Genomic DNA, 115,343 nt, shown 5'->3' with positions numbered 1-115,343 from the left:
ATATCAGCAGTATAAGTAACTGCTTGTGTGATTTTAGCACTGGCCTGTGTAGATGGCACGTCTTTGCCACAAGCAGCCAAAGCCAATACGGCAGCAGTAATGATGAAGGGTTTTAAAAAATTCACAGAGAATGTCATCTTGGTTTCCTTACAGGGTTAAAACAATGGCCAGCCATGAACGCTGTTAATCGACTTTCATACTAACAGCAATTGGCCGCAATCAAAAATGAAGATTTTGTCAGAGAAAATACGACAAAACTTGTATATCATCAGCTTTTGCTAAAAACAATGAACGAGAAGGTCAATAAGCACACCCAGCCTCAAACATCATCTCCCACCTACTTCGCGACCTTTAATTCTTGGGTAATCAGTGAATTGGCACGAGGAACAGCATAATTAAGATTACCCGCTGGCAGTGCGTAACGACCATTAACCACAAGAGCAGGCACACCATTCAAGCCAAATCGCGCAAAAGCAGCTTGCGCAGCCATGACTTTTTGACGCACCTCGGCGCTATTAAAAGCGGTTTGCCAACTATTGGACAAGATACCTTTGCTACGTGCCCAAACCGCGATATTGGCCGAAGTGGTCAGTTTCTTTTTGCCAAAATGGATGTCATCAAACACAAGGTGATGTAAATCCATACGATCTAGTGCTTCGAGCGTGTAATACAGTCGTTGCTGTAGTTCATCACGCCCAGTCAAGTTAACAGGCATCCGAACATAGCGAACGTTAGCAGGCAATGTACTTGCCCAACCATCAAGCTGACGATGCACCGCATTGCAATGAGCGCAGCCATACCAAAAAAACTCAACCACTTCAACATCACCAACTGGCTGCACGCGACCAGGGGCGCTGACAGACTCAAGGGTATTGACATCAGCGAGCACCTCAGACTCAACTGCCCAGCTCAGTCGAGGAAGCAAAATCAATAAGGCCATCGACAACCACAACACAAACAATCGCAATAAGTTAGCGACCAATCGATGACGACGCAGACTCAAAGAGGGGCTCATAATAAAGTTAGTTGGCATCTGGAGCTGGCTTTGGTGTGACAGGCTTTGGGACCGCGACAGGTTTATCTGCAGGCTGAGAAATAGGCTGAGAGATAGGCTGAGTGGCGGGCTTGTCGGCTGGTTTATCAGTAGGCTTAACCTCTGCTTTGTCGCTGCTGCCTTTGATGATACTGGCAAGCGGATCACTTTCTGGGGTTTTCACCGCAGCGGGCTTGCCTGTTTTCCGGGCTGCTGTGGTTGCGGCACCGCTGCCCGTCAATACGTCAGCTCCATCACCAGGAGAGGCCTCTACATTGGTATTGGGGTCAAGCGTTGGCGCTGGTGCACCATACAAAGGGGCGTTCGGGTCAGTTGATTGCCCAGCATTGTCCAAGGTATTGGTATTGTTGTTGTTTTTAAAAGGTCCACCATCACCATTCATGATGAGAAACACGGCAAGCAACGCCGCTAAAAGCCCCAAAACAATACCAATGCCAATATTGAGTAGCATACCACCGCTTTGGCGATGGTTTAATTGGGCGCGAAGAGTATGTTTGGTTGTGTTCATGATGTGCTCAAATAATAACTAACAACAGTGGTTTAATGATATTACGACCAAAATCGGCATTTTTTAACGATAATAACGCATTACATGCGCATAGGTGCTGAAACACCCAATAAATTTAAGCCGCTCGCCAGCACCTCCCGCGCTGCCGCCAGTAAGTGAACGCGTGCGGTTTTAACAACCACATCATCGGTGAGGACACGCTCGGTTTTTGAACCACAAAAACCATGTACAGCCCCCGCCAAATCTTTCAGATAATACACCACATGATGCGGCGCTAACTCAGTCGCTGCCGCCGTCAAAGCGTCGGGGTATTCAGACATCAATTTCATTAAATGAGTCTCTGTACTGGCAGTCAGCGACGCAAGCGCTGCCAAATCAATGGTTGAATTCACAGCAACCTCGGCTTTATCCAAAATCGAGCTAATCCGCGCATGAGCGTATTGTACGTAGTACACAGGATTCTCGTCCGATTGACTCACCGCCATGTCAACATCAAAAACAAACTCTGTATCGGCTTTGCGCGAAATCAGCAAGAATCGCGCAGCGTCTTTGTTCGTCCACTCCACCAAATCACGCAATGTCACATACGAGCCTGCACGCTTTGATAGCTTTACCTCTGCACCGTCTTTCATGACCATGACCATTTTGTGCAGCACATAGTCAGGATAACCATCTGCAACACCCACATCGCAGGCTTTCACACCGGCGCGCACGCGTGCAATCGTGCCATGGTGGTCTGTGCCTTGAATGTTGATGACTTTGGTGAAGCCGCGCTGCCATTTGTTGACATGGTAAGCAACGTCAGGGACGAAATAGGTATACCCCCCTTCGGCTTTGCGCATCACACGGTCTTTGTCGTCGCCGTAATCCGTGCTGCGGAACCAAAGTGCGCCACCTTCTTCGTAAGTGTGTCCTAACTCCGTCAAACGGCTGACGGTTTTTTCAACGTCACCGCTGGTGTACAAAGAGGATTCCAAGAAGTAGTTGTCAAACACCACACCAAACGCTTGTAAATCTAAATCCTGCTCACGGCGTAAATACGCCACAGCAAAGTCACGAATCTCATCGAGGCTTTCGATATTACCTGTTGCGGTCACACCATTGACACTCTGTTTTTGAACAAATGCCTCAGCAATATCCATGATGTAATCACCGCGATAACCATCGGCGGGAAAACTCGGGGCATCGACGCCCAAACCTTTGGCACGCGCCTGCACCGAAATCGCCAAATTGGCAATCTGCTGCCCAGCGTCATTGTAATAAAACTCTCGGTGGACATCATAACCTTGACTGGCCAACACCGCGCCCAGCGTGTCGCCCAACGCCGCTTGGCGCGCATGCCCGACATGCAAAGGCCCTGTCGGATTCGCGCTGACGAATTCGAGCATGACGCGTTCACCTTTGTGGGCTTGTGACTGACCATAGGTGCTAGGATGACGCAAAACCTCGGTCACTACACGCTGTTTGGCCGCATCGGTCAGGCGAATGTTCATAAAACCTGGTCCTGCAATCTCCACTGCTGCAATATCTGGATTAACGGGCAAATGGGCAATCAAGCTTTCAGCCAATGCGCGTGGGTTCGTCCCCACTTTCTTGGCCAACTGCATGGCCATATTACACGCCACATCGCCATGAGCCGTATCACGTGGACGCTCCAACGTAATGGGATGCACCACATCGGGCGCAACAGCTTGTAAAGCAGCGGTGAAAGATTGGGTAATGCTGTTTTTAATGGTGGCTAACATGAGAGTAGTTAATCTTTAATCAAAATAGAGCACGAGAAGGGCGCGCGGTGTTGCAAAAATGAAATAAAATCAATCCGCATTATACCCCCACCCCTCGCCAAACGCTGCTTTTTCGCCATTTGATGCACAAAATTTCACGCAAGACCATAGATTTAAGACACAATAACGGCTCTTAAATTTTTCTATTTTTTGACTGATTAATACCATGTCCACACGCCACATCGTTCGCATCGCACCATTGCACACCAGTATTTTATTGACACTAATCTACTGCCTCGTTGCAGCCATCGTGGTGATATTCGGTGCAGTGCTCATGGCTTTGTTTGGTGAACACAACGAAAGCCTTCTCGCCGTTTTGTCCCGTGAAGCTGATGTTTTATTGGCGGGCGCGCTGCTCAACATCGCCGTGGCATTCATTATCTCAATGCTCATTTCACTGGTTTATAATTTTCTAGCCAAATACTTGGGCGGTATCGAAATCACGCTGGATGACGATTGAGTCAAATCCAACAACTGGTAAAAGGGCGGTTTATGAACCGCCCTTTTTAATATACACAGAAAAAGCACCTGCCATAAGGTACGCCAAGAAAATAAATCTAGATCTGTCTTAAACCCACAGCCAAAACATCAATCAATGCCAACTGCAAAATCCGCGTGAGCATAGCGGGTTTTGTCTGACGCTGCTCATCAGTATTGATAACAATCAGCACATCGGCTTTTTTCGCCAATGGGGTGTTTGATGGTGCAAGAGCAAGGATCGTTGCACCTTGTTCAACGGCAAGATTAGCCGCTTCGATGAGCTCAGGCGTCTTGCCTGAGCGAGAAATAAACAGTGCCACATCACCCGCAGTCAATCGCGCAGCACACAAATTCATCATGTACGCATCGGTTCGTGCGGCGGCGCTGATGCCCGCGCGAATGAGTTTGTACTGAGCATCGTCAGCGACAGACGATGATGAACCCAATGCAAACACATCCACACGTCGCGCCGCTTGCAATACAGCAATAGCGTCACCAATCACCTCGGGTTTGACTTCTTGGCGCAAAGTGAGCAGTGCACTGGCAGTGTTACCAAGCACTTTATCGCTGATATCAGCAATCGAATCACCTTGCTCTATTTGATTAAACTGAATTGAGGACTCACCGTTGAGTGAGCCAGATAGCTTGAGCTTGAGGTCTTGCAGCCCCTCACAACCCACGCTGCGACAAAATCGAATAACGGTCGGCTGGCTCACTTGAACGCTTTTGGCAATATCCGCAATAGGGCTATTCACAAAAACATGCGGCTGCTCAAGTACCCAGTCGGCGACTTGGGCTTCTGAGCGGCTTAGATGTAGACGAGCATTGCGGATGCGTGCGAGCCATGCGCCTGCTTGGTTTTCGCTGTTGCTACTGGTATTTTTTTCGCTTCGCATCATGATTGTGGCCTAGTGTTGTTCAGTACATCATGGACTATCACTGAAAACTTTCGCGGCCAAGCCGCGAATTTTTGCATGATTACAGTTCTTCGTGCCAGTTAAAACCATCACGTGCCACGAGTGCATTCGCGGCTGGAGGCCCCCATGTGCCTGCCGTGTAAAGCTTTGGCGTGACGTTTTGATCACGCCATGTATTCATGATCGGCTCAACCCAGCGCCATGCGGCCTCTTGTTCGTCACGACGAACAAACAACGACAAGTTTCCGTGAATCGCATCGAGCAGCAAACGCTCGTAGCCATCCATACGACGCTCGGTAAAAAAGTCATCTGAGTCCATGTCCAAGTGAACAGGCCCCAAACGCATGGTGTTGCCAGGTCGTTTGGCCAAGCAGTACATGCGCATGGATTCTTCGGGCTGCAGCTGAATCACGAGTCGATTTGAGCCTTGCGGCATTTTGCCGAGCAGCTCATAAGCAACGGGTTTGAATTGCACGACGATTTCCGCCATGCGTTTGGGCATGCGCTTGCCAGTGCGCAAGTAAAATGGCACGCCCGCGAAGCGCCAGTTATTGATTTCGGCTTTTAATGCAACATATGTTTCTGTCACACTGCCGTTTTTAACACCCTCTTCTCCTGTGTACGCGGGAACGTCTTTTCCCAACACCGTGCCAGTATTGTATTGCCCGCGCACGACGTTGTTTAATACTTCCGTTTCGCTCATCGGTTTGAGTGAACGAAGTACGGCTAATTTGGCATCACGCACGGCATCCGCATCCATTGAGGCGGGTGGATCCATGGCGACGATACAAAGCAATTGCAACAAATGGTTTTGTACCATGTCACGCAACGCGCCTGTTTCATCATAAAACTCGGCGCGTTTCTCAACGCCTAACTCTTCCGAGATAGTAATTTGCACATTATCGATGCGCTCACGACGCCAAATTGGCTCAAAAAAACTGTTGCCAAAACGCAACGCCATGAGGTTTTGTACTGACTCTTTGCCCAAGTAGTGGTCAATACGGTAAATTTGATTTTCTTCGAAGCAGCTACCGATGACATCGTTGATTTCTTGGCATGAGGCAAGGTCGTGGCCGAGTGGCTTTTCCACCACAATACGCGAATTTTTATTCAAACCCTGTGATGCCAAGCCCTGGCAAATCGGCTCAAAAATCGACGGTGACGTCGCGAGGTAATAAACGCGCTCGTTGTCGTTTTGATCCAAAATATTCTTTAAATCCACATAGCAGTTCGCATCTGTGGCGTTGAGCGGATGGTATTCGATGCGCTGCAAAAACCCGCTCCATTTAACATCATCCAAACGCTCGGAGACGTGTTTTTTGACAGACTCATTCATCCATTCACGGTATTGTTCGCTGGTATAGACCGTTCGTGCCGCACAGATGACACGCGAGGTTGACTGAAAGCCATCATCAATATAGCTTTGATATAACGCTGGCAATAATTTGCGCATAGCCAAATCGCCTGTACCGCCGAACATGACTAATGAAAATTTGGGTGAGCTCATGAGGACATCCTTTTGTTTATTTTGATGGTTTTGTGCGAGGTGAGTGCATCATTTGGTACCAACAATCCGCCCATTTTCAACACGATGAACGAGAATATGCCGCAAAATGTAGGAAAAGTAAATATGTTTTGACTATTTTTTTTAGTTTTACTACAATCAAATAAAACAGCTCAAGACACGTCGCTATTAAAACACAACGAGACAAACTTTACCTCAGGGAACACGCCATGCCCCAACTGCACCCCACCATTGTCAAAATTACCGAGCGGCTCATCGAGCGTTCACGCGCCTCACGGGCTCGTTACTTTGCCCGCATCAACGCCAGCGGCAAGCTCAAACCCTCACGTGACCACATGGGTTGCGCCAACCTCGCACACGCTTACGCGGCGGCAGGGCAAGACCAATTCAGACTGCGGGTTGAACGTCAACCCAACATCGGCATCATCACCTCGTTTAATGACATGCTCTCGGCACATCAACCCTACGAACATTACCCTCCCCGCCTCAAAGCTAAAGCGCGCTCACTCGGTGCCACCGCGCAAGTCGCAGGCGCAACCGCCGCGATGTGCGATGGTGTGACGCAGGGTTATGCAGGGATGGAGCTATCGTTGTTTTCTCGCGACGCGATTGCGCAGTCCACGGTGATTGGGCTGTCGCATCAGGTATTCGACGCGGCGCTTCTACTTGGCGTGTGTGACAAAATCGTGCCAGGTTTGCTCATGGGTGCGGCAGCATTTGGCCATTTGCCCGCATTATTCGTCCCCGCAGGCCCGATGACCACAGGTATTTCGAATAAAGACAAAGCTCGCGTGCGTCAACGTTTTGCCACGGGCGATGCGACACGCGAAGAGCTACTCGACTCCGAACTCAAAGCCTATCACAGCGAGGGCACGTGCACATTTTATGGCACAGCCAATTCAAACCAAATGATGCTCGAATTCATGGGCTTGATGTTGCCTGGCAGTGCCTTCGTCAATCCATCGACCGAATTGCGCGCTGCATTGGATGAAGAGGCCGTTACACAAGCACTCTCCATCGCGAACCACCCCGAATACAGCATCGCGCAGTTGCTCAACGAAAAGTCCATCATCAACGGCGTCATCGGTCTACTCGCGACAGGTGGCTCAACCAACCACACACTGCACATTGTCGCCATCGCGCGCGCCGCGGGAATTGAATTACGCTGGGAAGACATGGATGAGCTTGGCCAAATCATTCCATTGCTTGCCCGAGTTTATCCAAACGGCTCGGCGGATGTGAATCAGTTTCACGCCGCAGGTGGACTCGGCTACGTGATTGGCCAGTTGCGTAGCCAAGGCTTGCTCCATGACGACGTCGACACGGTTGTCTCCAACCGATTCGGCAAAGGCATGGCGGCCTACACGCAAGAACCGTATTTTCACAATGGCCAACTCGCGTGGCGCGCAGGCACACCACACTCACTTGACGAGTCCATCGTACGCCCCATCGACAATCCATTCGCGCCCGATGGCGGACTCAAACTTCTACAAGGCAACTTAGGCCGCGCGGTGATAAAAACCTCCGCCGTTGGCGAAAATCACCGCGTCATCCGTGCGCCCGCCATGGTGTTTGAGGATCAATCCGAATTACAACACGCCTTCAAAGAAGGCAAACTCGATTGCAAAGACTTCGTCGCCGTCGTTCGCTTCCAAGGCCCGAAGGCTCTCGGCATGCCAGAGCTGCACAAACTCACCCCACCGCTCGGCGTCTTGCAAGACCGCGGCCAACACGTCGCCCTCGTCACCGATGGCCGCATGTCAGGCGCATCAGGTAAAGTCCCCGCCGCCATCCACGTCTCCCCCGAAGCATTAGATGGCGGCCTAATCGCTAAAATCCAAAACGGCGACATCATAACCGTGGATGCCAACACAGGCGTGCTGCAACTCGAAGTCAGCACCGAAGAACTCACCGTACGCACACCCGCGCAACGCCCCGACATGGACACTGAAAACTGGCTCGACTTTTTCGCTGTGGCTCGAGCGAATGTGGGACGAGCGGAGCTGGGGGCGACTTGGTTGATTAAGGATGTAGAGATATGAGCTTTGTAGGTTCTACATTTTTCATTTCAAACTTGAAAAACAGGAAAAAATTATGGCTGTGTCTGATTTAGTTGGTGTACCTTTTCCCTCAACCCTTTCTCTGTTTTCAGATCAGTCTCTTCAAGGTAAAATTAGACAAATTGAGAGTTATATTGAAATTTGTTCGGATTTAAATGAGGTCTATACGACATTGGAGCGCGTTGAGCATTTTAACAAGATGAAAACTACCAAAGAAGTTTGCAAACTCCTTCACGGCACTCCAACTGCTATTGCTGACGATTTAATCTACGGGGCTGTGGTTAAATATGCCAAGGCTTTTACCAATTCAAATGGATTTACACAATTAGAGAAAAGCAACGTTTTCCCAAAAGGCTCCGCAGATAGTGAATCTCACGCAGAAATAATGTCTTTGAGAAATAAGTTCTTCGCGCATCGTGAACTTGGGATAAACCATCATAAGCTATATGTCATTCAAGAGCCAAAAAACAGCACCATAATTTTGAACACTAGTGGCCAGGTTATAAGAGCCACCATGTCAAAAAACTTGCAGATTCCAAAAATACAATCCTGTGTATCCACTGCTCAAAAATGGGTTCAAAATAAAATTAACGATATCAGCCACGAAATCACCAAAAACCTAAGCACAGACCAGATTACGCAAATAAACAGCATTTCAAAATAAAATTTCGAAGGACATATCATGCAACAACTCAAAACGGCCCTCACCAAATGCAAAATCGTCCCCGTCGTCGTCGTTAAAGACGTCGCGCACGCTGCACCGCTGGCCAATGCCCTCGCCAACAGCGGTTTAACCGTCGTTGAGGTCACCATGCGCACGCCTGCCGCGCTCAATGTGATTAGCGAAATGGTCAAAGCGCGTCCTGATCTAGTAACGGGTGCGGGCACGGTGCTCAACGCACAACACCTACAACAAGCACGCGATGCGGGGGCAAATTTCGGTGTGTCACCCGGTACAAGCGTGGCGTTGCGTGAAGCGATTTTGGCCAGCGGCTGGAACTTCATCCCCGGCTGCGCCACACCATCCGAAGCCATGACCTTGGCCGAACACGGTTTTGAAGTGGTTAAATTGTTCCCAGCCGAAGTCATCGGCGGTTTGAACATGCTCAAATCCATGGCCGCACCACTGCCACACATCAAATTCATGCCCACAGGTGGCGTAACGCTCGCGAAAGTCGCCGAATACGCCGCACAACCTAACGTCGCTGCTGTCGGTGGCACTTGGATTGTGCCGCCAACATTGCTCGAAGCGGGCGATTTTGCCGCCATCGAAAAGCTCGCGCGCGAAGCGCATGACGCAGCCAACGGCCTTATTTCTGTTTAAATCGACACAAAAAATATGAATATCGAAACAATCTATACCGAACGCGCAGGACTGGCCGAATCACCCGTTTGGGATGATGAGGCGCAGTGTTTTTATTGGATTGACATCCCCAATCGTCGCATTCATCGTCACGCGATGGACAATGCGCACACGCTCTGGCAGCTACCCGATGACACATCCAACGATCCGGGAGCGATTGCCTTGAGTGAGTCAAGTGATTTGGTGGTGGCGTTGCGCTCAGGCATCGCGTTGTTTGACGTCGCAACACCTGCGGGTGACATTAGCCTGACACCTTTTATCACTGCACCGTATGACACGAACAACATTCGATTCAATGACGGCGGTGTGGACACACAAGGGCGTTTCTGGATCGGGACACTATTTGCCCCCAAAACACGAGCTGGCGCATCGCTGTTTTGTTTAGACAAAGGCGAATTACACGCCGTCGTTGGTGAGCACGCGGTACGACACCAAGACTGGGGCATCACCACCAGCAATGGTTGGGCAACCACACCCGACGGTCAGAAAATGTATCATTCAGACACGCAAGCGCACGCTATTTACCGCTACACCTACGACAGTAGTGTAGCTGCGGTTGATGGACTATCTAATCGCAGCGTGTTTTACCAAACGCTGAACCAACAAGCCTCGAAAGATGCTGATGTGCCGTACCAAGGTCGTCCCGATGGTGCAGCGGTAGACAGCGCTGGCAACTACTGGAGCGCGCAGTTTGAGGGCGGACAAGTGATTCAATTCGCGCCCACAGGTGAGATTTTGCAGCGCATTGCGTTACCAGCCAAATGCCCGACCATGTTGTGCTTCGGCGGCTCGGATTTAAAAACACTCATCATTACCACAACAGGCAATCGACCAGATGAGGAATTAGCCCAGTTTCCCGCCAATGGCTTTATTTTGAAATTACGCGTAGATGTCGCGGGGTTACCGACGCGACGCTATCGCGCAAAGTAAACACGTCATAAAAAAGATGCTCAAACGAGCATCTTTTTTATTTAGACTCCAATTTAAACAAGGCCAAATTACCGCGCAGATTGCTCAGCCATTTCACCTCACGGTCTTCGCGCAATACGACCTGCTCCACAATGCGACAACCCACATCGTCAGCGAGTCGCTTAAAGTCAGGAATAGTCAGCACCCGCACATTCGGCGTGTTGTACCACTCGTAAGGCAAGGTTTTTGACACAGGCATACGACCTCTGAGCACCGACAAGCGATGCGGCCAGTGACCAAAGTTAGGCACGGAGACAATGCAAGTTTTGCCGACGCGGGCAATTTCGCGCATCATTTCTTCGGTTTTATGCACTGCTTGTAGTGTGAGCGATAGGATGGCGATGTCAAAACTTTTGTCTTCAAACCACGACAAGCCACCCTCTAAGTCTTGTTGCAAGACATTCAAGCCTTTTTTCACACACGCATGAACGTTGTCATCACGAAGTTCAACGCCATAACCAGTGACTCGCTTCTCGTCTCGCAATTTGGCCAACAACCTGCCATCACCACACCCCAAATCCAAGACATGAGCCCCTTTAGGCACCCAACGCGTGATGACATCAAAGTCTGGACGTTGCTCACCTGCCAATAAGCTCGCGGCATTAATCGCTGCATGTGCGGTTTGGCTCATGATAGCTCTCCTGAAATTCGTGCAAAGTACGCACGCACCACATTGTGATAGCGCGGATCGTTGAGCAAAAATGCATCGTGACCATGTTTGGCGTCAATCTCAGCATAAGACACCGTTCGCCGATTCTTCACCAACGCTTGCACCATTTCGCGCGAGCGCTCAGGCGAGAATCGCCAATCCGTCGAAAATGACGCAATCAAATACTGCGCCTGCGTGCTGGCCAACGCACGGCTCAAATCCCCCTCAAACAAACGGGCAGGGTCGAAGTAATCCAAAGCCTTGGTAATGAGCAGGTAGGTATTAGCATCAAAATAATCGGCGAATTTATCCCCCTGATAACGCAAGTAGGACTCAATCTCAAAATCCACCCCATAGCCAAAACCATAGTCGTCTCGCTCTCGCAAATCACGACCAAATTTCTCCGCCATGTCGTCGTCCGACAAATACGTGATGTGCCCAATCATCCGAGCCACACGCAATCCGCGTCGTGGCAATGTGCCGTGCTCATAAAAATGCCCGCCGTGAAAATCGGGGTCTGTCAAAATCGCTTGTCGCGCCACATCATTAAATGCGATGTTCTGCGCTGATAATTTGGGGGTAGAGGCAATCACCACACAGTGACGCAGCGCGGCGGGATAGCGAATGCTCCACGCCAGCGCCTGCATGCCGCCCAAACTGCCGCCCATCACAGCCGCCCACTGCGAAATACCCAAGGCATTCATCAAACGGTACTGTGCGTCCACCCAATCCTCAACGGTGACAAACGGGAAATCCGCACCATAAATTTTGCCTGTTTCAGGATTCAGATGCATCGGCCCTGTGGAGCCAAAACAGGAACCAAGATTATTAATGCCGACCACAAAGAAGCGATTGGTATCGACAGGCTTACCCGGCCCGACCATATTGTCCCACCAACCCACATCACCCGATGGCGAGACACCGGCCACATGATGCGATGCATTGAGCGCATGACAAATGAGTACCGCATTGTCTCGTGCCGCATTGAGTGTGCCATACGTCTCGTACATCAGCGTATAGTCGCGTAGCACCGCACCACTTTGCAGAGGCAAAGCGACATCAAAATTCATGGTTTGTGGCGTCACAACGCCCAGTGTGTCGGATGAGTCTGTCATAAAACCCCAGTAAAAAACCCAAGTCAGTCACGCAGCCAATGCGTCACCCCTTGGGTTCATCATTTAGCCGTTTTGACCAGAATAGGTCGCGCCCGCAAGCTGATACAAATCGGCGCGTACAACAAGGCTGTAATGTATCACAACCCCAAACGAATCTCAATCCTGCTCAGGATATCCAGCCACCAAACTGTCTATCAGCTCATGCAAGGCGGCTTTAACCTGCGCTTGCGTGCCACCCATCAAAACAGCATCATCAATGGCATCTTGCGCCAACTGGCCAAGTTCCTCGATGTTTTCGTTCAGCACTTTGATTTTTTCTACACAGGCCAATGGTGTGCCATCAGGTTTGTGCCAAATCGGCGGGGTGTAAAAAGACATAGGTCAACAATCGCATAAAAAACAAGCCATGAGTTTATCATGGCTTGGTTTTCTTAATCAGCTTCTTAAGCCGTTTTACGTCCAAACAAGGCATCCACAGACAATCGGCCAGCACCAAAGACAAAAATCACCGCCAAAATCACCGCCCAATACTTGTGGTCATTGATGGCTGCGGGGCAATTGAATGTGAATAACTGCGGATACGAAATCACCGCCATCGCATTCACCGCAAACAAGCCAAGTGCGGCCCACCGTGTGAACAAACCCGCCATCAGCAAAATTGGGAACACCAATTCACCCGCTGTACCAAAATACGCCGCCAACACAGGCGAGAGCAACGGTACTTGGTATTCACTTTCAAACAAAGCCAGAGTCGATGACCAGTCATCGAGCTTGACCAAACCCGCTTTTAAAAATTGCCATGCGATAAACCATCGCAACGCCAGTAATAGCAAATCTGCCAGTGACTTTGACACCACATCATCGTTGCCATGCCACATCAAGCGGCTCAATACACGATTCGTTTTCATGTTATTTCCTTTTTTAGTTCGTCCAAACGATGTCACACCAGATGCCCGCGTCAATCAACACGGGCAGCAGAGCCACAACGTCCAGCGATAAATTCATCTCATCGACCATCGCAAAGGCCTCTTCAAACGTCGCCCCAGCGCGCAACGCTTGCAAAAACACAAATGCAGCTTCATCAATCAATCGTACCTCAACACGCCATACAGGACGATACACGATGGCAAATTCGCGCTGATGCACCTGTAACGAGCTCAAATCAGCCTGCGCTTGATGCGCCAACCAAATACTGACTGCTGCGTGATTCGCCTCAAACAAACAAGCGCTGGGCGCAAACCGAACCTGTGCCGACAACCAATCCTCCGCGCCATGCGCCATCAAATCCTCAACACGCAGCGAAGTGTGATTCGCAGCATAATGTGCACCATGCCACAACCACTCCAGTCGAGCAACATCTGATAAATACGGATACGCGGCCAGTGGTTCATAGTCCGCCATGAATTGGGGAAAATACTGACCAAACTCATTCAAATCACCACTCTGAGAAGGATAAGCCTGAGCGTAATCCCGCGCGGACAACGTAAACCCATCTTCGCCAATCAACTGCACCATGACAGGAAATGTCGCGGCCAAGGCATTGCGCCATGCCAAACGCAGATTATTTTGATAAGCGGCCAAACCACGCGCCACGGTGACAGAACCTGAAACCAAGGCTTCACCCGTCTGTGCTTCATCAGTCGCCAGTTGCGTCACCCAGCGAGCAAATCGCGCTTGTTCATAATGTAGACTCATACCAACACCTGCGATGCTTGGTGCGCCACGCCACGCGCTTTATCAGACTGCGCCAACAAAACCGATAAATCGGGCACATCAGTATCCCACTCAATCAATGTAGAAACGTGTCCCATCCGCGCCACCACAATGCGGTACAAGTCCCACACCTCATCGGCGACCACATCACCGTGATGGTCAATCACCACATCATCGAGCACGCAGTGACCCGCCAGATGAATTTCTTTGACCGCATCCAGATTCAGTGCGTGAATCGTATCCAGCGCCGATATACCGTGATTGCATTGATTGACATAAACATTGTTCACATCCAATAACAACCCACAACCGGTCTGTGCAACCAGCTCATTCAAAAAAGCCGCTTCAGACAAGGTGCTGCTGGCAAACTGCACGTAGCTGCTGAGGTTTTCAATCAAGACTTGCCGCCCCAACACATCCTGCATCTGCCGCACATGGGCGGCAATCACCGCCAAGACTTCTTCTGTATAAGGCAGCGGCAACAAATCATTGAGCACACGCCCAGAAACATTACCCCAACACAGATGCTCAGAGACCAACTCAGGCTGCACCCTGTCCGCCAACGCTTTGATTTTTGCCAAATGCGCACTCGAAATACCGTTGGCTGAGCCCAAACCCAAACCCACGCCATGCAAACTGATGGGATAGGTTTCGCGCAAAGTCATCAAGACATGCATGTCCCAGCCACCGTCACCAAAGTAGTTCTCTGAATGCACCTCCAGCCAATCCACAGCGGGTTTGTTTTCCAGAAACTCACGGTAATGTGGTGTTCGCAGTCCGACGCCAAAGCCGATGCTCATCGTATTTTCCCATTGACCGTCACACTCATTTTGCTGCTCACCTCTCAAAAACCTCTTAAAAAGAGGGGGGCGTACACCCAACCACGGGTGCACGCCAAACAACAACATGAAAAAATCAGTGACGTCGTTCGTCGTTTATTTAAGTTGACCACCCATGGTCGCGCAAGTGCCTTTGGCCACGTATTTCCATTCGTTAGCATCATTGTCTTTTTTGGCTTGACCTGCGCACGAGTGACTGCCTGTTTTGCTGGCGCAGTCGTTTTGGCCAGCTTTGGCCACGCCGTAGCATTTTTATTTTTCTTTGCCCATAGACGTTTGGGCTTGGGCAGTGCCGACGAGCATCAAACTGGTCAAGGCTGCGCTCATCAAAAGTTGTGACTTATTCATGGTATTTCTCCTGTTAGAGATTAACTGATATTGATTAAATTAAATAAAGTGATAGTGCACTATGGCATGAATGCCATTAGCGACGGGGATTTAAGCGGTTTTTCCACCCAAACCCGCGCAAGTGCCTTTGTCCACATACTTCCATTCGTTCGGGTCATTGTCTGTTTTGGCTTGGCCTGCACATGAGTGCGTGCCAGTTTTATTGGCGCAGTCATTCTTACCCGCCATGGCGATGCCGTAGCACTTTTCACTTTTGGCGGGGTCTGCTGCGGTTTTCGCATCAGCTTTTGCTGTGGCGTCGGCTTTCGGCGCTTCAGCGGGCTTTGAGCACGCGGCCAAAGTCAAACTTGCCACGGCTGCGGCCATCATCATGTTGTATTTTTTCATTGTCTTACTCTAAAATTTGGTGAAAAATTAAAAAATCAAAAGCCATCTTTGGCTCAATCAGATTGCTCTTTCCACTTCCGAACGCCTTGTGAAAGGGTCTGCATCTGTCGGTTAAACCCACGGCAACGATGACACATCATTAAGTGTGCTCGCAGCTGAACCCGCTTGCACCAAGGCAACGATTCATCCTGAGAGCGCGCCATCAGCATCGAGGCATCTTTACACTTGAATTGAAACACAGTTGCTTCTCCTTTCGCAGTCATCTTTGACAAGATTACGGCGGCACATCCGTGATGTTTTCGCATCCTGTACCCTTTAGACGCAGCGACGCCACCAGCCCTTACAAAGTAATTGAAATAATTTTTGATGGCTTGAAAAATAATTTAGGCAGAGGCCAAACCGAGCCAGTTTTTTTCAAGGCATAACTTGAGCGTCATGCGTGCACGGTAGAGCAGCACCCACAGATGGCTGGCTGTGATGCCCAGCTCAACCCGAATCTCATCCGTGCTCATCTCTAACACTTGGCTCATCATGAATACCTGCCCTGTTTTGGCTGGTAATTTTTTCATGCAGTCATCCAGCACAGCGATAAATTGCTGCTCGGACACCAACTGCTCTGGGCTGAGCCACTGGACAAAGGTTTCTTTTTCCCAATGCCCGTCGCCTCTAAACAAGGCGTCAAAATCCTCAACGCCATCCTCACCTTGCGTGAGCGGCGCCACCCAACGTTTGTCTGCCCGCCATGTGTCTCGCAAGCGATTTTTAAGAATCGTGGTGAGCCATGTGCGTAAGCTGGACTTGCCTTGGAATTGATTGAATTTTTCGCACGCGGCCAGCAAAGTGTCTTGCACCACATCTTGAGCCAAAGCATCATTCGGCGTGAGCCGACGAGCCACTTTGAGCAAATAACCATGGTGTGTGGCAAGCTCTTGCCAAATATCGTTATGGGTTTGCATTGAGGGTCAATCCATCTTTTTGCATGATTTTTAGATTATGCTCACCGACACCTTTGACGCGTTGTCGGAAGTCATCCCAACTGACAAAGCGCCCATGAGCTACCCGTTCAGCGACGATGTCTGCAGCCATCTGCTCACCAATCCCACCAACCGCCTCAAGCTGAAAGGCAGTGGCTCGATTCACATCAGCGGCCTGCACTGAAGTCGCCACAGCACATGACAGCCATCCCAAAGCAAGATATCGTCGCAGTCGCATCGTCTCCTCCTAATTTTCGTCACATCTGCACACGCGATCGTTCGCGTTTGTTTAACTCTTCAAGTCGTTTGGGTGGGTAGCTTTCCCAGCGGCTACAAGCGGGGCATTGCCAATAATAACGCGCTGCTTCAAAGCCACAATGTGCGCAACGGTATTTGGATAATTGCTGCACTTGCTTTTTGATGAGTTGCTGAATCAGCGCATCTTCGCGTGCCGCCTCTGATGAAGCATCATCGCTCAGTCGTTGACTGAGTAACTTATCCAACGCATTGAGCGACGGATGTGCCGCAAACACCGCTGATAATTGCGGCAATAGTTCTGGAGCTTGACCATGCTTCGCGTGTGCAGTTAACCATGTATTGAGCACATCAACCGAACCTGTGCTCATTAACTCTTCATATAAAAAATGTAGACCTTGCTGTGGCGTACCCAATGACTCATACGCAGACATCACATCAGACACCAACAACGGCACAGCAGCAGGCTGTGATTTGGCTAAGCCTAACCAAACAGCCAAGCCTTCCGACACGCGCCCTTGCGCACTATACCAGCGACCGCGCAACACAAATCCGCGAATACTCGACGGGCGCAACTCAAGTGCCGCATCGAGCTCACCCTCTGCCATCAAGTAATCCTGACGCGCCATCGCTTCAATCGCCAACTCACAATGAAAGTGGGACAGTGCAATGGTTTGTTCCACGGCTCGATTCATGGTACGCGCCACGCCAATCGCTTGCTGCCATTCTTGTTGTGATTGATAAATATGCAGCAATTGGGCTTGCGCGTGCGCCCGCATCGTTGATGCTTTCGGGTCATCCAAAAGTGCTTTGAATGTGGCCTCTGCGCGATCAAACAAACCACCGTTTAAAAAAGCCGTGCCTAATTTTGACATCGCTGCCTCGCGCGAATCATCGGGTAAGTCAGGACGATCCAATAAGCTTTGATAGACCCGAATCGCACGCTCAATTTCGCCACGCGTGGTGAATAAATTACCCAGCGCAAAATACAAGTCAATCGTGCCCGTATCCACCCGAGCCACGTCGATCAAAGCATCAATGGCTTGATCTGGCTCTTCGTTCAACAAGTGATTCAACCCCTTAAAATACGACTTGGGCAGCTCTTGTGTTTCTTTGATTTGGCGACGCGCGTCCGAGCTTCGAGCCAGCCAGCCCAAGCCAAAAAACAACGGCAACACCAACCACCACCATGCTTCAAAATCCATGTTGACCTCTCACCGTTACATAGTGATGGGCGGCACATCAACCACTGGAGCTTCGGGTATCACACCTGCTTTGTCCAATTGGGCTTTTTGTTGTTCCGTTTCTTTACGCAACTTGCGTATCTCCCAACGCAAGCCCCAATTTTTGGGTAATAAAATCGCCACCCCCATCAACAACCCTAGAGCAAAAAAGCCAAAGAGCAAAACAATCAACGGCAATGGAAAACGGATGTCACTCGTCAATGAAAAAGTTGCCAACTCCGTGTTTTGTATCGCCAACCAAATCAGCAACAACAGTATCACAACACGAATGGTCCAAGTGAGAACAGCCATAACATACTCCTTAATGAAAAACACAATGACTGCATTGTATGCCAGCTGGCATGAAGGCGGCTGATTTTTTGGCAAGTTTGCCATCGTGACACGCACGATTTAATCGTTAGCATCATGTAAAAAAGGCTTGATTCATCAAGCCTTTTTATCACGGAACCACACCGAACACTTTAACGCACCAGCAAACCAGACAGGATGGCATCCGCCTTAAACGTCTTCGCCACAGACTGCGCCGCGCTCAGCAACTGCGCTTGGCTGGCCTGACCTGAACCCAGAATCGATTGCGCCTTAGCATCAGCCTCTTCATCTGTTAAGCCTTCAACGGTTTGTAAGGCATAGCTCAACTCCTCCAAACGCAACCCTTGGTCTTTTAATAACCCAAGTGCAGCGATCAGCCAACTCATGGCAACAAAGTGATTTTGGTGGAACAATAATGGCTCGATGTCGCTCACCTGTGTGAGCTGGTTAAATGGCGAATTGACCACCTCTGCACTGAGGTATTTATCAAATTTTTTCGCCGTCACGCGCGCAGTTTCTAAGGCAAAGAACCCTTTAAATGCTTGTGGATAAATACTCAGCCAACGCACATCCCGACGCAATTCATGGACATGTGCCTCTATATCCGTCATGGGTTGACCCAGCTGTTGCGTGAGCTTCTCAATGTTTTTTTGATAAAACTGACGTGCGTGTTTAACAAAGTCTTTATCACTTTGCCAGTCGATTTTTTTCAGCTGTTTTTTGATTTTGAGTAAGCGCTGTCCCTTGTTGGGTAACCAGCCTTCTTGTTTGAGCAAGCCGTTGAGTTTGAGCTCCGCCAAGTCCCTCTCATGATCACACAACATACCCACATCATCAGAGATTTGGGGATTTGCATTAAATTCTTTGAGCCACGCATCGTAATAATCAAAAGCACCCAGGGCATCTTCGAGCCGTTTGAATTTGTCATTAAGCTTAGCGAAGCGCTCGTCATTGTGCGCCGCACCCAACATGCGACACATACCCTCTAAATAAAACACGCTGGTACGCCCACCATTTTCGTGCAACCAAACCGCAGGGCTTTTTTGCAAAGCCGCCTCAGTGAGTTGGTGACCCAATACAGTCAAGCGATGTTCAAATAGCAATTTTGTGTGTTTCATGTCTGTCGCACTCCATTAGCGAGGTTGCACTGCGCTTGGGCGCGTGCCGATGGTCACATTCAGACTCATCTCTTGACCATTTCGTAAGATTTTAACCATGGTCTGTACACCTGGTTTGACTTTAGCCACTTCGGTCAGCATACTGGCCGTGTCCTTAATCGGTGCATCACCCACTTGGGTCAAAATATCCCCCACAAGAATACCGGCCTGCGCAGCAGGGCCGTCAGGGCGAACACTGGCAACGATAACGCCATCTTGACTAGCCAAATTAAATGTCCTCGCCATTTCTGGCGTCACATTTTGCGATGAAACGCCAATGTAGCCTCGTGTCACCGTGCCCGTAGCAATCAACTCATCGACAACCTGCTTCATGACCGACACAGGGATGGCAAAACCAATCCCCGCATTCGCTCCCTCGCCAGAGGCGTTACCCGTCACAATGGCCGTATTGATGCCAATCAAGTGTCCATTTGAATCCACCAAAGCACCGCCCGAATTGCCTGGGTTAATCGCCGCATCTGTTTGAATAAAGTTTTCAAATGTATTGATACCCAGCTGGCTTCGATGCAAAGCGGACACAATCCCCATCGTCACGCTCTGACCCACACCAAACGGGTTACCAATCGCCAACACCACATCACCCACCATCAACTCATCATCATGCCCCAAAGTGATGTTGGGCAGATTCGGCAAATCAATTTTTAAGACCGCCACGTCTGTATCAGGATCAGACCCGACCACCACAGCAGATGCACGACGTCCATCACTCAAAGCCACTTCAATTTGATCCGCACTATCAACCACATGGTGATTGGTCACAATATACCCCTGCGCATCGATAATCACGCCAGAACCCAAACCACTCTCGGAGCCAGGTGCTTGATTTTGGTTATACATCTGATCAAGTATTGGGTCGGAAAATGGGCTTTTTTGTACCAACCGCGACGTGTAAATTCTGACCACCGATGGCAATGCAGTTTTCACCGCATCATGGTAGGATAGACCCGATATGTTTCGCGGTGCTTCGCGGGGGGCAATGGGAGTTTTGTCGCCAACAACGGAGGGAGTTTTGCCTGCGCCAAAAAGATTCGACAACGCACTCGGCAACCACTGTGGTTTGAGCGTTTTGACCACAAAAGTCCCCAACACCAGCACCGTGATGATTTGAGCCAACATCAACCAAAAGCGTTTTAACATGAATCGCACTCTATTATTAAATGAACTCGACGCGCTACTCACCCCCAGCGCTTATAAGGATTACTGCCCAAACGGCTTGCAAATACAGGGCTGTGACAGTATAACGCGAATCGCAACCGCTGTCACCGCGAGCCGCGCGGTGATTGACGCCGCGGCCGAGTGGGGCGCTCATGTGTTGCTCGTACACCACGGTTATTTCTGGAAAGGTGAAGATGCACCATTAACAGGCATGAAGTTTGAGCGCATCGCCAGCCTGATTCGTCACAACATGAATTTAATCGCCTATCACCTGCCACTCGACGCCCACCCAACTTTAGGCAACAATGCCCAACTTGCCCTCAAATTGGGCTTGACCACACATGGGCAATTACCCACCGAGCCACTGGTGTGGCACGGCACCGCCGAGGATTTGACACTCAAAGACTTAGCCACGCGTGCAGAGAGAGCACTGAATCGCACGCCGTTAATGATCGGCAATCCAGACACACCAGTCGGTCGCATTGGTTGGTGCACTGGTGGTGCACAAGGCTACTTAGCAGATGCTGCAGCATTTGGGCTTAACACATATTTTTCAGGAGAAGTCTCAGAGCGCACCTACCATGAGGCCCACGAACTGGGAGTCGCTTATTTAGCCTGCGGCCACCACGCCACTGAGCGTTATGGCATACAAGCATTAGGAGAATACTTGCGTGATCAATATTCACTTGAATATCGTTTTTTTGACGAAACGAATCCCGTTTGAAAGAACCTTCAATAGAAAAAGCTCTGCTTCTGCAGAGCTTTTTCCCGAGCAAGATTAATTAGAATGTGTGCTTGAAACCGACATCCCACTTAGTCACTTTACCTGTGCCTGTGCCACCCAATATCAAATCACCATCTGAATCTGTTGATAAACTTGAGCCAATCTTGGTATCAACCCGCGCCACACCCGCAAATACCGAGGTGCGTTTACTCAAGCTGTGATTGTAACCCAAGCCCCATGTTGCCTGCTTCTCATACACAGTGCCGCTATCACCCGTACCCTTGATGCTGTTGTAGTTAACAAACACAGTGTCCTTTGGCGTTAAAGCAGCAGAAACATGAGCCTGCCAAATTGTGCGTTTCCCACCTTTCTCTACAGTACCTAAGACATCTTCGTATAACTTTGCACGCGCATAAGAAGCACCAATCGTCACAGGGTTAAATGTATAGCCAGCCACAAGCAACCATTCATTCTTAATCCCCATCAGACCAGCCAACGAGCCTCCTACAGCATTGACATCGTTATCCGCTTGCCATGCAGCACCAGCGTACCAATTAGCTGCATCATAACGAGCATACAAACCATACGAAGACTTAGTACCCGACTGCCCTTCGGTTTGGCTGGTACTGCTGGTTATTGCACCTGAGGTAAATGTTGCGGTGTTACTATTACCAGGTGCACCACCCTTGGTGGTAATGGCCACGCCCGCTTTTAGCCCACCCATGTCGTAGTCATAGTATGCACCATTGCGCCAGCCGCCGGCTGATGACTTAACTGCTAAATCGTTGGCTAAATGCCCCACATTATTGCCAATTCGGTCAATAGGTGAGTTAGACTTTCCAAAGTATACTTTGTGCGCCCCATTGGCAAAGCTCAAACCCACTATTGACTTCTCATCAAAAAAGCCCGTACCACTCTCCGTCCCTGTATTAGCACCCGTGTCTATATTAAACCGTGACTCCATTTGGAAAAAGGCCGCCACCCCATTACCCAAATCTTCATTGCCTTTAAAACCAACACGAGACTCACCAGGCGCAGCTTGACGCAAACTGGTGCCGTCTTTAGAAGCGTCTTGATAAGCCACTTCAGCGGTACCATACAAAGTTACGCTACTTGCTGCTGATGCTGCACCCGTAAAAACACCCAGAACTATCAATGCCAATAATGATTTTTTCATTTGTCTTCCTCACACTTAATTGAGAGTTATTATTTAAGTACCCAGAGCCCTTTCACTGGGCACCAGCTATATTTCTTATGATTCTGCGCAAAAGGCACAAATCAATAAGAAAATCGCTGACTACATTATTGATGAAGTGTGACTTTTTGTCCATCAAGAATACAAATTACTTGTGAAGCAGATGTACACCCTAAAAAATGTATCATTTTTACAAATCTCTCCACCAACTAAAATCGTTAATGTGAGACTTCTGTACAACCCCAGCTCCGACAAACGCTATAAAATACCGCAATCCCCCCATCACCCGAGAATTGAACTCATGGCACACAAAAAACCCGACAAGACAGTTTACTGATAGAGCACAAAGCCTTGCGAGCATTAGGCGATATCCACGCACTCATTGACTGGTCGCGGATAGATGCCCTGATGGATGGCATACACGCCTCTGAGGTTGGTAATCTGGCTTATCCGCCGCTGATGAAATTCAAAACCCTGCTGTCAAACATGGCATCAGCTCTCCGACCCTCAATTAGCAAGTCAATTGGCGCGTGATTTAGTGTTTCGCCGCTTTGCCGGCATGGGAATATCTGATGCGGTGCCGCATCACACCATATTTGTGCGCTTTCGTGCAACTCTGCGCCAGCATGGCTTATTCGAGGTGTTGTTTAACGAAATCAATCAGCAATTGACCGCACAATCGATCATCCTCAAACTGGGGCAAATCAGCATCATCGATGCCACTGTCACCCAAGCACATTGCGCTCGCCCACGCAAAGGTTCTGACGGCAATAATACACAAGCCCAGAAGCAGGGCATAACGTCAAGACCGTCGCCAATGGCAAACAAACCCACACCTATGGGTTTAAGAACCACCTTAATGTTGAAGGAGACGGCTTCATCACCCACCTTGCCGTGACGGCTGGCAATGTGTACGACTCTCAAGTGTTTGAGCAAATCATTCCGCAGGACACCGCGCGTGTTTACGCAGACAGTGCCTATGCCAGCCTCATGCGCGACATGTGGTTAAAAGCCTGCGGCATTGACAATCGAATGATAAAACGCGCGTACCGCAACAAACCTTTTACCCAAGCGCAGAAAGAGCAAAACCGCTTAAACGCGTCGGTGCGCTCGACCGTTGAGCGTGTGTTTGGCGTGCTTAAACTGCATTTGGGCATGGCGAAAACCAAGTATTTAGGCCTAAGCTCGCAATCATGCGCGTCTGTGTATAGTGGTAATGGCATACAATTTAAAACGTACAGCGAAGGTCAATGCGCTTTGTGTGGGATAAATCCATCTTTTGCTCAAAACTGTGAGGGGCTTTAGGCGGTAATTCAGGCCGCTTTTGCTTGAATTTGAAGTCGCTTGACTGATTTTTGGAGGTAATTCAATCGTTCGATGCGTTTTTTAATTTTACGCAACTCCTCGGCTTTTAGGTGGAGGTTGTGCAAAGGTCTCGTTATAAATAAAAAACCCCTCTCTTTATAATAAGAAAGGGGGTTTTAGTGTCTAATTAATTTATTAGGTTAAACACCTAACTCAAATTAGAAGTTGTGACGCAAAGCGATGTCAAATGCAGTACCATCGTTTTTGTATGTTGCACGACCGACTGTCTGCTTCACGTCATAACGACCCACATCAGCATAAACAGAAGTACGCTTGCTCAGAGCATGAGAATAGCCCAAACCGAAGTATCTACCTTTCTCTTTTTGCAACGATGCGCTGTAATTGTCAGAAAAACGCTTCTCCATGTACTTCACATAAACATTGTCGTTTGCAGTCACATCAGCAGAAAGTGCAGTAGTCCAAGTCTTCAATTTTGCCTTATAAGACGAATTTTGTTGACGCGACTTAGCTTCTGCATATGTGACGCTGAATTTAACTGGGTTGTACTGATAAGACATACCAACGCCCCACTCTTTGTCCGCAGCAAATTCACCGATGGCAGATATATTTTGGGTCAAATTCGGTCTTGCGAACTGTGCTTTATCAGCTTGGTAAGCAGCAGACACAGTGAAGCCCGCTACAGTGTAACCTGCAAACACACCATAACCGATTTTTTCGCCATCTTTACCTTCAGTCGTATCGCCTACAGCACCACCCTTAGTAGAAACGTGGAAACCGCCATCAAAGCCACCAGAGGCAAAATCGTAGAACATAGTATTGCTGTGGCGTGTGCTAGAAGCATACGGATCCCACAAAGTAGCTACACGCTCACCAACCACATAGCGATCCAAAGCTTTGTCCATAGCAGCAACTGAACGACCAAAACGAACATGACCAAAAGAGCCTTTTAAACCGACCGTTGATTCACGATCGAAGAAAGCCAATTGACTGCCATCGTCTTTTTCAGTTTTGCTACCAGTGTCCCCATCAAAACGACCTTCCAATTGAAAGGTTGCAGCCAAGCCGTTACCCAAGTCTTCTTCGCCCTTGATACCTAAGCGAGTCTCGCCATTGCCTGACTGATTGAAGCCGTCATTATCAAACTCATGGCTAAATTTTTGGTAACCAACGTCAACACGGCCATACAAAGTGACGCTGTTGGCAGCAGAAGCTGCGCCTGCGAATGAACCCAATACTGCTAATGCAACTAAAGATTTTTTCATTTGTTTATCCCCAGATAAATTAAACATTTGCCAAACAACGAGTTTGACCACTCTTTACAGAGCCCCTCCATAGGCCATAGTTGTTAAACGCCTATCGATGTGCCTATTATTCTATCCGTAGTGGTTTTTGTCTACCTTTTCTATTACGTTGCGGTAAAACAGCAAGGAAACAACAACTTTTTTCATGAAAAAAACAACACTTTTTTGATGTGGATTTTATAGTCGTAACAAAAAGCGCGACGATGCCGTCGCGCTTTTTGTTTAAATTAAATCTGGCTTATGATCAGAAAAAATGGCGGAGTGCAATATCGTAGCCAGTAAAGCTTTTAGAATAGCTGTAGCTGCTACTTTTCGAAGCGTCATATTTCGTTCTTGAAATGTCAGCGTAAACCGAAGTGCGCTTGCTGAATTTGTGAACATAACCAAGACCATAGCGAGTAACTTGGTCTTTGTAGCTTGCAACTGATGAAGTACCCACAACTGTTGATTTTAAATCTTCACGGCGATACAACGCCATCAACGAATCTGTTGCGGTTAAATCGCCTTTGATATACATACCGTAGTTTCTTACCTTTGACTCACCATTCGCTCGGTCATCCTTGCCTTGGGCGTAAGACAAACCAACTATTACAGGCTTGAACTCATACGAAGCACCAATACCCCACTCTTTGCGAATGGTAGCACTAGCCAATGAACTTAATGTTGTAGTACCTGAAGTTGCTTTTGCGGCTGAATAACTTTTGTCCACAGCGCCATCATCTTGATATGCCAAGGCAACCTTCAGGCCATTGGCTTTATACTGTGCAAATGCCGCCCAACCTACTTTAGAGTCAGGCGCACCTTCTGCTGTGGACACACCATCATTGTAGCCACCTTTGGTAGTTACATCAAAACCAGCAGAGAAGGGGCCTTTTGAAAAGTTATAGAACATAGCGTTGCTGTGACGGGTTGCAACACCCCAATTTTCATTGTAAACAGAGTAAGCACTAAAACGATTGCCGATATCAATATCGCTGATACCCTGTTCAAATGCTGAAATTGAGCGGCCAAATCGGACATGATGGACACCGCTACCAAATTTCAAACCAACTGTTGACTCACGGTCGAAGAATGTGCGGCTTGAGTCTTTTGAACCCGTGTCGGTATCGAAACGCCCCTCTAAGCGAAAGGTAGCGGCCATACCATTACCCAAATCCTCCTCACCGCGGAGACCCAAGCGTGTGTTACCAGAGTTACTTCTACCCGCACCGGTAAATACATTTACTCGTTCTTGCACCACAGAACCACTGCCGCTCACTTTTTCATACCCAATATCAACACGACCATACAACGTCACACTTGACGCCGCCTGCGCCACACCTACTACTGAAGACAATACTGCTAAAGCCACTAAACTTTTTTTCATGCTTTGCTCCTGTTAAGATTTTTAATCAATGACAGATACCAATCTTGTCACGCCCCCACGCTGTCGGGTGATTCTTGATTTTCTGCGAAATCATTTAATCGAGACATTGTAGGATGTTTATTTTATAAAAGTGTGACAAATGCGTAAAAATAGTGTGTAAATTGTGTAAAAACAACACTTTGCCATCGCATAATCTGGAGAGCACCCGACTGCGAGAGCGCTCAAATCACCAGCAATTCTTCAGGCTGCTGGACAATAAAGTCAGCCTGCCACAACGAAACCTCGTCAGCTTGGCAGTAGCCATAGGCAGCCGCAATAGACAGCTGATAATTAGCCGCTTTCGCTGATTGGATATCACGCTGATCGTCGCCAACATAAACCAATTTTTCTGGTGACAGACCCAATCGCTCAGCTGCCAATAACAAGGGAGCGGGGTGGGGTTTAGCGTGCTCCGCAGTATCGCCGCTGATGATGACCGCTGCGCGGTTGGTCAAATTAAGCTGCTCGAGCAGTGGCTTTGTGAATCGCTCATGCTTGTTGGTCACGATTCCCCATGGTATTCGATGCGCTTCAAGCGTTTGCAACACGTGCTCCATACCATCAAATAGTGCTGTTTCGACGCAGGCATGCGATTGATAATAATCCAAAAACTCGTTTCGCAACGCATCAAACTCAGGATGCTCAGGCACCACACTCAACCCAGCCCCAATCAGCCCTCGCGCACCATGCGAAGCATAAGGTCGAAGTTGCGCCAAAGGCAGTACTTCAAGACCTCTGCTGATGCGCAATGCGTTCACTGCACCAGCTAAGTCGGGCGCCGAATCAACCAATGTGCCGTCTAAGTCAAATAAAACAGCCGCGGTACGCTCCAAAATAATAGAGGTCATCGCTCAAACCTTCTTTCGAAAGGCCATCATATAATTAACCCCCACGTCTCGACTCATTGCAAAGGGCTGCTCCGAGCCCCCCCATGGCCGATAAACAATACCTTTAATATCCACCACTTCTAAACCATACTGCCGCGCAGTACTGGCCAACTCACTGGGCTTGATGAAACTGCTGTATTGATGTGTTCCTTTGGGTATCCAATTGAGCAAGTATTCCGCCGCCACAATACCCAACAAGAACGATTTTGGCTGTCGATTAAGTGTGGAAAAAAACACACAACCATCTGGCCTCACTAGCTGCGCACAACTCTCAATCACTGCGGCTGGGCTGGGCACATGCTCAAGCATCTCCATGCAGGTCACAATATCATATTGACCCAACCGCTCAGAAGCCAAGCCCTCAGCAGTTTTCACCTGATAATCGATGGACAATCCCTGCTCAGCCGCATGTTCGCGCGCCACATCAATAGACGCAATTGCCATATCAACGCCCGTGAGTTTCGCACCAGCCTTAGCCAACGATTCCGTCAAAATCCCCGCACCGCAGCCGATGTCTGCAATCATTTGATTATGAAGGGCACAATGCTGGGCAATCCAAGCCAATCGCACAGGATTAACTTGATGCAGGGTTTTCAGCGGGCCTTGCTCATCCCACCATTGGTGAGCGTGCTGGCTAAACTTATCGATTTCACTGGTGGTAACATTATTGGCATTCATGATGACGTCCTAATTAAGTTGGGGCTTGAGTAGAATTATGACATTTTTCAAGGCAAAACCCTGCACCACTTATTAAAAAATAGGCAAAATAGCACACATGACATCGAGTGGCAGCTCATTTTGGCGTGCGTGCGACAACAAAAAACCCTGCCGAAGCAGGGTTTTTAAACACTTTGAAGATTAACGAACGTTAACGCCAGCAGCTTGCAAAGTTTGTTTCCATTGGCTCACTTGATTCTCTGGAACTTCTGCACCACCGATAGAAATTTCTACACGGCGGTTAGGTTGTTCGCAAGCGATTTTAGCAGCGCGATTGCCTTTACAATTTGCTGGATCAACTTTCAAGTCACGCTTACCCATGCCTTGGGTTTGGATTTTTGCAGCAGAAACACCTTGAGACACCAAGAATGCTTTCACTGCTTCTGCACGACGTGCAGACAAACGATCATTGTAAGCATCAGAACCGAACGAGTCAGTATGACCAACAACGATTGAGTCAGTGAACGAAATTGAGCGCAAGAATGAAGCAATGGCTGTCAAAGTTGTTTGGCCTTGTGGACGCAAAGTGGCTTTATCAAAATCAAACAATGCACCCGCATCAGCAGTCAAAGCCACTGGGCCTTTAACTGGTTGTTTAGCAACGGCGTCACAACCCACAACAGCATTGCCATCAGGGTAGTAGCCAGTTTGCCAGCAGTGTTTATCGCCACCAGCTTGCGCACCGTAATCGCCGCTGAGCCAAATTTGATCTTGAGAATCAGCAACGTGGCGGCTTGCCACTTGATCTTCTTTTGGGTAAGCAGTTGTATTTGGGTTGGTTTGGCAGGCTGCGAGAGCCAGTGTTGCGGCCAAAGAAGCAACTTTTACGAAGTTTTTCATGTTTCTCCTCTTTTTTGGAAAATCGCAGTGAGCCTGCGGACAATGTTTATTTACCGTGGTTTATCGCGTAAAACAGGGCAAATTATAGCGATTCAGCGCTTACTGTGCAATAAAAATCGCGCACAGCACCGATAAGGCAGCACCGCACGAGGCCATTGTGCCACAACTTGTGAGGTTTAGTGTAGCGATTACGAGAGATAAGTTGGACAGATACGACAGTTTGGGCAATTGTGTTTCAATTTTGCAACACATTAATTTGAATTGGCCTTCAAGCTCACGCCGCAATTGCGTCGCCACACCGCCGTTTGTGTGTATTTAATTGGGAGACTCTCAAATGACGCACCCATTGTGAGAATTGCCACTTGGGCTGCCTTTTCGCGAATAAGCGTGTTAAAATAAAGGGTTAGTTACTTAATTACTGTTTAGGACACTCGATGTCATCTTTTGCTAAAGAAACCTTACCGATCTCACTCGAAGACGAGATGAAAAATTCCTACCTCGATTACGCAATGAGTGTGATTGTGGGTCGGGCATTGCCTGATGTGCGCGATGGTTTAAAACCCGTACATCGCCGAGTATTGTTTGCCATGCATGAGCAAAACAACGACTGGAATCGCCCATACAAAAAATCCGCACGTATCGTCGGTGATGTGATGGGTAAATATCACCCACACGGTGACTCGGCAATCTATGACACGATTGTGCGTATGGCTCAGGATTTTTCGCTGCGTTATACATTGGTGGACGGACAAGGAAACTTCGGCTCGGTCGATGGCGACAACCCAGCGGCGATGCGTTACACCGAGATGCGCATGTCNAGCCATCTGTCTTACCTTCTCGCCTACCCAATCTATTGGTGAACGGATCCACAGGGATTGCGGTCGGTATGGCGACAAATATCCCACCACACAACTTACGCGAAGTCGTGAATGGTTGTCTGCATGTATTGCGTAATCCTGAGGCAACGGTGGATGAGCTGATTGAGTTAATTCCAGCCCCCGACTTCCCCACTGCGGGCGTGATCTATGGGGTATCAGGCGTGCGTCAAGGTTATCGCACAGGCCGTGGCCGTGTGGTCATGCGTGCCAAAACGCATTTTGAAGACATCGACAAAGGCAATCGTCAAGCCATCATTGTTGATGAGCTGCCATACCAAGTCAACAAACGCAAACTCCTCGAAACCATCGCGGAGATGGTCAATGACAAGCGTTTAGAAGGTATTTCAGACTTGCGTGACGAATCAGATCGCTCAGGCATGCGCGTCGTCATCGAACTCAAGCGTGGCGAAGTGCCCGAAGTCGTTCTAAACAACCTGTATAAACAAACGCAATTACAAGACACTTTCGGCATGAATATGGTCGCGCTGGTCGGCGGACAACCGAAATTGCTCAATTTGCGTGAAATGCTGATTTACTTCCTCGAACATCGCCGCGAAGTGGTGACACGTCGCACGGTATTTGAGTTGCGCAAGGCACGTGATCGCGCGCATATATTAGAGGGCTTGGCGGTCGCCTTGGCCAACATTGACGAATTTATCGCCATCATCCGCGCGGCAGCCACACCGCCAGAAGCGAAAGTTGACCTGATGGCCAAGTCATGGGATTCGGCTGTCGTTCGCGAAATGCTGGTACGCACCGAAGGCGGCGGCATGCTTTATCGCCCAGATGGCTTATCATTGGACGTCGGCTTACAACAAAATGGCCTGTACCGCCTATCAGACATCCAAGCCCAAGAAATTTTACAAATGCGTTTGCAACGCTTAACGGGATTAGAGCAGGACAAAATCGTCCAAGAGTACAAAGACATCATGGCGCACATTGCCGATTTGCTCGATATTTTGGCCACACCCGACCGCGTCACGGCGATTATTGATGCCGAGTTGACCGCAGTGGTCGAGGAATTCGGCGACGCGCGTCGCTCTCACATCGAGGTCAACGCATTCGACATCGACATCGAAGACCTCATCACTCCGCAAGACATGGTGGTCACACTGTCGCACACAGGCTATATTAAGTCACAACCACTTTCCGAATATCGCACACAGCGTCGTGGTGGTCGCGGCAAACAAGCCGCGTCAACCAAAGGCGAAGAAGACTGGATTGACAATTTATTTGTCGCGAACACCCACGACACGATTCTGAGCTTCTCGAACCGTGGCCGAGTGTATTGGACGCGTGTTTATGAAGTACCCCAAGGCTCGCGCACATCGCGCGGCACACCGATTATCCGCATGCTCCCGCTCGAAGAAGGCGAAAAAATCACCGTCATGCTGCCGATTAGCGGCGAGTTTGCCGATGACAAATATGTGTTCATGGCCACCAGCTTGGGCACGGTAAAGAAAACCCCGTTGTCTGACTTCTCTCGCCCGATGAAACGCGGCATCATCGCGGTCACACTGGATGAAGGCGACTTCCTCATCGGCGCAGCCATCACCGATGGCCAGCACGACGTCATGCTCTTCTCAGACGCAGGTAAAGCGGTTCGATTTGATGAAAACGACGTGCGACCCGTCGGTCGGAGCGCACGCGGTATGCGCGGTATGCGCCTTGAAGAAGACCAGCAGATCATTTCACTGCTCGTCGCCGAAACTGAAGAGCAATTCATCCTCACCGCTTGTGAAAATGGTTATGGCAAACGCACGCCGATTGGCGAATACACACGCCATGCACGCGGCGGTAAAGGCATGATTGCCATCCAAACCTCTGAGCGCAACGGTAAAGTCGTCGCCGCGCAGCTTGTGACCGAAGATGATGACATCATGCTCATCACCACTGGCGGAACACTTGTGCGCACGCGCATCTCTGAGATTCGCACAGTCGGTCGCTCTGCTCAAGGTGTCACATTGATTGGCTTGGATGATGGCGACGTGCTCTCTGGCGTCCAAAAAATCGTTGAAACTGTTGGCGGTATCGACAATGAAGACGACGAGTCAGGTGAGGTGGTTTCTGAATAACCCGCGCTCCTGCAAATAACAAAACGGCGAGTCTCTGACTCGCCGTTTTGTCACATCATGCGACAGTAAAAACCTTAAACATCACCATTTAATGCGCGCACAGCGTGCTGCACATCATGTGGCATTCCCGAAAAAGTCAGCACATCATGCTCGATTATATTTGGATTGAATGCCAAATCCAGCAAAACACCTGCGCGAACCACACTCAATAGCCGAACACGCCAGACTTGAAGCGGCAAGGTGTCAATCGGCTGGTCAAGCCACAAACTTTCATCACGTAAAACCACTTCAAGCACCTGCTCTGGCTGCGATGACTCTCGACGAGCAGGAGAAGTGGGCGAGCCGTTCACCGATTCGGGCGTGCTGGACGACAAGCCAAAAGGTTCGTCTGACTCAAAATGCTGACGCAACAAATCATAGCGGCCACGCCGCTGCTCGGCGATGAAATGCAGCACATCATTGGACGCCACACCCACTGTTAGCATGGTTTGGGTCGCGAGCACAAGACTGCCTTCCAAAATCTCAGGCACAACAGCCACAGCACCGGCCGCCTGAAGCTGCTCCAGATACGCATCATCTAAAGTGCGGACAATCACAGGCAAATCGGGATTAAGCTCTTTAATGTGATGTAACACATGCAATGCGATGCGCGGCTCAACATAAGCCACCACCAATGCGCGAGCGCGTGTGACGCCTGCCGCTACCAGACTTTCTTTGCGGGTGATGTCGCCATAAACGACATCATGGCCTTGCAATACCGCTTTTTGAACACGCTCAGGATCATTATCAATGCCCATGTAAGGGATGTTTTGACCACCGAGTAGCTTACCAAGGTCAGTCCCGCTGCGGCCAAAACCTGCGATGATGACATGATCCTTGGCCTCAATGGTGTGACTGGCAAGCGTCGTGAGCTGAAGCGACTGCACAAGCCACTCGCTTTGTGTGAATCGCAGAACCAATTTATCCGCATGCGCAAGCATAAACGGCGTTAAAAACATCGAAATCAGCATGGCCGCGAGCACCCATTGAGCAATCGAGGGGTTAAGTAGCTGATTCTGTAACGCCAAACTGAGCAACACCAAACCGAACTCACCTGCTTGCGCGAGCGCAATCCCAGTGCGAACAGCATCGGCCGATGAGCTGCCAAAAAAGTAAGCCAGTGCGGCGATGATGGCGAATTTAAACCCAACAATCAACACCAATGTGAGCAAGACCCCCCCCAACTGAGTCACAACCACTGACAAGTCAAGCTGCATGCCCATCGTGACAAAGAAGAAACCGAGCAAAATGTCTTTGAACGGCAAAATGTCTTCTTCCACCTGCACACGAAACTCAGTCTCCGAAATCAACATCCCTGCAACAAACGCACCCAATGCGAGTGACAACCCCGTCATTTCTGTCAACAATGCAAAACCAAGCGTCATGAGAAACAGATTGAGCATGAACAACTCTTGCGAGCGACGCTGCGCCACGAGTGTGAGCCACGCATGCATGGGTTTTTGCCCCAACCCCAGCAACAGGGCGAGCACCAGCATTGTTTTGAGCAGACCGATGGTCATCAACCACGCAAGATTCTCTCCTGATTGTCCCAGCGCAGGCACGAGAATCAAGAGCGGCACGACTGCCAAATCCTGAAACAGCAAAATCCCGAACACATTGCGACCATGCGGCGTGTCTAATTCCAACCGCTCCGTCAATGTTTTCATGACAATCGCTGTCGAGCTCATCGCCAACACACCACCGAGCACCAACCAATCAGCCCAACCCATTTGTAATTCGGCAGATAAAAACCAGTTAATCAACAAACCAAGCAACACCGCCACTGCCATCGTGCCCGCGAGCTGCGAGCCACCCAAGCCGAGCACCACACGCCGCATGGATTTGAGTTTAGGCAGCGAGAACTCCAGCCCAATGGTGAACATCAAAAAGACGATGCCAAACTCAGCCAAATGCGCCATCGCCTCTGAGTCATGAAACAAACCAAACGCATGGGGGCCAATCATCACACCCACCGTTAAGTACCCCAACGTCGGCGGTAAATGCACGAAGCGAAACGCGACAACCCCCAGTACGGCAATGGCGAGTAAGGTAACGATGAGGGCCAAACCTTCCACGGGCTTTCCTTTAATTGGTGAATAAAAAACGGTATACTGTAGCCCCATGATGATAACAAACAATCCCCCTGTATTGAATGACACCGCGATATTAAATATCGCGCGTGACGTGCTGGACATTGAGTCGACCGCACTGTCCGAGCTAAAAGCCCAACTTGATGAAAACTTCGTCCATGCCGTGCGCACGATTTTGTCGTGCAAAGGCCGTCTCGTGGTCTCAGGCATGGGCAAATCAGGGCACATCGCCCGAAAAATCGCCGCCACTTTCGCCTCAACGGGCACACCGTCGTTTTTTGTACATCCCGGTGAAGCCAGTCACGGCGATTTAGGCATGATTACAGAAGATGATGTGATGCTGGCTTTGTCGAACTCAGGCAAATCGGACGAGCTGATGGCGATTTTGCCTTTCCTCAAACGCTATGGAACTCGACTAATTGCCATGACGGGCGACTCGACATCACCCATGGCGAAATTGGCTGATGTTCATTTGTTGGTCAAGGTAAACAAAGAAGCCTGCCCTATGAATCTGGCACCAACAGCCAGTACCACCGCAGCACTGGCGCTGGGTGATGCTTTGGCTGTCGCTTTATTAAAATTACACGGCTTTAACGAAGAAGATTTCGCACGTTCGCACCCCGGCGGCGCATTAGGTAAGCGACTACTTACTTACGTTCGGGATGTCATGCGCACTGGTGATGAAATTCCATCGGTGGTTCTTGGCTCATCGCTTACAACCGCGCTGCTGGAGATTTCACGTAAGCGCATGGGTATGACAGCGGTGGTGGATGAGACCCAAAAAGTTTTGGGCATACTCACCGATGGCGATGTGCGCCGCCTGTTTGAAAAAGATGTTGATGTACGAACTTTGGTGATTGATGACGCCATGCACCGTGCACCCCACACCATTTCTCCAGATGCACTGGCCGTGTCAGCCGTGCAACTGCTCGACACCCACCACATTAACCAGGTACTGGTCACAGACGAGCAGGGTGTCTTGCTGGGTGCATTAAACGTGCACGACCTATTTGCCGCAAAGGTGATGTGATGAATCCTAGTTTATACAAACCAGCCGTCATGCCAACTGCCGATGTTCTTCGTCGTGCGGCGAATGTGAAGTTACTGATTTTAGATGTCGATGGTGTCCTGACCACAGGCTATCTCGACTACGACGCTCATGGTGAAGCGACCAAGTCATTTTATGTCCAAGATGGCTTGGGCATGCAACTGCTTCGTCAAAACGGCATACCGCTGGCTATCATCAGCGGTCGCGATTCAACGGTAACGTCAGCACGTGCCCGCGACCTCAAAGTCCAGTGGGTCATCCAAGGTGCACAGGATAAAGGCGCTGCCTTGGCCAAATTGACCGCGGACGCAGGCGTGTCGCTCGATGAGTGCGCGTACATGGGCGACGATGTCATTGATTTGCCAATATTGCGCGCAGTTGGCTTCGCTTGCAGCGTGCCAAACGGTCATTTTTTGGCGCAACGCACCGCGCACTGGGTCAGTCACGCAGCGGGCGGTATGGGCGCGGTCCGCGAGTTATCTGAGTTAATATTATTCGCACAAAATAAATTACACGCTGCTTATGCCGCGTACTTGGGCGGCGACACGCCCCCAACTTTGGAGATTCAATGAACCAACAACCGTCGAAACTGCGCTACTGGCTGCGGTTTCATTTACCCAATTTGATTTACCTGCTGTTGCTCGTTGCGGTGGCTGGTGCCAGCTATTGGCTCGTCCAAAGCAACTCAGACACAGCAACCACCAGCGACAACAAAAACTCTGAGCTGATCAATGCCTTCGCCTCTGGCTTAGAAGTCTCACGCACGGGCAAAAACGGTAAAATTGCGTATCTGGTCACTGCCAAAGAAGTGTTGCACTATGGCACAGACAACGCCACCGTGAAAAACATCACGGTCGTCGCCACCCCCAAAGACGGCAGCCCAGTCGTCACCGCCACGGCCAATGACGGCGTCTGGAATGACAAAGACCATATTGTCCAACTCACAGGTCAAGTGAACATCCAACGTGAAGCCGCCGCTGACTCAGCGGCCATGTCATTGGTCACTGAAGCTATCAACGTCGATTTATACAACGACTTGGCCAGTACCGATTTGCCTTTTGAGTACAAAAACGGCACCAACATCGTCACAGGTACCAGTTTTGCCTATGATTATGGCTTACGCAACCTCAAAATGGGCGGTCAGCCAAACACCCGAATCAAAGCCATATTAACCAATGAAGTCAAACCAGCGAAGTAAGCAAGGACACGACACATGAATACTACACTCAAACGCACGCTGTCAGGCTTCGCGCTCATCGCACTGATTGCCCCAACATGGATTAATGCCGCAGGCCCAGCCAACCGAAACCTACCATTTGTTGTTGAAGCGGACAACGCGGTGTACACCGACATCGAGCAAACAAGTCAATTCTCTGGCAACGTCATCCTCACACAAGGCACGATGGTCATTCATGCAGCCAATGTAGAGACTATAGTTGACCCAGAGGGTTATCAATACGCCACCGCAAAAGGTGGCAATAAAGGCCTAGTTCACTTTCGCCAGCAACGTGAAGGCACAAACGAATGGATTGACGCTTACGGTGAAGAATTGATTTACGACGGCAAACAAAACCTCATTCATCTGCGTCGCAAAGCCATCATGCGCCGCTTGTCACCCGCAGGCAAACTCATTGATGAAATCAAAGGTGACGAATTGGTTTACAACCAACTCACCGAAGTCTTCGAGTCAAAAGCCGTACCAGGCGTGTCTGGTCGCACCAAAGTCATCATCACCCCGAACTCAAACGCCAGTCAGAAATAAAGACCATGAACACCACCCACGAACTCTCCATCACGAATCTGCGCAAACATTACGGCGCCCGCTCTGTCGTCAAAGATGTCTCTTTTCATGTCAAAAGTGGTGAAGTGGTCGGTCTGCTCGGGCCGAATGGCGCAGGCAAAACCTCGTGCTTTTACATGGTGGTCGGGTTGATTGGCTCTGATGCAGGTGATGTGCAGATTGATGGCGAGAGTTTGCGCCACTTACCCATGCACAAACGTGCTGCACTGGGCATCTCCTACTTGCCACAAGAGCCATCGATTTTTCGCAAACTCACCGTCGAAGAAAACATTCGCGCCGTTCTTGAGTTGCAATACGATGAAAATGGCAAACGCTTAACCCGCGAGCGAATCAACAAAGACATTCACAGCATCGTTGCCGACTTACAAATCGGCCACATTCTGCATAGCCCAGCGCCTTCATTGTCTGGTGGCGAACGCCGCCGTGTCGAAATCGCCCGCACATTAGCCACACGTCCACGTTTTGTTTTGCTTGACGAGCCATTTGCAGGGGTTGACCCAATTGCTGTGAGTGATATCCAAAAAATCATTTACTTTCTGGTCGAGCGCGGCATCGGCGTATTGATTACCGACCACAATGTACGCGAAACCCTCGGCATTTGTGACCGCGCTTATATTATTAGTGAAGGTGTCGTGCTCGCACAAGGCAATGCGCAAGAAATCGTTGATAATGAAGCGGTGCGTCGCGTTTATTTGGGCGACACATTCACCATGTAAGTTCAAGGCTTCAGATACTTGAGCCCAACCATTCCAGCAGAGACGCGAATACAGCGTCTCTTTCTTTAACACCATTTAAAGCGGTTACGGCTGATGTGACTCCACCATTTTTAAAACAGAACAACCATGAGATTAGCATTTAGTCGCCGTCACTTCGTCATCGCGGTTTTGATTTTCGTCGTTGAAGTACTCATCGCTCGATTTGTGCATGATGCCTTTGTTCGACCATTCGTTGGTGATCTCTTGGTGGTTGTGTTGCTGTATGTACTCCTGAAATCCTTTTTTGCCATTAGCCCTGCCAAAGTAGCGATTGTCGTGTTTGTATTTGCTTGCGTGATTGAAACATTACAATACTTTCATCTGCCCACATTGCTCGGCTTAGCGCATCACCGCTTGGCCATGATTGTTCTTGGTGCTACCTTTGATGTGAAGGATTTGCTGACCTACGCCATGGGCGGTTTCATAGCCTACCGATTCGTCAAATAATCAAGCAGATAACAATCAGACACCATCAAACCAACCACATCGTTTTAACTTGCTCCATTTATGAGACGCTCATGACGCAAGCTGCCGCGCCATTGACAGCTTTGGTACAATGTAGAATTACGGTGCACCATCGCCACCACACACTATGAGAGCCATCATGCAAGACAGACACTACACACGCGCCGCAAACCTCCCCGAAATTCTCAAGCAGCGCATCGTCGTGCTCGACGGTGCGATGGGGACGATGATTCAACGATACAAATTGACCGAAGCCGATTATCGCGGTGAGCGTTTCAGCCAGCACCACATCGACGTGAAGGGCAATAACGAGCTGCTCCTGCTCACGCGCCCCGACGTCATCAGCGCGATTCATGAGCAATATCTCGAAGCAGGCGCAGACATCATCGAAACCAATACCTTTGGGGCGACCACGGTCGCACAAGACGATTACGAAATGGGCGAGTTGGCGGCAGAGATGAATCTCGTTGCTGCCCAACTCGCGCGCGCCGCGTGTGACAAATACAGCGCGCCCGACAAGCCGCGCTTTGTAGCAGGGGCGATTGGCCCAACGCCGAAAACCGCGAGCATTTCGCCGAACGTCAATGACCCAGGTGAGCGCAATGTCTCGTTTGAACAACTGCGCGTTGCTTACTACGAGCAAGCCGAGGCGTTGCTCAACGGTGGTGTTGACGTGTTTCTCGTCGAAACGATTTTTGACACACTCAACGCCAAAGCCGCATTGTTTGCTCTCGAAGAATTATTTGAAAACACAGACGAGCGCATTCCCGTCATGATTTCGGGCACAGTCACCGACGCATCGGGTCGTATTTTATCTGGGCAAACCGTTGAGGCGTTTTGGTACAGTCTGCGCCACGCCAAGCCATTGTTGTTTGGTTTGAACTGCGCCCTCGGTGCTGAGCTTATGCGCCCGTACATCGCCGAGTTGGCTAAAATCTGTGACTGCGCAATTTCGTGCTACCCGAACGCTGGCTTGCCCAACCCGATGAGTGACACAGGTTTTGACGAAACCCCGCTGATTACCGCAGGCTATTTAAAAGATTTTGCACAATCGGGCTTGGTCAACTTGGTCGGCGGCTGCTGCGGCACGACGCCTGATCATATTGCTGCAATTGCGCAAGCGGTATCGGATCAGACGCCGCGTGCTTTGCCGCACGAACACTGCCATCACTAATCCCTATCAACACACACCACCGTGCATTTTTCATCTAAAACACCATGAGCAAAGCCACCAATCGACGCCAATTTTTAAGCCAAGTCGCCCACATCGGTACTGCCGCCACTGTGGGCAGTAGTGCTTTAGGTGCGCTGTATTTATCTGCCTGCACGGACAGTATGGCCAAACCGACACAAAATGTCAGCCAAAACAACGAAACGCACGTGCTCGTCATCGGCGCTGGCATGGCCGGCTTAACCGCCGCGCGTGAGCTGCACGATACAGGTGTGCGCGTGACTGTCATCGAGGGACGCAGTCGCATCGGCGGACGTTTACACACATCACATACTTGGTCGGATTTGCCCATGGATTTGGGCGCGTCGTGGATACATGGCACGCGCAACAACCCCATTACCCAACTCGCCAACCGCTATCGTGCTGAGCGCGTCGCCACCGACTACGACAGCGCACGACTGCACATCGCCGCGCCGCTCAAAGCGGCAGGCGTGACCGATACACAAGCAGACAGCATGGAGGCACTGGTGAATCGGGCGTTGAAATTCGCCGCGCAATCAAACACCGATCTATCATTGCAACAAGCAGTGAATCAAGAGTTAGCAAATAAGCGCATGAGTGCGAACGGCATGGCGCAGTTGAACTTTTATCTCAACTCAACTTACGAGCAAGAGTACTCGGGCGAAGCCGATGAGCTATCAGCTTGGACGATGGAGGACAACGAGACCTTTGAGGGTGAAGACGTATTGTTCCCCAAAGGCTACAACCAAATCAGCGATGGTTTGGCGAATGGTTTAGACATTCGCACGGGTGAAATTGTCGAGCGGATTGATTACACCAACGCCCAGCAAGTCACGGTCACAACCACGCGCAATACATTCACAGGCACACACGTGATTGTCAGCTTGCCGCTGGGTGTGCTGAAAAAAAACGTGGTGCAATTTACCCCAACCTTACCCGACGATAAACGCGACGCGATTGCCAAGCTCGGTATGGGTTTATTGAACAAGCATTTTTTACGCTTTGACAAAGTATTTTGGGACAAGTCATTTGACTGGCATGAGTATCTGCACACAGACAAAGGCCGCTGGACCGAGTGGGTCAGCTTTGCCAAAGTCAACGACACGCCCGTTTTACTAGGCTTCTCCGCCGCCAAACGCGCCCGCACGATGGAGCAATGGAGCGATGCACAAATCAAAGCTGAAGCAATGGATGCGCTACGCGATATGTTTGGCAGCAGCGTGCCCGAGCCAGTCGCCCACCAATTCACCCGCTGGTCACAAGACCCATTTGCTTATGGTTCGTACTCATTCAACGCGACGGGCAGCAGTAATGACGACCGAGAGTCACTGAGTCAACCCATCAACCAGCGGATTTTTTGGGCGGGTGAAGCGTGCAGTAGCCTCTATCCAGGCACAGTGCATGGCGCGCACATCAGTGGATTAAACGCCGCCAAAGCACTGCAAAAAACGCTCAAAAACGGCTCCGCTTAAACCACATAATCCACCATTGAACAAAGGCACCTCATGCGACGCAACAAGATCCTCTGCGCAGCCATTGCTGCTTTATTAGCCGCTTGCAGCCACCTATCTAAACCAGCGACGAATGTCAGCACATGGACTGTCGCACCTAAGCGCGCCGACTGTGTCGGTGTTGCACCGATGAAATGTTTGCTGATTCGAGACCACACCCAACCCAACAGCGAACCGACATTTTTTTACAGCAACATTGAGGACTTTGATTATGTCGAAGGCTTTGAATACCGTATTGAGGTAGAAAGCACAACTGTCGCGAACCCGCCCGCCGATGGTTCATCCATACGCTATCGCTTGGTCAAGTTATTAAGCAAAACAGCTAAAAATTAATAGAAAAATTTTCATGACTTACTTAGCCTTAGCCATTTTATGCAGCGTCACCGTTTCGGTGTTTCTAAAACTCGCACGCAGCCAACAGATTCAGATTGAGCAATCCATCGCCATGAACTACGTCGTCGCCAGCACACTGACGTGGTTTTTGTTAAGCCCCAAACTCGAATCACTCAAAACCGATGAAACCTCGATTGCGCTATTTTCCGCTCTCGGCGTCTTATTGCCCGTCGTGTTTATTTTCATGTCCAACGCCGTGCGTTATGCAGGCATTGTCAAATCCGACGCGGCGCAACGCTTGGCGTTGTTCATCCCGATTTTGGCATCGTTCACGATTTTTGGTGAAGTCCTCACGTCCACCCGCGCGGTGGGTTTGGCTTTGGCATTTGCCGCATTACTGTGTTTGGTGTTCAAGTCCAACTCAGGGCGTAGCGCATCTGCGCAAGGCACGAAGGCACAATTGGTCACCAGCTTACTCGCCGTCTGGCTTGGCTACGGCGTGATTGACATATTGCTTAAGCAAGTCGCCAAAACGGGGAGCTCAACCGGCACCAATCTATTCGCCGCATTTGTATTATCAGGCGTGATTATCTTCACCTACCTGCTCATCAAACGCACACGATGGACACTACGCAGCTTACTCGCAGGCGTGGTTTTGGGCGCACTCAACTTCGGTAATATCTGGTTCTACATCCGCGCTCATCAGCTCTACAGCACCAACCCCACTTTGGTGTTTGCGGGCATGAACATCGGCGTGATTACGCTCGGCACTTTGGTCGGCGCATACGCATTCCGCGAAAAAATCTCCCGCATCAACGCCATCGGCATCGTGCTCGCGATTGCGGCGATTGTGTGGTTGTTTTATGGGGTGCAGATTTTGGCTTCGATAGCATAGGACTATGAGCAATGCCGAACCATCGTGAATTTGCACTAATTTTTTGGATGCTGATATTTTTTATTTGGGTATCATTCCGTAAAGAAGTACGGGAAAGTACAAGAGGCGTTCTTGTCGCAATTTTCCAGAAAAAAGTTATTCTTCCAATAATTCTCTTAATTTGTTATTGCATGACATCTATCTCTATCTTATTTGCTTTAGATATTTGGTCAAACTCACAATTAACAGCAACTATTTTTTGGTTCTTTTCTACGGCTTTATCTGTTTTCTTCAACCTCAATAAAATTGAAGAAGAGAAATTTTTCACACAATTCGCCATCAGTCAGTTGAAAATTATTGTTTTAATTGAATTTTTCATTCATTTATTTGTCTTTGATTTTTGGGTTGAATTGATACTAATGCCTATCATTGCAATCTTATCAATGATGTTAGTAATGTCGAAGCATAATCAAGAACACCGACAAGTTGCTATCTTGTTAGAGTGGGTTTTAACTTCATATGTCATATTTTTATTTCTTCATGCACTTTATTTAGTTCTTATCAACAGTAATAATCTAAATCTATTACAGATTATGAAAGATTTTTTTGTTATTCCATTATTGTCGTTTAGCATTTTGCCCTTTATTTACTTCCTTGGCTTATACGTTATTTATGAAAATTTCTTCATAAAAATCATGTTTTCAAGGTTCAGCGAAAATACACAAAAAATCATAAAAGAACAGACAATTATCTATCTCAATATAAGTTACAACCAACTTACATTATGGACTAAAGAATTTAAACAATATGAAATGAGCGATAAAAACAGCATAAAAATTGCCTTAATGAATTTCAAACAAAAGTATAAAACTGAAAACAAGAGCCGTGGCAAACAATAAACGCAGCGCATTGCGCCGCATGTTTTAAAACAGGATAATGCTACATTCTTCGGTGTAATGCGCAAAAAACGCTTATGACACTACAAAACTGATTAACTAAAAATTTTATGAACACACTCAAACGCAACCTCCGCCTCTCTGGTCTTGAGCCTTTCGTCGTTGGCAACGATAGTTTATTTGTCAACGTCGGTGAGCGCACCAACGTGACGGGGTCTAAGGCGTTTGCCCGTATGATTCTCAATGGTCAGTTTGACGAGGCGTTGTCCGTTGCGCGGCAGCAGGTGGAGAACGGGGCGCAGGTGATTGACATCAATATGGATGAGGCGATGCTGGACTCAAAGGCAGCGATGGTGCGCTTTTTGAATCTGATTGCGTCGGAGCCTGATATTTCGCGTGTGCCGATGATGATTGACTCGTCGAAGTGGGAGGTCATCGAGGCGGGTTTGCAATGTGTGCAGGGCAAGGCTGTGGTGAACTCGATTTCGCTCAAAGAAGGCGAAGCACCCTTCATCGAGCAGGCACGCAAAATCATGCGCTACGGCGCGGCGACGGTGGTGATGGCGTTTGATGAACAAGGTCAGGCCGATACGTTTGAGCGCAAGATTGAGATTTGCCAACGCTCGTATGATGTGCTGGTCAACAAAGTGGGCTTCCCTGCCGATGACATTATTTTTGACCCGAACATCTTTGCGATTGCGACGGGGATTGAGGAGCACAACAACTACGCGGTGGATTTCATCAACGCGACGCGTTGGATCAAAGAAAATTTACCATTCGCATTGGTCAGTGGTGGCGTGTCGAATGTGTCGTTTTCGTTCCGTGGCAACGAGCCTGTACGCGAGGCAATTCACACGGTGTTTCTCTACCACGCCATCCAAGCAGGGATGGACATGGGCATTGTCAATGCGGGGATGCTTGGCGTGTACGAAAACCTTAATCCTGAGCTGCGCGAGCGCGTTGAGGACGTGGTGCTCAATCGCCGTGAAGATGCGACAGAACGATTACTCGAAATTGCCGACCAGTACAAAGGCGATGGCATCAAGAAAGAAGAAAATCTCACGTGGCGCGAGCAAGACGTCAACGCACGTCTGAGCCATGCATTGGTCAATGGCTTCACTCAATTCATTGACGCAGACACCGAAGAAGCACGCCAACAAGCCGAACGCCCGATTCATGTGATTGAAGGTCCGTTGATGGACGGCATGAATGTCGTTGGTGATTTATTTGGCGCGGGCAAAATGTTTTTGCCGCAGGTGGTCAAATCTGCGCGTGTGATGAAGCAAGCCGTCGCGCACTTGATTCCATTCATCGAGCAAGAAAAAGCCGACCGCATCGCGGCGGGCTTTGCCGACGCGTCTAAATCACAAGCAAACGTGGTGATGGCGACGGTCAAAGGCGACGTGCATGACATTGGCAAAAACATTGTGACAGTGGTCTTGCAGTGTAATAATTTTGACGTTGAAAACATGGGCGTGATGGTGCCGTGTACGCAGATTTTGGCCAAAGCCAAGGAAGTCGACGCCGACGTGATTGGCTTATCGGGCTTGATTACACCATCACTTGAAGAAATGGCATATGTCGCCGCTGAGATGCAGCGCGATGCGTATTTCCGCGAACGCAAAACGCCATTGCTCATCGGTGGCGCGACGACGTCACGCGTGCACACGGCGGTCAAAATCGCACCGAACTACGATGGCCCTGTGGTTTGGGTTCCTGATGCATCACGCTCAGTGACGGTATTGCAACAACTGCTCTCGCCGAATACACGCGATGAGTTTTTGGCAAAACACAATGCCGAGTACGAGCGCGTACGCCAACAACACGCGAACAAAAAAGGCCAAGTGCAGATTTCACCCGAAGCCGCGCGTGCGAATAAATTTAAAACCGACTGGGCTAATTACACGCCACCTGTACCACGTAAACTCGGCTTGCAAGTGATTGAAGAGATGGATGTTGCCAAACTCGTGCCATACATCGACTGGGCGCCGTTTTTCCAAGTGTGGGATTTGGCGGGTGCGTACCCTGCGATTTTGGATGATGCTGCGGTCGGTGAACAAGCCCGCCAAGTGCTCGCCGACGCACAAGCCATGCTCGATAAAATCATTGCTGAGAAATGGCTGACCGCCAAAGGCGCTTATGGTTTGTATCATGCTGCCACCGTCGATGACGACACGATTGTGCTGTACAACGAGGACAAAACTACCGAACTACTGCGTTGGAATCCTGCGCGTCAACTGACCGAAAAACCCGTGATAGACGACGTACCAAGACCCAATATGTCATTGGCCGACTACATCGCACCAGCAGGTGGCGCGAATGACTACATCGGCATGTTTGCCGTGACCGCAGGCTTAGGTATGGAAGACCGTTTGGCGCAGATGGACGCGCAAATGGATGACTACGGCTCGATTATGTTCAAAGCCTTGGCTGATCGCCTCGTCGAAGCGTTTGCCGAATATTTGCACGAGAAAGTGCGCAAAGATGACTGGGGCTATGCACCAGATGAGTCACTCACTGCACACGAGCTGATTAAAGAAAAATACCGCGGTATTCGCCCAGCACCAGGCTACCCAGCCTGCCCTGAGCACACCATCAAGACCGATTTATTCAGAGTTCTGAAAGCCAGTGACATTGGTATGAGTTTAACGGAGAGCCTCGCTATGTGGCCTGCTTCATCCGTGTCAGGGTTCTATTTCTCACACCCTGAATCGCGGTATTTTAATGTGGGGATGAGCGTGTGGTGACCATGAGCACGCCAGGCGATGAATGATTAAAATCTCATCACACAACATAATTGTTAGCGGGTTTTGTCAGCCCTACGTTTTTTGCTTCACACCCACAGCCGCCCAAAATGCCTCCAAGTAATTGGCTTGAATGGGCAACCCGCCCAAAAACACCCACGCGTGTTGCAATGCCTCCAATCCTTTTAGCATGTCAAGTGTGGGGGCTTGGCCACTTTTGCTGAGTTTCTCGCCTTGCTCGTTGGTCAGTAGAGGGAAATGGCTGTAGACGAGAGTGGGGTAACCTAATGCGCGTTGGAGGGCGATTTGGCGGGCGGTGGAATCAATCAGGTCAGCACCACGCACGATGTGGCTAATCTGCTGCAAAGCGTCGTCAACGACAACAGCGAATTGATAAGTCCATTCATGATGCTGCTCATCAATCACACGTTTGACGACGAAATCACCAACAGATTGCATCAGTTGCTCCTGACGCTGCGTGCCATTTTCGTCTTGCCAATTAATTACATCATCACCCACACGAAAGCGCCACGAGCGAATCGGTTTGTTCACTGCGTGGCCATTTCGGCAAGTGCCTTGATAAATGCCGTCACCGATATCGCGGCGAGTACAGGTGCAGGGGTAGATTGCACCGAGTCGTTTTAGTCGATCAAATTCAGCTTGATAGATGACGTCGCGAGTGCTTTGCCAAACAGGTTCGTCAAAGATGAATCCGAGTTGGCGCAGGGTTTGAATTTGATGGTCGCCGTATTCTCGTTTGCAACGCGTAGTATCGACATCTTCCATCCGAACAAGCCATGTGCCGCCGTGCCAACGAGCATGCAGGTAAGAAGCGAGGGCTGCAATGAGCGAACCTTGGTGGAGTTGGCCGGAGGGCGACGGAGCGAATCGACCAATATATGGAACACCCAGCAAGAGTGTGCGCTCACATTTAATAGATCGGCAGACATTGGCTAACCATGAGTCAGGTTGGAGTCTTGCGATGAGATTGGGCTTTAAAAGCGGCGATTGTGTCATGATGGCGGGTGGGATTTAGTACAATGGCGATTGCTTTTTTGGTTCTTGGTTCATTGATACCTAAAATCAGAAGCCCCTGTCCCTTGCGGGAATGGTGGCGTTATCCATGGTTTTTGGTGAGGTAAACGACCAGTATTGGTACTGCTCCATTTTTTAACTTCACCTGTATTTTATCCCTTTTCACACTTATCTTATGTCCAATCCCACGTTCATTCACCTACGCATGCACTCCGAGTTTTCTGTGAATGATGGCATTGTGCGTATCGATGAGGCTGTGGCAAAGGCAAAGTCCGATGGCCAAGGCGCGTTGGCTTTGACGGATTTGGGCAATACGTTTGGATTGATTAAGTTTTATAACACGTCAATAAAGGCTGGCGTGAAGCCGATCATGGGTGCAGATGTGTGGGTGACCAATCCTGATGATCTGGCGCAACCGACACGACTATTATTACTCATTAAAAATCGTGCTGGTTACTTGAGGCTGTGCGATTTGCTCAGTCGTGCATACATGCAGGAGGAGCGAGCGACCCATGCGCAGCTCCATCCGTCATGGTTATTCGACGAAGCGGGCGCGAATCACGGTTTGATCGCTCTGTCAGGTGCGCATTGGGGCGATGTGGGTCAAATGTTGCTCAAGGGCAAGACAGACGAAGCCGAAGCACGCGTACACCAATGGCGCAGAGCATTTAACGACCAGTATTATTTAGAGGTTCAGCGACTCGACACACCTGAGTCAACACAGCAGACACTACTGGCAGCCGAACTGGCATTTGATACCAAGACACCGCTGGTGGCAACCCATGCTATCCAGTTTCTCACACCTGACGAGCACAGGGCGCATGAGGCGCGGGTGTGTATTTCGCAAGGCGAAATTTTATCGAATCCCAGACGCGTCGCCGCATTTAGTCCGTGTCAATATTTAATGACACAGGCGGAGATGACAGAACGTTTTGCTGATTTGCCCAGTGCGCTGACCAACTCAGTCGCGATTGCACAAATGTGTAATCTCACACTGGATTTGGGCAAACCTCAACTACCTGACTTCCCGACACCCAATGGCGAAACCATCGCGGAATACACTCGGACTCTATCTCACCAGGGCTTAGAGGAGCGGCTTGTCAAACTCTATTCCGATCCCGCCAAACGCGAAGCAGAGCGCGAACGCTATGTCTCTCGACTGAATATCGAGCTCGACACCATCATCCAAATGGGCTTTCCGGGCTATTTTTTGATTGTGGCAGACTTCATCAACTGGGCGAAAGAAAACGACGTGCCTGTCGGTCCAGGCCGTGGTTCTGGTGCAGGCTCGTTGGTGGCGTATGCGCTGAAGATTACAGATCTTGACCCACTCGCTTATGATTTGCTGTTTGAGCGATTCCTCAATCCTGAACGGGTCTCCATGCCCGACTTTGACATTGACTTTTGTCAGGACGGTCGCGACTCGGTGATTCAGTATGTCAAAGATCATTACGGCCATGATGCGGTGTCGCAAATTGCCACGTTTGGTACTTTAGGCGCGAAGGCGGTGATTCGTGACGTCGGCCGCGTGCTGGACATGCCGTATAACTATTGCGACAGTTTATCCAAACTCATCCCACACGACCCAGCCAATCCGTGGACACTGGAAAAAACACTCGCTGAAGAACCTACATTCAAAGAGCGTGTCGAAAACGAAGAAGAAGCCCAAGAAATCGTCGCATTGGCCAAACGCCTTGAGGGTCTAACGCGCAACATCGGTATGCATGCGGGTGGCGTCCTCATTGCACCGGGCAAACTCACGGATTTTTGCCCCGTGTATTGCGCGATGGGCACGAATTCAGTGGTTAGCCAATATGACAAAAACGATGTTGAAGCCATCGGCTTGGTGAAGTTCGACTTTTTGGGTTTGCGCAACTTAACGATTCTCAAACTGGCGGTCAAGTACCTCAAGGATTTGAATCCTGATATGGTGGATTTTGTCTTAGAAGACTTGCCGCTGAATGACCCTAAAGTATTCGACATTTTCACCAAAGGTAACACCACTGCCGTATTCCAATCTGAGTCACGCTCAGCGAAGGACCTTGAGAAAAAACTCAAACCCGACAGTTTTGAAGACATCATCGCACTCATGGCTTTGAATCGCCCAGGGCCGCTCGGTTCAGGCATGGTGGACGACTTCATTGCCCGTAAAAAAGAGCAGGTCAAAACAGGGCGGGGCAACGACGCATGGTATTTTGACAACCGCCTCAAACCCGTACTCGAATCCACCTACGGCGTGATGGTCTATCAAGAGCAGGTGATGCTGGTCGCGCAGATTCTCGGCGGATATTCGCTGGGCGGTGCTGACTTGCTCCGTCGCGCGATGGGTAAAAAAGACGCGGCAGAGATGGCACGGCAGCGAGACGTTTTTGCGAAGGGAGCTTCAGAGCGTGGCGTGTCGGTAGGTCTGGCGACAGAGTTGTTTAACCTGATGGAAAAATTTGCCGATTACGGGTTTAACAAGTCGCACTCGGCAGCTTATGCACTGATTGCATATCAAACTGCGTGGTTCAAAGCTTACCACCCCGCCGAATTCATGGCGGCCACTATGTCATCGGACATGGACGACACAGACAAAGTACAGATTTTTTATCAAGACTCCGTCGAAGACAACGGCTTAACCATCCTGCCACCGAACATCAACGAGTCACACTATAACTTCGTGCCAACGAATGCAAAGACCATACGCTATGGCCTAGGTGCCATCAAAGGCTCAGGTCAAGCGGCGATTGAAGCCATCGTGCGCGAACGCGAAGCCAACGGCGCATTCACCAGTTTTTTTGATTTTTGTATGCGCGTGGATAAGCAACTGGTCAACCGCCGCACCCTCGAAGCACTCATCAAAGCAGGTGCATTTGACACACTGCACGAAAATCGTGCCAGCGTGCTTGACTCGGTAGAGCACGCCCTAGAAGCAGCACTACACGCCGAACAAAACAAACATCAAAACAGTTTATTTGACGACGCACAGACCCTCAATGCCGAGTGGCAAAACCAGCTCGCACAAACCGCTCCATGGACACTGCGCGAAAAGCTGGCGAACGAAAAATCCGCCATCGGTTTTTACTTGTCGGGTCACCTATACGACGAGCATGAAGCCGAAGTCAACACCATCGTCAAAACCCGATTAAATAAAATCACGCCACAGCGTGAGCCTGTCCTCTTCGCTGGCATTATCACCGCGGTGCGCACCATGTTCACCAAGCGCGGTAAAATGATGTTTGTCACACTCGATGACAAAACCGCCCGTGTTGAAGTCTCAGTATTCAACGAAACCTTCGAGCGATACTCAAGCCTACTCAAAGAAGAGCACCTCGTCATCATCTCAGGCACGGCGAAGAAAGACGATTACACAGGTGGTGTGCGCGTCGTCGCGGACAAAGTCATGGATATGGCGCTTGCGAAATCAGCACAGGCCAATAACTTGATCATTCACGTAAACACTCAGCAAAGCACCTTTGATGTTAGCATTCTTAAAACAATTTTAACCAGTGGTTATGATGAGGATGGGCTACCCATTTTAGTCCATGTTTATACAGCGGGCGCCTCTGCAGACATCCGGTTAGGTTTAGATTGGCGGGTGATACCCAAAGACACACTTTTAAGCAGTTTAGAAAACCTGCCATACGTTGAATCAGTCGAGGTTATATAAAAAATGGCCCTCCCTTCACATAACTTTATTCTTTGACATCATGCGCTTACTCAAAAAACCTCTAATAAAGAATAGTTGGTTATATTTAATATCTTTGGGTGTTTTACTCATTACATGCTCAACATTTTTGGGGCTTAATAGATCAACTGACGGCCTTAAGTCACTGGTTTGGTTTTGGTTCATCGGCACAGCCATGATTTGGTTAGACAGCAGGCTTTGGCATGGGAAAAACCGCGCATGGAGTTTTTTCACTACGATATTTGTTTTAGATTTGGCGGTTCAGGGAGTGGTTCGGCAGTTTTTCGGCGCTACACCTTCACCCTCAGTGATAGCAGAAGCTTTGGCTAACACAAACGCCAGTGAGTCACTGGGATTCATGGCCGAACAAGCGAGCCTGATTGGAATATCGGCTTTCTTTGCAATCTTGAGCTTTGTTGTTCTATTTTTGTTTAATAAGCGCGTTTTACCCACATTGCAAAGCAGCATCTCATTTGCCAAACCAGCTTTTTTGATTTTTTGTTGGCTCACCATTGGACTGCTTCATTTTAATCAAACCATGCTTCGACAAGAGCCTTTCTTAAGATGGATTGTGGTGATCGCCCGCCACCAAGAAGCGCAGGCAGAAATTAAACAACTCCAAACCATGCGCCAACAGATCAAGGCTTCTCAAAAGGACTGGCATGTCCGCCTTAACGATGACAAAGAAAAAACCGTTGTTCTAATCATTGGTGAAAGCGCAAACAAGCACAACTGGGGTAACTATGGCTACCCTCGACCAACCACGCTACCTTTAGAAAACACACTGAGTGAATTATCAGGCCACACTGTTTGGTTTAGAAATGCAGCTTCTACTGCCGCTTTTACCTTGCCATCGCTACAACGCGCACTCACGCCAGCGAGCAAAGAAACCCCCGACAAATGGAAAAACACGCCCGATATATTCATGCTTGCCAATGCGGCGGGATATCAGATCACGTGGTTATCCAATCAACCAAGCAATGATGGCTGGATTGCCACACTGGGGAAAAGTGCCGATAAATCTGTTTTTATCAATAGTGGCAACTGGCGAGATAGCTCAACCACAGACCTTGATTTATTGCCTGAACTCGATAAGCATTTGTCATTGCCTGCGGCGAAAAAAGAATTGATTGTTTTGCATTTACTTGGACAACACTTCCACTACCAGCTCCGCTGCCCAGACAACATCAAACCTTACGAAGGCATCGATGATGATCAAGTCATGCAACTCATGAAATCTCAAGGCAGGTCAAGTGCCATTAGAAAAACCAGAAATGATTACGACAATGCAGTTTATTGCGGGTCGATTTTACTTTCAGATGTACTCAAAGATCTGGTCAAAAAACGTGAAAACAGGGATCTGAGCGTCGTATACTTCTCAGATCACGGCCAAGAAGTTGGTCACTCACAGAATTTTGCAGGTCATAGTGAGGCCACAAGCAACGGTTACGACATCCCTTTGTTTATCTGGAAAAACACAGTGGTTACAGAAAAGAATATTTTTCATCAGGAACCTTTTTCTTTAGACGACTTGGACTATCTGATGCACGACGTATTAAATATCAACAGTTCATTTTATAAGTCCAATCTCAACACACAAAAATCCGTTATTTACCTCAAATAGTATTGCAATAGGTTACGAATATGCCCAAGCACTCAGTTCACATCAGCCATTTAATTTATGCTTATTTTTTTGCATTCTTACTCTTTAGGGGCGTACCTGACTTAGGTTGTATTTTATTAGCCTTACTCGGTATGTTCATCTCACTGCAGACTGGAGTTCGACATCAAGTGTTGATAAAAATTGGCGGTTGGTCAAAACAAGACACATGGCTCTCTCTGTCAATTGCCAGCGTATTTGTTTTTAAACTACTGTCTATGTTATGGTCAAACAATCCTGAATTGGCTTTGAAAAATGCAATCTGGCATATTTACTTAATCACATGGCCCTTAGTTTTTTTGGCTATATGTTACGCCAAACCAAACCTAATTAAAGTTTTGAAAGCATTATCTTATGGCATGATTATCATCACTATTTGGAACGTAGTGGCAATTTTGTTTCAATTGCCGTTTTATCATCTACGCCCAGGCTTTGATTTAAACGCTGGGATTTTAGCAGAGTTGCTGCTTGTTTCAGGGACATGGCTTCTTGTTGCAGCAACCGACAAAAGCGAGGGGCTAAGACAACATGAAAAATGGTTGTTCGCCATTTCTTCAGGATGTGCGTGGTTTACGCTCTACACCACAGGGCGACGCACCGAGTGGATTGCATTTTTTATAGTAGCCCTCGTTATCATACTTTGGCGCCTCAGACGACACCTGACACCAACACGTACCCTCATCCTTTTTGGCGCAGGGGTTTGTATGCTTGTTACTTTTTTCTATCTTAGACAAGAGCGATTTTTGCTGGCATATCAAGAAGCAATAAGCTATTTGCAGCAACCAAACAAAGAAGTCTTCAATCAAAGCATGGCGACATCCGTTGGCGCTCGACTTGAAATGTATCGCTTGGGCATTTCCGCTTTCCTAGACAACCCAATTTTAGGCATCGGTGCTGGTGCACGGCCGTATTTATTGCCTGAATACGGCGGCGGGGGTTTAGGCGGTGTACTTTTTCATCACCGACATTTTCATTCCGAGTATCTGCAGGCACTAGTTGAAGGAGGGGTGATTTGGGCAGTGATTTTTGCCACAGCAATTGCCTATTTCATCAAGAAGATGGTGATTGAAAAACATGCAAATGAAAATTTAATTTCTATGCTGTCTTTCGCGCTAGTGGCTTGCTTCATGATGGCAGGCACAGTCAGCGCCTCCCTCATTTATAATCAGCCTGTGGCAACTTTTGTGGTGTTTTCAGCCCTGCTTTGGGCCACCAGCAGAACAAATAATTAAAAACTGTGATTTAACCAAAAAACAACCCCGATGAGGGGTTGAATCTTTTCTATCAAACCAATTGTTAAAAGTTACCCAACAGCCATCCAGATTAAAAAACTTCTTATAGATGCAAGTTCAAATCAAACGCTTTCCCAAGCTCTTTTGTAAAACAGCCAGAGGCGATAGCTCAGGATAAACCAAAGCCTCAGAAGGAACATGAAATGTCTGCTCAAACATGTACTGACCACTCATGGCTGCGTGCATCACCTGATCAGAATAAACCACCCAAGTTGTACCAGGTGAGAACAGAACCTCCTGCTGCAATGAGTTCTTTTGATAACTCACATCCTCTTTAGCCAAGTCGTGTAATTGCAACATGCGATGATCATATTCTGTTCGTGGGCGCTTGGTGATTTTAAGTGCATGCATCAATCTACTTTGTAAAGGCCACATAGCTTTGGTATTTTGCAAAAATCTTGCCGCCATATCAGGAAATGGCTCACCCACTCGCCAAACCCTCGGAACACCAACTGGGTTAACATTGGTAAACACGCGCAACAAACGAGTACCCATGGTTGGATTGGATGGAAACGAATCCACATGTAGTCGCGAGTCATCTTTGCGATATGAACTTGATCGTGTTTCTACTAGGAACGGCCTGAAACTCGTATTGGCGACTTTCAGATAATTTTGATAAGCAGGAAACAACTTCAGAACCAAAGACTGAGCACTGTCGGAATAACGTTGCAGTAAATTTTTCAACTGCTCCAAATCTGAAGTGGTGCCTTGCGCACCTTTAAGCAATAGCCCCTGAGGTTTTGGCTGTAAAGATATATTTTTTGCTTTACCATCAGACCAAGAGGGCGACAAAAATCTCTTTTCTCTCTCACTCAACTCAAAACTCAAATGAGGTAGAACAAGCACATTACCTTGCTCCAACTCAAAAACAGCATTTTCGACATCGTGGTCCGAATCTTGGTTATACCAAGACTCAATCGCAAACTCTCGAGTGAAATCCATTGTGTCTCCTTCAGTTTTATAGAACGTCTATTTCAGTTCAGTCGATTATAAAAGTTAAACCCAATATCACTAATTGGTTGTTACAATACGGAATGAAAACTACCATGAAATTGACTTAATGAAATCATCAACTATGGTAAGCAAACATTCTAGGGTATTCTCAAATGGCACGCAAGCCAACACCTCACTGAGCAATAAATGACACGACTGAACAGTCCATTAAAAATCCTTCATGTGATACTGTCAAGCGAATTCGCTGGTTCAGAGCGTTACTGCGCTGATCTAGCGAACCTCCAATCCACTCAGGGACATGAAGTTCACGTTGCTGGACGCGCTCGGTCACCCACTCTGCTTGCCCTGAATGACAAAGTACAAGCACACGCTCTGACATTACCCCTATTATACACATGGCCTATTCGTCAAATAATTAAACGTTACCAGATCGACGTGGTTCACGGGCACCTGAGTCACGCCTGCAAAGCCTTAGCTGGTATACGACACACAGCCGTCAGGATAGGCACGCTCCATGTTGGATACAAGGCTCACCAACATGGTCATTTGGATGCGTTGGTCTGTGTTAATCCATTACAGCAGATGCAGCTGAGTAATTTTCATGGGCTGAGCGCTGTAATTCCCAACTGGCTACCTTCACCAGACCCATTCAATATGCCATCGAGTACTTCTTGGCGAGAAAAACTGAACCTGAAACCAGACACAATCGTCATTGGTAGTGTGGGACGCTTGAATTACAGTAAAGGCATGGACGTTTTAATCAAAGCCTATCAGCAGGTTGCACCGATCAATTCAGTGCTGGTGATTGCGGGTGAGGGACCGCACCGAGCCAAACTAGAGAAGTTGTGTGCTGGTGATACGCGCATCCATCTGCTCGGACATCAAGCGGACGTCCGATCTGTTCTATCCAGTATAAACTTGTTCGTTTCAGCTTCGCGGGAAGAAACATTCGGCCTAGCGATTATAGAGGCAATGCAGCAGGGATTGCCAGTTATCGCCAGTGCCACAGAAGGCCCTTCCCAACTACTGAGTTCACACCCCATTCCCTTGCTCCCCCCTGGTGAAGTCGAACCATTGGCTCAGGCTTTGAAGGCATGGTTGCAACGACATATACAAACCAAACCCCAACAAATTAACTACGACTTGCGAGATTTTTTGCCCACTTTGGCATTACAACGCATGGACGGTTTATATTTAGATGCATTGGCAGTGAACCAAGCATCCACAAGGTCAAGGAGATCTGATGCTACATGCCCCTTACAGTGACTTTTGGCAAGTTGGCCTGAGTTTACACCCACAAACTAATTGGTTAGATCATCCAAACGAAGTTCGAGCAGATGCCCAAATTCATTGGATGCCTGACCCAGGCCCCTGGCGCTACCGTGCCGATCCCTTTGGTCTAAACCATCAAGGGAAAGTACATGTCTTTGTCGAATGCTATGATTACCGTACAAAGCATGGCATTATCGAGCATGTGGCTTGGTCGCCCGATGCTGGATGGGGCGTTGCACAAGAGGCTTTGGTGAAACCTTACCACCTATCTTATCCACAGGTTTTTCGGCATCAAGGTGAGATATGGATGCTGCCAGAAAGCCACCAAGCAGGCGAAGTGGCGTTATACCGTGCGCGAAATTTCCCGAATGACTGGGTTAGGGAAAAGGCCTTGCTTTCTGGTTTACCTGTTGCCGAAGCCTCTTTGTTGCAGCAAAATGACCATTGGTGGATGTTTTTCACTTTGGTGGGGCCTCAGGCTCGTGACCAAAGAGAGCTGCACATTGCAATGGCTCCAACGTTGTGGGGACCATGGCAGTTGCACCCAGCCAATCCCATTCGAGTTGATAAAACTTCAGCCCGCCCAGGCGGTTCGCCCTTCATCAATAATAGAGGGTTTGTATCACTGCCTGTTCAGGATTGCAGTCAAACCTACGGAGGAGGTCTGCGCTTTTTGGAGTTTCAAAAACTGTCCTTACAAGAGGTCGCTTGCACAGTCATCGGCCCAACCTGGCGGGGAGCCGATGTTTCATCTTTATTTACCGAAGGATTACACACACTGTCGGGCACAGAAGACTGGAGTCTGATCGACTGCAAGCGCATCAGTCGCTCACGCGAGCGACAATGGCTCGACTTACAGAGACGCTGGCGACGACTATTCCCTTAAAGGAAACCATGCCATACGTTTTTAAGTTATAGCAAAAGGTTATTGACTATCTTGACCAATTTAGAACATAAACCTATAGCTTGCTATGACAATCACTCCGGCATCAATGTGGCAGTCACACGCTTGTCAGCACTCAAAAACTTGGACACTGTTGACTGAATGTCGTCCACGCTGATTGCTGCCAAGCGTTTTTCATAGGTTCTAGCGGATGCTGGATCGTGGCCATTTTTCAGCGCATTAGAAAATTGCTCAGCACCGAATTCATTGGTGTTTTTGCTTTGTCGGAAGTTCGCCAGAAAACCTTGTCGAACTTTTTCAAGCTCTGCTTGAGTAGGGCCTTCCTCAATCAAATTTTGTACAATCGATAAAGTTGTTTTTGTGAGTTCATCAACACGCGCAGGGTCACATGGAAAGGCAATGTCGAATCGATAAGAAGGATTTGGGCGATCAATGAGGCCACCCGATGCGCCTGGTGAATAAACACCACCAAGCTCTTCTCGCAACTCTTTAATTAAACGCTCTGTCAAAATATCACCGGCCATAATCAGCGAGAGATTATCACGCGGATCAAACTCTGCTTGACCACCGTACATAATGCGCACTTCGCTCACATTGTCTTTCCCTTTTTTCACCGTAATAGCTCGTTGGGTAAAGTCCAGCGGATAGGGGCGCTCTTTGTACTGCGGCATGACACTCATCTGGCTGGGTAGACTTGCCAAGTACAGTTCACTGTAGCGACGCAATTCTTGTGGGTCAATTTTGCCAAAAAATGAAAAATGCATGCCGTTGGCGTTACTGTATATTTTCTTAAAGCTGTTGTATGCCACATCATAATTGGTTTGCTCCCACGCTTGTGCTGTTGGATAAATACCTGTGAAGCGAGGGTTTTTTCGGTTCAGATCCAACTGAACTTGATTGGCAAAATAACTCTCACGATTTTTATCAGCATTCGCGGTCGCAGCGATGCTGCGCTCTTTGAACGTCGCGAAAACATTGGAGTTTTTATTCAGACCAGTGATGAGGCTATACATCAGCTGAAAAGCAGACTCACTGTCTCTGGGGGCAAATTGACCTTGCAGCCCATGAGACGTCTCATCAATGTCATAGCCAATATTGATGGTTTTACCAGCCAAAAGCTGCGCGACTTGGGTTTTGGTCAAGCCGTTATAACCCGCATCCTCTAAACCAGGTATCGCCCATTGGCTTTGACGCCATTCTTGATCAGTCAATAATGAGTAACCACCATCAGAAAACGCATTGACGCGAATCTGATTGTCGTTGTAATCGTTTTGTTTGTAACTCACTTTGACACCATTGGACAAAATCCACGTCACCACACCCGTTAGAGGATCCTCTTCACTTTTCGTCACACGACCAGCCACCGGCAGTTTGGGGAGCAGTGCGGTCGCTCGAGCCGTGGCTTTTAAAGGCTCAACAGCAGGCGTGGTGGAGATAATTTGTTTGATTTTTTCAACCGTCAGTGCATTGTTTTTGTCATTGCTGGTGACAAACACAATGCGATTCTCTGGTCTAAAATGCTGTTTGACCAATTGGTTGATTTGCGCAATGGTGATGGTGGGCAAATATTTCTTCTGTGCTTCATACTCCCAAGGAATCGTCGGCAAGGGCTCGTTTTCGGTCACTCCGCGAATGTATTCCTCGGCTTTCTCAGCGGACTCGACTTTGCGACGGTTCAGATAATAGTCCTCAATGTTGGCAAACATGTCACTTTTTGCCTGCTCAAGCTCGTCTGCAGAGAACCCATGCTCGATAATGCGTCGACTCTCAATGTGCAAGGCTTGCAAAGCGTCGGCCTGCTGACCTGAAGCAGCAATCGCCATGAGCGTATAAGCTTTTTTACTGCGTATGAAACCACCAAGCTCATCACGGGTACTTTGAGCACCAATGAATGGCTGTTTACCTGAGTCCAAGAGCGCAGCAAAACGTTGATTAATCATTTGACTGATCAGCATTTCACGCAGATTTTTAACATAATCACCATCGGTTTTATCAATCGTGACATTGTTCATGTCTTTGTAAGCCATCATGATGATATTTTGACTCACTTCGTCGCTTTGATACACACCGACAATTGGCTCAACATTATTAGGGACGGTGATGGCCGGAGTTGTGACTGGTTGTGGCGGATTTTTGTAATCAGCGAAATGCTGCTCCACCAATTTTTTAGTCGCTTTGGGGTCAACGTCACCGACGACAATCACCGACATTAAGTTCGGACGATACCAGCGTTGATAAAAATCACGTAAGGCTTGTGGCGCAAAGGTTTTAACATTTTCTACATCGCCAATCGGATCACGCTTTGAATACTTCGAGCCTTTAGCAAGAGTCTCCACCATTTTGGTTTGCTGACGCGCTTGAGGACTCAAACTGCTACCGCGCCACTCCTCAACAATCACGGGACGCTCTTTGTTAATTTCCTCCGTATCCATCGTGGCATTAAAAGCCCAGTCTTCTAGTACCTGCATAGCTGTACTCAAATTTTTGGGGTTCTCCAGGGGAATCGGCAGCACATAAACCGTTTCGTTAAAACCTGTGTACGCATTCAAATCAGCACCAAAGCGAACGCCCATCTCCTCAAGGGTATCAATCATTTCACGCTTGGGGAAATTTTTGGTACCGTTAAAAACCATGTGCTCTGTGAAGTGAGCCATGCCAGATTCCTGATCTTCTTCGTTCAAAGAACCGGCTTGTACCACCAAACGAAGCTCAGCCTTTTTGGCAGGCGTCGTATTGGGTAATATGTAATACTTCACACCGTTACTCAACTGTCCATGCGTGAGCTGATCGTCCATCGGAATCGTTTTGTTTAAGTCACCCTCATTGTAAGCTACGGACTGTGTTTGAGTGGCCAAAGGCGCTGCTACAGGTGCCTCAACCACTTGTGCAAAACTCAACTGCGAAATGGCCAATGCCATGATACTTAAGCTGGTGCGGATGACGATACTTGTCGATGAACTCATAATCTGCTCTTTTCTCTTCTTTATTTGGGTTTGGACCAATGAATGAAATGATACCAGCTTTAGTTGATGACTCGTCAGGCAAGCGGTATTTCCTGCTTTATTGAGCCGCACAAATGTGGATTTAGCGTGTTTGAGCCAATCGCCTGTCATTTCGCACCTGTTTCGCCCAAAACCCATCATCAATGGCAGGTTTACATTGGAAAAAGCCCGCTTTTCGGCGATAATTGAGCCATCCCTTTATATTTATGGAATCCCTCATGAGTCGCGTCTATAACTTTGCCGCAGGTCCGGCCGCTTTGCCTTTGCCCGTTCTCGAAAAAATGCAGGCCGAATTGCTCGATTTCAACGGCACAGGCACATCCATCATGGAAATGAGCCACCGTGGCGCGGTGTACACCGAGGTGTTTATGCGCACACGCGAAACTTTGCGCCGTTTGCTCAATGTGCCATCAAATTACCAAATCCTATTCATGCAAGGCGGCGCGATTGGGCAAAACGCAATCATCCCGCTCAACTTACTCGGCGGCTCACGCAAAACCATCGACAGCGTCATCGCAGGCGCATGGTCACTGAAAACCCAAAAAGAAGCCGCACGGTATGTCTCATCGGCCGATGCTGCACCCATCATCGCCAACTCTGACGACGGACAAGGCCGCTTCACCCATTTCCCCGAGTTTGATACGTGGCAATGCTCCGCTGAATCAGCTTACATCAACATCTGCACCAACGAAACCATTCACGGCGTCGAGTGGTATCCGTCACGCGAAGTCTCCGACGCCGTGCACGCCTCAGGCTCGTTTTTCGTCGCCGACATGTCGTCACACATTTTATCCCGCCCGATTGACGTCACCCAATACGGCGTCATCTACGGCGGCGCACAAAAAAACATCGGCCCCGCAGGTGTCACCTTCGTCATCGTGCGCGACGACTTGCTTGATTTGCAACACCCGCTTTGCCCATCGGCATTTAACTGGCGCAACGTCGCCAACAACGACTCGATGTTTAACACGCCACCGACGCTCTCTATCTACATCGCAGGCTTGGTGTTTGAATGGCTCGAAGCGCAAGGCGGTGTCACTGCCATGGCAGCCATCAACGACGTCAAAGCCAAACTCCTGTACGACGCCATCGACAACAGCCAACTCTATCGCAACGACGTACAAAAACCCTACCGCTCATGCATGAACGTGCCGTTTTTTCTCAATGATGAATCATTAAATGCCGCATTTTTAGAACAATCCGCCGCCGCAGGTTTAGCCGCTTTAAAGGGACACAAAATGGTCGGTGGCATGCGGGCGAGTATTTACAACGCCATGCCTATGGCGGGCGTAGAGGCGTTGGTTGCGTTTATGCAAGCGTTTGAAAAAAATCACGGTTAAAACCCGCAGGATACAATAAGCACAGCGCATTACACCGCAGTCTTTAATACACAAACAAAAACAGTGCAATGCGCAAAACCGCTGATTGCACCACAATTTAAACCACAAGGTTTCACTATGTCTGACCCCATACTCAACGACAAATCTGAAGTCGACAAAGACCTCGCCCCGATTCGCGCGCAAATCGACGCGGTGGATGCGCAATTGCTTCACTTGCTCAACGAACGCGCCAAGCTCGCGCAGGCGGTTGGGCATGTGAAGCAAAAACACGCACAACCCGTGTTTCGCCCCGAGCGTGAGGCATTTGTTTTGCAAAAAATCGCCGCACAAAATCCTGGCCCGTTGCCGAGTCATTCGCTACAAACCCTGTGGCGTGAGGTCATGAGCATTTGCCGCGCGATGGAAGAGGCGGTGAAAGTCGCCTATCTTGGCCCTGCGGGCACATACACCGAGCAGGCGATGTACAAGCAGTTTGGCCACGCGATTGATGCAATTGACTGCACGACGGTGGATGATATTTTTCGCACCGTCGAAGCCGACGGCGCGGCGTTTGGCGTGGTGCCGATTGAGAACTCTATTGAGGGCGCGGTGAATCGCACGATGGACTTATTGCTCGCGTCACCGCTCAAAATTTGCGGTGAAGTCTCACTGGCGATTCGCCACTCGATGCTGCACAAGACAGGTGACATGAGCGGCGTGACCACCATCGTCGCGCACCCACAAGCCTTGGCGCAGTGCTACAACTGGCTCAAACAACATTACCCACACATTGAGCAAAAACCCGTCTCAAGCAACGCGCAAGGCGCACAAATGGCAGCCGCCGACCCAAGTGTCGCTGCCATCGCCAGTGACATCGCGGGCACGAAATACGCATTACAAACCGTCGCCGCGAGCATTCAAGATGACGCCAACAATCGCACTCGCTTCATCGTCCTCGCCAAACAACTGTGCGGCATATCGCCCAACGACAAAACCTCAATAATACTCGCCACGCCCAACAAAGCGGGCGCAGTCTACGCATTGCTTGAGCCATTTGCACGCAAAGGCGTCTCAATGCTGCGTTTTGAATCTCGCCCTGCTCGTCAAAAAGGCTGGGAGTATTTTTTCTATATTGACTTTGCTGGTCACATCGACGAGCAACACGTACGCGAGGCCTTGGCCGAAATCGAAGCGAATGCGGCGTTTTATAAGTGTCTTGGTTCGTATCCGGTGACATCATGACATTGCCTGAAGTTATTGGTAGTCTTTTTATTAAGGTTATAAAAACTTTGTTGGTTATTGTTCTTTTAGGAAGCATCGCCTATGGCTCTTATTTTTTGCTTTTTGGAATCGAGACCAAAGGTACAGTTGTGAGGATTGAACATCACAGTTCAATTTCATCGCGCAGAAGCTCCACACATATATGGATCTCTTATTCAACCCAAGCTGGGAAGAGCTACGAAACCTCTATCGATTCATCGTTTAATCTTGAAAGTTACTCTATCGGTGAGACTGTTTCTGTTTTGTATTTAAGGGAAGAGCCCAGTGAAGCAGAAATAAAGTCTATCATGGGCTTATATGGGTTTTTTATTCACTTGTCCTTAGTGTTAATATTAAGCTACTTCTCGTATAAATGGTCTAACCGAAAAAAGCAGAACACATGAAGATTTTCCAAACCCATGACAAAATAAAAATCAACAACCTCCTCCTCATCGGCGCAGGCTTGATTGGCGGCTCACTGACCCTTGCGCTCAAGCAAGCGCATGTGTCTCGACACATCATCGGCGTAGGGCGAACACCGTCCGTGATGGATGAAGCATTGAAACTGGGCATTGTCGATGCGGCGGTTTCGGTCGATTCTCCTGAGTTTATCGACGCGGTCAAAACCGCCGACGTCATCGTCCTCGCCATGCCCGTCGGTCAAACCTGCACAGTCTGCACCCAAATTGCCCCACATTTGCAACCTGACACCATCATCACCGATGTCGGCAGCACCAAAGCATCAGTCTATCGTGACGCCCACGCCGCGCTCGGCGATAAAGTACGTCAATTCGTCCTCGCTCACCCCATCGCGGGGCGTGAGGTAAACGGCCCACAAGCGGCACTGGCGGATTTGTATGTGAACAAAAAAGTCATGATTTGCCCGCACGAGACGAACCATACCGACGACGTGACTACCATTGCGGCGATGTGGCAGGCAACGGGCGCGCAAGTGTACGAGCTGAGCCTCACTGCCCACGACGAAATTTTCGCCGCCGTCTCGCACTTGCCGCATGTGTTGGCGTATGCCTTGATGAATCATGTCGCCGATTCGGATTTATCCAATGATAAATTTGCGATGGCAGGAGCTGGTTTTCGCGACTTCACGCGCATTGCGGCAGCCAGCCCTGAGATGTGGCGGGATGTGTGTTTGAACAACAAAGAAGCGATTTTGCGTGAATTAGACCTGTATCTCGCGCACACGCAGCAGTTGCGCGATGACATTGCGGCTGAGCGTGATGCAGACATTTTGGCGCAGTTTACCAAAGCGAGTGAGATGCGACTGGCGTGGGGTAGGGAACAATGAGCCGAATCTATTGCCGTCTTGCACTGCTCGCGGGCTGTCTCATCAGCCTGACAAACGCTGCATCTGCGAATGACTCAACAGGCTATGTCGCCACTGGTGGTGTGACTTATCTCAAAAACCCAAACGTTCGCATGGCGTCGGAAGATTTATACATCAGCCAAGAGCGGATTCACGTGCGTTATGAGTTTGTGAACGATGCGCCTCAAAGCGTGAGCGAAACGGTGTTGTTCCCCATGCCTGTGATTGATTACGCCGAAACCCGCGATGGTGATTTTGCCGACACTGCTGGTTTGGTCGAATCATTTAAAGTGATGGTGAATGGTCAAAGCATCAAACCGACACTGCACGCACGTGGCTTTTGGAAAGAAAAAGACATCACCACCGCATTGACCCAGTGCGGCTTTAGTGATCGTGAAATTGTCTTTCCGTATTTCAACGATGAGCCAGATAACCAATGGCGACATCGAGTCGATACCTGCTTTGAAAAAATGCTCCAGCAAGGCATCATTTCCGAAACAGAAGAATCTGACGAGCGGCACGTTTGGGCATCACAAATTATTTACAGCTGGCCACAAACATTCCCCAGCAAAAAAACACTGATTGTCGAGCACCAATATCAACCCTTGGTTGGCGGCAGTGTCGCAGGCATCGCCAGAGGCAATAGCGAGTATGCGAGAGACCTACAACGAGCCTACTGCTTTAACAAAACTTTTTGGCAAAAAATGGTACAAGGCAGTAAAACCTATCCAGCTTATACTACGCTGGGTTATGTCCTGACCACGGGCGCGAACTGGGCCAAACCCATCGGTCGTTTTAAATTAACCATTGATAAACCCAAAAATTCGCTCATGTCGCTCTGCTGGGATGCCTCTTTGAAAAAAGTCTCAGAGACCCGCTTTGAAGCGATCAAAACCAACTTTAAACCCACACGAGACATTGACATTATTTTTGCCGTCGCTGCCGACCCTCTGTGAACTTAACCTGAAAAAATCTATGGAACACATCACCCTAAACCCCGCCACCTCTGCCCGTGGCGACATCAAACTCCCTGGCTCTAAAAGCATCTCTAACCGTGTATTGCTGCTTGCCGCGTTGTCCGCCAAAGGCGAAACCACCCGCGTGCGCGACGTACTCGACTCGGACGACATACGCGTAATGCTCGCTGCGCTCAATACGCTTGGCGTGTCGGTGACGCAAGTGGCGGAACACGATTACGATGTGATCGGCACAGGTGGTGACTTTCCAAACAAAGACGCGGATTTATTCATGGGCAATGCGGGCACAGCGATTCGTCCGTTGACGGCGGTTTTGGCATTGCAAAACGGTACATACCACTTGCATGGCGTGCCGCGCATGCACGAACGGCCAATTGGTGATTTGATTGATGCCTTGCGTCAAATTGGCGCTCAAGTGGAATACAAAGGCAATGATGGTTTTCCACCTTTTGTACTCTCACCTGCGGTTTTACCTGACGGTGATTTGAGCCTGTCAATTAAAGGCAATGTATCGAGCCAGTTTCTCACGGCAGTGTTGATGGCTGCGCCTTTGCTCAAGCGTACATTGACGATTCATGTGGTTGACGAGTTGATTTCTAAACCGTACATCGAGATCACGCTCAATTTAATGGCGCGTTTTGGCGTGAACGTCACACGCAACGGCTGGTCATCGTTCACCATCGAAGCGGGCGCGGCGTACACGTCGCCAAAAGAAATTTATGTGGAGGGGGACGCATCATCCGCTTCGTATTTCCTCGCACTCGGCGCACTCGGCGGCGGGCCACTGCGCGTCACTGGCGTGGGTTTGTCCAGCATCCAAGGCGACGTGAGATTTGCCAACGCACTGCAAATGATGGGTGCAAATGTGATGATGGGTGAAAACTGGATTGAGGTGCGCGGCATTCACCACGAAGACGACCCAGACGAAACACAACTCAAGGGCATCGAACTTGACTGTAACCACATCCCTGACGCGGCAATGACTTTGGCAGCGGCAGCGTTATTTGCCAAAGGCTCAACCAAACTCACCAACATCGCCTCATGGCGCGTCAAAGAAACCGACCGTTTAAGCGCGATGGCCACCGAGCTGCGCAAAGTCGGCGCGACAGTGGAGGAGGGCGCCGACTACATCGTCGTCACACCACCGACCAAGGATGCATGGCAACACGCGGCCATCGACACCTACGATGATCACCGCATGGCGATGTGCTTCTCTCTCGTCGCTTTGAGCAAAGTTGGCGTGACGATCAACGACCCGAAATGTGTGGGGAAAACATTTCCGACGTATTTTGAAGTTTTACAATCTTTACTCAAATAAGAGCAAACTGCGCATACAACCCCTGCGTTGACTGCGAAGCATCATTTTTACCAGCTAAAAAACTCAAAATCAAGCCCCACATGAACCTCCTTCAATCCCAAAGCTTCGGTGGCCAAATTCTCCGCGCTACGCTCCTCGGTAAAGAGATTTTCTACTGCCCAGAAAATTTGCAGCCGCCGCCAACACCCGCACGCGGCGGTGTGCCCGTGTTGTTCCCTCAATTTGCGAGTTTGGGCGATTTGCCCAAGCACGGCTATGCCCGCACGCAGGAGTGGCAGGTATTTTCAATGTTAGAGGGCTGCGTGTCGAGCAGTTTGTTGCTCACTGAGCAACCTAATTGGCCACATCGAGCTCAATTGAATATCGATGCGTCTGTCGAAGATGACCGCATGCAGATCCACCTTGAGGTGCGCAATGTGGGCGATACATTGTTTGAGTGGACAGGCGGCTTGCATCCGTACTTTCTGGTGGGTGATGTGTTGCACAGTCGGATTGAGGGTTTAATTGAAGAGCCGATTTTTAAACTGTCGGAACAAAGCCTCAATGCCAAAGGTGCTGCACAAGCACACGCGGTCGATCAATCGCACGCCATCACATCATCTTTGAAATTATTTTCACCAGTCGTGAATCTGCTGATTGAGCAGTCTGGTTTCGATGCGTGGCAAGTATGGAACCCCTCGGCCAAACACAATCTGTCAGACATTCCACATGCTGACTGGCAAAAATTTTTATGTGTCGAGCCAGTAATTTTGATGCCAAAAACCTTGGCGCCTAACAACGAGTGGTTCGGCTGCATGACCATCTCTTTATTAAATCAAGAACTATAGTCATAAGACAATCTTGATGCTCTGTTGCACTGTAACACCCCAATTTACATCACGTTGTACTTTAGAAATATCAGATTATATGAACCGTCAAATCGAAGTTGATTTCATCAGAATGGCCGCATTGATTGGCATTTGTGTGGTTAATGTGCCTTTTATGGCATTACCCACAGAGCAATTGTTTGCGCTGCCTGCCAATCGTTGGGATATAAGCGCTTCACTGTTTACTGAAGTATTTTTTCAGTTAAAGTTTTTCCTGCTGTTCTCATTCATTTTTGGTTGGGGGATGGCCATTCAACAACTGGCTGCAGCTTCTAAAGGAGAACACTTTAAATCCCGTTATTTTCGCAGAATTATGGGATTAGCAATTTTTGGCGTATTGAACGCCACTTTGGTTTTCAGCGGTGATATTTTGGTGCTTTACGCCATTTTAGGAAGCTTGCTTTGGCTGATGGAAGATCACGAGCCAAGAGCTCTGCTCAAGCGTGCCGCTTGGATGATCCCCGTGTCAATGGCCTGTTTGATCTTATTGGCTGTATTGATGGAGGAGAGCACCACCCAAATGCCTTTAGGATCAGAAATATTTAGTTTGCCCAGTTTAGGAGGCAGTTTTGTCGATGCCACTCAAGCAAGATTAGCTGACTGGCCTGAAACGTTTCTTGTTTTATTGTTGCTGCAAGGCCCACTTGCCTTTGCTGCCTTTTTGGTTGGATTGGCTGCGGCAAAATCTGACTTTTTTGCACCAAATAGCCCTTATTTTAAGAGCCTCACACGTCGCGCACCGTGGTTACTACTCTTGGCCTTGGCCCTCAATGTTTGGTACTCCTTAGCTTCCGCTGGCCTATTGCCCCAAAACGCAACCATGCTCAATTTCGTCGGCTTCATCTTAATATCTGTGGGCGCTCCATTATTATCAGCCGTTTATCTTGTTACTTTTATTTTATTGGCCAGACGTTGGTCTGCGCCGTATCTGTTAGTTTTATCAGGCAAAAATACGCTGTCAACCTACATCCTGCAAGGAGTGATCTCTGGCTGGGTCTTTGGCGGTTACGGCTTAGGATTATTTGGCGACTTGGATCAAGCCGCGCTGCTTGGCCTTGCATTGCTCATTTCGTTAATCTCCATGACCTGTGTTGGCATCTACACTCATTACATGGGGCGAGGGCCATTGGAACAAGTTTTGCGCCTCATCTCTCATTAATCCATCATTTCAAATTCGCTCATGAAAATCATCCAAATTATTTTTACAGGCGGCACCATCGCCATGCGCACAAACGATGCTGGCATGCTGGTCCCTGCGGTATCTGGTGAAGAGTTAGTCACCTCAATTCCCGCATTGCAAAAAATTGCTAATATTAAAACAAATCAATTCGCCAATATCCCATCAGCACAAGTTTCTCCTCGTTTAATGTGGGCTTTGCGAAATGAAATCATCAATTATTTATCAAATGACGAAATATCTGGCGTTGTTGTTGTCCATGGTACAGACACCATGGAAGAAACTGCATTTTTTCTGGATGGCTCATTGAGCAATGCGCAATTGTCAAACAAGCCCGTGGTCTTAACAGGCGCGATGCGCAGCAATGATCAACTATCTGCCGATGGCATGGCAAACTTACTCGCAGCAACCCGCGTGGCTGCAGCAGAACGTTCTCGTGGGCGAGGCGTGATGGTGGTCATGAATGATGAGATTCACAGTGCCCGCTATGTGAAAAAAATGGACACTTCCTGTGTGCAAACATTTCAGTCACCACAACACATGCCAATCGGCTCTATGACGCACTCATCCGATGATAGTGGGGTACGTTTTATCACGCCACCGCGCCGTTTCACTCCAGTGTTGAATGTTTCACGTGAAACATGCGAATTACCTCGAGTGGACATCATATCGATGTATGCAGGTGCAGATGCCGCGTTATTCAATGCCAGCATAGCAGCGGGTGCTCAAGCTGTTGTGGTGCAGGGAGTCGGTGCGAGTAGCGTGAATCTTGAAATGTACACAGCCATTGAGTCAGCCATCGCGCAGGGCGTGGCCGTGGTGATCGCGTCGCGCTCGCCGCTGGGCATGTGCGCTCCCGTGTATGGCTACAAAGGCGGTGGCAAAACACTGGCCGCACTCGGCGCAGCATTCGCCCACGATTTGCCCGCACACAAAGCGCGGCTGTATGCGCAACTGCTGCTCGGTGGCCAACCCGCACACGCACCAAGTGCAGTGTTGGCGGGCTTTGCGCAATTGACAGATGAGCAGGCGGATTGGGCTTAGTTACACACATTGCCCATCCTCACACAAAGAATCAGTGGTCAGCGAGCATCGCCGCGATAAGCAGCATCTACGCTCACAGCCACAACGTGAATCGGGCAGCGCCCATGCGATCGCCTTTAAGATTCGCGCCCCTATTTTTACAATCCCACACCCACAGGATGATATGGATTTCCTCACACCCGAACTATTGTTACTATTGCCTCTGGCCTTTCTCGCGGGCTTGATTGATTCCGCCGTTGGTGGCGGTGGCTTGATTCAGTTACCTGGGATTTTTAACATCATCCCCAATCACGAACCACCTGTGTTGCATGGCACAAACAAACTGTCGTCCATCTGTGGCACAGGCATGGCGACGGTGCAGTATGCACGGCGCGTGCCATTGCGTTGGCGCATGTTGTTTGGCGCGGTGGCGATGGCACTGCTGTTTGCTTACATCGGCGCGCGACTGATTCCCTATTTGCCCAAAGAGTATTTGCGCCCCATCATGCTGGTGCTGATGATTGCCATGGTGATTTATACCTTCATGAAAAAAGACATGGGACAGAGCCACGAACCACGCTTCGCATCGCGCGGCGAGATGTTGGCGGGTTTGGGCTTGGGTGCGGCGATTGGGTTTTATGATGGTTTTTTTGGACCGGGAACGGGTTCGCTACTGGCTTTTGCCTTTGTGAAATGGTTTGGCTTTGATTTTTTAACCGCGACCGCGCACAGCAAAGTCATCAACCTTGCCACGAACTTTGCCGCGCTGTCTTTTTTCATTCCGCATGGTTACATTCTTTGGGGTGCAGGATTGGCGATGGGTGTGTGCAACATCGGGGGGGCGTTGTGCGGCACGCATGTGGTAACAAAATACGGTGCACCATTCATCCGGAAAATTTTGATCCTTGTCTTAAGCGCCACGATTGTCAAATTTGGATATGACACGCTGATCTCACTGATGTAAACCTAAGCGCCTCATAGTAATCACGCCCGTAATTACTTAAACATCATCACTATTGTTAAAGAACCTTCTAAGGTTATCATTTTTTGTTATCTACAGATGTTGCGAATTGGTATATTCTCACGCTCCTGTGTCCCTGATATTTTTATGTTGAGACTCTTATGAGTATTAAGCAACTGACTCAAAGAATCACACCATAAAAACATTTATCATCAGGCACGAAATACCAGCGGTTAATGCAGTAATTTAACCCTCATTTAAATAGAATCGATCGAAGAATAAACCCTATGTTCGATTGCGCATTATCTTTTTGGAGTTTGCATGACCACAAATACCCCCAATCGAAAAGCACCCATTAGAGACATTGCCGCCGCTGTGATTGGTAATGCTTTGGAATGGTACGACTTCTTTATCTTTGCCTTTATGGCAACCATTATCACAGGTGTATTCACCAGCGGCAGTGACGAGCACAAAGAACTCGTCAAAATTCTCGGCATTTACGGTGTTGGTTTTTTAATGCGCCCAATTGGTGGCATCTTCTTTGGCTTGATGGCGGACAGAGTAGGACGTAAACGTGCTTTGAGTTTAGTCATTATCCTCATGTCGATCTCAATGCTGCTGCTCACATTGGCACCGAGTTACGCGACAGCCGGAACCGCGGCCATCGCTATTTTGGTGGTTTCTCGGCTCATTCAGGGATTTGCCACAGGTGGTGAGTTCGGCACATCGACGTCTTTGTTAGTGGAGTTGGCACCAAAAAACCAAAAGGGTTTTTACGGTTCATGGCAACTATCTAGCCAGATGTTAGCGGTTTTTCTGGCGGCCAGCGCCGGCTTTGCGGTATCAAAAGCTTTTTCACCTGAAGAAATTAAAGCGTTTGCATGGCGCATCCCATTTGCGCTGGGTTTACTGATTATTCCTGTCGCTTGGTATATTCGCAAGCACATGCAGGAGTCACACGAATTTGAATCAGTTAAAAATCATTCTGAAGGCTCCAGCCTATCCACACTGTTTAAGCATTATCGATTGGAGCTACTCGTCAGCATCGGTATCCTCGCGGCAGGCACCACCGCCACATACACCATCATCAGCTATGTGGTTACCTATGCCAAAACGTTTTTAAAGTTAGATGGTGATGCCGCATTTTTGGTACAAGCGGCCAGTGCATTGTGGATGGTGGTTCTAATTCCGATCGTGGGCCGTTTTTCCGATAAGTTTGGCGTATTGGGTCGTCCCAAAATCCTCCTTGGTGCCTTTTTACCTTACTTATTGATTTTGATTCCCGCTTATCAATGGTTATTGCTCAACCCGAGTATTGAGCGTTTATGGGCTTTACAATTATTGTTGTGCACATTGATTGCTGTTGCGTTTGGTGTGTTGTCTACTGTGTTGACCGAACTATTTCCCACCCAAGTTCGTGCCAGCGGCATTTCAATTGGTTACAACCTCGGTGTTCTTATCTTTGGTGCTGCCGCGCAACCGATTGTGACTGAGTTGATTTCTCGCACAAAAAACCCCATGATTCCAGCATACTATGTCGTGAGCTGCACAATTGTTGGGGTCATTGCTTTGGCTGTGCTTATTTGGCGGAATGGCAAGAATCCGCAAAAAGTCTTAAACACCAATGCTTAAAGCCAAAATACAACTCTGACCAAAGCCAGCGCAAGCTGGCTTTTTTATATCCAATGTTTCACGTGAAACATTTATGCCTAAAATTGACCAAGGGGTAGGGCAAGGCCCAAACCAACCGATTTTTTTATTTCTGTGTAACAAATACAACATTAAACAACACAGATTTGAAAAACCCATGTTTCACGTGAAACATTAAAAATGCCACTCCAGCATTTGGGCTATAATAATTTCATCGTTCATTTTTCACCCCAGTAATGGGGTTTTTGTTTCGCTATGATTTACACAAAACACTACGACGTGATCGTCATCGGCGGCGGCCATGCAGGAACCGAAGCCGCACTCGCAGCAGCGCGCATGGGCAGCCAAACATTGTTGCTGACGCACAACATCGAAACCCTCGGCCAAATGAGCTGCAATCCCTCCATCGGCGGCATCGGTAAAGGCCACTTGGTCAAAGAAGTGGATGCTCTCGGCGGCGTGATGGCGCGTGCAGCGGATATTGGCGGGATTCAGTTCCGTATATTGAACTCCAGCAAAGGCCCAGCTGTGCGTGCGACACGTGCACAAGCCGATCGCCTGCTGTACAAACAAGCGGTGCGCAGCGCCTTAGAAAACCAACCAAACCTTGACTTATTCCAACAAGCGGTCGATGACCTCATCGTTGAAGGAGACAAAGTCACGGGCGTAATGACTGAAATCGGCATTCAGTTCAATGCAACAACAGTCGTGCTTACCGCAGGGACATTCTTGGGCGGTAAAATTCACGTCGGACTGAACAATACCATCGGCGGGCGCGCAGGTGACCCCGCAGCGTTACGCTTATCTGACCGACTCAAAGAACTGAACTTGGGGCAGGGCAGACTGAAAACGGGCACGCCGCCACGCATCGATGGTCGTTCGATAGACTACTCACGCATCACAGAGCAACCGGGCGACTTGGATCCTATACCCGTGTTTTCATTCATGGGGCGTGCCGAGCAACACCCACGACAAGTGTCTTGCTGGGTCACGTACACCAACAGCAAAACCCACGACATCATCCGAAATGGCTTGTCGCGCTCACCGATGTACACGGGCGTGATTGAAGGCGTCGGCCCACGCTACTGCCCATCAATTGAAGACAAAATTCACCGTTTCGCGGATAAGGACCAACACCAGATTTTCCTCGAACCCGAAGGCTTGCTCACGCACGAGATTTACCCGAACGGTATTTCCACCAGTTTGCCCTTTGATGTACAGATTGACCTCGTGCGCTCCATGGTCGGTTTAGAAAATGCGCACATTCTGCGCCCCGGTTACGCCATCGAGTATGACTACTTTGACCCGCGCGGTTTGAAAGCCACATTTGAGACGAAAGCCATCGTCAATCTTTACTTCGCAGGCCAAATCAACGGCACGACGGGCTACGAAGAAGCCGCCGCTCAAGGCTTACTTGCTGGTGCGAACGCTTCACGCCGCGCACAAAACAAAGACGAATGGCGTCCTACCCGTCACGATGCCTATCTCGGCGTGCTCGTCGATGACCTCATCACCAAAGGCGTCGCCGAGCCATACCGCATGTTCACCAGCCGTGCCGAATATCGCCTTTCCCTACGCGAAGACAACGCCGATGCACGCCTCACACCGATTGGTCGCGAACTCGGCCTCGTCGGTGACGAGCAATGGGCGTATTTCGAGCGAAAAATGGAAACCGTCGCTCGCGAGCAAGAACGTCTGAAATCCACTTGGGTCAACCCCAACAACTTCTCAGCCTCAGATGCCACCGAGTTGCTCGGCAAAACGATTGAGCGTGAATACAATCTCGCTGATTTATTGCGCCGCCCCGAAGTCACTTACGAAAAATTAGTGACAGTACAAAACGGCCGCTTTGCACCCGAAACCGCACTGTCGTCAGATGCGGTGGACGAGCAGATTTTCAAAGAACAAGTCGAAATCAACACCAAATACGCCGGCTACATCGAGCGCCAAAAAGAAGAAATCAGCAAACAAGCCAACCACGAAACCACGCGTATTCCAAGCGGCCTCGACTACATGGATGTCAAAGGCCTATCCAACGAAGTGCGTCAAAAACTTGCCAACAACGCGCCCGAAACGGTTGGCCAAGCCGCCCGTATCTCTGGTGTCACGCCTGCCGCCATTTCGTTGTTATTGGTACACATCAAGCGTGTGAATCAAGCAGCGGGGAGGATGCAATGAGATCGGCAGCACACACAAACACCGTGGTACACCCAAATCAGGCGACACACTCATGAGTCGCGCCACTACTTTTGACCCCACCCGTGTGCGCCAGCTTTTGACCGATGGGCTGAGTGACATGAATCTGTCCACCAGTGAGCACGAGCGCAGCCAGCTCATTGCTTATCTCGGCCTCATGGCCAAGTGGAATCATGTATACAATCTCTCCGCCATACGAGAATTAGACAAGATAGTGAGTTATCACTTACTGGATTCACTAGTTATTGTGCAGATTTTCAGAAATTGGCTCACCAACATCAAACAACCCAGCGTGCTTGACGTCGGTACAGGCGGTGGTTTACCAGGTGTGGTTTTAGCCATTATGAACCCCGCTTGGCACATCACCCTCATTGACCCCGTGCACAAAAAAACCGCGTTTTTGACACAAGTCAAAGCGCAGTTGGCGCTGACAAACATCACCGTCATCACAGGCAAAGTTGAGGATTTGCCCGCGAACAGCACATACGATCTCATCACCAGCCGCGCTTTCGCCAGCGTTGTCGATTTTGTTCGACTGTCGGAAAACGTGCTCAAAGCCAACGGTGTTTTTGGCGCAATGAAAGGTGTGATGCCTGCCGACGAATTAATAGAGCTAGAGCAATTTGCGCCGAGTACATGGGCAAACGAGATCATCGAACTCGCCGTACCTCAGCTGGATGCACAGCGACATTTAATTAAAATATGGCAACGTGAAACCAAGACACATCTTTAATTAGAAAAGAAAACCCATGACCAAAATCTTCTGCATCGCCAACCAAAAAGGCGGCGTCGGCAAAACTACCACCACCGTCAATCTCGCCGCATCGCTCGCCAAGCTCGGCCAACGCGTGCTGCTCATTGACCTTGACCCGCAGGGCAACGCCACCATGGGCAGCGGTGTGGACAAGCACAGCCTGCCATCAACGATTTACCATGTTTTACTTGGATTAAAGCCGATTTCCGCAGCGATCGTGCAACCGCCCGAAGTCGGTTACTCGCTGCTCGCCGCCAACCGCGACCTCGCGGGTGCTGAGATTGAGCTTGTCGATTTAGAACGCCGCGAGTACCGCCTCAAGGATGCCTTGCTCGAAGTTCAACATCAATACGACTACATCCTGATTGACTGCCCACCATCGCTCTCGATGCTCACGCTCAACGGCCTGTGTTCAGCAGGCGGTGTCATCATCCCGATGCAGTGCGAATATTTCGCGCTTGAGGGTTTGTCTGACTTAGTCAACACCATCCGCAGTCTGCACGCCCATCTCAACCCAGATTTGAAAATCATTTGCCTGCTGCGCGTCATGTTCGACATGCGCATCACGCTGCAGCAACAAGTCTCCGATCAGCTCAAAGCCCACTTCGGTGACAAGGTATTCGACACCGTCATCCCACGCAACGTCCGACTCGCTGAAGCGCCGAGTTATGGCTTACCGGGTGTGATTTACGACGCATCATCGCGCGGCGCGAAAGCCTACCTCGACTTCGCCAGCGAGCTCATCCACAAAAAACTCTAACCGATGCGTCATTGTGGGCTAGACCCGCAATCTGCGAATTCAAAAACCAGTGGTCATACAGCAAAAGCCACTCAAACATTTTCACCAAAACCAAGAGAACAACCATGGTCACCAAACAAAAAAAAGGCTTAGGCCGCGGACTGGAAGCCCTCATGGGTGCATCAAACGCCATGCACGCGAACACACAAACCGCAGAAGCGGCTGAACCCAACCCAGCAGGCAACTTGCAAATGATGTCACGAGACAAGCTGCATGCAGGCAAATACCAGCCACGCAGCCACATGGATGAAACAGCACTTGCCGAACTCGCTGCCAGCATCACTGCGAACGGTCTCATGCAGCCCATCACCGTCCGCCCGATTGGCGCAGATCGCTTTGAAATCATAGCAGGTGAACGTCGCTACCGCGCCGCAGGCATTGCAGGTCTCACCGAAGTCCCCGTCCTCATCCGCGAGCTCGATGACCAGCAAGCATTGTCTCTGGCGCTCATCGAAAACATCCAGCGTGAAGACCTCAACCCGCTCGAAGAAGCACAAGGTTTGCAGCGTCTCATCGCTGAATTTGGCTACACCCACGACACATGCGCTGTCGCGATTGGCCGCTCACGCAGCGCCGTATCGAACCTACTGCGCCTCCTAAACCTCGCCCAACCCGTGCAAACCATGCTCCTCGCAGGTGACATCGACATGGGTCACGCCCGCGCCTTACTCAGCCTGCCATCTGCCGAACAAATCATGCTCGCTCAAGAAATCGCCACCCGCCGCATGAGCGTGCGCGACACCGAAAAACGCGTCCAAGCCATCCTCGCAGGTGAAGAAACAGGCCACAAAAAAGACAAAATGCGCGTAGTCAGCGGCGACATCATCCGCATCGAACAACAACTCTCCGACAGCCTCGGCGCAGAAGTCATGATCAAAATGGGCGCGAAAAACAAAGGGAAAATGGTGATTAACTTCGGTAATCTCGACATACTTGAAGGAATTTTAGCTATAATTTCAAACCCTAAATAATCTTTACACTTTCGCGTTTTGGAGAACATTTATGAAAAAAATAGTCAAACTCAATATTTGGATGAGCGGCATCGCAGTTGCTTTATTCTCCAGTCTTTTTAATATAATGTCTTTTTTATTCGCATCTGTGTTCGGTTTTACGCTTTTAGGAGCGCAAGCGATACAAGGCGAATTACTTAATGAGTGGGACAATAAAGTAGACAAAATCGTTAATGTTGCAATGCATCAAACATTTTCTTTAGGATCAGCTCTGCTTTGGGGGTTTTTATACGGTTTTCTTTTTGCTGTGATTTATAATTTATTGTCTAAATTTTTCAAAATCCGTTTACTGAAAGGTGATTATGAGTGAACTCACTTGTCGCGGATTCAAAAAAGCATATTCATAATATTACGTCTACTCAGGCTTGGACTAATTTTTACAGCCCAAGCTCTTAGGCAAATGACAAGCACCTATTTAGTTTATAGTATGAGACATTCAGGAGAGCGGCTAAAAACTAGCCATAGCTTGGGTGGAATTGCCGAAAGACTGCAAATTGAAGTATCGCCAAATTTATCTTGAGGTTGGCGACATTATTCAAAGTAATTGAATCAATCTGCTCACAGATCATTAATGACCGTCATCAACATTTTTAATCGAATTCGCACTGAAACCCTGTTTGAATAGAAAACATCAAAGGTTTTGTTTCATGACAAGTAAATTATATTTGAGTGGCATTTGTGCTTTAGTTGCGGCAGGCGCATCTTTTTCGGCTTGGTCGGCGGAACTTTGTCCCGCAGAAATTAAAACCACTCAAAACGCAGTTGATGTTCCAACGGATTACGAGATTACCGAGGCTGAGTACGGCTCGCATCGTTTGCAATCTATCATTGTGTACGATGGTCTTGTCAAAGACATGGCTAGCCTTGTCCCTGACTTTCAAAAAAAGAACATCGCTCGTTGGAGTTTTAGCAAGCAATCCAGCTCACAAGCCCGAGAAGTTGCGTGTCATTATTCAAGAACCCGAATTGTGTTGACAAAAGCCTTGCCTGTAGGAGTTGAATCTTGTACGGCAACATTTGACCCCAGCATCTTGATTGACGGAGATAGCAAAATTAAATCATTTAACTGTAAATAGGCACGACTAATAATCGCGTGAATTAAAGTACGAAACGCAACGACTCTCCTTGTCTAAAGTGTGCTCGCTTCGTGGCAACTTTTTTCTTGGTTGTTGAAAATAAACATGTGCTACTACACTTAATTGGCTTTTTCAAACAGAAAAGCGCATTCCATAATTTAATTTATCATTTAAACTAAAAGTAACAGCCACGGTTTAGCACTCACAGCGAACACCAAGGTTGAAGATATGAAAATGTTTTACGACATCAGAGTATACGCCAGCATTGTAAGTCTATATGTGTAAAAATGTTAGATAAACCACAAAGACGTGCCTAAGCCCGAAACCTACTTCGTCACCGACATCGAAACCGACGGCCCGATTCCTGGGCCGCATTCGATGCTGTCTTTTGCCAGTGTGGCGTATTCTGATTCTGGTGAGTTGCTTGATACATTCAGTGTGAATCTTGAAACACTCGATGGCGCGAGTGGCCATCCACACACCATGAAGTTTTGGGCCAGCGAGCCCGATGCTTGGGCAACGTGTCGGTCGGATTTAGTCGCACCAGATATGGCGATGAAAGACTTCGTCAAATGGATTCGCATAACCTGTGGCAAGTTAACCAATCCTGTGTTTGTCGGCTACCCTGCAGGTTTTGATTTCACGTTCGTTTTTTGGTATTTGGTGAAATTCACAGGCGACTCTCCGTTTTCGTGGTCTGCGTTGGACATGAAAACCATGGCGATGATGTTAACTGATTTTCCCTATAAACAGGCGATTAAACCACGTTTGCCGAAAGAGTGGCTGCCCGAAAATTTACCACACACCCACATTGCCCTTGATGATGCCTTAGAGCAGGGACATATTTTTTGCGCCATGCTCAAAGAGTGGCAAAAGCATGTGCAGGAAAGAAAAGCAGCAGAGATGTTAAGCGAGTCAAGCACCACCGAACCCGAAACCAACTAACCTAAAAAATGGTCTCAGCAACCCCGAAAAGCCAGCTCTGAAACATCAAGGATAAAAGCCAATATCAATGAGAAGGGTGCTTATTTTGAATTTAAATACAAAAAAGCGAGTCTTACGACTCGCTTTTTCGTGTCAGATGAAACGTTGTTTATTTGGCTGATTCATCCTTGAGCGGAATCAATGATTCTTTGATGCCAAATTTATTATTCATGTACCACTGCTGACCAATTGAGAAGATATTGCTCACCACCCAATACAACACCAAACCCGCAGGGAACCAAAAGAACGTCACACCAAAAATCAACGGCATCCACATCATCATTTTCGCTTGCATCGGATCGGCTGGCTTTGGATTGAGCTTGGTTTGAATCAACATCGTAATAACCATCAATGCAGGCAATACATAAAACGGGTCAGCCAGTGACAAATCCTTAATCCACAACCAGGGCGCGCCACGCATTTCAACGGCCGCTTGCAGCACATAGTACAAAGCCAAGAAGATCGGCATTTGCGCGAGCATCGGCAGACAGCCACCCGCTGGATTGACTTTTTCTTCTTTGTAGAGTGCCATCATGGCTTGATTCATTTTCATGCGATCATCACCGTACTGCTCTTGAAGCTGTTTGAGACGCGGTGCGAGCAGTTTCATTTTCGCCATGGATTTATAGCTTGCCGCAGTGAGCGGGAACAATACCAATTTCACCAAAATCGTCAACGCCACAATCGTCCAACCCCAATTTGGAATGAAGTTGTGCAAAAAGCCCATCAACCAATGAATCGGCTTGGCAATAATAGTTGCCCAACCATAATCCACCGATAAATCAAGACCTGTTGCTATTTCTGACAACACTTGCTGATCTTGGGGACCAACGTATAGTGTGGTATTCAGATTTGCCTTCGCAGCGGGAGCCACGACACCCAATGGTACTGTTTGGCGGATGCTGTAAACGTTTGGTTGATTGTCCTTATTCACAACAGTTTTAAATTCACGAGTACGCTCTTCGTTATTGGGCAACACCCATGCGGCAACAAAGTAGTGTTGTAGCATGCCAATCCAGCCGTTATTGGCCGATGATTCAAACTTTGCTTTTCCATCAGCAATGTCTGTGAAAGAAACTTTCTTAAACTTATCCTCTTGGTTATACAACACAGGACCAGTATAAGTGCTGTAAAAGAAGGAACCATCCTCCTGCACATCGTCACGAGATAAATCCAAATAAACTTGCGCATCAATCGGCATCGCACTAGCGTTATCAACCTCGTGATTCACGCCAAGTGAGTAGCTGCCACGTTTGAGCGTATAGGTTTTTTTGAGCGTCACACCATTTTCTGTTGCCGTCAGAGTCACACTGGTTTCGTTTTCCCCATCTTTAAGAACCGCTTCAGGGGTACTGGCTGTGAAGGGTGTTTTGTGATTTAAACCTAAAGTACCTGCCAAACCTGAGCGAGAAAGATAAATTCTATTACCCTCAGTCGTAAACAAATCTTGATTTTTGTCTTTGACTTTTGAATCACGGTGTTCAAGCAACTCCGCATACTCAATCACACCACCTTCGGTATTGATTTTCAAACGCAATTTATCATTGGCCAAAACAACCGCTTGCCCCTTTGGTTTGACACTCGCATCAGGTGTGGTCACAACACCAGTTGTCGGATTGGTTGTGGCGGCACCAACTGTTGTGCTTGCTTTTTGTACAGTTGCTGTAGGCGCAGGCATGTGCGCTGCCTGCCATTGCGTCCATAAAATCAGCAAAGATGCTGAAAAAATCAACCAAAGAATAGTGCGTGATGAAAAATTTTTCATTCAAAAAGTCTCTTGCAAAAAAGATAACCAAAAATTTGGCAGGTTCAAAAAAACAGGCGATTATAACAAGGATTGATGCCACAGCATTTGCTTTTGGCTGTGGTTTAACCTGTGCTTTTTTAAGATTTTTTTCGGGATCGGCGCACCGCTTCCAGCTCAGCGACTGTTGGTACAGGATCAAGACCCGGCTCACAGCCAGGACGGCACCGCCCAATCCTTTTAATGGCCAACCACGAACCCATTAGTGCACCATGACGCTCAATAGCAATAATGGCATAACGAGAGCAAGTCGGATGAAAACGACAATGATTGGCCGTGAATGGGCTAATCATCAGCTGATAGCCTCGAACCAATAAAATAAACAATCGTTTCATGAACGCGCCGCCTGTCGTTCTAAAACGAACTGCTGCCCTGCGTCAAACAAAGTACAAAGCTCCTCTGCCCACAATCGTTTTTGGTTGGAAGATAGTGGTTTTTGTGAAACTTTACTGCGCAGACGCACCACCCACAAACCATCTGCGAGACCATCGGCCCGTAAGCGAAAATGCTCGCGCGACAATCGCTTGAGTGTGTTTCGTGTCACAGCACGCTTGGCCAGTTTTTTGGGTATCACCAATCCAAGCTGAGCCCAAGGTTGAGTCAGCGGCGCAGGAAAGCGCGGCGATGTCGCACAAAAATGCAATGCAAAATCAGCCGTTTGTGCACAAATACGCATGCACAAAGCGGATGCATACGCATCCGCTTTGAGTATTCTTCGACAGGGTGGCAGCCCAAGGCTTGCCTGACGTGTCATAGTTGGCGATTAAACTGCCAAGCGAGCACGACCCTTAGCACGGCGTGCATTCAAAACCGCACGACCACCACGGGTTTTCATACGCGCACGGAAACCGTGGGTGCGTTTGCGACGGACTACTGAAGGTTGGAAAGTACGTTTCATTGCGTTCTACCTAAGACTATGTGAATTCGGTTGGAAAAACTGGCTATTTTTATAATGACGGCGCTTATGTGCGCGGTGTGGATAAAAAGCCACCTAAAGAGTCGATTATTAGAACCGATTTTACAAATAAAAGCAAGGATTTACGGCAAATCACTGCAAAATTAGCCAAAAAACTGTGGATAACTTTCCGATAAGTGTCGCAAAAAAGTGTAAAATGGCTTCCCTTCACAAAACTTTCCCCACGGCGTGTCTCGTGGGGTCATTTTTCTCTATCAGGTTCATTTCGCATGTTGTTGTTCTGGCAAGCCTGTTTATCACAGCTGAAAAAAGAGCTCACCCCGCAGCAATTCAAAGCGTGGATCGCCCCATTGTCGGCTGAACATTTTGACGAAGCAGCGGCTTCGTTACGCATACTCGCGCCTTCACGCATCAAAGCAGATGCCGTGGCCAAACAGTTTGGTGAACGTTTTCAAACAATGGCTCAAGAATATTGGGGAAAGCCAGTACAAGTGATATTTACCGTCAAGGCCAAAGCAGCTCGACCAATGATGAGCAAACCAACAATGCCCCAAAGCATCAACTTGGGGCAAAGTGCAGAACGTTTGGTTGATACACCAGACAATACCCGTACAGAACCAGTAACAAAATCAGCACCATCAAGTCTCAAAGCCAACAAACACCTCTCACACCTTGATAGTAGTTTGAGTTTTTCAAACTTGGTGTCTGGTAAAGCGAACCAATTGCCCAAAATGGTGGCAATGGAAGTTGTGGAACAACCTGGTAAAAAATACAATCCTTTTTTCATCTATGGCAGCGTAGGCGTCGGTAAAACCCATTTAATGCACGCGATTGGCAATGCCTTTTTAGAACACAACCCAGATAAAAACGTTCGATACCTATTTGCCAACACTTATGTGAGCGAAATCGTCAAGGCTTACCAAAACAACCGATTTGAAGAGTTCAAACAGTATTATCAAGATCTCGATATGCTGTTGATTGACGACATCCAGTTTTTTGGCGATGGTAAAAAAGAGGGCACACAGTTTGCCTTTTTTGAGTTGTTCGAGACATTGATTCGAGACAACAAGCAAATCATCATCACCTCAGATCGCTACCCGAAAGCATTAGAAGGCATACAAGAACGCCTGCGTTCTCGGTTTGAGTCTGGTATTTCCATTGAAATAGAACCACCTGAGTTGGAAATGCGAGTGGCGATTTTGCTTAAAAAAGCAGAACTCGAAAACATCCCGTTGCCTGAAGACGTCGCTTTTTTTATTGCCAAATTACTGCGTGCAAACGTTAGGGAATTGGAAGGCGCTTTACGTAAAGTAATTGCTTACTCACGATTTCACAAAGAAAAAATCACGATAGACAACACCAAAACAGCGTTAAAAGACCTACTGAACAACAACCAAGAACACATCAGCATCGAGATGATTCAAAAAGTGGTTGCCGATTTTTATAAAATCAAAGTGGCTGATATGTATTCAAAAGCCAGACCCAAAAGCATCGCTTATCCTCGCCAAATTGCCATGTATCTGGCCAAGGAGTTGACTCAAAAGAGCTTACCTGAGATTGGCGAGCGTTTTGGTGGTCGAGATCACACAACCGTACTACATGCTATCCGTAAAATCAGCGAGACAGAACGAAGTGATTCACAATTGCATCATGAAATCAGATTGCTCGAACAACTCATCAAGGGGTAAAAAGTGCCAAAAACACCAAAAGAGTTGTGGATAACCAACATTAATCTGTGGATAAATCATAGCAAACCTCCTCACTTCACTGTGAATAACAAAGAACAAGTCATCAATGATTAGCACCATCGATAAAAATCAAACAATCCATCCACAAGGTAAATCTGCGGTAAAATGCTGTTTTGATTCAAAAATTAGACTTATCCACAAAATTGGCTCAAGTAAACAAAAGTAAGGTATAAAAAGGATTAATATATTATGGAACTCTTAAAATGCAGCAAAGACCAACTCCTCAATCCTCTGTCTATCGTCAGCGGTATCGTTGAACGACGTCACACTTTACCTGTACTGGCCAATGTCCTCATCAAAAAAGATCAGAAAAACATTACGTTTACCAGCACAGACATTGAAATTCAGATCAAAACCCAAATCACGTTAGAGCAAGGTGAGGGTTCGATTGATACCACTGTTAATGCCAAAAAATTACTTGATATTCTCAAAGCATTGTCTGATGACAAGGATGTTGGTCTCACACTAAAAGACAACAAGGTCGCAATTAATTCGGGCAAAAGTAAATTTAATTTGCAAACATTGCCTGCCAATGATTTCCCAGAAATGGCCAAATCAAGCGACTTTACACATTCGATCACGCTAAAACAAAAACAACTCAAAGATTTGCTCAATAAAATCCACTACGCTATGGCAGTGCAAGACATCCGTTATTACCTCAATGGCTTGCTGATGATTTTGGACGATAAGCAATTGTCCGTGGTTGCCACAGACGGTCATCGTTTGGCTTTCACAGGTATGGAAAACGAAACAGGAATTGATGGCAAAAAAGAATTGATTTTGCCACGCAAAACGGTTCTTGAATTACAACGCTTGTTGCAAGACAATGATGAATCGGTTGTAATTGATGTGTCAAACAACCAAATTCGTTTCACGTTTAATCAAATTGAACTGACGTCTAAACTGGTGGAAGGCAAATTTCCTGATTACCAAAAAGTCATTCCAGTGGACTACACCAAACAAGTCTCAATAAATCGCCAGTTGCTCCAGCAGGCTTTACAACGTGTGGCGATTTTGAGCAACGAAAAATTCAAAGGTGTGCGCTGGCTGTTTGAATCAAACAGCCTGAAAATAAGCTCAACCAATACCGATCAAGAAAACGCACTTGAAGAGCTCGACATCGAGTACAGTGGAGAACCGCTGGACATCGGTTTTAATGTCACTTATTTGCTCGATGTGCTGTCTAATCAAAAAACCGAGGACATTCTCATTAACCTCGGTGACACTGCAACACAAAGTGTGCTCATCACAGTCAAGGACGATGCGCAATTTAAATACGTCGTTATGCCGATGCGCATCTAAAAAGCAATTTTGTTTTTTAGAATAAGCACTTAACCAGCAAAACAACAGGACATACATGACAGAGAACGTTGAAAATATCATTCCCAATGTATCTGAAAAAGAATACGGCGCTGATTCGATTAAAATGCTCAAAGGCCTTGAAGCTGTACGTAAGCGACCAGGCATGTATATAGGTGATACAGCGGACGGTACAGGCCTGCACCACATGGTATTTGAGGTCTTGGACAACGCGATTGACGAAGCCCTCGCGGGTCACTGCGATGACATCGTGATCACGATTCACCCTGATAACTCTGTTTCTGTATCAGATAACGGTCGTGGCATCCCAACGGACGTGCACAAAGAAGATGAGTTTGAGCGCAGCGCTGCCGAAATCGTCATGACTGAATTGCACGCGGGCGGTAAATTTGACCAAAACAGTTATAAAGTTTCTGGCGGTTTGCACGGGGTTGGCGTATCGGTGGTCAATGCCTTGTCTGATTGGTTACAATTGACAGTGTGCCGTCAAGGTGAAATTCACCAGATGAAGTTTCGCGCAGGTGAGCGCGTCGAGCCACTCAAAGTCATTGGCAAAACGGACAAGACTGGTACTGAAGTTCACTTCCACGCCAGTGCAGAGATTTTTGGAGATGTGAATTTTCACTACGAGATTTTATCCAAGCGAATTCGTGAGTTGTCTTTCCTGAACAACGGCGTGAAAATTCGCCTGATCGATTTACGCAACAATAAGGAAGAAGACTTCGCATTGGCTGGTGGGATTGCGGGTTTTGTTGAATATATCAATCGCAGCAAATCAACGCTGCACAGCAAAGTGTTTCACGCCACAGGTGAGAAAGACAACGTCACGGTTGAAGTCGCCATGCAATGGAATGACTCCTACAATGAAAACGTCTTATGCTTTACCAACAACATTCCGCAACGCGATGGCGGTACACATCTGACGGGTCTGCGTGCGGCGATGACACGCGTGATGAATAAATACATCGAAGAGAACGACTTCGCCAAAAGAGCCAAAGTCGAAACAGCTGGTGACGATATGCGCGAAGGCTTGACCTGTGTGTTGTCTGTCAAAGTCCCTGAGCCGAAATTCTCGTCACAAACCAAAGACAAACTCGTCTCATCTGAAGTGCGTTTACCTGTCGAAGACGTTGTGGCCAAAGCCTTGTCGGATTTTTTACAAGAAAATCCTGCGGAAGCAAAAACCATCTGCAACAAAATCATCGACGCCGCCCGCGCTCGTGAAGCAGCACGCAAAGCCCGTGAAATGACGCGTCGAAAAGGTGTGCTCGATGGTGTTGGCCTGCCTGGTAAACTCGCTGATTGCCAAGAAAAAGACCCTGCGTTGTGCGAATTGTTTATTGTCGAGGGTGACTCTGCAGGTGGTTCGGCCAAACAAGGTCGTGAGCGAAAATACCAAGCGATTTTGCCGCTTAAAGGTAAAATCCTTAACGTCGAGAAAGCACGATTTGACAAAATGCTGTCCAGCCAAGAGGTGGTAACTTTAATTACCGCGCTCGGCACAGGGATTGGTAAAGACGACTACAACATCGAGAAACTACGCTACCACCGCATCATCATCATGACCGATGCGGACGTCGATGGCGCTCACATTCGCACGCTTTTATTGACGTTCTTTTACCGTCAAATGCCCGAATTGGTTGAACGTGGTCACATCTACATCGCGCAACCACCATTGTATAAAATCAAACAAGGCAAACACGAGCAGTACATCAAAGACGATGCCGAATTGAACAAATACATCCTCAATGTCGCACTCGAAAAAGCTCAGTTAGACACGCACACAGGCCAAAATATCACAGGAGATAGCTTGGTTGAGTTGGCTCGCCAATATCAAACCTCCGAAATGGTGGTTCGTCGTTTGTCCAGCACCCACGAGCCGATTGTTTTACGTGCCATCACAGATGGTTTGAAATTGGACTTATCCACTGCTGAAACAGCACAAGCTTCAGCCGCTGCGTTGCGCGAATATTTCTCGTATCAATCTGACGTGAAACTTGAAGTCATGGTTCAATCAGACAGCCATGGTGCGCCACGACTCATGGTTCATCGCCGTCACTTTGGCAATGTCAAACTCACGTATCTGACTCAAGAGTTCACACACAGCGCTGATTACATTGCTTTAGAGAAAAGCGCAGCCTTGTTTGGTAACCACATGGGTTCGCGCCAATCACTCGAGAGCTGGGTGACGGTCACCCGTGGTGAAGGTGAGAAAGCGCGTAGTGCAAAGGTCAAAGACTTTCATCAAGCCATGAAATGGTTGCTTGATGATGCAGAGCGCTCCATCAGCAAACAGCGGTATAAAGGTCTGGGCGAGATGAATCCAGAGCAGCTTTGGGAAACCACCATGGATGCCACGGTGCGTCGTTTGCTACAAGTGCGTATCGAAGACGCCATTGCGGCTGATGAGATATTCTCGACGCTCATGGGGGATGATGTTGAACCTCGCCGGGCGTTTATCGAAGCGAACGCTGTTTATGTGAACAACATTGACGTTTGATTCAAGTGTCATCCATCGATTATTCAACCAAAAACCAAGCAAATGCTTGGTTTTTAAATAGCCATAGGATTTCCATGCCTTCTCCTCAAGTCTCTCGTTTTCAAAAATTACAAAAGCAAGGTCAATGGCGGTATATTTTGACCACAATGCTTTTAGTGGTGGTGTTCACAGGTACTATTCAGCTGGTCTCTGGCAGTGGCCTGTCCCCCAAACTATTGGCGCTGTACGCTTTTTTGGCAGCGGTTATTACTCAATTTGATTGGCGCGTTTCTCAATGGCGTCATGACAAGAAAATGAATCCACCAGAGCTTTAAGCATGGTTTGTTGGGCCTTCTGAAAGTTTTGGTCAGTTGGCCAATTCCTTAAGAAAACGCAGGACGTCAAAAAAACAGCAAAAAGGCACTTACCGAAAAATAAAAGGGACAGGTTTATTTAAGAATTGCCACATCTCCCTGATATGGTGCAGCGCACATCACAAAAAGCCCATCATTCCACAGTTTTTCTCATAATCACCCTGAAAAACCGTTGACGCATAGCTAGTGCGCAGGTAAACTGTGCGCTCTTCGCTTCGCCAAGCCAGTAAAATCAAGGGTTTAGCTTTTTTGTAAGCTATAAGTTTCATGTGAAACACGCAGGACGCAAAAGATTATTCTACAAGAAAGGTAATGTTTGTAAAATTGTTTAGTAGTTTTGGCTTTTACAGGTGAAATCATTGTTTGAAAAATTAGTGCCAAAGTAGATGGGTTGGATAGTTTTAAAGCGAAGTGATGCGTTACCAAAGACACAGTAAAAACGCATCGCCTCAAAAAATAAGGAAAAGCATGACAATTTTAGGTATCGCGGGCGTGCAAATGCCTGTATCGGCAATTGCAGACAATATTGATATGATGGAGCGATATGTCGCTCATGTGCGTAAACGCTTCCCTTGGGTCACCGTGATGGTGTTTTCTGAATTGTGCGTGTTTGGTTCTTCCCCAATTCATGCGCAACCGATGCCCGGTGAAGCTGAGCAGCGTTTGCAAGCGATTGCAGCAAAATACCGCATGTGGTTGATTCCTGGTTCAATGTTTGAAGAGCTTGATGGTCGAATCTACAATACCACCCCGATTATCAGCCCTGATGGTATTGTGGTTGATCGCTACCGCAAAATGTTTCCGTTTTATCCATATGAGCAGGGTATTTCAGCAGGTGATCGCTTTGTCGTGTTTGATATCCCAGAGGTTGGACGAATTGGTTTGTCTATTTGCTATGACATGTGGTTTCCTGAAACGACGCGTACTTTGGCGGCAATGGGTGCAGAGGTCATTATTCACCCGACCATGACCGATACGATAGACCGAGAAGTTGAGTTGGCCATGTGTCGCGCGGCGGCAGCACAAAATCAGGTGTATTTCTTTGACGTTAATGGCGTCGGTGATGGCGGTGTTGGTCAATCTTGCGTTGTGGATTGCTCGGGTTATGTCGTGCACCAAGCCTCTGTCATGCCCGAAATCATGGCTGTACAAGTCGATTTGGGCAAGGTGCGCCGTGAACGTGAGCAAGGTTTGCGTGGTTTGGGTCAAGTGCTCAAATCATTCCGTGAGCGTCCTGTCGAGTTCCACGTGTATGACCGAACGGCAAATGTTGATGGTTTTCTTCACACACTCGGCCCGCTCAAAAAACCAGGTCGTAACCTCAACGATGGTTTGAACGAGGAGCAAGAAGGCGATCCGATGAACAAAGCCATGGAAATCAGCGGCCCGATGGGTTGATGAATGACGCGCGCCATAGTTGACGCGCGTTTTTTATCATCAACGGCACTGGTGGCGGATCCGTTGATGATACATAAGAAAAAAAGCCAAACCCGAATCACACAAAATCACAACAACAGATACATCAAATCACACAGGAGTATCAACATGGCAAAGACCAAATCCCCCGCACTCTCGCTCAATCGTTACCGCAGCGTTTGGGAAATGCGTGATGACGGCTGGATTACCCTCACGGATTGTATGGGTCGCCTGGTGGAGCAAAAGCCAGACACCCTAGAGTTCGACAAGCAACTAGAGCAAGCCGCGTCGATTTTGATGTTGCTCGCACCGATTGAGCGTTTTTGGGCGTTTCCGGGTCGCCATTTGTTTGCAGAAATCATCCGCTGGTTTGAAGAGGCAGATTATATTCGTGCGCACAAAGCGGTGCGTCGCATCAATCGCATGTTGTCTGACAAAACTTATCGTCACCGTGAGTTCAACGTCGATGAAACGCCTGAATCGATTGACATCGTGGCCGAAGAAGAGCGCGAACGCGAAGCGCAAATGAGCAAGCCGTACTTTGAAGTTTTGGTGGTGGGTGATTTGACCGCCGATGAGCACGAAGCCTTGCGCCAACGAATCATCCGCTCGCGTCGCAATGATGATCAATTCATCTATGATGTGGTGGTCGCGCCGACGTTTGAGGACGCGATGATTGCCACGCTGTTTAACTTTAATTTGCAAGCGTGCATTATCCGCCACCAATTCCCATTCAAATCTGAGTATCAACTCGACTTCGTTCGCGAAATGCTCGCGGGCGTAGATGCTGACTTGGTTGAGCGTTTGCCTGAGTCTGAGCGAGGCATCATGTTGGGCAAGCAATTGCACAACTTGCGTCCCGAAATGGATTTGTATTTGGTCACAGACGTATCAGCGGCAGAAGTCGGTGCGAAAGTGGGTGAAGTCTTCAAACGCGTGTTTTTCCGTGATGAAGATGACACAGAGCTATATACGTCCATTCACCGTGGTGTGCATGAGCGTTTCCGCACGCCGTTTTTCAATGCGTTGAAAGAGTATTCAAAGCAACCCACAGGTGTGTTCCACGCCTTGCCGATTTCGCGTGCCAAGTCGATTATGAACTCGAACTGGATTCACGACATGGCTGAATTTTATGGTCTCAATGTCTTCATGGCTGAAACCTCTGCCACCAGCGGCGGTTTGGACTCATTGCTTGAACCTGTTGGTCCGCTCAAGCTCGCACAAGAGTACGCCGCGCGCGCATTTGGTGCTAAAAAGACATTTTTTGCAACGAATGGTACGTCTACTGCGAATAAAATCGTGGTTCAAGCGATTGTCAAACCCGACGACATCGTGATTGTTGATCGCAATTGCCACAAGTCACATCACTATGGCATGGTGCTTGCAGGCGCACACGTCGCGTATCTTGACTCGTACCCGCTCAATGAATACTCAATGTACGGCGCAGTACCGGTTAAAGAACTCAAGCGCACGCTGCTGCAATACAAAAAAGCAGGTACGCTCGATCGTGTGCGCATGATTTTGCTCACCAACTGTACATTTGACGGCGTTGTGTACAATGTTGAACGCGTGATGGAAGAGTGTTTGGCCATTAAACCGGACTTGGTGTTTTTGTGGGATGAGGCTTGGTTCGCGTTCGCACGATTCCACCCGACATACCGCCATCGCACGGCCATGGCGACGGCTGCGCAGCTCAAAGCCCGCTTCAAAGACCCTGAGTATTTGGCCAAATACGAAAAATTCGCCGCCACCATGACGGATGCGGATTGGGATGACGATGAAAAAGTGCTCAACACACGTCTGCTGCCTGACCCAGCCAAAGCCCGCGTGCGCGTGTACGCCACACACTCAACCCACAAAACACTAACCTCATTGCGTCAAGGCTCGATGATTCATGTGTGGGATCAAGACTTCAAGGACAAAACCGAAGAAGCCTTCCACGAAGCGTACATGACCCACACTTCAACGTCGCCGAATTACCAAATTTTGGCATCGCTGGACGTGGGTCGCCGTCAAGTGGAGCTTGAAGGCTACGAGCTGGTTCAACGTCAAATCGATCTTGCCATGACTTTGCGCGAGCGCATCGCTTCGCACCCGCTGCTCAAAAAATACTTCAGCTTCCTCAAAGTTGCCGACATGATTCCAGCGGAGTACCGTAGCTCAGGCGTTGACGCGTATTTCAGCGTCGAAAAGGGCTGGGCCAACATGGAAGCGGCGTGGGTTCAAGACGAGTTTGCGCTTGACCCGTCGCGCTTGACCCTTGCTATTGGCGCGACAGGCATTGATGGCGACACGTTCAAAAACAAATACTTAATGGATAAGTACGGTATTCAAATCAACAAAACCTCACGCAACTCTGTGTTGTTCATGACCAATATCGGCACGACGCGCTCCAGCGTGGCGTATTTGATTGAAGTGCTTGTGAAAATCGCCCAAGAAATTGACGAGCGTGTCGAAGACATGAGCGCGGTGGAAAAACGCATTCACGAACAACGCATCAAGTCGTTGACCGAAGACTTGCCGCCGTTGCCTGATTTCTCACGCTTTCACCCCGCGTTTCAACACAGCACCAAGCAATCACTGGTGAATCTGGAGAAAGAAGAGAAAAAAGGCACAGCCAAAACCGAAAAAGCGGCCAAAGGCAAATCCAAAGCAGACAAAATCCACGAAGCCATTATCACCCCCGATGGTAATATTCGCCGCCCATTCTTTTTATCGTATGACGAAGAGAACTGTGAATACTTCCACTTTGGCGCAATTAAAAAAGAAATCGCCAAAGGGCGTGACGTCGTCTCGGCGATGTTTGTGATTCCGTACCCACCAGGCTTTCCGATTCTCGTGCCTGGTCAAGTGGTTTCACAAGAAATCGTCGACTTCATGGAAGCACTCGACGTGAAAGAAATTCACGGCTATCGTCCAGAACTTGGATTCCGCGTGTTTACGGAAGCTGCTTTGCAGACGGTGATTCAGCCGGGTGAGTGATTGTTTTGATGAGGGTGGCTAAAGAAGGCTTATCCAACCCTAATTTTTATGATTTACGAGTAACGAGTTGTGAGTTTCAATAGGCTCCATAAGCCAATTAATGTAATGATTGATAAAGTGCAGTAACAATAACTAACCTTCGGTATCAGGAGACAACCATGCAAACCATCCGTAACGTTTCGGATTTGAATTTGTTTTTTCACCGCAATGAAAAGCCGATTTACTTCATCAGCGCGACGAACTTTAACCTGATGGGGATTGACCGTTGGGTGCGTCGGTTCCGTTATATCAATTACATTGATTGTTTTGATGGCCGTCATCCGAATGTGTTTGTGCCACCGAAACTGCCGCATGAAGAGTTTGAGTCGATTGAGGACATCAACAATTATTTGTTGCAACACAAAGCGGTGATTGATTACATCGAGCGCAATGGAGGTGATCCTGCGGCAGTGTTTCTCATGTTTGATGAAAAAACCGAGGAGTTGTGTCGCGAGTTGAATCTGGATTTGTGGTTTCCGTCGGCGGCATTGCGCACGCGCTGCGATAACAAGATGGAAACCGTGCGCATTGGTAACGCCGCTGGTGTGCCATCTGTGCCGAATGCTTTGGAAAAGGTAGATAGTTATGAGCACTTGATGAAAATTGCAGAGCATCATGGTTTGGGTCAGCACCTTGTAGTGCAAACGGCGTTTGGTGACTCAGGTCACACGACGTTTTTCATCAGTAACAAAGACGAGTTTGACAAACACGCCGATGACATCATTAAAGACCCAGAAGTTAAAATCATGAAGCGCATCAACTGCCGTGGCGCAACGCTTGAAGCGGTCGCGACGCGCTCAGGGACGCTGGTTGGTCCATTGCTCACCGAAGTGGTTGGTGCAGCAGAGCTCACGCCGTACAAAGGCGGCTGGTGTGGCAATGAAGTGTTTGCTGGTGCATTCTCCGAAGAGGTTCGTCAAAAAGCGCGTGAAATGGCGATGAAGTTCGGTGACCAACTGGTTAATGAGGGCTATCGTGGGTATTTTGATTTGGACTTCTTGATTGACAAAGACACCAACGAAGTCTATCTCGGCGAGCTTAACCCGCGCATTTGCGGCGCGTCACCGATGACGAACCACGCGGCGTTTGCGTATGCGGATGCGCCGTTGTTCTTGTTCCACTTGATGGAATTCTCGGGTGTGCCGTATGAACTGGATACGAAAACATTGAATGCACGCTGGGCCGAACCGTACTTCATCGACGGTTGGAGCCAAGTGGTCATCAAACATGTGGAAAACAGTGTGGATGTCGTCACCCACGCGCCACCATCGGGCATTTACCGCATGTCAGAGGATGGTGCAGTTTCATATCACCGCTTTGACTACAATCGCCAAGCGATTGACTCTGAGCGTGAAGCGTTCTTCCAGCGCATCACAGGCCCTGGCGACTACCGCTACGAAGGCGCGGATCTCGGTATTCTCATCACCCGTGGTCGTTCAATGAATGATGATTTCCGCTTGAATCTGCGTGCGCGCGATTGGATTGCAGGGATTAAGAAATACTACGGCGGTGCGCCAATTGTCGTCACGCCTGACACGTATGCGCCTGCACCAGGCTCGTTTAAGATTCTGTGATGGTATGATGTGGCTTTGAACCATCGTGGTGCGAGTGTGAATCTTGCCCCACGATGGAAAAAGAGCAACGCTACTTATCGTTGCTTATGCACCAAATTTAAATTAAAAAAGCGATTCATCGCTTTTGACCATCATCTATGGGCACATCCACCATACACTTTCGCGCCATGTCAGAAGACGCGCCATCTCACAAATGGCTCGCCCGCGCCCAGCATTTTTGGCCAGCCTATGAGCGCTGGTACGGTTGGGGTGGTCTGACTCGTCGCCCCAGCTATCTCGCATGTCGTCGCGCGATGCGCACACACATGCCTGAGCTGGTACCCATGTACGAGAAGCTCACCGAAATGCTCGGTGGCGAAGACGCGCAAGCGCGATTTCTCAGTCTGTGGACACCGCCACCGTTCATCGCGGGCTGCTCACAAGCGATTTGGCAAAATCCCAACCCATCTGTCAGCAGCACCAACAATGCGCTCCTTCGCAACTATGACTTTTCCCCCGCACTGCTCGAAGGCTCAATGTTTTCGACCAAATGGCACAATCAGCGCGTCATCGCCATGTCTGACTGCATCTGGGGGGTGCTCGATGGCATGAACGAGTCAGGCGTCGCCGTCTCTCTCTCGTTTGGTGGGCGCACCATCGTGGGTGAAGGCTTCGGTGTGCCTATCATTTTGCGCTATATTCTCGAGTTCGCCACCAGTGGACGAGAAGCCGTCGCCATGCTCAACCGCATTCCTTCACACATGAGCTACTCGGTCACCGTGTTAGACAAAACTGGCTTTAACGTCATCGTCCACCTTGCCCCTGATCGCGCACCCCAAGTCGTGACCGAAAAAGTGGTCACCAACTTTCAAGGCGAAGTCATGTGGCTCGCGCACGCCCGCGCCACACGCAGCGTCGAGCGACGCGACACACTCAATGCGTGTTTAAGTAATGGTGTTGATTTATCCACCATGACCAATGCCCTCATGCAACCACCCGTGTTCCAAACTTCATTTCACAGAGGTTATGGCACCTTGTACGGTGCGGTTTACATGCCAGAGCAAAATGAGATTGACTTCATCTGGCCATCGTATCGCTGGCATCAATCCGTGGATGCCTTTGACGAAGGAGAGATCAAAGTCAGCTACGGCACCACCTACCTCGACCAAATGTCCGGTGCTGAGAACGGAACCGTTACCATGCCCTCCGAGCGCATCGGCGCAGACGTCGCGTGGATGGATGATGTCGTGCAGCCACACGAAGTCGTCCGTCTTGAAGTCATCGCAGGTGCTGCGAAAGTGGCGTTTGTGCCGTGGGATAACGGTGGGTATGTTTGGGCGACGGTGTAATGCTGTTTACTGGCATTGTCCTAAGTGACATAGGGGGCTTATTTACCAAGCTTTATCAGCAAAGGCATCACATACAGATGCCTCCTACAAAATAAAAGATTAATGGTTAAATGAACGTGCTGCTAATCAAAGACAGCATAAGTCTTTGATTAAGCAATGATAAGGTCGACGCCCGGCCCTGTTTCATGACGTACTATGTTGAATTTTTTCGCTCAGGGTATTGCAATGCATAACTCGCCAAATACTTCGACTTCGTAGCCAAGCGTCTCGGTGACAAACTTTATTAAGGCTTCTCTTTTTGGGATCTGTGTGGGCATATAGTCTCCCCATACCTCAAGCAAAAGCGCAGGATGGTTGGATTGTTTAATCCATTTTCGCGCACCTTTTAGCACTTCTAACTCCAGCCCTTCTACATCGTCGGATGTTGTCGGACAACAAAAAACCCAGTAAACATTGATATTTACTGGGTTTCTGCACTTCTTTGGTTCTTATCGAATTTATCTGTGGTGGAGGCGGGGGGAATCGAACCCCCGTCCGCAAGCCCTCTATTGAGAGTTCTACATGCTTAGCTGGATTGTTTCAACTTTAGCGAGAGTCGCATCAACCCAGCTGACACTTGTCTCGCGATTGACCTTGGATTTAAACCGTATTTAAGTCACCCAAATACCGTCGATTCTTCGTAAATGACGCCATTATCTCAGCCAAAGACAACCGAGAACGGCGGCTAGCGAGCGATTAAGCTGCTAATGCGAACGTTTTATTGTTTGCGTTTAGTTTTTTCTGTTTGATTTACGAGGTGAACAGTCCTCGGCATGCCCTCTTCAACTTTGTAACCCACGTCGAAGCCAAGTCGCCCCCGTGTTTGTTGCGTTGAATCAGAAGCGCTAGTGTAACACATGCTGCTATTCGGTTGGTACAATGCTAAAAATAGCCACTACGAGAGTCAGAAATGCGAAGTATCCAAAAAAAATCCAAAGCACGTCCCACTAAACCACACCCGTTTTTCCAAAAGGTTACGCCCTTAGACAACCCTGAGACGGCCAAGCAACGTTTTCTCGAAAAGTTCAATGCGGGTTTATTCGAAGAAGCCCTTCAGATGGCTTTAGCCTTTATCAAAACATCACCCAACTTGGTTTATGGGTGGTCGGATGTTGTTGTCTGCTGCACGCGATTGGACTTATGGACTGAGGCGGTTCAAAGTGACTGATGAGCAAAAGCGATGGCCTGGGCCAATCTGGCGATTCGCCGCTTATGATGATCCCATCGTCGAGCGCGTAATTTTCCGAGATGCGGACTCAGTGATTTCAAAACGTGAGCCTGGTGCTGTCTCTGAGTGGATTGACAGCGGCAAAGCCTTTCACATGATGCGCGATGCGGGTAGCCACACGGAGCTGATTTTAGCAAGGTTGTGGGGCTGCGTGCGTGGTGCTCTGCTTTCGATGACTGAAAAAATTGCTGATTTTTTGACTCAACCATTGGCTTCGGTACACTTCGCGGATCAGTTCTTTTTGCGCGAATACATCTGGCCTTATGCATGGCGCAGTATCACCACACACGACTCGCTGTTTAACTTTTTTGGAGGGCAACCATTTCCAGAAGGCCCGCATCGCGTTGATTTCCATACGGGTTATGCAGAAGGCTCACCCATGTTCAGCAGTGCGGTGGATTTGCCTGATGGTGCTGTAATCACTTGGTCATTGTGGGATCAAAGGCAGACGCCAGCTCAAATGATTTGCCGCTATCCTGCAACGGTTCAAGCCAAGCAAATCAATGCGCACCTACCTGCACGCTATGCCAAGTTGATTAACCAAGGTTTGATTTTTAAAGTCGAGACGAGCGCATGAACCAACTCACTATCATCGGCTTAGGTGATGTGGCTCGACGGGCGTTATCACTGCTCAATGATTGGCAGGTGACCGCAACCACGAGAGCCATATTGGATTTGGATGAGGCCTGCAAAGATACAACGCTGTTTCATGCATTACCAACCGCTGACGCGGTTCTGTACACCGCTCCACCACCGAATACGGGCGAGACAGACACGCGTTTGACAGCCCTGCTGAGTTTTTGGCAAACAGATGCTGAGCGCCGACCCACACATCTGGTTTATATCAGCACTACTGGGGTTTATGGCGATTGCGGTGGCGCATGGGTTGATGAGTCGACACCACCGAATCCACAGAGCGCACGAGCCATTCGGCGTGTTGATGCGGAGCAGCAGTTGACTGATTTTGCCAAACAGCATTCGATGACACTGACGATACTGCGCGCACCTGGGATTTATGCATTAGAGCGTCTGCCACTGGCGCGTGTTTTGGCTGGTACCCCCATCTTAAAAGCAGAAGAAGACAGCTTTTCAAACCACATCCACGCTGATGATTTAGCAGCTGTGTGTGTCGTCGCCCTGCGTCAACTAAAGGGCATTTCAATCTACAATGTGTGCGATGATGAACCGCTGTCGATGGGGGACTGGTTCACCTTATTGAGTGAAGCGGCAGATTGGCCTGCACCACTACGAGTGACGCGCGAGGAAATCGCGCAAAAAGTCAGCGCCCAACTACTCAGCTTCATGCGCGAGTCTCGCCGCATCCGCAATGATGCGCTCAAGCGCGATTTAGGCATCGCCTTGAAATATCCATCCGCTCGACAATTTGTCACAGATCATCGCACAGCAATCTCATTACTTGTGGCCGAAATGCAAAAAACCTCGCTGTAACGCGAGGCTTTTTGCATTCAATCAAATATCAAACGCCTAGTGCTTTGAGGGCTGCCGCATAATCTGGCTCATCCGATACATTGTTGACCAATTCAGAGTGAATCACTTGACCTGATTCATCAACCACCACCACGCCACGAGCCAGTACACCAGCCAAAGGCCCTTCGGTGAGGGTCATGCCGTAATCTTGGCCAAACGTTGAGCGAAATGATGACAAGGTATGAACATTTTCAATGCCTTCTGCTGCACAAAAGCGAGTCAACGCAAACGGCAAATCCGCTGACACTGTGACCACATTGATGCCTGGGTGAGCGGCCACTTCTTGGTTAAACTTGCGAGTCGATGTTGCGCAAGTTGGCGTATCAATCGATGGGAAAATGCTGACAACCACTTTTTTACCAGCAAAGTCAGATAGTTTGACTTCACCCAACTGTGCATTAACGAGTGTGAATTCAGGCGCTTTAGCACCCACCGCAGGCAAATCGCCTGATGTATTGATGGGGTTGCCGCGCAATAATACCTGTGCCATAACTGTTCCTTTGTTGTGAATAATCAAAAACTACCTGTACATTATAGCCAAGCTTGTATGATTGTGCTGAGCTCTGCTTGAAGCGCAGCCGAGCATTTTTTTTGGCATAAACGGTTTATAATAGACACCTTAAAATCAGCCCCTAATTTTTGACGAGGATTCAACATCAACATGAGCTTCACTGCGACTGCACACAACCCATTGTTTGCCACGGCACCACAGGCATCACCAGAAGATATGGCAGCCATTGCGCAAGCAGGCTTTAAAACCGTCATCTGCAATCGCCCTGATTTTGAAGGTGGCAACGAGCAACCAACCATTGCTCAAATCGAACAAGCAGCTAAAGCAGCAGGACTCAACTTCATAGCCCAACCTTTCTCAGGTGCCGCGATGAACCAACAGACTGTTGAAGTGTTCGCAGAGCACGTGGCGCGTGCGGAAAAGCCGATTCTCGCCTACTGCCGCACAGGGACACGCTGTACGAATGTGTTTCAGGCTGCCGTTGCTTTGGGTTTGCTTGATGCACAAACCATGAACCAACCAGAATAAATGAAATGCCGTCGAGTACCGCTTGCTTCTTGTACGAAGTGAATCGATGTATTTTTATTCATCACACTGCTTTTTGAGGGGCTCCTTATGACCACTACTACACGCACCCACGACATCGTCATTGTCGGCGGCGGCTCTGGCGGCATTGCCTTGGCTGCGAGCTTATTGCGTCGTCAAGCGAATCTCGACATCGCCATTATCGAGCCATCCGATCAGCATTATTATCAACCTGCTTGGACTTTGGTCGGCGCGGGTGAGTTCGACGTGGCAAGCAGCGTCAAAACCATGCATGCGGTCATGCCCAATCCAGTCAAATGGATTAAATCGGCGGTCACCAGTTTTGCCCCTGACGAAAGCACATTGAGCTGTGAGAATGGTGAAGTGGTTCAGTACCAGCAGCTCATCGTGGCTGCGGGTCTTACACTACTTTGGGACGCCATTCCTGGACTGGTAGAAACGCTTGGGAAAAATGGCGTGACATCCAACTACCGCGCTGACCTTGCCCCATACACGTGGGAATGTGTTCAGGCCACACGCAGCGGCACGGCACTGTTCACGCAACCGATGGTGCCGATAAAATGTGCGGGTGCACCACAAAAAGCCCTTTACCTTTCAGCAGCACATTGGCAGAAAAAAGGCATTCTTGGCAACATCCACATTGAGTTTCACAATGCAGGGGGCGCGTTATTTTCTGTGCCTGATTTTATTCCGAACCTGCAAGCCCAGATGGCTTCGTACAGCGCTCAAGTTAATCTTGGCTCAACGTTGGTGGCTGTTGATGGTGTGGCAAAAAAAGCATGGTTTGAGTCCAAAGACGCTGACGGCAATGTTCAGCGTGTCGAAAAATCATTCGACATGCTGCACGTTGTGCCGCCTCAGAAGCCTCACAGATTTATTAAAGAAGGCCCATTGGCCAATGCTGATGGTTGGGTTGAGGTGGATAACGCCACATTGCAACACCCGCGCTTTGCCAATGTCTTCGGCCTCGGTGATTGCATGAGCGCACCGAACTCGAAAACAGCCGCCGCGATTCGCAAACAAGTGGTCATCCTCGCTGAAAACCTACTCGCCCTGCGTGCAGGCAAACCCATGCCCATGAAATACGATGGCTACAGTGCGTGCCCGATTACTGTCGGCCACCACAAACTCATCCTCGCAGAATTTGGCTACAACGGCGTGCTCATGCCCACCTTTGGTAAAGACCCCACACCACCCCGTGCCATCGGCTGGTACATGAAAAAATACTTGTTTCCATGGTTGTACTGGAATCTCATGCTCAAAGGACGCGAGTGGTTTGCTCGTCCCAAAAAACCAGCAGTCAAATAACCTTAACAGACGCTCATCAACAAACACATCATTTAAAGGACTTCAAAATGACAGACGCTACTCGCCAATTCATCGAAAAAACCATCACGGATCACCCCATTGTTTTGTTCATGAAAGGCACGGGTCAATTTCCCCAATGCGGCTTTTCAGGAAAAGCCATTCAATTGCTCAAAACGTGTGGCGCGACAGCCGTGGCCACCGTCAATGTTTTAGATGACGCAGACATTCGCCAAGGCATCAAGGATTACTCGCAATGGCCAACGATTCCTCAGCTATACATCAAAGGCGAATTCATCGGCGGCTCAGACATCATGAGCGAAATGTTTGAATCAGGTGAGTTACAAGAATTGGTTAAATCAACGCAAGAATAAGCTAACTTGATCTACAAAGCGAATGTGCCAGAGTGAACGCTCACTCTGGCACATTGTTCTTCTGGTTTGTCAATAAAATTCATCACGATGATACGCGTTGACGCAACCGTCTAAGCGTTCTCTATGTGACCTCAGGCTTTACCCACATACAGAACAATGTGGGTTTCGAGTCAATTGCCATGTTTGCCATTGCATCAATCGCGCATCCAATGTCAATAGTTTTCCTACCAGCGGCTCACCAATGCCGACGATGATTTTCAAAGCTTCGGCCGCTTGCATCGCGCCGATGATACCCACCAATGGCGCAAAAACCCCCAAGGTTGAACACGACTCATCGACGAAGTTTTGCTCTGCGGCAAACAAGCACGCATAACACGGCGACACAGACAATCGGGCATCAAACACCGAAATCTGCCCATCAAATCGAATCGCCGCACCTGACACCAGCGGTTTTTGTAACGCGACACAAGCGCGATTCACCGCATGGCGTGTGACAAAATTATCCGAGCAATCGAGTACAACATCAGCATCCACACAATGTGCCATGAGCCACGTATCATCAGCACGCTGCGCCACTGGCACGATAACGACCTCTGAGTTCAGTCGACTCAAAGCGGCTTTTGTGGCATCAACCTTCAAGCGTTCAATATCATCAGTACCGAATATAATTTGTCGTTGCAAGTTTGACAGAGCAACCCGATCATCATCCACAATCGTGATGCGCCCAACACCACTGGCTGCCAAATAGATCGCCGCTGGCGCACCCAAACCACCCGCACCGATGATGAGTGCATGAGCACTCATGAGTTTTTCTTGTCCTTCAATATCCATCTCCGCCAATTGTATGTGTCTGGCATAACGTAAAAGTTGTGTATCGTTCATTCTCATCGTCTTTGTGTGAGGCAGAAAAAGCGAATTGCTTTAAAATAGCACCATTATATGAGGATGTCTGATGGGTAGGTGTCTTGGTTGCCTTTCGCTCACTCAAAAATCATGATAGAAAATAGCGCAAGATTCGGAGTGCGCTCACCAAGCCTTTTCCTTACAATCATCTCCCAACCAACACGTTCAAGCAGCCCTTCATGACCCCAAACGCCCTTTTACGCTTCATTCTTCTCGCCGCTATTTGGGGTGCATCTTTCTTATTTATGCGAATTTTGGCACCCGAAGTCGGTGCGCTGTGGACTGCCGAATCGCGCTTGGCCATCGGTGCTGTCGCCTTATTGATTTATTTGCAGATTCGTCGCATCCCCCTAAATCTTGAACACTGGCGTCACTATGCCGTCGCTGGCTTTCTAAATTGCGCGTTGCCTTTTTCGATGTTTGCCGTGGCAGGTAAACTACTGCCTGCGGGTTATTCGGCGGTCTTAAATGCCGCCGTACCGCTGTGGACCACACTATTCGCTGCGTGGTTTTTGGGCGATAAAATCACACCCATGCGTATGGCCGCGCTCGCGCTCGGTGTCTTGGGTGTCGCACTGGTCGCACAACCAGCGGCTGATGTGAACGCAGGCTGGATGTTTATTGGAGGTGTTGCCGCTTGCTTGGTTGCCACGGCGTGCTATGCGCTGACAGGCATTTATCTGAAAAAATACGGCAAAGGCCTGCGACCTCAAGCCACTGCTACCATGTCTCAAACCTTAGGGGCGTTACTGATTTTGCCGCTTGCTTTAATGAGCGGCGTGCCCACCAGCATCAGCGCACAGGCTGCGGTGAGCGGCTTACTGCTTGGTTTGCTGTGCTCTGGTGTGGCATTTTTATTGTATTATCGGCTGCTGGATGAGATTGGCGTGGTGATGACGAGCGGCGTAACCTTTTTGATCCCGTTATTTGGTATATTTTGGGGCGCGGTTTTGCTGCATGAACGACTGGGTTGGCATGTCTTTGCAGGTTGCGCCCTCATCATCGGCGGCGCACTGCTGCTCTATCGAAGCAATCAATTGACAACCCAAAAGGCAAAAACATGACTCTCCCTACCAAACGACTGATCATTGCTATCACAGGAGCGACTGGCGCGGTGCTTGGTATTCGCCTGCTGGATGTATTGCGCGAAATTGGCGGCGTAGAAACCCACCTCATCATCTCTGAAGCAGGCTGGTTGACCATCGAGCACGAACTCAAATTTTCCAAAGATGACATCAGAGCTCGCGCAGACATGGTGCATGCCAATAAAAACATCGGCGCATCCATCGCCAGTGGCTCGTTCTCGTGCGACGGCATGATTGTCGCTCCCTGCTCGATGAAAACCCTCGCTGCCATCGCCCACGGCTACTCGGATAACCTTATCAGTCGTGCGGCGGATGTGACGCTCAAAGAGAGACGTCGCTTAACTTTGCTTGTGCGTGAAACCCCTCTGTCTCTCATTCACCTGCGCAACATGACCGCCGTGACTGAAGCGGGTGGCGTCATTTTCCCCCCTGTGCCTGCCTTTTATCAGCAACCGCACACCATTGATGACATTGTCAATCACACGGTCGGTCGCGTGCTTGACGGTCACGGCATTGATGCCAAACTTGCACCTCGCTGGACGTCCATCAACGATTATTAAAAAGGGCAATCCCAATTGATTGTCCAACCTTTTTATTCAAAAAAACCACCATCGCACCACATGGATAAATACACGCACGCATTGCCCGAAATCATCAAACACTTGCCCGCTCCTGAACCTCTGGATGGGTATTTGGACGCACTGTACCTGCTCGGCCAAAAGCGACAAATCCCCAATATCAGTCCCGCCAATGTCGTATTTTTACAAAACCTACTGCGAGAACGGCAACCAAAAAACATCCTCGAAGTCGGTTGCGCTAACGGCTATTCAGCGTTGCGCTTTTGGCAAGTGGCTCAAGCATGGCAAGCAAAAGTCACGACGATGGATATTTCCAAACCATCGGTTGAAGAGGCGCAGCATCATTTCACGGTTCTCAACGCGCCGATTGATTTGCATTTTGGCAATGCGTTGGAGGTTTTTCCGTTGCTGCCGCACGCCTCATTTGACTTTGTTTTTATTGATGCGCATAAAAGCGGCACATTGGATTTCTTTGTACGCGCCCGCAAGCTGGCGACTGACGATGCATTAATCGTGATTGACGATGTTGTGAAATTCAAGGACAAAATGCAACGGTTTTATGATTATTTAGAAGTCAATGCCATTGGTTATTGCATCGAACAAGTCGACGACGACGATGGGGTGATGTTAATCCAGCTGTGACCAACCCTAATGGTTAGTGAGTATCGCACATTATTTGGCTGCAGAAAAAGCCTGTTTGAATTTTTTGAGTAACGGTTTATTCAGGTATTTTGCGTGAGGAGACCAGTGTTTGACCTCAATCGCCCCAAAATTTTTATACAGGTATTCAAACTGCTGACGCTGCAGCGTTATCTTGCCCTGCATTTACCAAAGTCCGTGCGGATAAAAGGGCCACATCCTGCACACGATAAGCATCTTTCTGTTTGCGCACATCGCGCAAAAGTGCAATGGCTTTTTCGGCCTGGCCGCCTTCAATTTTTGCTTTCGTAGCTTCAATACGTAAATCCAAGTCATTGACAGATGCTCGCTCCAGACAAGCATCGAATGTTCGAATCGCTTGCGCTGTTTTACCCGCAGAGAGCAATGCACTGGCCACACGCATTTGATTACCAACAGATGATTGGGCAAATACACAGTGAAAAAGTACACAAGGCTGCTCAAAAAGGGAAACACAAACAAAATCCACAACCAATACATCTCACGTCCTTGGCGCATGGCATGAATCGTGAAAAACACTGCGATAATCACGTGAATGCCGATACCAAAAATCGAATTATGCAGTTGGGTATTATTTAAATACGACGGTTTTTTTATCGTTGAGCAGCACTCGATGCTCTGCATGCCATTTGACCGCGCGCGCCAATGTGACGCACTCGACATCTCGACCAATCGCAGTGAGTTCATCAGGTGTCATACTGTGATCCACTCGGGCAATGTCTTGCTCGATAATCGGGCCTTCATCCAAATCGGCAGTGACAAAATGTGCCGTTGCGCCAATGAGTTTGACGCCTTTGTTGAAGGCTTGATGATATGGTTTAGCACCTTTAAAGCTGGGTAAAAACGAGTGGTGAATATTGATGGCGCGGCCACTGAGTTTTTGGCACAAATCATTAGACAAAATCTGCATGTAACGTGCCAACACCACTACATCAATCTTCTGTTGCTCAACCACCTCAATGATACGAGCCTCTTGCGCGGCTTTTTGCTCATCGGATGCACCGAGTAGCGGCAAATGATGAAACGGGATGTTATACGAGGCCGCCAATTGGTAAAAATCGGGGTGATTCGAAACAATTGTCGCAATCTCAACGGGCAAATTACCTGATTGGTGGCGAAACAACAAGTCGTTCAAACAATGACCAATTTTCGAGACCATAATCAGCACACGAGGTTTGACTCGGCCATCAAACATTTGCCAATCCATGTTGAATTTTTGCGCAATAGGCTCAAACTCTGCTTTGAGCTTGTCCAAACCCACATCAGGACGTCGCTCCTCGAAGTGAACACGCATAAAAAAACGATCGGAGTCTTGGTCGTCGAATTGCGCCGAGTCGATGATGTTGCCGCCGCGCTCAAACAAAAAGCCAGAAACGGTATGCACAATGCCCATTTGGTCAGGGCAAGATAATGTCAGAATAAAATTCGGGTTTGTCATATTGATTCGCTGTTAATGATACTGTGTGCCACAAAATCCATTAAAATATGGCTCAAAAGGGCGTTATTATCGCCGAAAAAACACTTTAACGGTTAATTCCACAGGCTTATCATGACCACAGAACAGCACAACGACACACAGAACCACGATGCCACCACACATTTCGGCTTCAATACTGTCAAAGAAACCGAAAAACAAGCCAAAGTGGCTGAGGTGTTTCACTCTGTCGCCCAAAAATACGACATCATGAACGACGTGATGAGCGCGGGTTTGCACCGTGCGTGGAAGTTTTTTACCATTCACCGTGTCGCACCAAGACCGGGGATGAAAATACTCGACATCGCCAGTGGCACAGGCGATTTGGCCGCCGCATTTGCCAAACGCGTTGGCGAGTCTGGTGAGGTGTGGATGACCGACATCAACGAATCCATGTTGCGCGTGGGTCGCGACCGTATGCTCAACAAAGGCTTGGTCATGCCAGTCGCATTGGCCAATGCTGAACAACTGCCGTTTGCCGACAACTATTTTGACGTAGTCACTGTCGCATTTGGTCTGCGCAACATGACCCACAAAGACGTCGCACTCAAAGAAATGCTGCGCGTATTGCGTCCTGGTGGCCGCGTGTTTGTACTGGAGTTTTCCAAAGTCGCCGCGCCGCTTCAAAAAGCCTATGATTTTTACTCATTCAACATTTTGCCAAAAATGGGACAACTCATCGCGAACGACTCTGCCAGTTACCAGTATTTGGCCGAATCGATTCGCATGCACCCTGACCAAGACACCCTCAAACAAATGATGACCGATGCAGGCTTCGGCTTTGTGAAATACCACAACATGAGCGCGGGCGTGGTTGCTTTGCATGAAGGTGTCAAAATTTAACATGCTAAACCAACTCCTATCCGCGCTCAATCCTGCACAATGGCAGGCCTCATTAGACATACAGCTGGCTCGCGCGGTGGCATTTGCCGTCAAAAAAATGGCGGCGAGCGAAGCATGGGTGAGCAGTAGCGCGCAGCCGAATGAAGACAAAGTCATTGCTGTATCTTTTCCTCTCCTCGGTCAAACACACCAACTTTGCTGGCGAGTGGATGCTCATGAGATTCTCGAAGCATTGGATGCCGATTTATTTTTCGAGCACGCTAATGTCACGCTGACGGTTCAGCCAACGCTGTATGCGAACCTGACCCTACCGCTCAATATTCCCCAACTCATGCGTCATGTGCATATTTCGGGCGACGCTCAATTGGCCGAATGGGTGAACACTCTGGCACAGCGTCTGCGCCCTGAAGTGTGGGAGGAATTGGCCAAGCTCATCGGCGATGTGCCCTCTCATTACATCGAGCGCGGCATCAAAACCATCACCCAACACATCAAGCAAGCCACCAGTAGCCTAACCGAGCAGGCTCAATATGCTCTGCTGGATGAAACGCCTGTCATGATTCGTCATGCCACGCTGGATCACTTCGCCAGTGAGGCGCTCAACCTTCGCTATGGTGTAGAGCGTTTGGAGCAGCGCATTGCCCATTTGCAGCAACAAGTGAGTCGCTCATGAGCTGGACCGTGCTCAAACGTTTCATCACCATTGGCCGTGTCTTGCGCACACATCGTGTGCTGCATTTGCTTTTTTCACTGTGGCCATCGCAGGCTTGGTATGCCCGCCTGATGCGACGTATTGCACCACGTGCCACCACGGTTCACCATGCGCAGGATGCGGCACAGCTGCGCCAAGCCCTCGAATCACTTGGCCCGATTTTTATCAAACTCGGTCAAGTCCTCTCGACGCGCCCTGATTTACTGCCGACCGAATACATCAGCGAGCTGTCTCACCTGCAAGCCAATATCACCCCACTGGACAGTTCAATCATTCGCGCAGAAATTGAGCAACAGCTCGGCCAATCGATTGATGCAATGTTTGAACACTTTGACAACGTGCCCGAGGCAACGGCCTCACTCGCCCAAGTGCATCGTGCCGTGGTCAAATCTGGCTCATGGGCAGGGCGTGATGTGGCTGTGAAGGTGTTGCGGCCTGGTATTGATGCACTCATCAAAACAGACATTCGATGCTTGTACACGTTGGCCAAAGTCCTTGCAAAGTATCATCGTGACGGACAACGCTTGCGTCCCGTGGATGTGGTGAGTGAAATCGAACAGCATCTGACCCAAGAGCTTGACTTGCAGTGTGAAGCGGCCAATACCAGTGTCTTGCGCCACAATTTCAAAGACACAGACATTCTGGCTTTACCAGAGGTGTGTTGGGATTTATCGGCGCGGCGCGTGATGACGCTGCAGTGGATGCACGGCGTGCCGATTTCTCATGTCGATGCGTTACGCGCCCAAGGCTTCGATTTAAAAAAACTCGCTCATGATGGCGTGGAGATATTTTTCACCCAAGTGTTTCGAGACGGCTTTTTTCACGCCGACATGCACCCTGGGAATATTTTTATTGGTAACGCACAATCAGGTGTGGCCAACGGTCACTACATTGGACTCGATTGCGGCATCGTTGGCAGTTTGTCGGACAATGATCGTTATTATTTGGCCATTAATTTCTTGGCTTTTTTTCGCCGTGACTATCGCACGATTGCCGAGGCACACGTCCGCGCTGGTTGGGTGCCTGCTGACACCTCGATTGAGGCATTAACCACCGCCATTCGCACATCCATCGAACCAAGCTACGGCCTGACATTATCAGAAGTTTCACTCGGCGAAGTGTTGGTCAGGTTGTTTGACATTGCGCGTCAGTTCAACGTGGCCGTACAACCACAGCTCGTGTTGTTGCAAAAAACGCTGCTCAACATTGAAGGTTTGGGACGCATTCTTTACCCACAGCTTGACTTGTGGGAAACCGCTTATCCTTTTCTCGAAAAGTGGATGAAAACCACACTCGGCCCATGCGGTATTCTGAACCAACTCAAAAAAGAATGGCTTTACATCGTTAAACTCCTACCCAGTGCACCGCGCCAGCTGCTGACGCAGCTGCACGAAGCTCCTCAGTTGGCGCAGGTCGAACAGCGACTCCAAACCTCAAGTGCGCAGCAACAGCAATTGCAGCGGCAGCTTCGGCAGATGCGCTGGCTGCTCAGTCTCCTAATCGTGGTAGGTAGCACAGGGGCTTATTGGTTGTTCCTTCGTCGCTGATTAAGGCATTCAGGCGCAACCAAGAATACCACCACGCAGGTGACACGTACGAGCGGCTCTATTACAAACGCATGGGACAAGTCGTGCAAGGGGTGTTGCGTCTGTGACAAAATAAACGCCTCTCATCAACCAATCACGGACTTAACCCTGTTTTATAGGGTATTTGTGATGCTTGTTTTGACCTATTGACTAAAGAAGACGCGAATCACCGCGTCTTTTTTATATTCTAATCAGTCCCATTAAGGCCGTTGCATCCTCAGCATGCCCACCACTTTTGGCCAAAGCAAATTCAACGCCAAACCACCCATAATCAGCGTTGCTGCGATGAGCTTCCACACAGGTAAAAGCTCGCCCAAGTAAACAAAAGCCGCACCCATACCAAACACGGGCACGAGCAAAGACAGCGGCGCAATGGTTGCAGTGGGATAGCGCGCGAGTAACCAGCCCCAGATAGCATAGCCGAACAATGAGTTCGCGACAGACTGCCAAAGCACCGCACCCCATGTCCCGAGCGTCATATGGGCAATGGCGGTGCTAATGAGGGGTACGCCTTCAAACAATAATGACAAAACCACCAGCGGCGGCACGGCGTAAGCTGCTGACCAAACGACATAAGCGAGCATATTGAGATTTTGCGTGGTTTGGGCGGAGTGACGATTGACGATATTACCTGCCGCCCAAGACAAGGCGGCAATAAGCATCATGAATAAACCAAGCGGCGTGGTGTCGCCATCGGTATGCGCCATGATGACAAAAATGCCAGAAACAGCGAGCAGCAACGCCACAATTTGGAAAAATTTTAGTCGCTCGCAAGAGAAAAACATAGCCAAACCGATGGTAAAAAACACCTGTGTTTGCACTACGAGTGAAGCAAGACCTGCAGCGATAAAACCATTAATGGACAAATACACAAAGCCAAATTGCCCAACACCGATGAGGATGCCGTAAGCAGCGAGCTGCTGCCATGGAACGTTCGGTCTTTTCAAAAAAAATGCCGCAGGCAAAAACACAAGTGCAAAACGCAAAGCCGCAAACAAAAAAGGCGGCAATGTCGCCAACGCCTCTTTAATGACAACAAAATTCGTTCCCCAAATTGCAACGACGATGAGAGCGAGCAGTGCATGGTTGAGGCTGATGTGCGATCTCATCACAAGCCTTTAGTGCAGCGCACAGTGACCAACTCACCACCGAGCCCCCAATTGTCAGTATCGACTTCATCAATCACAACGACCGTGGTGGCAGGATTTTTACCAAGGATATTTTTTAGTAAATCGGTGACGCCTTTAATGAGCTCGGCCTTTTGCTCTGGCGTTGCGCCTTCACGAGTGATTTTGATATTGACGTAGGGCATGATGGCTTTCCTGCTTCTAAAGATGGCATGCAGACGCATGCAAAAACTGGAGAAACCGAATCGACGAGTCACTTATTGCTTGACCATGACTCGATTACTGCGGTAAAGGAGATAAGCGGCGCCAATAATCAGACCACAACCAACGAACACAGGCCAACCAAGCCGCTCATGTAAGAGCATTGCCCCCCAAAATATACCAAACAGAGGTACCAAAAACGTCACACCACTGGCCAATAAAATCCCTTCATCCTCCAGTAAGCGATAATACAACAAGAAAGCAATGCCAGAACAAAAAACACCCAGTAAAACGCCGCTCACCGCAGCCTCAACACTGATAACACTCGGCAAACCACTCAATAGCGCCAACGGCAAAAGCATCAAAGCCCCAAATGCTTGAGACATAGTGGCGATGGCTTGAGGCTTTAACCCAGAGGTGTATTTTTTGAGGTAAATCCCAGACAGTGCATAGCAAGCAGAAGCCAGCAAGCAAGCGCCCACACCCACCATAAACAACCAACCCATCTGCACATCAGTCGTGGGTTGTGCCACAAACGCCACGCCCACGACACCGAGCAATAAAGCGATTGCGCGCGTTTTTGTAATGCTTTCGTTGAACGCCCAGACAGCAAAGATGATCGCCCACAGCGGCACGGAGGAGTTCAGCACAGCAGAATAACCAGCAGGCAACAACTTTCCCGCCAAACCGAACATAGAAAACGGCACAGCACAGTTAAGGAAACCGACCACCGCATAATGTCGCCAATGCTCAAGATTCAACGAGATATTTCTCGTTTGCAAATACAGGACAAGAACCAGCGCACCAATCGCTAATCGCGACTCCGCCGTCCAAAGTGCCCCCACTTCAGGCGCCAAAATCCGCATAAACAAAAATGAAGCACCCCAAATAGCACCCAACAACACAAATCGACAAATAGACGAAAAAGACATACATGGCTTTCTAAGAAATTAACCGAAAAGACAATCAAACACCACCAAACTGATTCGCAACATCATCATCCACTTTTAACCTTTGAAAAAAAAAGGATTTTGCCGATGGACATGGCTGTATTTTAGGCAGAAGTGCTTTTCTCGGCAAACGATATATTTTCACCTTGTTTGTTAGCTTTTTTCACATAAAGCAATTTAGCCACCAGACCGCATCCGAAACATGACACGCATGAGATCAAAATGACGGTGGTGTGCCCAAGCTGCTTATTTGGAATTGCAAAACCTTAATTTTTGGGATGATTTATGCTAAAACTCCCTCCATTGTCTGCTCTTCGTGCCTTTGAAGCCGTATCGCGTTTGGGAAGCGTGACGGCTGCAGCGCAAGAACTACATGTGACCCACAGTGCAGTGAGCCATCAGTTAAAACTACTCGAAGCCTATTTAAACATCGCTCTGATTGACCGAAGTGCGCGGCGAGTGAGCTTAACGCCAGAGGGACGTGTTTACGCTTATCAAGTTCGGCTCGCGTTACAGCAAGTGTCCAGCGCTACCAGTCGAATCAATATGCGCTCGCAATCGGAGCATTTAACCATCGCATTGCTGCCATCATTTGGGATGCACTGGCTGGTGCCGCGTCTGCCCGACTTTTATGCGCAGCACCCAAACTGGCGGATTGAACTCATCGCCAGCTTAGAGGTGGTTGACTTTGAAAGCAGCCCAGTAGATTGTGCGATTCGATTTGGCTCGGTGGAAACACAAAACACGCACAGCGAATGGTTCATGTCTGAGCGACAAATATTGGTTGCCGCACCAAGCGATAGGCGGTTCTCCCCCACACAAACACCCGAGCAGGCCATTGCTGTCGGGCACACCATTGCGACCAATGAATCGTGGTCAAACTGGTTCCTCGCCGCAGGATTAGATGCTACACCACCGCCTCCGTCACTGGTGGTCAACGACTCCAATCTCGCCTTAGAAGCTGCCAAAAATGGGCTCGGCGCTGCATTGACTCGTCTATCTATCGCTGAATCATGGCTCAAACAAGGACTCGTACAGAGAATAACCCCCATTGTCGCTTCTTATGAGTCGGCATACTATTTGCTGTGGCCCAATCGCAGTCATAAAGTCGAAAAACTTTTGGTGTTCGCCCAATGGCTAAAAGAGCAATGTCATATATTTGAGCGTTCTATGGCAACATTGTCCTTGGCGCCAGATACGGCCAAGCCATTTGGTTTTTTAAAGACAGATGAATTGTCATTGCCGCTAAAACACCCGATTTTTTAACGAACAAACAAGCCGCATTAAACCATTGTCTCAAAACGCTGACAAACAAGCCCAACACCGCACAACTTCGTTGTTTTTTCACTCAACTGGTGGTTATAATGCGGGTTCTGTCCACCGTTTGACTACCGAGCTGCTCATGAACTTACTCGCAAAACTTTTGCCCGCCCATAACATTGACTTGGGCGTTGAAGCCACCAGCAAAAAACGTGTGTTTGAGCACGCGGCTACCTTGTTTGAAAATCAACAAGGCATTGAGCGAGGCAAGGTTTTTGACAGCTTGCTCGCGCGTGAGCGACTCGGCTCAACCGGCCTTGGGCAAGGCGTGGCCATCCCTCACGGCCGCATCAAAGGGCTCAAAGAAGCCACCGCCGCCATCCTTAGCCTCCAGCAACCCGTGGCATTCGATGCTCCAGATACACAACCTGTGTCGTTTCTGGTGTTTTTGCTCGTGCCAGAGCAAGCCACACAGCAGCATTTAGAGATTTTGTCAGAACTGGCCGAATTGCTCTCTGATAAAAACTTGCGCGACACACTAAAAAGCGCCCAAAGTGCTGGCGAGGTATTGCAGCTGGTGCAAACTTGGCAGCCCGCCCGCCGCGCCCATTAAACATCCACCAAACGGCTCATGAGTGAGTCGTTTTTTCTTTGGAGGCTTCACCATGCAATCCATCTCCACGCTATATAACGACGTTGCCGAGCGACTCGAACTCACATGGTGCGCGGGCAAAGACGGCGCATTCCGCATCCTCGCCAAATCACGCGTTGCGTCAGCTGACTTGGTCGGTCACTTAAACCTGATTCACTCCGCACGCATTCAAATCATCGGTAAGGCTGAACTGGTTTACTTTGACTGGCTCACGCCCGAGCGGCGATTCGAATACCTCAATGACTTTCTCGTCTACGGTGAGCCACCCGCCATCATCGTCGGTGATTCACTCACTCCGCCTGATTTTATGGTGTCATGGTGTAATGAGCACGCCATCCCACTGTTCGCCAGTCCAGAAAGCTCGGCAGATTTGATTGACTACTTGCGCGTGTATTTCAACCGCCAATTTGCCGAACAAACCACGCGCCACGGGGTGCTCATGGATGTGCTCGGTGTCGGCGTATTGATATTCGGTGAATCAGGACTGGGCAAATCCGAACTGGCATTGGAGCTCATCAGTCGTGGTCACGGCCTTGTTGCCGATGATGCGGTTGAGTTGCTGCGCACGGCGCCTGATTACATCGAAGGCCGCTGCCCACCGCTGCTGCAAAATTTACTTGAAGTGCGCGGTATCGGTTTACTCGACATAAAGATGATTTTCGGTGAAACCGCCGTGCGTCGAAAAATCAAGCTGCGGCTCATTGTCCAACTCGTGCGACGTGCTGAACTCGAAAATCATTACGAACGACTGCCTTCACAAGCCCTCACTGAAGAGGTTCTCGGTGTCGACATCCGCAAAGTCGTTCTGCCCGTCGCAGCAGGCCGCAACTTGGCCGTATTGCTCGAAGCGGCTGTGCGCAACACCGTACTGCAACTGCGCGGTATCGACACCCTCAAAGATTTCATGGAACGGCAACGCCAAGCAATGGAAGAGCAAAGTCAACAAAGCCTCCCGCTTGATCACACCAACAACCAGCAAGGAAACATCTGATGCACATCGTCCTCGTTACAGGTCTGTCAGGCTCAGGTAAAAGCGTCGCCCTCAATCAACTGGAAGACGCAGGCTACTACTGCGTTGATAACCTGCCTGCCAACTTGTTGCCCAACCTCATCTCCACCCTGTCTGTACAGTCACACAGCCGCGTCGCCGTCAGCATTGACGCGCGCTCTTCTGCCGACTTTACCAAACTACCAGACCAAGTCGCCGCATTTGAGCAACAAGGCCTCTCCGTTCACACCTTATTTCTCACCGCGAACGACACCGCCCTGATTCAGCGATTCTCCGAAACCCGCCGCCGCCATCCACTCTCACGCGCAGGCGGCGAACACGACGTATCATTACAAGACGCCATCACCTCAGAACGCGAACGCCTCCTCCCATTACTCCAAATCTCTGCCGTTATCGACACCAGTACACTTAAAGCACGTCAATTACAGCAATGGATTAAAGAGCTACTGGATTTACGAAAAACAGGTTTGACCGTTTTATTTGAATCATTTGGTTTCAAACACGGCATCCCCATGGACGCTGATTTTGTTTTTGATGTACGCTGCTTACCCAACCCGTACTACGATGTCAGCCTACGACCACAAACTGGCCTCGATGCGCCTGTTCAACAATTCCTCCAAAACCAACCCGATACCGATCGCATGATTGAAGACATCGAGCATTTCCTCACGCGCTGGCTGTCTCGCTTTGAGGACGACAACCGCAGCTACCTCACCATCGGCATCGGCTGCACAGGCGGTCAACATCGCTCGGTTTACATTGCCCACACCCTCGCCAAACGGTTTATCGAAAAAGGTTTAAGGGATAAAGCGCAAGTATTGGTCAGGCATCGAACACTGACACCCACGTAAAAAAAGCGGATATAACTGTCCGCTGGTCATTTAGTTAGTGCTATCTTTGTGCCAAAAATTTGGTGATTACTTTAACCAACCAATATAATATGCCTTTTCTGAATCAGAACGAATCCCCCCCCAGCCCACACCGAAGCCGCTATAATAGCGGCTTCGTTTTATCTTTCGGACACACATCATGACACTCAAATGCGGCATCGTTGGCCTACCCAACGTCGGTAAATCGACCCTGTTTAACGCCTTGACCAAGGCCGGTATTGCGGCGGAGAATTACCCGTTTTGCACCATTGAGCCGAATGTCGGGGTGGTTGAAGTGCCTGATCCGCGTTTGGCTGACCTTGCCGCTATTGTCAAACCTGAGCGGATTTTACCCGCCACGGTTGAGTTCGTCGATATCGCAGGTTTGGTGGCGGGTGCGTCAACGGGTGAGGGTTTGGGAAATAAGTTTCTTGCCAATATCCGCGAAACCGACGCGATTGCTCACGTTGTACGCTGCTTTGATGATGACAATGTGATTCATGTGGCGGGTAAAATCGATCCGATTTCCGACATCGAAGTCATCAACACGGAGTTAGCGCTTGCCGACTTGTCAACGGCTGAAAAAGCATTGCAACGTCACCAGAAAACCGCTCGTTCAGGTGACAAAGACGCCGCCAAGCTCATCACCGTTCTCGAAAAAATCATCCCAGTTCTCAATGAGGCGAAAGCCATTCGCAGCGTCGGTCTGGATGAAGAGGAACTCGCTTTACTCAAGCCTTACTGCTTTATCACGGCTAAGCCGACCATGTATGTTGCGAATGTTTTAGAAACAGGTTTCGAGAACAATCCACATTTAGACACCGTGTGTGCCTACGCTGATAAAGAAGGTTCTCCCGTCGTCGCGGTGTGCGCCGCCATCGAAGCCGAAATCGGCAGTCTCGACGATGATGAAAAAGAAATGTTCTTGGCCGACATGGGCATGAGCGAGCCGGGGCTGAACCGTGTGATTCGTTCAGGTTACACGCTGCTTGGTTTGCAAACCTACTTTACTGCAGGTGTGAAAGAGGTTCGAGCTTGGACCATTCACATTGGTGACCTCGCCCCGCAAGCTGCAGGTGTTATCCATGGGGATTTCGAGCGTGGCTTTATTCGTGCGCAAACCATCGCTTTTGATGACTTTATCGCTTACAAGGGCGAGAACGGTGCAAAAGAAGCTGGCAAAATGCGCGCTGAGGGCAAAGAGTATGTGGTTAAGGACGGTGACGTATTGAACTTTTTATTCAATGTCTGAAAATGTTCGCATGTTTTGTATGTACTAAACCAGCTCAGGCTGGTTTTTTTCGGCCAATTAATGTGCAAAGACCACAACATAGGCATTACATGATGAAATCGGTGTCAATAAGCAACGTCCACTCAACGTCTACAAGGGCATTGTCAAATTAACTTTCGAAGTTGAAACCTCTAATGGCCAATCGACCTTGCATGCAGCAGACGGGTTTTGGGTTAGGTTTCGCCAAAACTCAAAACTTCGAGCACGCAAGATTCGATGTGTTTTAGATTAGGTTTTGAGTGTATCAAA

The 115,343-nt window shown here is 48.9% G+C and carries 108 protein-coding genes, 1 other RNA gene and 5 pseudogenes (1 of these 114 running past the window's edge); 70 read left to right on the top strand and 44 right to left on the bottom strand.

Going from position 1 to position 115,343, the window contains the following annotated elements; genetic code table 11:
• From IE082_RS06815 to argS, 4 genes are all read right to left on the bottom strand, one after another.
• Positions 1–137, bottom strand: partial view of a thiol:disulfide interchange protein DsbA/DsbL gene (locus IE082_RS06815; RefSeq protein WP_189493169.1) — the 5' portion only. 646 nt of this gene lie to the left of the window's left edge; 137 of the gene's 783 nt are visible here — the first part of the coding sequence; the start codon lies at positions 135–137; the stop codon falls past the left edge of the window.
• 200 nt (positions 138–337) lie between these two features.
• A complete protein-coding gene (locus IE082_RS06810; protein ID WP_189493168.1) occupies positions 338–1,015 on the bottom strand; it encodes a thiol:disulfide interchange protein DsbA/DsbL in 678 nt (225 codons plus the stop codon).
• Positions 1,016–1,022: 7 nt separating this feature from the next.
• Positions 1,023–1,562, bottom strand: coding sequence for a hypothetical protein (locus IE082_RS06805; protein WP_189493167.1), 540 nt, complete (start codon positions 1,560–1,562; stop codon positions 1,023–1,025).
• Positions 1,563–1,642: 80 nt separating this feature from the next.
• Entirely contained in the window at positions 1,643–3,307 is a 1,665-nt protein-coding gene (gene argS / locus IE082_RS06800; protein WP_189493166.1) for an arginine--tRNA ligase, read from the bottom strand.
• A 205-nt stretch (positions 3,308–3,512) separates the two neighbouring features.
• Here argS and IE082_RS06795 point away from each other — a divergent pair, with 205 nt between their 5' ends.
• The gene (locus IE082_RS06795) at positions 3,513–3,806 is read left to right on the top strand and encodes a hypothetical protein (RefSeq protein ID WP_189493165.1); all 294 of its coding nucleotides are present in this window, start codon (positions 3,513–3,515) and stop codon (positions 3,804–3,806) included.
• 97 nt (positions 3,807–3,903) lie between these two features.
• Here the strand turns inward: IE082_RS06795 and IE082_RS06790 are convergent, their stop codons facing one another.
• Both IE082_RS06790 and zwf read right to left on the bottom strand, forming a co-directional pair.
• The gene (locus IE082_RS06790) at positions 3,904–4,725 is read right to left on the bottom strand and encodes an SIS domain-containing protein (protein WP_189493164.1); all 822 of its coding nucleotides are present in this window, start codon (positions 4,723–4,725) and stop codon (positions 3,904–3,906) included.
• A 79-nt stretch (positions 4,726–4,804) separates the two neighbouring features.
• Complete coding sequence (gene zwf / locus IE082_RS06785; RefSeq protein ID WP_189493163.1) at positions 4,805–6,250, bottom strand: glucose-6-phosphate dehydrogenase; 1,446 nt, start codon at positions 6,248–6,250, stop codon at positions 4,805–4,807.
• A 227-nt stretch (positions 6,251–6,477) separates the two neighbouring features.
• Here zwf and edd point away from each other — a divergent pair, with 227 nt between their 5' ends.
• From edd to IE082_RS06765, 4 genes are read left to right on the top strand one after another with little or no spacing between them, the layout of a single operon-like run.
• Positions 6,478–8,310: a phosphogluconate dehydratase gene (gene edd, locus IE082_RS06780; RefSeq protein WP_189493162.1), complete on the top strand. Its 1,833-nt coding sequence runs from the start codon at positions 6,478–6,480 to the stop codon at positions 8,308–8,310.
• Between the two features lie 52 nt (positions 8,311–8,362).
• Positions 8,363–8,992, top strand: a complete 630-nt coding sequence (locus IE082_RS06775; protein WP_189493161.1) for a hypothetical protein — start codon at positions 8,363–8,365, stop codon at positions 8,990–8,992.
• A gap of 18 nt (positions 8,993–9,010) precedes the next feature.
• Positions 9,011–9,652, top strand: a complete 642-nt coding sequence (gene eda / locus IE082_RS06770) for a bifunctional 4-hydroxy-2-oxoglutarate aldolase/2-dehydro-3-deoxy-phosphogluconate aldolase (RefSeq protein WP_189493160.1) — start codon at positions 9,011–9,013, stop codon at positions 9,650–9,652.
• 15 nt (positions 9,653–9,667) lie between these two features.
• On the top strand, positions 9,668–10,621 hold the full coding sequence (locus tag IE082_RS06765) for an SMP-30/gluconolactonase/LRE family protein (RefSeq protein WP_189493159.1): 954 nt from the start codon (positions 9,668–9,670) through the stop codon (positions 10,619–10,621).
• Between the two features lie 37 nt (positions 10,622–10,658).
• Here the strand turns inward: IE082_RS06765 and metW are convergent, their stop codons facing one another.
• The 15 genes and pseudogenes from metW to IE082_RS06695 all read right to left on the bottom strand — a co-directional run bounded on the left by metW (position 10,659) and on the right by IE082_RS06695 (position 20,808).
• A complete protein-coding gene (gene metW / locus IE082_RS06760) occupies positions 10,659–11,267 on the bottom strand; it encodes a methionine biosynthesis protein MetW (protein WP_373295075.1) in 609 nt (202 codons plus the stop codon).
• A gap of 20 nt (positions 11,268–11,287) precedes the next feature.
• On the bottom strand, positions 11,288–12,424 hold the full coding sequence (metX, locus tag IE082_RS06755) for a homoserine O-succinyltransferase MetX (RefSeq protein ID WP_189493157.1): 1,137 nt from the start codon (positions 12,422–12,424) through the stop codon (positions 11,288–11,290).
• A gap of 156 nt (positions 12,425–12,580) precedes the next feature.
• Complete coding sequence (locus IE082_RS06750) at positions 12,581–12,802, bottom strand: hypothetical protein (protein ID WP_189493156.1); 222 nt, start codon at positions 12,800–12,802, stop codon at positions 12,581–12,583.
• 65 nt (positions 12,803–12,867) lie between these two features.
• Positions 12,868–13,332 carry a DoxX family protein gene (locus IE082_RS06745; protein WP_189493155.1) on the bottom strand — a complete coding sequence of 155 codons (465 nt, stop codon included), beginning with the start codon at positions 13,330–13,332 and terminating at the stop codon, positions 12,868–12,870.
• Positions 13,333–13,345: 13 nt separating this feature from the next.
• Complete coding sequence (locus IE082_RS06740; RefSeq protein WP_189493154.1) at positions 13,346–14,119, bottom strand: HvfC/BufC N-terminal domain-containing protein; 774 nt, start codon at positions 14,117–14,119, stop codon at positions 13,346–13,348.
• Positions 14,116–14,937, bottom strand: coding sequence for an MNIO family bufferin maturase (gene bufB, locus IE082_RS06735; protein ID WP_189493153.1), 822 nt, complete (start codon positions 14,935–14,937; stop codon positions 14,116–14,118). The genes IE082_RS06740 and bufB overlap by 4 nt, the downstream gene beginning before the upstream one ends.
• A gap of 135 nt (positions 14,938–15,072) precedes the next feature.
• A pseudogene (locus IE082_RS06730) lies at positions 15,073–15,324 on the bottom strand (BufA1 family periplasmic bufferin-type metallophore).
• A gap of 90 nt (positions 15,325–15,414) precedes the next feature.
• Complete coding sequence (locus tag IE082_RS06725; protein WP_189493152.1) at positions 15,415–15,711, bottom strand: BufA1 family periplasmic bufferin-type metallophore; 297 nt, start codon at positions 15,709–15,711, stop codon at positions 15,415–15,417.
• A gap of 53 nt (positions 15,712–15,764) precedes the next feature.
• Positions 15,765–15,974, bottom strand: a complete 210-nt coding sequence (locus IE082_RS11540) for a zf-HC2 domain-containing protein (RefSeq protein ID WP_505706067.1) — start codon at positions 15,972–15,974, stop codon at positions 15,765–15,767.
• Positions 15,975–16,094: 120 nt separating this feature from the next.
• Positions 16,095–16,667 (bottom strand): sigma-70 family RNA polymerase sigma factor, encoded by a 573-nt coding sequence (locus IE082_RS06720; protein WP_189493151.1) that lies wholly within the window; start codon positions 16,665–16,667, stop codon positions 16,095–16,097.
• Positions 16,654–16,923 carry a ComEA family DNA-binding protein gene (locus tag IE082_RS06715; RefSeq protein WP_189493150.1) on the bottom strand — a complete coding sequence of 90 codons (270 nt, stop codon included), beginning with the start codon at positions 16,921–16,923 and terminating at the stop codon, positions 16,654–16,656. The genes IE082_RS06720 and IE082_RS06715 overlap by 14 nt, the downstream gene beginning before the upstream one ends.
• 19 nt (positions 16,924–16,942) lie before the next feature.
• Positions 16,943–18,145 (bottom strand): lipopolysaccharide assembly protein LapB, encoded by a 1,203-nt coding sequence (locus IE082_RS06710; protein WP_189493149.1) that lies wholly within the window; start codon positions 18,143–18,145, stop codon positions 16,943–16,945.
• Positions 18,146–18,160: 15 nt separating this feature from the next.
• On the bottom strand, positions 18,161–18,475 hold the full coding sequence (locus tag IE082_RS06705; RefSeq protein ID WP_189493148.1) for a LapA family protein: 315 nt from the start codon (positions 18,473–18,475) through the stop codon (positions 18,161–18,163).
• Between the two features lie 170 nt (positions 18,476–18,645).
• Complete coding sequence (locus tag IE082_RS06700; RefSeq protein ID WP_189493147.1) at positions 18,646–19,611, bottom strand: hypothetical protein; 966 nt, start codon at positions 19,609–19,611, stop codon at positions 18,646–18,648.
• 15 nt (positions 19,612–19,626) lie between these two features.
• On the bottom strand, positions 19,627–20,808 hold the full coding sequence (locus IE082_RS06695) for a S1C family serine protease (protein ID WP_189493146.1): 1,182 nt from the start codon (positions 20,806–20,808) through the stop codon (positions 19,627–19,629).
• On the opposite strand from IE082_RS06695, the gene IE082_RS06690 reads away from it, so the two are divergent.
• Complete coding sequence (locus IE082_RS06690; protein WP_189493145.1) at positions 20,807–21,550, top strand: Nif3-like dinuclear metal center hexameric protein; 744 nt, start codon at positions 20,807–20,809, stop codon at positions 21,548–21,550. The two genes, IE082_RS06695 and IE082_RS06690, sit on opposite strands and share 2 nt — an antisense overlap.
• 58 nt (positions 21,551–21,608) lie before the next feature.
• Here IE082_RS06690 and IE082_RS06685 read toward each other — a convergent pair whose 3' ends face one another.
• Positions 21,609–22,727 carry a porin gene (locus tag IE082_RS06685; protein WP_189493144.1) on the bottom strand — a complete coding sequence of 373 codons (1,119 nt, stop codon included), beginning with the start codon at positions 22,725–22,727 and terminating at the stop codon, positions 21,609–21,611.
• A 508-nt stretch (positions 22,728–23,235) separates the two neighbouring features.
• Between IE082_RS06685 and IE082_RS06680 the strand changes: the two are divergent.
• Positions 23,236–23,643 (top strand): annotated as a pseudogene (locus IE082_RS06680) (transposase); the annotation flags it as partial.
• Positions 23,616–24,050 (top strand): annotated as a pseudogene (locus IE082_RS06675) (transposase); the annotation flags it as partial. The pseudogenes IE082_RS06680 and IE082_RS06675, both read left to right, overlap by 28 nt.
• Before the next feature lie 218 nt (positions 24,051–24,268).
• Here the strand turns inward: IE082_RS06675 and IE082_RS06670 are convergent.
• From IE082_RS06670 to IE082_RS06650, 5 genes are all read right to left on the bottom strand, one after another.
• The gene (locus IE082_RS06670; RefSeq protein WP_189493143.1) at positions 24,269–25,333 is read right to left on the bottom strand and encodes a porin; all 1,065 of its coding nucleotides are present in this window, start codon (positions 25,331–25,333) and stop codon (positions 24,269–24,271) included.
• Positions 25,334–25,616: 283 nt separating this feature from the next.
• The gene (locus tag IE082_RS06665) at positions 25,617–26,738 is read right to left on the bottom strand and encodes a porin (protein WP_189493142.1); all 1,122 of its coding nucleotides are present in this window, start codon (positions 26,736–26,738) and stop codon (positions 25,617–25,619) included.
• A gap of 221 nt (positions 26,739–26,959) precedes the next feature.
• On the bottom strand, positions 26,960–27,625 hold the full coding sequence (gene gph / locus IE082_RS06660) for a phosphoglycolate phosphatase (protein ID WP_189493141.1): 666 nt from the start codon (positions 27,623–27,625) through the stop codon (positions 26,960–26,962).
• A gap of 3 nt (positions 27,626–27,628) precedes the next feature.
• Positions 27,629–28,342, bottom strand: coding sequence for a bifunctional 2-polyprenyl-6-hydroxyphenol methylase/3-demethylubiquinol 3-O-methyltransferase UbiG (ubiG, locus tag IE082_RS06655; protein WP_189493140.1), 714 nt, complete (start codon positions 28,340–28,342; stop codon positions 27,629–27,631).
• Between the two features lie 180 nt (positions 28,343–28,522).
• Positions 28,523–29,221 carry an OmpA family protein gene (locus IE082_RS06650; protein WP_189493139.1) on the bottom strand — a complete coding sequence of 233 codons (699 nt, stop codon included), beginning with the start codon at positions 29,219–29,221 and terminating at the stop codon, positions 28,523–28,525.
• A gap of 418 nt (positions 29,222–29,639) precedes the next feature.
• On the opposite strand from IE082_RS06650, the pseudogene IE082_RS06645 reads away from it, so the two are divergent.
• Positions 29,640–32,054 (top strand): annotated as a pseudogene (locus IE082_RS06645) (DNA gyrase subunit A); the annotation flags it as partial.
• 194 nt (positions 32,055–32,248) lie between these two features.
• Here the strand turns inward: IE082_RS06645 and IE082_RS06640 are convergent.
• Positions 32,249–34,336 carry a cation:proton antiporter gene (locus IE082_RS06640; RefSeq protein WP_189493138.1) on the bottom strand — a complete coding sequence of 696 codons (2,088 nt, stop codon included), beginning with the start codon at positions 34,334–34,336 and terminating at the stop codon, positions 32,249–32,251.
• A 1-nt stretch (position 34,337) separates the two neighbouring features.
• On the opposite strand from IE082_RS06640, the gene IE082_RS06635 reads away from it, so the two are divergent.
• The 12 genes from IE082_RS06635 to metH all read left to right on the top strand — a co-directional run bounded on the left by IE082_RS06635 (position 34,338) and on the right by metH (position 45,925).
• A complete protein-coding gene (locus IE082_RS06635) occupies positions 34,338–35,333 on the top strand; it encodes a KpsF/GutQ family sugar-phosphate isomerase (RefSeq protein ID WP_189493234.1) in 996 nt (331 codons plus the stop codon).
• A complete protein-coding gene (locus IE082_RS06630) occupies positions 35,333–35,923 on the top strand; it encodes a KdsC family phosphatase (protein ID WP_229809749.1) in 591 nt (196 codons plus the stop codon). The genes IE082_RS06635 and IE082_RS06630 overlap by 1 nt, the downstream gene beginning before the upstream one ends.
• Positions 35,920–36,549, top strand: coding sequence for an LPS export ABC transporter periplasmic protein LptC (gene lptC / locus IE082_RS06625; protein WP_189493137.1), 630 nt, complete (start codon positions 35,920–35,922; stop codon positions 36,547–36,549). Before IE082_RS06630 ends, lptC begins: the two co-directional genes overlap by 4 nt.
• Before the next feature lie 15 nt (positions 36,550–36,564).
• Positions 36,565–37,113 (top strand): lipopolysaccharide transport periplasmic protein LptA, encoded by a 549-nt coding sequence (gene lptA, locus IE082_RS06620; protein WP_189493136.1) that lies wholly within the window; start codon positions 36,565–36,567, stop codon positions 37,111–37,113.
• Between the two features lie 5 nt (positions 37,114–37,118).
• Positions 37,119–37,868: an LPS export ABC transporter ATP-binding protein gene (gene lptB / locus IE082_RS06615; RefSeq protein ID WP_189493135.1), complete on the top strand. Its 750-nt coding sequence runs from the start codon at positions 37,119–37,121 to the stop codon at positions 37,866–37,868.
• A 126-nt stretch (positions 37,869–37,994) separates the two neighbouring features.
• A complete protein-coding gene (locus IE082_RS06610) occupies positions 37,995–38,354 on the top strand; it encodes a ribosomal maturation YjgA family protein (protein WP_189493134.1) in 360 nt (119 codons plus the stop codon).
• Positions 38,355–38,511: 157 nt separating this feature from the next.
• A complete protein-coding gene (locus tag IE082_RS06605; RefSeq protein ID WP_189493133.1) occupies positions 38,512–39,546 on the top strand; it encodes a homocysteine S-methyltransferase family protein in 1,035 nt (344 codons plus the stop codon).
• A gap of 44 nt (positions 39,547–39,590) precedes the next feature.
• On the top strand, positions 39,591–41,036 hold the full coding sequence (locus IE082_RS06600) for a flavin monoamine oxidase family protein (RefSeq protein WP_189493132.1): 1,446 nt from the start codon (positions 39,591–39,593) through the stop codon (positions 41,034–41,036).
• 33 nt (positions 41,037–41,069) lie between these two features.
• Entirely contained in the window at positions 41,070–41,408 is a 339-nt protein-coding gene (locus IE082_RS06595; RefSeq protein WP_189493131.1) for a DUF4377 domain-containing protein, read from the top strand.
• A gap of 13 nt (positions 41,409–41,421) precedes the next feature.
• The gene (locus IE082_RS06590) at positions 41,422–42,303 is read left to right on the top strand and encodes an EamA/RhaT family transporter (protein ID WP_189493130.1); all 882 of its coding nucleotides are present in this window, start codon (positions 41,422–41,424) and stop codon (positions 42,301–42,303) included.
• 11 nt (positions 42,304–42,314) lie between these two features.
• Positions 42,315–43,181: a hypothetical protein gene (locus IE082_RS06585; RefSeq protein ID WP_189493129.1), complete on the top strand. Its 867-nt coding sequence runs from the start codon at positions 42,315–42,317 to the stop codon at positions 43,179–43,181.
• A 107-nt stretch (positions 43,182–43,288) separates the two neighbouring features.
• Positions 43,289–45,925 (top strand): methionine synthase, encoded by a 2,637-nt coding sequence (gene metH / locus IE082_RS06580; protein ID WP_189493128.1) that lies wholly within the window; start codon positions 43,289–43,291, stop codon positions 45,923–45,925.
• Positions 45,926–45,997: 72 nt separating this feature from the next.
• Here metH and gluQRS read toward each other — a convergent pair whose 3' ends face one another.
• Positions 45,998–46,939, bottom strand: a complete 942-nt coding sequence (gene gluQRS / locus IE082_RS06575) for a tRNA glutamyl-Q(34) synthetase GluQRS (protein WP_189493127.1) — start codon at positions 46,937–46,939, stop codon at positions 45,998–46,000.
• Between the two features lie 193 nt (positions 46,940–47,132).
• On the opposite strand from gluQRS, the gene dnaE reads away from it, so the two are divergent.
• The gene (gene dnaE / locus IE082_RS06570; protein WP_189493126.1) at positions 47,133–50,609 is read left to right on the top strand and encodes a DNA polymerase III subunit alpha; all 3,477 of its coding nucleotides are present in this window, start codon (positions 47,133–47,135) and stop codon (positions 50,607–50,609) included.
• A 279-nt stretch (positions 50,610–50,888) separates the two neighbouring features.
• Here the strand turns inward: dnaE and IE082_RS06565 are convergent, their stop codons facing one another.
• Positions 50,889–51,140: a hypothetical protein gene (locus IE082_RS06565; protein WP_189493125.1), complete on the bottom strand. Its 252-nt coding sequence runs from the start codon at positions 51,138–51,140 to the stop codon at positions 50,889–50,891.
• Positions 51,141–51,165: 25 nt separating this feature from the next.
• Between IE082_RS06565 and IE082_RS06560 the strand changes: the two genes are divergently transcribed.
• Positions 51,166–52,251 carry a phosphoethanolamine transferase gene (locus tag IE082_RS06560; protein WP_189493124.1) on the top strand — a complete coding sequence of 362 codons (1,086 nt, stop codon included), beginning with the start codon at positions 51,166–51,168 and terminating at the stop codon, positions 52,249–52,251.
• A 20-nt stretch (positions 52,252–52,271) separates the two neighbouring features.
• Positions 52,272–53,519, top strand: a complete 1,248-nt coding sequence (locus tag IE082_RS06555; protein ID WP_189493123.1) for an O-antigen ligase family protein — start codon at positions 52,272–52,274, stop codon at positions 53,517–53,519.
• 117 nt (positions 53,520–53,636) lie between these two features.
• Here the strand turns inward: IE082_RS06555 and kdoO are convergent, their stop codons facing one another.
• Positions 53,637–54,521 (bottom strand): Kdo hydroxylase KdoO, encoded by an 885-nt coding sequence (kdoO, locus tag IE082_RS06550; RefSeq protein ID WP_189493122.1) that lies wholly within the window; start codon positions 54,519–54,521, stop codon positions 53,637–53,639.
• Positions 54,522–54,719: 198 nt separating this feature from the next.
• Between kdoO and IE082_RS11465 the strand changes: the two are divergent.
• The 3 genes and pseudogenes from IE082_RS11465 to IE082_RS06540 all read left to right on the top strand — a co-directional run.
• A pseudogene (locus tag IE082_RS11465) lies at positions 54,720–55,148 on the top strand (glycosyltransferase); the annotation flags it as partial.
• Between the two features lie 39 nt (positions 55,149–55,187).
• A complete protein-coding gene (locus IE082_RS11260) occupies positions 55,188–55,799 on the top strand; it encodes a glycosyltransferase (protein ID WP_229809748.1) in 612 nt (203 codons plus the stop codon).
• Positions 55,777–56,691: a glucosamine inositolphosphorylceramide transferase family protein gene (locus IE082_RS06540; protein ID WP_189493120.1), complete on the top strand. Its 915-nt coding sequence runs from the start codon at positions 55,777–55,779 to the stop codon at positions 56,689–56,691. The genes IE082_RS11260 and IE082_RS06540 overlap by 23 nt, the downstream gene beginning before the upstream one ends.
• Before the next feature lie 92 nt (positions 56,692–56,783).
• On the opposite strand, the gene IE082_RS06535 is transcribed toward IE082_RS06540, so the two are convergent.
• Positions 56,784–59,672: a M16 family metallopeptidase gene (locus IE082_RS06535; RefSeq protein ID WP_189493119.1), complete on the bottom strand. Its 2,889-nt coding sequence runs from the start codon at positions 59,670–59,672 to the stop codon at positions 56,784–56,786.
• A gap of 257 nt (positions 59,673–59,929) precedes the next feature.
• On the opposite strand from IE082_RS06535, the gene serC reads away from it, so the two are divergent.
• The 18 genes from serC (at position 59,930) to IE082_RS06445 (ending at position 78,366) form a co-directional block, all read left to right on the top strand.
• On the top strand, positions 59,930–61,051 hold the full coding sequence (serC, locus tag IE082_RS06530) for a 3-phosphoserine/phosphohydroxythreonine transaminase (RefSeq protein ID WP_189493118.1): 1,122 nt from the start codon (positions 59,930–59,932) through the stop codon (positions 61,049–61,051).
• A gap of 117 nt (positions 61,052–61,168) precedes the next feature.
• Entirely contained in the window at positions 61,169–62,272 is a 1,104-nt protein-coding gene (pheA, locus tag IE082_RS06525) for a prephenate dehydratase (protein WP_189493117.1), read from the top strand.
• Positions 62,269–62,694 (top strand): DUF3592 domain-containing protein, encoded by a 426-nt coding sequence (locus tag IE082_RS11460; RefSeq protein ID WP_189493116.1) that lies wholly within the window; start codon positions 62,269–62,271, stop codon positions 62,692–62,694. The genes pheA and IE082_RS11460 overlap by 4 nt, the downstream gene beginning before the upstream one ends.
• A complete protein-coding gene (locus IE082_RS06515; protein WP_189493115.1) occupies positions 62,691–63,596 on the top strand; it encodes a prephenate dehydrogenase in 906 nt (301 codons plus the stop codon). The genes IE082_RS11460 and IE082_RS06515 overlap by 4 nt, the downstream gene beginning before the upstream one ends.
• Positions 63,593–64,570 carry a DUF4424 family protein gene (locus tag IE082_RS06510; protein WP_189493114.1) on the top strand — a complete coding sequence of 326 codons (978 nt, stop codon included), beginning with the start codon at positions 63,593–63,595 and terminating at the stop codon, positions 64,568–64,570. Before IE082_RS06515 ends, IE082_RS06510 begins: the two co-directional genes overlap by 4 nt.
• 19 nt (positions 64,571–64,589) lie before the next feature.
• Positions 64,590–65,909: a 3-phosphoshikimate 1-carboxyvinyltransferase gene (aroA, locus tag IE082_RS06505; RefSeq protein ID WP_189493113.1), complete on the top strand. Its 1,320-nt coding sequence runs from the start codon at positions 64,590–64,592 to the stop codon at positions 65,907–65,909.
• A gap of 80 nt (positions 65,910–65,989) precedes the next feature.
• Positions 65,990–66,736: an aldose epimerase family protein gene (locus tag IE082_RS06500; RefSeq protein WP_189493112.1), complete on the top strand. Its 747-nt coding sequence runs from the start codon at positions 65,990–65,992 to the stop codon at positions 66,734–66,736.
• 79 nt (positions 66,737–66,815) lie between these two features.
• Entirely contained in the window at positions 66,816–67,934 is a 1,119-nt protein-coding gene (locus IE082_RS06495) for a DUF418 domain-containing protein (protein WP_189493111.1), read from the top strand.
• Between the two features lie 21 nt (positions 67,935–67,955).
• On the top strand, positions 67,956–68,996 hold the full coding sequence (locus tag IE082_RS06490) for an asparaginase (protein ID WP_189493110.1): 1,041 nt from the start codon (positions 67,956–67,958) through the stop codon (positions 68,994–68,996).
• Positions 68,997–69,159: 163 nt separating this feature from the next.
• The gene (locus IE082_RS06485; RefSeq protein WP_189493109.1) at positions 69,160–69,939 is read left to right on the top strand and encodes a sulfite exporter TauE/SafE family protein; all 780 of its coding nucleotides are present in this window, start codon (positions 69,160–69,162) and stop codon (positions 69,937–69,939) included.
• Between the two features lie 318 nt (positions 69,940–70,257).
• Positions 70,258–71,568, top strand: coding sequence for an MFS transporter (locus IE082_RS06480; protein WP_189493108.1), 1,311 nt, complete (start codon positions 70,258–70,260; stop codon positions 71,566–71,568).
• Between the two features lie 273 nt (positions 71,569–71,841).
• Positions 71,842–73,764: a tRNA uridine-5-carboxymethylaminomethyl(34) synthesis enzyme MnmG gene (gene mnmG, locus IE082_RS06475; protein ID WP_189493107.1), complete on the top strand. Its 1,923-nt coding sequence runs from the start codon at positions 71,842–71,844 to the stop codon at positions 73,762–73,764.
• Between the two features lie 52 nt (positions 73,765–73,816).
• The gene (gene rsmG / locus IE082_RS06470; RefSeq protein WP_189493106.1) at positions 73,817–74,515 is read left to right on the top strand and encodes a 16S rRNA (guanine(527)-N(7))-methyltransferase RsmG; all 699 of its coding nucleotides are present in this window, start codon (positions 73,817–73,819) and stop codon (positions 74,513–74,515) included.
• A gap of 16 nt (positions 74,516–74,531) precedes the next feature.
• Entirely contained in the window at positions 74,532–75,296 is a 765-nt protein-coding gene (locus IE082_RS06465; protein ID WP_189493105.1) for a ParA family protein, read from the top strand.
• A gap of 104 nt (positions 75,297–75,400) precedes the next feature.
• Positions 75,401–76,306, top strand: coding sequence for a ParB/RepB/Spo0J family partition protein (locus tag IE082_RS06460; protein ID WP_189493104.1), 906 nt, complete (start codon positions 75,401–75,403; stop codon positions 76,304–76,306).
• A gap of 31 nt (positions 76,307–76,337) precedes the next feature.
• Entirely contained in the window at positions 76,338–76,655 is a 318-nt protein-coding gene (locus tag IE082_RS06455; protein WP_189493103.1) for a hypothetical protein, read from the top strand.
• 337 nt (positions 76,656–76,992) lie between these two features.
• Positions 76,993–77,421 (top strand): STY0301 family protein, encoded by a 429-nt coding sequence (locus tag IE082_RS06450; RefSeq protein ID WP_189493102.1) that lies wholly within the window; start codon positions 76,993–76,995, stop codon positions 77,419–77,421.
• A 309-nt stretch (positions 77,422–77,730) separates the two neighbouring features.
• Positions 77,731–78,366, top strand: coding sequence for a 3'-5' exonuclease family protein (locus IE082_RS06445; RefSeq protein ID WP_189493101.1), 636 nt, complete (start codon positions 77,731–77,733; stop codon positions 78,364–78,366).
• Positions 78,367–78,514: 148 nt separating this feature from the next.
• On the opposite strand, the gene yidC is transcribed toward IE082_RS06445, so the two are convergent.
• The 4 genes from yidC to rpmH all read right to left on the bottom strand — a co-directional run bounded on the left by yidC (position 78,515) and on the right by rpmH (position 81,107).
• Positions 78,515–80,170 (bottom strand): membrane protein insertase YidC, encoded by a 1,656-nt coding sequence (yidC, locus tag IE082_RS06440; protein WP_189493100.1) that lies wholly within the window; start codon positions 80,168–80,170, stop codon positions 78,515–78,517.
• A gap of 119 nt (positions 80,171–80,289) precedes the next feature.
• Complete coding sequence (yidD, locus tag IE082_RS06435) at positions 80,290–80,544, bottom strand: membrane protein insertion efficiency factor YidD (protein ID WP_189493099.1); 255 nt, start codon at positions 80,542–80,544, stop codon at positions 80,290–80,292.
• The gene (locus IE082_RS06430) at positions 80,541–80,963 is read right to left on the bottom strand and encodes a ribonuclease P protein component (protein WP_189493098.1); all 423 of its coding nucleotides are present in this window, start codon (positions 80,961–80,963) and stop codon (positions 80,541–80,543) included. The genes yidD and IE082_RS06430 overlap by 4 nt, the downstream gene beginning before the upstream one ends.
• A 9-nt stretch (positions 80,964–80,972) precedes the next feature.
• Entirely contained in the window at positions 80,973–81,107 is a 135-nt protein-coding gene (rpmH, locus tag IE082_RS06425; protein ID WP_189493097.1) for a 50S ribosomal protein L34, read from the bottom strand.
• Between the two features lie 287 nt (positions 81,108–81,394).
• Here rpmH and dnaA point away from each other — a divergent pair, with 287 nt between their 5' ends.
• From dnaA to IE082_RS06385, 8 genes are all read left to right on the top strand, one after another.
• Positions 81,395–82,813 carry a chromosomal replication initiator protein DnaA gene (gene dnaA / locus IE082_RS06420; protein WP_189493096.1) on the top strand — a complete coding sequence of 473 codons (1,419 nt, stop codon included), beginning with the start codon at positions 81,395–81,397 and terminating at the stop codon, positions 82,811–82,813.
• 249 nt (positions 82,814–83,062) lie between these two features.
• Positions 83,063–84,175: a DNA polymerase III subunit beta gene (dnaN, locus tag IE082_RS06415; RefSeq protein WP_189493095.1), complete on the top strand. Its 1,113-nt coding sequence runs from the start codon at positions 83,063–83,065 to the stop codon at positions 84,173–84,175.
• A 55-nt stretch (positions 84,176–84,230) separates the two neighbouring features.
• Positions 84,231–86,693, top strand: a complete 2,463-nt coding sequence (gyrB, locus tag IE082_RS06410; RefSeq protein WP_189493094.1) for a DNA topoisomerase (ATP-hydrolyzing) subunit B — start codon at positions 84,231–84,233, stop codon at positions 86,691–86,693.
• A gap of 74 nt (positions 86,694–86,767) precedes the next feature.
• Positions 86,768–87,007: a hypothetical protein gene (locus tag IE082_RS06405; RefSeq protein WP_189493093.1), complete on the top strand. Its 240-nt coding sequence runs from the start codon at positions 86,768–86,770 to the stop codon at positions 87,005–87,007.
• A 507-nt stretch (positions 87,008–87,514) separates the two neighbouring features.
• Entirely contained in the window at positions 87,515–88,444 is a 930-nt protein-coding gene (locus IE082_RS06400) for a carbon-nitrogen hydrolase family protein (protein WP_189493092.1), read from the top strand.
• 147 nt (positions 88,445–88,591) lie between these two features.
• On the top strand, positions 88,592–91,444 hold the full coding sequence (locus IE082_RS06395; RefSeq protein WP_189493091.1) for an aminotransferase class I/II-fold pyridoxal phosphate-dependent enzyme: 2,853 nt from the start codon (positions 88,592–88,594) through the stop codon (positions 91,442–91,444).
• Positions 91,445–91,602: 158 nt separating this feature from the next.
• The gene (locus IE082_RS06390) at positions 91,603–93,057 is read left to right on the top strand and encodes a biotin carboxylase (RefSeq protein WP_189493090.1); all 1,455 of its coding nucleotides are present in this window, start codon (positions 91,603–91,605) and stop codon (positions 93,055–93,057) included.
• 137 nt (positions 93,058–93,194) lie between these two features.
• The gene (locus IE082_RS06385; RefSeq protein ID WP_189493089.1) at positions 93,195–94,385 is read left to right on the top strand and encodes a C45 family autoproteolytic acyltransferase/hydrolase; all 1,191 of its coding nucleotides are present in this window, start codon (positions 93,195–93,197) and stop codon (positions 94,383–94,385) included.
• 504 nt (positions 94,386–94,889) lie between these two features.
• On the opposite strand, the gene ssrA is transcribed toward IE082_RS06385, so the two are convergent.
• Positions 94,890–95,243, bottom strand: a transfer-messenger RNA (tmRNA) gene (ssrA, locus tag IE082_RS06380).
• A 91-nt stretch (positions 95,244–95,334) separates the two neighbouring features.
• Here ssrA and IE082_RS06375 point away from each other — a divergent pair.
• The 3 genes from IE082_RS06375 to IE082_RS06365 are packed head-to-tail and all read left to right on the top strand — an operon-like array spanning position 95,335 to position 97,101.
• The gene (locus tag IE082_RS06375) at positions 95,335–95,592 is read left to right on the top strand and encodes a hypothetical protein (RefSeq protein WP_189493088.1); all 258 of its coding nucleotides are present in this window, start codon (positions 95,335–95,337) and stop codon (positions 95,590–95,592) included.
• Positions 95,585–96,229, top strand: coding sequence for a hypothetical protein (locus tag IE082_RS06370; protein WP_189493087.1), 645 nt, complete (start codon positions 95,585–95,587; stop codon positions 96,227–96,229). Before IE082_RS06375 ends, IE082_RS06370 begins: the two co-directional genes overlap by 8 nt.
• Positions 96,226–97,101, top strand: a complete 876-nt coding sequence (locus IE082_RS06365; protein ID WP_189493086.1) for an SDR family oxidoreductase — start codon at positions 96,226–96,228, stop codon at positions 97,099–97,101. Before IE082_RS06370 ends, IE082_RS06365 begins: the two co-directional genes overlap by 4 nt.
• Positions 97,102–97,129: 28 nt before the next feature.
• Here the strand turns inward: IE082_RS06365 and tpx are convergent, their stop codons facing one another.
• Positions 97,130–97,630, bottom strand: coding sequence for a thiol peroxidase (gene tpx, locus IE082_RS06360; protein WP_189493085.1), 501 nt, complete (start codon positions 97,628–97,630; stop codon positions 97,130–97,132).
• Between the two features lie 171 nt (positions 97,631–97,801).
• Between tpx and IE082_RS06355 the strand changes: the two genes are divergently transcribed.
• The 3 genes from IE082_RS06355 (at position 97,802) to grxD (ending at position 99,876) form a co-directional block, all read left to right on the top strand.
• Positions 97,802–98,179, top strand: a complete 378-nt coding sequence (locus tag IE082_RS06355; RefSeq protein WP_189493084.1) for a protein tyrosine phosphatase family protein — start codon at positions 97,802–97,804, stop codon at positions 98,177–98,179.
• A gap of 87 nt (positions 98,180–98,266) precedes the next feature.
• Positions 98,267–99,505: an NAD(P)/FAD-dependent oxidoreductase gene (locus tag IE082_RS06350; protein WP_189493083.1), complete on the top strand. Its 1,239-nt coding sequence runs from the start codon at positions 98,267–98,269 to the stop codon at positions 99,503–99,505.
• Positions 99,506–99,552: 47 nt separating this feature from the next.
• Positions 99,553–99,876 carry a Grx4 family monothiol glutaredoxin gene (gene grxD, locus IE082_RS06345; protein WP_189493082.1) on the top strand — a complete coding sequence of 108 codons (324 nt, stop codon included), beginning with the start codon at positions 99,553–99,555 and terminating at the stop codon, positions 99,874–99,876.
• Positions 99,877–100,014: 138 nt separating this feature from the next.
• On the opposite strand, the gene IE082_RS06340 is transcribed toward grxD, so the two are convergent.
• Entirely contained in the window at positions 100,015–100,758 is a 744-nt protein-coding gene (locus tag IE082_RS06340; RefSeq protein WP_189493081.1) for a HesA/MoeB/ThiF family protein, read from the bottom strand.
• A 200-nt stretch (positions 100,759–100,958) separates the two neighbouring features.
• Here IE082_RS06340 and IE082_RS06335 point away from each other — a divergent pair, with 200 nt between their 5' ends.
• From IE082_RS06335 to IE082_RS06325, 3 genes are read left to right on the top strand one after another with little or no spacing between them, the layout of a single operon-like run.
• The gene (locus IE082_RS06335) at positions 100,959–101,843 is read left to right on the top strand and encodes a DMT family transporter (protein ID WP_189493080.1); all 885 of its coding nucleotides are present in this window, start codon (positions 100,959–100,961) and stop codon (positions 101,841–101,843) included.
• Positions 101,840–102,424: a UbiX family flavin prenyltransferase gene (locus IE082_RS06330; RefSeq protein ID WP_189493079.1), complete on the top strand. Its 585-nt coding sequence runs from the start codon at positions 101,840–101,842 to the stop codon at positions 102,422–102,424. Before IE082_RS06335 ends, IE082_RS06330 begins: the two co-directional genes overlap by 4 nt.
• A gap of 60 nt (positions 102,425–102,484) precedes the next feature.
• Positions 102,485–103,084 carry an O-methyltransferase gene (locus IE082_RS06325; protein ID WP_189493078.1) on the top strand — a complete coding sequence of 200 codons (600 nt, stop codon included), beginning with the start codon at positions 102,485–102,487 and terminating at the stop codon, positions 103,082–103,084.
• Between the two features lie 145 nt (positions 103,085–103,229).
• Here IE082_RS06325 and IE082_RS06320 read toward each other — a convergent pair whose 3' ends face one another.
• Together IE082_RS06320 and purU are read right to left on the bottom strand one after the other, a co-directional pair.
• Positions 103,230–103,505, bottom strand: a complete 276-nt coding sequence (locus IE082_RS06320) for a tetratricopeptide repeat protein (protein WP_189493077.1) — start codon at positions 103,503–103,505, stop codon at positions 103,230–103,232.
• Positions 103,506–103,691: 186 nt separating this feature from the next.
• Positions 103,692–104,558: a formyltetrahydrofolate deformylase gene (purU, locus tag IE082_RS06315; protein ID WP_189493076.1), complete on the bottom strand. Its 867-nt coding sequence runs from the start codon at positions 104,556–104,558 to the stop codon at positions 103,692–103,694.
• 111 nt (positions 104,559–104,669) lie between these two features.
• Here purU and ubiE point away from each other — a divergent pair, with 111 nt between their 5' ends.
• The 3 genes from ubiE to ubiB are packed head-to-tail and all read left to right on the top strand — an operon-like array spanning position 104,670 to position 107,696.
• Positions 104,670–105,437, top strand: a complete 768-nt coding sequence (gene ubiE, locus IE082_RS06310) for a bifunctional demethylmenaquinone methyltransferase/2-methoxy-6-polyprenyl-1,4-benzoquinol methylase UbiE (protein ID WP_189493075.1) — start codon at positions 104,670–104,672, stop codon at positions 105,435–105,437.
• Between the two features lies 1 nt (position 105,438).
• Positions 105,439–106,110 (top strand): ubiquinone biosynthesis accessory factor UbiJ, encoded by a 672-nt coding sequence (locus IE082_RS06305; protein WP_189493074.1) that lies wholly within the window; start codon positions 105,439–105,441, stop codon positions 106,108–106,110.
• A complete protein-coding gene (gene ubiB / locus IE082_RS06300; protein ID WP_189493073.1) occupies positions 106,107–107,696 on the top strand; it encodes a 2-polyprenylphenol 6-hydroxylase in 1,590 nt (529 codons plus the stop codon). Before IE082_RS06305 ends, ubiB begins: the two co-directional genes overlap by 4 nt.
• A gap of 239 nt (positions 107,697–107,935) precedes the next feature.
• Here ubiB and IE082_RS06295 read toward each other — a convergent pair whose 3' ends face one another.
• From IE082_RS06295 to IE082_RS06285, 3 genes are all read right to left on the bottom strand, one after another.
• Complete coding sequence (locus tag IE082_RS06295; protein WP_189493072.1) at positions 107,936–108,844, bottom strand: EamA family transporter; 909 nt, start codon at positions 108,842–108,844, stop codon at positions 107,936–107,938.
• On the bottom strand, positions 108,844–109,047 hold the full coding sequence (locus IE082_RS06290) for a 2-hydroxymuconate tautomerase family protein (protein ID WP_189493071.1): 204 nt from the start codon (positions 109,045–109,047) through the stop codon (positions 108,844–108,846). Before IE082_RS06290 ends, IE082_RS06295 begins: the two co-directional genes overlap by 1 nt.
• Positions 109,048–109,119: 72 nt before the next feature.
• Positions 109,120–109,995, bottom strand: coding sequence for a DMT family transporter (locus IE082_RS06285; protein WP_189493070.1), 876 nt, complete (start codon positions 109,993–109,995; stop codon positions 109,120–109,122).
• 303 nt (positions 109,996–110,298) lie between these two features.
• On the opposite strand from IE082_RS06285, the gene IE082_RS06280 reads away from it, so the two are divergent.
• The 5 genes from IE082_RS06280 to ychF all read left to right on the top strand — a co-directional run bounded on the left by IE082_RS06280 (position 110,299) and on the right by ychF (position 115,055).
• On the top strand, positions 110,299–111,279 hold the full coding sequence (locus IE082_RS06280) for a LysR substrate-binding domain-containing protein (protein ID WP_189493069.1): 981 nt from the start codon (positions 110,299–110,301) through the stop codon (positions 111,277–111,279).
• Positions 111,280–111,415: 136 nt separating this feature from the next.
• Entirely contained in the window at positions 111,416–111,886 is a 471-nt protein-coding gene (gene ptsN, locus IE082_RS06275; RefSeq protein WP_189493068.1) for a PTS IIA-like nitrogen regulatory protein PtsN, read from the top strand.
• A gap of 52 nt (positions 111,887–111,938) precedes the next feature.
• Complete coding sequence (hprK, locus tag IE082_RS06270; protein WP_189493067.1) at positions 111,939–112,916, top strand: HPr(Ser) kinase/phosphatase; 978 nt, start codon at positions 111,939–111,941, stop codon at positions 112,914–112,916.
• The gene (gene rapZ, locus IE082_RS06265) at positions 112,916–113,785 is read left to right on the top strand and encodes an RNase adapter RapZ (protein WP_189493066.1); all 870 of its coding nucleotides are present in this window, start codon (positions 112,916–112,918) and stop codon (positions 113,783–113,785) included. The genes hprK and rapZ overlap by 1 nt, the downstream gene beginning before the upstream one ends.
• Positions 113,786–113,963: 178 nt before the next feature.
• Positions 113,964–115,055: a redox-regulated ATPase YchF gene (gene ychF / locus IE082_RS06260; protein WP_189493065.1), complete on the top strand. Its 1,092-nt coding sequence runs from the start codon at positions 113,964–113,966 to the stop codon at positions 115,053–115,055.
• The last annotated feature ends 288 nt before the right edge of the window (positions 115,056–115,343 follow it).

Origin of the sequence: Formosimonas limnophila (genome assembly GCF_014652675.1) — a bacterium.
Classification (GTDB): domain Bacteria; phylum Pseudomonadota; class Gammaproteobacteria; order Burkholderiales; family Burkholderiaceae; genus Hydromonas; species Hydromonas limnophila.
The sequence above is the reverse complement of the archived record's forward strand: the minus strand, read 5'-3'. Positions and strand labels throughout refer to the sequence as shown.

Coding starts and splice junctions, on each gene's coding strand:
- IE082_RS06810 (WP_189493168.1), bottom strand. CDS start 1,015: ATGAGCCCCTCTTTGAGTCTGCGTCGTCATCGATTGGTCGCTAACTTA.
- IE082_RS06805 (WP_189493167.1), bottom strand. CDS start 1,562: ATGAACACAACCAAACATACTCTTCGCGCCCAATTAAACCATCGCCAA.
- argS (WP_189493166.1), bottom strand. CDS start 3,307: ATGTTAGCCACCATTAAAAACAGCATTACCCAATCTTTCACCGCTGCT.
- IE082_RS06795 (WP_189493165.1), top strand. CDS start 3,513: ATGTCCACACGCCACATCGTTCGCATCGCACCATTGCACACCAGTATT.
- IE082_RS06790 (WP_189493164.1), bottom strand. CDS start 4,725: ATGATGCGAAGCGAAAAAAATACCAGTAGCAACAGCGAAAACCAAGCA.
- zwf (WP_189493163.1), bottom strand. CDS start 6,250: ATGAGCTCACCCAAATTTTCATTAGTCATGTTCGGCGGTACAGGCGAT.
- edd (WP_189493162.1), top strand. CDS start 6,478: ATGCCCCAACTGCACCCCACCATTGTCAAAATTACCGAGCGGCTCATC.
- IE082_RS06775 (WP_189493161.1), top strand. CDS start 8,363: ATGGCTGTGTCTGATTTAGTTGGTGTACCTTTTCCCTCAACCCTTTCT.
- eda (WP_189493160.1), top strand. CDS start 9,011: ATGCAACAACTCAAAACGGCCCTCACCAAATGCAAAATCGTCCCCGTC.
- IE082_RS06765 (WP_189493159.1), top strand. CDS start 9,668: ATGAATATCGAAACAATCTATACCGAACGCGCAGGACTGGCCGAATCA.
- metX (WP_189493157.1), bottom strand. CDS start 12,424: ATGACAGACTCATCCGACACACTGGGCGTTGTGACGCCACAAACCATG.
- IE082_RS06750 (WP_189493156.1), bottom strand. CDS start 12,802: ATGTCTTTTTACACCCCGCCGATTTGGCACAAACCTGATGGCACACCA.
- IE082_RS06745 (WP_189493155.1), bottom strand. CDS start 13,332: ATGAAAACGAATCGTGTATTGAGCCGCTTGATGTGGCATGGCAACGAT.
- IE082_RS06740 (WP_189493154.1), bottom strand. CDS start 14,119: ATGAGTCTACATTATGAACAAGCGCGATTTGCTCGCTGGGTGACGCAA.
- bufB (WP_189493153.1), bottom strand. CDS start 14,937: ATGAGCATCGGCTTTGGCGTCGGACTGCGAACACCACATTACCGTGAG.
- IE082_RS06725 (WP_189493152.1), bottom strand. CDS start 15,711: ATGAAAAAATACAACATGATGATGGCCGCAGCCGTGGCAAGTTTGACT.
- IE082_RS11540 (WP_505706067.1), bottom strand. CDS start 15,974: ATGACTGCGAAAGGAGAAGCAACTGTGTTTCAATTCAAGTGTAAAGAT.
- IE082_RS06720 (WP_189493151.1), bottom strand. CDS start 16,667: ATGCAAACCCATAACGATATTTGGCAAGAGCTTGCCACACACCATGGT.
- IE082_RS06715 (WP_189493150.1), bottom strand. CDS start 16,923: ATGCGACTGCGACGATATCTTGCTTTGGGATGGCTGTCATGTGCTGTG.
- IE082_RS06710 (WP_189493149.1), bottom strand. CDS start 18,145: ATGGATTTTGAAGCATGGTGGTGGTTGGTGTTGCCGTTGTTTTTTGGC.
- IE082_RS06705 (WP_189493148.1), bottom strand. CDS start 18,475: ATGGCTGTTCTCACTTGGACCATTCGTGTTGTGATACTGTTGTTGCTG.
- IE082_RS06700 (WP_189493147.1), bottom strand. CDS start 19,611: ATGAAACACACAAAATTGCTATTTGAACATCGCTTGACTGTATTGGGT.
- IE082_RS06690 (WP_189493145.1), top strand. CDS start 20,807: ATGAATCGCACTCTATTATTAAATGAACTCGACGCGCTACTCACCCCC.
- IE082_RS06695 (WP_189493146.1), bottom strand. CDS start 20,808: ATGTTAAAACGCTTTTGGTTGATGTTGGCTCAAATCATCACGGTGCTG.
- IE082_RS06685 (WP_189493144.1), bottom strand. CDS start 22,727: ATGAAAAAATCATTATTGGCATTGATAGTTCTGGGTGTTTTTACGGGT.
- IE082_RS06670 (WP_189493143.1), bottom strand. CDS start 25,333: ATGAAAAAATCTTTAGTTGCATTAGCAGTATTGGGTTCATTCGCAGGC.
- IE082_RS06665 (WP_189493142.1), bottom strand. CDS start 26,738: ATGAAAAAAAGTTTAGTGGCTTTAGCAGTATTGTCTTCAGTAGTAGGT.
- gph (WP_189493141.1), bottom strand. CDS start 27,625: ATGACCTCTATTATTTTGGAGCGTACCGCGGCTGTTTTATTTGACTTA.
- ubiG (WP_189493140.1), bottom strand. CDS start 28,342: ATGAATGCCAATAATGTTACCACCAGTGAAATCGATAAGTTTAGCCAG.
- IE082_RS06650 (WP_189493139.1), bottom strand. CDS start 29,221: ATGAAAAACTTCGTAAAAGTTGCTTCTTTGGCCGCAACACTGGCTCTC.
- IE082_RS06640 (WP_189493138.1), bottom strand. CDS start 34,336: ATGGGGCTACAGTATACCGTTTTTTATTCACCAATTAAAGGAAAGCCC.
- IE082_RS06635 (WP_189493234.1), top strand. CDS start 34,338: ATGATAACAAACAATCCCCCTGTATTGAATGACACCGCGATATTAAAT.
- IE082_RS06630 (WP_229809749.1), top strand. CDS start 35,333: ATGAATCCTAGTTTATACAAACCAGCCGTCATGCCAACTGCCGATGTT.
- lptC (WP_189493137.1), top strand. CDS start 35,920: ATGAACCAACAACCGTCGAAACTGCGCTACTGGCTGCGGTTTCATTTA.
- lptA (WP_189493136.1), top strand. CDS start 36,565: ATGAATACTACACTCAAACGCACGCTGTCAGGCTTCGCGCTCATCGCA.
- lptB (WP_189493135.1), top strand. CDS start 37,119: ATGAACACCACCCACGAACTCTCCATCACGAATCTGCGCAAACATTAC.
- IE082_RS06610 (WP_189493134.1), top strand. CDS start 37,995: ATGAGATTAGCATTTAGTCGCCGTCACTTCGTCATCGCGGTTTTGATT.
- IE082_RS06605 (WP_189493133.1), top strand. CDS start 38,512: ATGCAAGACAGACACTACACACGCGCCGCAAACCTCCCCGAAATTCTC.
- IE082_RS06600 (WP_189493132.1), top strand. CDS start 39,591: ATGAGCAAAGCCACCAATCGACGCCAATTTTTAAGCCAAGTCGCCCAC.
- IE082_RS06595 (WP_189493131.1), top strand. CDS start 41,070: ATGCGACGCAACAAGATCCTCTGCGCAGCCATTGCTGCTTTATTAGCC.
- IE082_RS06590 (WP_189493130.1), top strand. CDS start 41,422: ATGACTTACTTAGCCTTAGCCATTTTATGCAGCGTCACCGTTTCGGTG.
- IE082_RS06585 (WP_189493129.1), top strand. CDS start 42,315: ATGCCGAACCATCGTGAATTTGCACTAATTTTTTGGATGCTGATATTT.
- metH (WP_189493128.1), top strand. CDS start 43,289: ATGAACACACTCAAACGCAACCTCCGCCTCTCTGGTCTTGAGCCTTTC.
- gluQRS (WP_189493127.1), bottom strand. CDS start 46,939: ATGACACAATCGCCGCTTTTAAAGCCCAATCTCATCGCAAGACTCCAA.
- dnaE (WP_189493126.1), top strand. CDS start 47,133: ATGTCCAATCCCACGTTCATTCACCTACGCATGCACTCCGAGTTTTCT.
- IE082_RS06565 (WP_189493125.1), bottom strand. CDS start 51,140: ATGGTGAGCCAACAAAAAATCAAAAAAGCTGGTTTGGCAAATGAGATG.
- IE082_RS06560 (WP_189493124.1), top strand. CDS start 51,166: ATGCTTCGACAAGAGCCTTTCTTAAGATGGATTGTGGTGATCGCCCGC.
- IE082_RS06555 (WP_189493123.1), top strand. CDS start 52,272: ATGCCCAAGCACTCAGTTCACATCAGCCATTTAATTTATGCTTATTTT.
- kdoO (WP_189493122.1), bottom strand. CDS start 54,521: ATGGATTTCACTCGAGAGTTTGCGATTGAGTCTTGGTATAACCAAGAT.
- IE082_RS11260 (WP_229809748.1), top strand. CDS start 55,188: ATGCCATCGAGTACTTCTTGGCGAGAAAAACTGAACCTGAAACCAGAC.
- IE082_RS06540 (WP_189493120.1), top strand. CDS start 55,777: ATGCTACATGCCCCTTACAGTGACTTTTGGCAAGTTGGCCTGAGTTTA.
- IE082_RS06535 (WP_189493119.1), bottom strand. CDS start 59,672: ATGAGTTCATCGACAAGTATCGTCATCCGCACCAGCTTAAGTATCATG.
- serC (WP_189493118.1), top strand. CDS start 59,930: ATGAGTCGCGTCTATAACTTTGCCGCAGGTCCGGCCGCTTTGCCTTTG.
- pheA (WP_189493117.1), top strand. CDS start 61,169: ATGTCTGACCCCATACTCAACGACAAATCTGAAGTCGACAAAGACCTC.
- IE082_RS11460 (WP_189493116.1), top strand. CDS start 62,269: ATGACATTGCCTGAAGTTATTGGTAGTCTTTTTATTAAGGTTATAAAA.
- IE082_RS06515 (WP_189493115.1), top strand. CDS start 62,691: ATGAAGATTTTCCAAACCCATGACAAAATAAAAATCAACAACCTCCTC.
- IE082_RS06510 (WP_189493114.1), top strand. CDS start 63,593: ATGAGCCGAATCTATTGCCGTCTTGCACTGCTCGCGGGCTGTCTCATC.
- aroA (WP_189493113.1), top strand. CDS start 64,590: ATGGAACACATCACCCTAAACCCCGCCACCTCTGCCCGTGGCGACATC.
- IE082_RS06500 (WP_189493112.1), top strand. CDS start 65,990: ATGAACCTCCTTCAATCCCAAAGCTTCGGTGGCCAAATTCTCCGCGCT.
- IE082_RS06495 (WP_189493111.1), top strand. CDS start 66,816: ATGAACCGTCAAATCGAAGTTGATTTCATCAGAATGGCCGCATTGATT.
- IE082_RS06490 (WP_189493110.1), top strand. CDS start 67,956: ATGAAAATCATCCAAATTATTTTTACAGGCGGCACCATCGCCATGCGC.
- IE082_RS06485 (WP_189493109.1), top strand. CDS start 69,160: ATGGATTTCCTCACACCCGAACTATTGTTACTATTGCCTCTGGCCTTT.
- IE082_RS06480 (WP_189493108.1), top strand. CDS start 70,258: ATGACCACAAATACCCCCAATCGAAAAGCACCCATTAGAGACATTGCC.
- mnmG (WP_189493107.1), top strand. CDS start 71,842: ATGATTTACACAAAACACTACGACGTGATCGTCATCGGCGGCGGCCAT.
- rsmG (WP_189493106.1), top strand. CDS start 73,817: ATGAGTCGCGCCACTACTTTTGACCCCACCCGTGTGCGCCAGCTTTTG.
- IE082_RS06465 (WP_189493105.1), top strand. CDS start 74,532: ATGACCAAAATCTTCTGCATCGCCAACCAAAAAGGCGGCGTCGGCAAA.
- IE082_RS06460 (WP_189493104.1), top strand. CDS start 75,401: ATGGTCACCAAACAAAAAAAAGGCTTAGGCCGCGGACTGGAAGCCCTC.
- IE082_RS06455 (WP_189493103.1), top strand. CDS start 76,338: ATGAAAAAAATAGTCAAACTCAATATTTGGATGAGCGGCATCGCAGTT.
- IE082_RS06450 (WP_189493102.1), top strand. CDS start 76,993: ATGACAAGTAAATTATATTTGAGTGGCATTTGTGCTTTAGTTGCGGCA.
- yidC (WP_189493100.1), bottom strand. CDS start 80,170: ATGAAAAATTTTTCATCACGCACTATTCTTTGGTTGATTTTTTCAGCA.
- yidD (WP_189493099.1), bottom strand. CDS start 80,544: ATGAAACGATTGTTTATTTTATTGGTTCGAGGCTATCAGCTGATGATT.
- IE082_RS06430 (WP_189493098.1), bottom strand. CDS start 80,963: ATGACACGTCAGGCAAGCCTTGGGCTGCCACCCTGTCGAAGAATACTC.
- rpmH (WP_189493097.1), bottom strand. CDS start 81,107: ATGAAACGTACTTTCCAACCTTCAGTAGTCCGTCGCAAACGCACCCAC.
- dnaA (WP_189493096.1), top strand. CDS start 81,395: ATGTTGTTGTTCTGGCAAGCCTGTTTATCACAGCTGAAAAAAGAGCTC.
- dnaN (WP_189493095.1), top strand. CDS start 83,063: ATGGAACTCTTAAAATGCAGCAAAGACCAACTCCTCAATCCTCTGTCT.
- gyrB (WP_189493094.1), top strand. CDS start 84,231: ATGACAGAGAACGTTGAAAATATCATTCCCAATGTATCTGAAAAAGAA.
- IE082_RS06405 (WP_189493093.1), top strand. CDS start 86,768: ATGCCTTCTCCTCAAGTCTCTCGTTTTCAAAAATTACAAAAGCAAGGT.
- IE082_RS06400 (WP_189493092.1), top strand. CDS start 87,515: ATGACAATTTTAGGTATCGCGGGCGTGCAAATGCCTGTATCGGCAATT.
- IE082_RS06395 (WP_189493091.1), top strand. CDS start 88,592: ATGGCAAAGACCAAATCCCCCGCACTCTCGCTCAATCGTTACCGCAGC.
- IE082_RS06390 (WP_189493090.1), top strand. CDS start 91,603: ATGCAAACCATCCGTAACGTTTCGGATTTGAATTTGTTTTTTCACCGC.
- IE082_RS06385 (WP_189493089.1), top strand. CDS start 93,195: ATGGGCACATCCACCATACACTTTCGCGCCATGTCAGAAGACGCGCCA.
- IE082_RS06375 (WP_189493088.1), top strand. CDS start 95,335: ATGCGAAGTATCCAAAAAAAATCCAAAGCACGTCCCACTAAACCACAC.
- IE082_RS06365 (WP_189493086.1), top strand. CDS start 96,226: ATGAACCAACTCACTATCATCGGCTTAGGTGATGTGGCTCGACGGGCG.
- tpx (WP_189493085.1), bottom strand. CDS start 97,630: ATGGCACAGGTATTATTGCGCGGCAACCCCATCAATACATCAGGCGAT.
- IE082_RS06355 (WP_189493084.1), top strand. CDS start 97,802: ATGAGCTTCACTGCGACTGCACACAACCCATTGTTTGCCACGGCACCA.
- IE082_RS06350 (WP_189493083.1), top strand. CDS start 98,267: ATGACCACTACTACACGCACCCACGACATCGTCATTGTCGGCGGCGGC.
- grxD (WP_189493082.1), top strand. CDS start 99,553: ATGACAGACGCTACTCGCCAATTCATCGAAAAAACCATCACGGATCAC.
- IE082_RS06340 (WP_189493081.1), bottom strand. CDS start 100,758: ATGAACGATACACAACTTTTACGTTATGCCAGACACATACAATTGGCG.
- IE082_RS06335 (WP_189493080.1), top strand. CDS start 100,959: ATGACCCCAAACGCCCTTTTACGCTTCATTCTTCTCGCCGCTATTTGG.
- IE082_RS06330 (WP_189493079.1), top strand. CDS start 101,840: ATGACTCTCCCTACCAAACGACTGATCATTGCTATCACAGGAGCGACT.
- IE082_RS06325 (WP_189493078.1), top strand. CDS start 102,485: ATGGATAAATACACGCACGCATTGCCCGAAATCATCAAACACTTGCCC.
- IE082_RS06320 (WP_189493077.1), bottom strand. CDS start 103,505: ATGCGTGTGGCCAGTGCATTGCTCTCTGCGGGTAAAACAGCGCAAGCG.
- purU (WP_189493076.1), bottom strand. CDS start 104,558: ATGACAAACCCGAATTTTATTCTGACATTATCTTGCCCTGACCAAATG.
- ubiE (WP_189493075.1), top strand. CDS start 104,670: ATGACCACAGAACAGCACAACGACACACAGAACCACGATGCCACCACA.
- IE082_RS06305 (WP_189493074.1), top strand. CDS start 105,439: ATGCTAAACCAACTCCTATCCGCGCTCAATCCTGCACAATGGCAGGCC.
- ubiB (WP_189493073.1), top strand. CDS start 106,107: ATGAGCTGGACCGTGCTCAAACGTTTCATCACCATTGGCCGTGTCTTG.
- IE082_RS06295 (WP_189493072.1), bottom strand. CDS start 108,844: ATGAGATCGCACATCAGCCTCAACCATGCACTGCTCGCTCTCATCGTC.
- IE082_RS06290 (WP_189493071.1), bottom strand. CDS start 109,047: ATGCCCTACGTCAATATCAAAATCACTCGTGAAGGCGCAACGCCAGAG.
- IE082_RS06285 (WP_189493070.1), bottom strand. CDS start 109,995: ATGTCTTTTTCGTCTATTTGTCGATTTGTGTTGTTGGGTGCTATTTGG.
- IE082_RS06280 (WP_189493069.1), top strand. CDS start 110,299: ATGCTAAAACTCCCTCCATTGTCTGCTCTTCGTGCCTTTGAAGCCGTA.
- ptsN (WP_189493068.1), top strand. CDS start 111,416: ATGAACTTACTCGCAAAACTTTTGCCCGCCCATAACATTGACTTGGGC.
- hprK (WP_189493067.1), top strand. CDS start 111,939: ATGCAATCCATCTCCACGCTATATAACGACGTTGCCGAGCGACTCGAA.
- rapZ (WP_189493066.1), top strand. CDS start 112,916: ATGCACATCGTCCTCGTTACAGGTCTGTCAGGCTCAGGTAAAAGCGTC.
- ychF (WP_189493065.1), top strand. CDS start 113,964: ATGACACTCAAATGCGGCATCGTTGGCCTACCCAACGTCGGTAAATCG.